Genomic DNA, 113,947 nt, shown 5'->3' on the forward strand with positions numbered 1-113,947 from the left:
GGTGGCAAGGCCGCGTCCGCCACGACGGAAGCGCTGCGAACGTCATAGGCGGGAGGCGGAGGTGCCACGGACCAGCTCGAGCATGCGGCCAATACCAAACATCCCACGAGCGCCGACACGGCACCCGACCTCGACAACAACATGATAACAGTCCCGGCTTCCGAACTTGCAAGATGCGAAGATCGCTATAAAGGACTGGAAATCAACAATATTCAACTGTGAAGCGCAGAAAAAACGTCGACGGCGGCCTGAAATTCCTCAAAACGCTGCGCACGGCGCTGTTCCGCTTCCTCGTCGCTGCCCCAATGCTCGATCGTCCAGTCCTCATCGAGATGGGCAAGCGACCAGACATCGGCAAAAGACAGAAAACCTTCGGCAAAGGCAAGCGCAAGGATCGCCGAGCCGGTCAGGGTCGTGATCGTGTGCAGGCTCGCAAGCTCCATTGGCGTGTCGTATTTGCGCATGGCGGCAGAGAAGGCGGCGATGGCTTCGCCCGGCTGCTCCTGGTGCATGACGCCTTCAGCCAGAATGAAGCGGGCGCCGATGTCGCGCGCCGCCCAGTCGATCACCGGGTTCCATCGCTCCGCTTGCCGCTCGACAAGACGCTCCGGCCCGTCGGCGCGGTAGCAAAGCAGGTCGCTGCCGGAAAAACGGACGATTTCATCGAACACGGCCTGGCTCTCGGCCGCAACGCCATCGATGGCCGTGTTGACAAGGCGCGTGACCGGCATGGTCGAGGGATCGATGACCTCGACCTGACGCGTCCATTCGGCGGCCACCAACCGGGCAAGGGCCTCCGTCGGCAAGGCCAGAGAGCGCCTCGCCGGTGTCTTGACGACCTTGCCGTCGAGCGCGATGGCATGGCCGGCCTCGTCCACGCCGATCGTCACATCCTTGTAAAAGCGCTTGGGCAGCGGCTTCTTCATCTGGATCTGCGCGCGGCGGATCGGATCGGGATGGCTGAGACCCTCGGAAAGATCGTTCAACAGGTCGCGCATGGGCTCACCTCAGAGAATATGGCTCAACAGGTCGTTCGGATGGTGGGCGATCGCGTCGGCGCCGGCCGCCAGCAGTTCCTCGACGGAAGCATAGCCCCAGGCGACGCCGATGGCAGTCGCGCCGGCCGCCTTCGCCATCTGCATGTCGTAGACGGCGTCGCCGATGACGATGGTATCGTGCGGATCCATGCCGGTTTCGTCGCAGCATTCCGTCACCATTGCCGGATGCGGCTTCGACGGGCAATCGTCGGCCGTGCGTGAGACGATGAAATAGGGCGCGAAATCGTTGACGGCAAGAATATGGGTCAAGCCGCGGCGGGATTTACCCGTCACAGCGCCGAGCAGCAGCTCTTCATGGCCGGCAAGCGTCTCGATCAGCGGCTTGATGCCATCGAAGAGCGGCGTCTGCATGTCCGCCTCGTCCCGCACCTCGGGAAAGATCGATTTGTAATGCGCGGTCATGGCGACAGCCTCCTCGTCGACATGCGGCTTGCCCTGCAGGCGGGCGATAGCGATATCCAGCGTGAGGCCGATGATCGACTTGGTGGCGGAAACGTCCGGACGCTTGTAGCCGAAGGCCACGAACGTCCGCGCCATGACTTCGTGGATCAGCCGCACGCTGTCGACCAGCGTACCGTCGCAATCGAAAAGAACCAGCTTCATTCGTCGTCCGGCTCCCCTGCCGATGCCATGTCAAGTCCGAGAAGGTTCCAGGTCTGCACCATATGCGGCGGCAGAGGGGCCGTGATGCGCAGGCGTCCGCCGTTCGGATGCGGAATATCGATATGGCGGGCATGCAGATGCAGCCGCTTCTGCACGCCGCCCGGGAAATTCCAGTTCGGATCGTCGTCGAAATATTTGGGGTCGCCGATGATCGGGTGGCCCATGTGCAGCGCGTGGACGCGCAGCTGATGCGTGCGGCCGGTATAGGGCTCCATCTCGAGCCAGGCGAGGCTCTGGGCGGCAGTTTCGATCACGCGATAATAGGAAATGGCGTGATCGGCGCCCTCCTCCCCGTGCTTGGCGATGCGCATGCGGTCGCCATCCGGCGTCGCCTCCTTCACCAGCCAGGTCGAAATCTTGTCCTCATGCTTGCGCGGCACGCCCTTTACCAGTGACCAATAGGTCTTCTTGGTGTCGCGCTCGCGGAAGGCTGCCGTCAATTTCTGCGCCGCGCCACGGGTACGGGCAATAACGAGAACGCCCGACGTGTCGCGGTCGAGACGATGCACCAGGCGCGGCTTCTCGCCCTTCTTGTTCGTCCATGCCTCGAGCATCTTGTCGATATGACGGGTAAGGCCGGAGCCGCCCTGAACCGCGAGTCCGGCCGGCTTGTTCAGCACATAGACCTTCTCGTCTTCATGCAGCAGCATGCGCGCAAGCAGCTCGCCATCGCCGGAATGCTTGAGCTCGCTGCCGGCTATGGGGCCGCCTTTCGGCCCCTTGGCGTCGACGTCGAGCGGCGGAACGCGCACCATCTGCCCCGGCTGAACGCGCGCATCCGTCTTCACACGGCCGCCGTCGACGCGCACCTGGCCGGATCGCAGCAGCTTCTGCAGCTGTCCGAAGCCAAGGCCCGGAAAATGCACCTTGAACCATCGGTCGAGGCGCATGCCGGCCTCGTCAGGCTCGACCTTTATATGCTCAATCCCGGCCATTCTTCTTCTTTCAAATACCGCGGCATGTCCCGGGAAACGCCAGACTGCCGCTGGACGGGATCACGCCTATTCAAACGACGGGACCCTTCGCCCCGCAGCCGGAGATTTTCCGGCCTTTTGACGTGGCTTTAGAGCATTTCGAGGAAAAGTGGAAACCGGAATTATACCGCGGTATAATTTTCTGGCTCAGTTTCCCTTGGCCGAGACGACGGGCAGATTGACGTCGACCATGCCCGACTTGTCGAACATCAGCATCACAGGCACGGTGCCGCCCTGCTTGAAAGGTGTCTTCACCTGCTTGAACATCATATGCATCGTGTTCGGCGCGAGCGTCACCGTAGCGCCGGCTGGGATGGCGATGCCGCCCCTGATCTCGCGCATCTTCATGATCTCGCCTTCCATCTTCATCTCGTGCAGCTCGACCTTGCCGGCCGCCGCCGAGGTCACTGAAGTCAGCCTGTCGTCGGTCTTGCCGCCGTTATGGATGGTGATGTAGCCGCCGCCGACCGGCTGGCCAGGAAGCATGGCGCGAACATAGCCGCCGCTGATATCGAGATCGCCGAGCTTGACCGCAGCAGAGCCCGCAGGTGCCGTGGCAGTGTCCATATGCATCCCCGGCATCGACTTCATCGCGCCGCTATCCTGCGCCAATGCCCCACCAAGGGACAACGACGATGCGCCAAGCGAAATCAGCAGTATAGCGGCATGGTTGCGGTTCATCTTCATCTCCTGCCCGGCTCCTCGAACGACGAGAAGGGATAACCCTTCCAACCTGCGTTGCAAAGGCCCGCAATCATTGCCAAACACAGGATTGATCGGCACGACAAAAATTTGTTCGGCGGCGACATTTGCCCCTTGCCATCTTTGCCCGGGACCGGATAATGGCACTCGACCTTGTTGGGAGAATCCGGCGCGAGCCGGTGCCGAAGGAGCAACCGCCCCGGAAACTCTCAGGCCAAAGGACCAACAAGGGGCAGACGGAACTCTGGAGAGAGGCGCGCAAGCGCTCGCCGAAGGGATAACAATCTCAGGCAAACAGACAGAGGGGGCTCATCGTCAGGCGCAGTCGCGCCGAAATTATGAGCTCTGCGCTTCGAGACGAGCGCAAAACCCGGAGGCGTCATTTGGACGAGACCGCTGCCCTCAAGACCACCCCTCTTCATGCGCTGCATGTATCGCTCGGCGCCCGTATGGTGCCCTTCGCCGGCTACGACATGCCGGTGCAATATGCGCCCGGCGTCCTGAAGGAACATCTCTGGACCCGGTCGAATGCCGGCCTGTTCGATGTGTCGCATATGGGTCAGGTGACGATCCGCGCCCGCTCCGGCAAATATGAGGATGCTGCACTGGCGCTGGAAAGCCTCGTGCCGGTCGATATCCTCGGCCTTGCCGAGGGCCGCCAGCGTTACGGCTTCTTCACCGACGACAAGGGCGGCATCCTCGACGACCTGATGATCACCCATATGGACGACTATCTCTTCGTCGTCGTGAACGCTGCCTGCAAAGATCAGGATTTCAAGCATCTTCAAGACCATATCGGCGATAGCTGCGAAGTTACATTACTCGATCGCGCCTTGATCGCGCTCCAGGGACCGCGCGCCGTAGACGTTCTCGCCGAGCTCTGGGCCGATATCGCCTACATGAAGTTCATGGATGTGCGTCATTGTCGCCTCCACGATGTCTCCTGCCTCGTATCGCGCTCCGGCTACAGCGGCGAAGACGGCTTCGAAATCTCCGTTCCGACCGACAAGGCCGAGGATATCGCCAAACGGCTGCTGGAGCATCCGGATGTGCAGCCCATCGGCCTCGGCGCCCGAGACTCGCTCCGCCTCGAAGCCGGTCTCTGCCTGTATGGCAATGACATCGATGAAACGACGACGCCGATCGAAGGCGCGCTCGAATGGGCCATCCAGAAGGCCCGCAAGACAGGCGGCGTCCGCGCCGGCGGCTTTCCCGGCGCGACCCGCATTCTCGGCGAACTGGATGGCGGCACGTCGCGCCGCCGCGTCGGCCTGAAACCCGAAGGCAAGGCTCCGGTGCGTGGTCACGCCAAGCTTTATGCCGATGCCGAGGGCAAGACCGAGATCGGTGAAGTCACGTCTGGCGGCTTCGGCCCGAGCGTCGAATCCCCGGTTACCATGGGCTACGTGCCGACCGATTTCACGGCGCCCGGCACCACCGTTTACGCTGAAGTGCGCGGCAAATACCTGCCTGTCGTCGTCAGCACCCTGCCTTTCATCAAGCCTACCTACAAACGTTGAACGTGTTTTCCAGAGAGGATTATCCATGCTGAAGTTTACCGAAGAGCACGAGTGGCTGAAGGTTGAAGGCGACGTCGCAACGGTCGGCATCACGGCTCACGCCGCCGAGCAGCTCGGCGACCTCGTTTTCGTGGAACTGCCCGAAGTCGGCGCCAGCTTCTCCAAGGGCGACGACGCGGCAACCGTCGAATCCGTCAAGGCGGCGTCCGAGGTCTATTGTCCGCTCGACGGAGAGATTACTGAAGTCAACGAAGCCATCACCGCCGACCCGGCGCTCGTCAATTCAGACCCGATGGGCGCCGGCTGGTTCTTCAAGCTCAAGCTGAAGAATGTCAGCGATCTCGATGGTCTTCTTGATGAATCCGGTTACAAGGAGCTGATCGGATAATGGCGACGCCTACGGAATTCACGTTCACCGACTACCAGCCATATGATTTTGCCAATCGCCGCCATATCGGTCCGTCTCCATCCGAGATGACCGATATGTTGAAAGCGATCGGCTATAGCAGCCTCGACGGCCTGATCGACGCGACGCTGCCGCCGGCCATCCGTCAGAAGACGCCGCTCTCCTGGGGTGCGCCGATGACCGAGCGCGAGGCGCTCGACAGGCTGCGCGAGACCGCCAACAAGAACAAGGTTCTCGTGTCGCTGATCGGCCAGGGCTATTACGGCACAATCACGCCACCGGTCATCCAGCGCAATATTCTGGAAAACCCGGCCTGGTACACAGCCTATACGCCCTACCAGCCCGAAATCAGCCAGGGCCGCCTCGAGGCCCTGCTGAACTACCAGACGATGATCAGCGACTTGACCGGCCTCGACGTCGCCAATGCCTCGCTGCTCGATGAAGCGACTGCGGCAGCCGAAGGCATGGCAATGGCGGAACGCGTCGCCAAATCGAAGGCGAAGGCCTTCTTCGTCGATGCCGCCTGCCATCCGCAGACTATCGCTCTCATCAAGACCCGCGCCGAGCCGCTCGGCTGGAGCGTCATCGTCGGCAATCCGTTTACGGATCTGGATCCTGTCGATGTCTTCGGCGCGATCTTCCAGTATCCGGGCACGCACGGCCACATCAACGACTTCGGCGGCCTGATCGCGCGCCTGCACCAGACCGGCGCTATCGCCATCATGGCGGCCGATCTTCTGGCGTTGACCCTGCTGAAATCTCCCGGCGAGATGGGCGCGGATATCGCCATCGGCTCCTCGCAGCGCTTCGGCGTTCCTGTGGGATATGGTGGCCCGCACGCGGCCTATATGGCCGTCAAGGACGAGTACAAGCGCTCCATGCCGGGCCGCCTTGTCGGTGTTTCGGTCGATGCACGCGGCAATCGCGCCTATCGCCTGTCGCTGCAGACGCGCGAGCAGCATATCCGCCGCGAAAAGGCGACGTCGAACATCTGCACCGCTCAGGTGCTGCTCGCCGTCATGGCCTCGATGTATGCGGTCTTCCACGGTCCGCAGGGCCTGAAAGCCATTGCCCAGCAGGTCCACCAGAAGGCCGTGCTGACGGCCAAGGGGCTGGAAAAGCTGGGCTACGCCGTCGAGCCGGAAACCTTCTTCGACACGATCACCGTCGAGGTCGGCCATATGCAGGGCCTCATCCTGCGCGCGGCCGTCGCCGAAGGCGTGAACCTGCGCAAGGTCGGCGAAACCAAAATCGGCATCAGCCTCGACGAGCGCACCCGCCCGGCGACGGTGGAAGCCGTATGGCGCGCATTCGGCGGCGATTTCCGCATTGCCGATTTCGAACCGTCCTACCGCCTGCCGAAGGCGCTTCTGCGGACCAGCGAATACCTGTCGCATCCGATCTTCCACATGAACCGCGCCGAGAGCGAGATGACGCGTTACATCCGTCGCCTCTCCGACCGCGACCTGGCGCTCGACCGCTCGATGATCCCGCTCGGCTCCTGCACCATGAAACTGAACGCGACAGCGGAAATGCTGCCGATCACATGGCCGGAATTCTCGGACATCCATCCGTTCGTGCCCGCCGACCAGGCACTCGGCTACCGCGAAATGATCGACGACCTGACGGAAAAGCTCTGCGCCGTCACCGGCTACGACGCCTTCTCCATGCAGCCGAACTCCGGCGCGCAGGGCGAATATGCCGGCCTCCTGACCATTCGCAATTATCACATTGCCAATGGACAGGGGCACCGCGACATCTGCCTCATCCCGACCTCCGCGCACGGCACCAACCCGGCCTCGGCGCAGATGGCAGGCATGAAGGTCGTGGTCGTCAAGGTCAGCGACGACGGCGATATCGACATGGCCGATTTCCGCGCCAAGACCGAGCAGTATGCCGACAGCCTCTCCTGCTGCATGATCACCTATCCTTCGACGCATGGCGTCTTCGAGGAGACGGTGAAGGAGATCTGCGATCTCGTGCACAAGCATGGCGGTCAGGTCTACCTCGACGGCGCGAACATGAACGCCATGGTCGGCCTCTCGCGTCCCGGCGATATCGGCTCGGATGTCAGCCACCTGAACCTGCACAAGACCTTCTGCATCCCGCATGGCGGCGGCGGTCCAGGCATGGGCCCGATCGGCGTCAAGGCGCATCTGGCGCCTCACCTACCCGGCCATCCGGAAACGGACGGACGCAGTGGTGCGGTCTCGGCGGCAGCCTTCGGTTCGGCCTCCATCCTGCCGATCTCCTGGAGCTACTGCCTGATGATGGGCGGCGAAGGCCTGACGCAGGCGACGAAGGTGGCGATCCTCAACGCCAACTACATCGCCGCACGGCTGAAGGGCGCCTATGACGTGCTCTACAAGTCCAAGGCCGGGCGCGTCGCGCATGAATGCATCATCGACACCCGCCCGCTGGTCGGAAGTGCCGGCGTCACGGTCGACGATGTCGCCAAGCGCCTGATCGATTGCGGCTTCCACGCACCGACCATGAGCTGGCCGGTCGCCGGCACGCTGATGATCGAGCCGACCGAATCGGAAACCAAGGCCGAGCTCGACCGCTTCTGCGAGGCAATGCTGGCGATCCGCGAGGAAGCCCGCGCCATCGAAGATGGCCGGATGGACAAGACCAACAACCCGCTGAAGAACGCTCCGCACACGGTGGAAGACCTTGTCGGCGAATGGGATCGCCCCTATTCGCGCGAGCAGGCCTGCTTCCCGCCCGGCGCTTTCCGCGTGGACAAATACTGGTCTCCGGTCAACCGCATCGACAACGTCTATGGCGACCGCAACCTGATCTGCACCTGCCCGCCGCTGGAATCCTACGCCGAGGCCGCGGAGTAGGTTTTTGCGAAAAAAGCGAAGCGGCTCAGTCGCTTCGCTGCCGATAGACATAAATCTATTGCGAAACTTGTCTATGAAAACGCCGCGTGTCCAACGGATGCGCGGCGTTTTATTGCCGCAGCGCGGCTCTGGAATTCAGAATCATGCCGGAACGACCGGAATTTCATTTCGTCACGGGGCGAGCGGAATATTCCTCATCCCCACTGCTTCTTCTGCATGGCAGCAGCGGGAACGAAACGTCGCTTGTTCCCCTTGCCGACGCGGTCGCACCGGATCGCCCCTATATGGCCTTGCGTGGCCCCCTGGCCTGGGAGACGGGCTTTGCTTTCTTCCGTCGCAATCCGGATCGCAGTCTGGATCATGCCGATCTATCGAGACGAACCGACCAACTCTGCCATTTCATCGCGTCGATATTGGAAGACGATATAATCTCTCGGCCGCCGATCCTGCTCGGCTTCTCAAACGGCGCGATCATGGCGGCATCCATTCTTCTTCGGCAGCCGCGACTGGCCTCGGCCGCCATTCTGCTGCGGCCCCTCTCGCCCGCGCCTGCCGCTGATTTTCCGCCGCTGACCGCGTTTCCGATCCTGATGACATCCGGCAAGTATGATCGGCGGCGCGAGCCGCGAGATGCGGATGTCATGAAACATCAACTTGAAAATGCCGGCGCGGATGTCAGTGCCCACATGCTGGCGGCCGGTCACGACCTTCATCAGGACGAGATCGGCATGATCCGCGATTGGCTGATACGGAAAGGCCCATGACATGATTCAGGAGATTTCGCTGAGCACCGACGATCCCGACAGCTACATCGCAGCCGCCTTTGCAACGGACGATCCGGCTTCGATCGCCAAGGCGCTGGGCGAAGTTGCCCGCACGCGCAACATGAGTAAGCTCGCCAAGGATGTCGGCATGAACCGTTCCGCGCTCTACCGCGCGCTGAGCGGCGATGGAAACCCGGAGTTCGCGACGATCCTCAAAGTCGTCAAGGCGCTGGGACTCAAGCTGACGCCGGTGCCGACCGCGCATTGCGAGCCCGGCGCGCTCTGATGAAGCAGAGAAACAGAGTTTAACTTAGATGGCCTGAGCGTCCTGGCGCTGCGCAGCAAGGGCAGCGAGATCGGCAGGCTTCAGCTCGACGGATTCGCCGCAGCCGCAGGCCGACGTCTGGTTCGGATTGGTAAAAGTGAAGCCCGAACGCAAAGTCGTTGCTTCGAAGCCCATTTCCGTGCCGAGCAGATAAAGCACGGCCGACGGCTCGACCCAGACTCTGGCGCCATCGCGCTCGATCAGGTCATCCTTCGGGTTCGGCTCGGTCACGAGATCGATGGTATATTCCATCCCGGCGCAGCCGCCCTTCTTGATGCCGACGCGAACGCCCTTGGCATCGGGACCGGAATTCTCGACGATTGCCTTGACGCGGGCTGCTGCCGCATCCGTCATGGTCATGACTGCAAAGCCCATGGGCTCATTCTCCTTCCGCAACCGGGGTCAAGATCCGGCGCTTCGAGTCTTAATGTAAAGCCGGCGGCTTAAAGCTTCAATACCAGCCGACGGCAACCTGCGCTTCCTCCGACATGCGGTCCGGCGTCCACGGCGGATCGAAGGTCATCGAGACATCGACGCCGGATACGCCCTCGACGGCGCCGACGGCATTTTCGACCCAGCCCGGCATTTCGCCGGCAACCGGGCAGCCCGGTGCGGTCAGCGTCATGACGATCTTTACCATGCGGTCGTCTTCGATATCGATCTTGTAGACGAGGCCGAGCTCGAAGATATCGGCGGGAATTTCCGGATCGTAGACCGTTTTCAGCGCAGAAATGATATCGTCGCTGAGGCGGGCCAGCTCATCCTCGGGAATGCTGGAATGCACGATCCCTTCGCGCGCATCGATTTTCTGTTCGCTTTCGTCGAGTGACATCACTTGCCTCCTTAGGCAAAGAACTTGCGCGCATATTCCAGCGCATCCGCCAAAGCATCCACCTCGGCGCGCGTGTTGTACAGGCCGAACGATGCACGGCATGTGGAGGTAACGCCGAAGCGTTTCAAGAGCGGCTGGGCGCAATGCGTCCCTGCTCTGACGGCAACGCCCTGTCGGTCGATCACCATCGAGACGTCGTGGGAGTGAATTCCCGCAAGCTCGAAGGAGAAGATGCCGCCCTTGCCAGGCGCCGTGCCGATGACGCGCAGCGAATTGATATCGCGCAGCCGTTCCGCCGCATAGGTGGCAAGATCCGCTTCATGACGGGCGATCGCCTCGCGGCCGATGCTGTCCATATAGTCGAGCGCGTAACCGAGGCCGATTGCCTGAACGATCGGCGGCGTGCCGGCTTCGAAGCGGTGCGGCGGCTCGTTATAGGTGACGTTTTCCTCGGTGACGTCGAAGATCATCTCGCCGCCGCCCTGGAACGGCCGCATCTCGGCAAGCCGCTCCTTCTTGCCGTAGAGAACGCCGATACCCGAGGGGCCATAGAGCTTGTGACCGGTCATAACGTACCAGTCGCAATCGATATCCTGCACGTCGACAGGCATATGCACCGCACCCTGCGAACCGTCGATCAGCACGGGAATGCCGCGCTCATGAGCGATACGGCAGACTTCCTTGACCGGAACGACCGTCCCGAGCGCGTTCGACATATGGGTGATGGCGACGAGCTTGGTGCGCTCCGTGAGACTCTTTTCGAAATCCTCGATATGGAACGCGCCCTCGTCATCGACCGGCACCCAGACGAGCTTGGCTCCCTGCCGCTCCCGGATGAAATGCCAGGGTACGATGTTGGAGTGATGCTCCATGATGGAAACGACGATCTCGTCGCCCTCGCCGATCTTCGGCATGCCCCAGCCGTAGGCGACCGTATTGATCGCCTCCGTCGAATTCTTGGTGAAGACGATATCGTCCACCGAGGGGGCATTCAGGAAGCGGCGCACTTTTTCGCGAGCCGCCTCATACGCTTCCGTCGCCGCGTTGGACAGGAAGTGCAGGCCGCGATGCACATTGGCATATTCCTCGGAATAAGCATGGGAAATCGCGTCGATGACGACCCGCGGCTTCTGTGCCGACGCGCCATTGTCGAGATAGACCAGCGGCTTGCCATTCACCGTTTTCGCCAGGATCGGGAAATCCCGGCGAATGGCTTCGACGTCATAGGCCGTTGCCGGCACGATCTTGTCCACGAGCTTTGCCTCCAATCAGGCGTGCTTTTCCAGCCATTCGGAGATAACGCCTTCCAGCGCCTCGACCAGGGCTTCGTCTTCCAGTTCCTCGACGATCTCCGCCACGAAGGCGTTGACCAGCATGGCGCGCGCCTTGTTCTTCGGAATGCCGCGCGCCATCAGGTAGTACAGATGATTGCCATCGATATCGGCAACGGTGGCGCCGTGGCCGCACTGCACGTCGTCGGCGAAGATCTCGAGTTCCGGCTTCACCGAGAATTCGGCATCGTCGGACATCAGCAGCGTATTGCAAGCCATGCGCGCGTCCGTCTTCTGTGCATCGGGCGCCACGCGAATCATGCCCTGGAAGACGCCGCGGGCACGGTCGAAGACCACGTTGCGGACGATTTCCGTCGAGCCGGTATGCGGAACGTCGTGGCCGAGCACCAGTGTCACGTCCGTATGGGTGTCGCCACCCAGCAGGTTGACGCCGCGAATCTTGAGATCGGCGCCCTCGCCCGTCACCTTGACGTGCAGCTCCTGACGCACCAGCTTGCCGCCGGCATTGATGACGAACAGTCTCAGCCTGGCGTCCGTGCCGAGATCGACGCGGATCTGGCCGAGATGCGTGTCCTCGCTTCCCTGCTCCTGCAGGATGATCCAGGTCACGTCGGCCCGCTCGCCGATCCTGACTTCGCTGACCGATGAGACGAGCGCAGCTGCACCCTCGACGGCCTGATGGCGCTCGATGAGCGTCGCCTTGACGTCGGCGCCGAAGTTGACAGGCAGGCGGCTATGAATCTGGCCGCCGGCATGGACGAATTGCACCTCCACGGGCGCCTCCAGCTCCGTGCCGTCGGGCAGATCGATGACATAGCCATCACGCACGAAGCTCGCATTGATGCGCCCGACGGCGTCATCCTTGCCGAGCGCTTCGAGTCCCGCGGCAGCCGTGCCGTTGACTAGGCTGTCGGCATAGCGTCCGACCGTCAGATTCTTGACGGTCGCCTTCTCGTTCGCCCTGCCCTGAAGAACGGTGAGAACGGAAGATCCCTCCACCGTCGGTGGCAGCGCCTCGACAAGGCCCTTGCCGATGTCGCTGGGAACCAGACGCAACAGGTTCTTGAAATCGGTGTAGTGCCAGGCCTCGACGCGGCGCGTCGGCAGGCCCGCGGTTTTCAACTCGTCCAGCAGGCGGTCGCGGACGGCGAAGACTTCGCCATCGCCGGGCAGATCGCCCAACTGGTCGTTATACGCCTCGATCAACGCCGTTTCCGCAGCGGTCAGGCGGTTCGTCGTCTGAATGTTCATCGACGTGTCCTTTCCGCCCCGATCAGGCTGCAGCTCCGATGATGTCGGCATAGCCGTTGGCTTCGAGCTCATGTGCCAGCGTCTTGTCGCCGGACTTGATCACCTGGCCCTTGTAGAGGACGTGAACGGTGTCCGGAACGATATAGTCGAGCAGGCGCTGATAGTGGGTGATGACGATCACGGCGCGGTCGGGCGAACGCAGCGCGTTGACGCCATCGGCGACGATCTTCAAGGCGTCGATGTCGAGACCGGAGTCGGTTTCGTCGAGCACGCAAAGCTTCGGCTCGAGCAGCGCCATCTGCAGGATTTCGGCGCGCTTCTTTTCACCGCCGGAGAAGCCGACGTTCAGCGGGCGCTTCAGCATGTCCATGTTGATCTGCAGCTTGGCCGCGGCGTCCTTGACGCGGCGGATGAAATCCGGCGTCGTCAGTTCGTCTTCGCCGCGTGCCTTGCGCTGTTCGTTCAGGGCCACCTTCAGGAACTGCATGGTGGCGACACCCGGAATTTCGACCGGATACTGGAAGGCCAGGAAGATGCCCTTGGCGGCGCGCTCGGCAGCGTCGAGCTCCAGAATGCTCTCACCGTTATAAAGGATGTCGCCTTCGGTGACTTCGTAATCGTCACGGCCGGCGAGAATGTAGGACAGCGTCGACTTGCCGGAGCCGTTCGGGCCCATGATGGCGGCAACTTCGCCCGCCTTCACGGTCAGGTTGAGGCCACGGATGATCTCGGTGCCGTCTTCGGCGATACGGGCGTGCAGGTTCTTGATCTCAAGCATTGTAGAATCCTAACGAAGGAATGGACGTGCGGCGCGCTCGGCGCGCCAGAACTGGTTTGTATGCGAATGTCAGCCGACGCTGCCTTCGAGCGAGATACCGATCAGCTTCTGCGCTTCGACGGCGAATTCCATCGGCAGTTCCTGCAACACTTCCTTGACGAAGCCGTTGACGATCAGCGCGATCGCCGCTTCCTCGGGAATGCCGCGTTGCAGGCAGTAGAACAGCTGGTCTTCGGAAATCTTCGAGGTCGTCGCCTCATGCTCGAACTGCGCGGACGAATTCTTCGCCTCGATGTAGGGCACCGTATGCGCACCGCACTTGTCGCCGATCAGCAACGAATCGCATTGCGTGAAATTGCGGGCGTTGGTCGCGCGGCGATGGGCCGAGACCTGACCGCGATAGGTGTTCTGCGAGACGCCGGCGGCGATACCCTTGGAGATGATGCGGCTCGACGTGTTCTTGCCGAGATGGATCATCTTCGTGCCGCTATCGACCTGCTGATGACCGTTCGAAACCGCGATCGAGTAGAACTCGCCGCGGCTGTCGTCGCCACGCAGGATGCAGGACGGATATTTCCAGGTGATGGCGGAGCCGGTCTCGACCTGCGTCCAGGAGATCTTGGAACGGTGGCCACGGCAATCGCCACGCTTGGTGACGAAGTTGTAGATGCCGCCCTTGCCGTGCTTGTCGCCCGGATACCAGTTCTGCACCGTCGAATACTTGATCTCGGCATCATCGAGCGCAACCAGTTCCACGACAGCGGCGTGCAGCTGGTTTTCGTCGCGCTGCGGCGCCGTGCAGCCTTCGAGATAGGAGACGTAAGCTCCCTCTTCGGCGATGATCAGCGTGCGTTCGAACTGGCCGGTGTTCTTTTCGTTGATGCGGAAGTAGGTCGACAGTTCCATCGGGCAACGAACGCCCTTCGGCACGAAGACGAACGAACCGTCGGTGAAGACGGCCGAATTCAGCGTCGCATAGAAATTGTCCGTCGTCGGCACGACGGAGCCGAGATATTTGCGCACCAGATCGGGATGCTCGCGAATGGCTTCCGAGATCGACATGAAGATCACGCCGGCCTTCTTCAGCTCTTCCTTGAAGGTGGTGACGACCGAAACGGAATCGAACACGGCATCGACCGCGATCTTCGACTGTTTGACGCCGGCAAGGATTTCCTGCTCACGCAAGGGAATGCCGAGCTTCTCATAGACCTTCAGAAGCTCCGGATCGACCTCCTCAAGCGAGGTCGGTCCCGACGTGCTCTTCGGCGCGGCATAATAATAAATGTCGTTGAAGTCGATCTTCGGATAGTCGACGCGCGCCCAGGTGGGCTCTTCCAGCGTCAGCCAGCGGCGATAGGCGTCGAGGCGCCATTCCAGCATCCATTCCGGCTCCTGCTTCTTGGCGGAGATGAAGCGGATGATGTCTTCGGAGAGACCCTTGGGAGCCTTTTCCACCTCGATGGTGGTCTCGAAACCATACTTATACTGGTCCACGTCGATCTGGCGAACCTGATCGACCGTTTCCTGGACTGCAGGCATTTCGTTCTCCAATCTCGCCGGATCCAAGGTCCGGCAGCTTGTCAACGTTGCGGCAGACTTATGTCTGCCCCCTATGTAGTCGGCCAAAAGGGATTTTTCATCCCGCTTGGCAAGCGGAAAATTGTGTTTCCGCAAAATTGTGGCCGTCAGGCCGCCGCGCCCGCCAGCTTGCGCCTGCCGGCGATCCGGGCCAAAACCGCGATTGCCCGATCGATATCGGCTTCCGTCGTGGCGGATCCCAGCGAAATGCGGAGAGCTCCGAGCTTGGGGTCGCACCCCATCGCCGCGAGCACATGGCTCTCGCCGACCTTGCCGGACGAGCAGGCGGAGCCGGCCGATATGGCGACACCTTCGAGATCGAAGGCGATCTGGCCGGTCTCGGATTTCAACCCCGGCAGGGTAAAGAAGCAGGTGTTCGGAACGCGGCCGGTCTTTTCCCCATGGATGATTACGTCCGGCGCGACCTGCCGCATGCCGTCTTCCAGCCGGTCCCGCAATCGGGCGATTGCGACATTCCGGGCTTCGAACTCTTCAAGCGCTGCACCAGCTGCCGCGCCGAAGCCGATGATAGCAAGCGTATTTCCCGTTCCCGAGCGATGGCCCTTCTCCTGCCCGCCGCCGTGGATCAGCGGCTTCGGCATCAGCACCTCACCGCGCGTGATGAGCGCGCCTGCACCCTTTGGGCCGCCGATCTTGTGCGAGGACACGATCAGGAAATCCGCGCCGATGGCATTGATATCGAGCGGAACGCGACCAGCTGCCTGAACGGCATCCACCACAAAGAGACCGCCCGCGGCCTGGACCAGCTTGGCCGCTTCGGCGACGGGCTGGAGAATTCCGGTCTCGTTGTTGGCGAGCATGATCGCGACCATCGGTAGACCGCTTGCCTTGTCATGGGAGACCAGCAGGCCTTCGAGCACAGCAAGATCGACCGTCCCATCCCTCGTTACCGGGATTTCGGTGACATCATCCCCGGCAAAGCGACCGCCTTCGCGCACGGCCGGATGCTCGACGGCGGATACATAAAGATGGCTGACCGTCAGCGGCGTCCGCCCCATGCGAAATTCCGGCGTCAGCACCATGTTGGCCGTTTCGGTGGCGCCGCTGGTGAAAATCACATGGGCCGGTTCCGCGCCCGTCAAGCTTGCAACCTGCCGGCGTGCGGCCTCGACAGCAGCGCGCGCCGCCCTACCTTCGCCATGAACGGAATTGGGGTTGCCTTGAATATCCATCGCACGCAGCATTGCATCGCGCGCCGCCGGATGAAGCGGCGCAGTAGCATTCCAATCGAGATAAAGGCGTGTTGCCGCCATAATCTTCTTCCTGCGCGACGTTGCTTTGCTGCGGCCGGCTCATTTTCCTTGAAATTTCAGCCGAGCATGCCTTATGACACGTTCCACAAACCGTTGCACACACAACGCGCGGAACACCGCATCAAGTTTCGAATTGTTCTAAACTGCGTTCTAGAAAAGATGAGCGCATTCGTCAAGTCAACTTGCTGCGTGCCGTTGGGTTTGAACGCAGAAAAAGAAGAGCCGGAGTATCGATGCCCGAAGTAATTTTCAACGGCCCCGCTGGTCGCCTTGAAGGCCGCTATCAACCCTCCAAGGAGAAGAGCGCCCCAATCGCGATTATTCTTCATCCCCACCCGCAATTCGGCGGCACGATGAACAATCAGGTCGTCTACCAGCTCTTCTATATGTTCCAGAAGCGCGGTTTCACGACGCTTCGTTTCAATTTCCGCGGCATCGGCCGCAGCCAGGGCGAGTTCGATCACGGCGCCGGCGAGCTTTCCGATGCGGCATCGGCCCTCGATTGGGTCCAGAGCCTTCATCCTGACTCCAAGAGCTGCTGGGTTGCCGGCTATTCCTTCGGCGCCTGGATCGGCATGCAGCTGCTCATGCGCCGCCCGGAGATCGAAGGTTTCATGTCGATCGCGCCGCAGCCGAACATCTACGATTTCTCCTTCCTCGCCCCCTGTCCGTCGTCCGGCCTGATCATCAACGGCGACGCCGACAAAGTCGCGCCGGAAAAGGACGTCAACGGCCTCGTCGAGAAGCTGAAGACGCAGAAGGGCATCCTCATCACGCACAAGATCGTCTCGGGCGCCAACCATTTCTTCAACGGCCAGGTCGAAACGCTGCTGGGCGAATGCGAGGATTATCTCGACCGCCGCCTGAACGGCGAGCTGGTGCCGGAACCGGCGGCCAAGCGCATCCGCTGACGCACGTCGCGCAGGATCGAAGACCTGAAGCGCAGGAAGCGGATCCGAAGGATCGCGGCGCGCTTCAGGAACACTCGCCCTTTACCGGGCCATTCTGAAAGTCGGGCACAGAATCCCGTCGATGGTTAGCGGCGGGTGGTCCTGCATGCCGATCTTTCGCAAGACGCGTTGCGATGCGGAATTTTCCGGATGGGTGAAGGCGATGAACTGCCTGGCAAAACCGCGCCTGAAGAACCATTGCGCCAGCGCATCGGCAATTTCGGTCGCATAGCCGTTGCCCCAGGCATTCTGCCATATCGAATAGCCGAGTTCGAACTCGCCCCTGCCATCTTCCTCGTGAAAGCGTGAAAAGCCGGCCCGGCCGATAAAGCGGCCGTCCTCGCGCCTCAGCAGCTTGTATTTGGTCACGCCATCACGCGCCTGTTCGCCAAACCAGCTTTTCAGCCGCTCCTCCGCCTTTTCCAGTGTCCACGGGGCCGCACCGGAAAGATAACGTGTCGTCTCGATCGTCGAATGCAGCTGCCGAATCAGCTCGGCATCGCCCTTGTCCCACATCGTCAGCACAAGACGCGGAGTTTCGAGTATGGTGGCATCACTCATCTGCTTACCCATTTTCGCAACAGCAATAAAAACCTGCGGCACGTTTCCGCCATGCCGCCACGAATTGGCGAAGACGTGTTACATGGAGCGCATAATTTCAAAACGTGCAAGCAGGGACCGTCCATCCGCGGTTCAGTCTCGGCGGCCCGTGAGCGCACTCGCGGGAATGAAAATTGCCTGAGAAACACGGCTGCAATCTGCCGCGGCACCCGAAACTTTGACGTAACGCCCACCAAAATGATGACGTGTGGGTAAATCGGTGCTAAACGCGCCCCGCGACATTTCAACAACAGCGACTTCGCCGCATCCTCCACGGATGCAGCTTCGAGAGACCAAAATCATGGCTGAGTTCAAATCCGATTTCCTGCGCACCCTGCAAGAGCGCGGCTTCATTCATCAGATTTCCGATGAAGCCGGCCTCGATGCCCTCTTCGCCAAGGAAACCGTGACGGCCTATATCGGCTTCGATCCGACGGCGCCGAGCCTGCACGCCGGCTCGCTGATCCAGATCATGATGCTGCACTGGATGCAGGCCACAGGCCACCGGCCCCTCTCGCTGATGGGCGGCGGCACCGGCATGGTCGGCGACCCCTCCTTCAAGGAAGAGTCCCGCCAGCTCATGACGATCGATACGATCGAAAGCAACATCGCTTCGATCAAGCGCTGCTTCTCGAATTACCTCAACTATGGCGAAGGCCCGAAAGACGCGTTGATGATCAACAACGCCGAATGGCTGCGTTCGCTGAACTACCTCGAATTCCTGCGCGACGTCGGCCGCCACTTCTCGGTCAACCGTATGCTGTCCTTCGACAGCGTCAAGACGCGCCTCGACCGCGAGCAATCGCTGTCCTTCCTCGAATTCAACTACATGATCCTGCAGGCATACGATTTCGTCGAGCTGGCCAAGCGCTACGATTGCCGTCTGCAGATGGGCGGCTCGGATCAATGGGGCAACATCGTCAACGGCATCGACCTCGGCCACCGCATGGGGACGCCGCAGCTCTTCGCGCTGACCTCGCCCCTGCTGACGACGGCCTCGGGCGCCAAGATGGGCAAGTCCGCCACCGGCGCGGTCTGGCTGAATGCCGACCTGCTCTCGGCCTACGACTTCTGGCAATACTGGCGCAACACCGAAGACGCCGACGTTTCGCGCTTCCTGAAGCTCTACACGACGCTGCCGATGGACGAGATCGCCCGCCTCTCGGCGCTCGCCGGTTCCGAGATCAACGAGGTCAAGAAGATCCTCGCGACCGAGGTGACGGCAATCCTGCATGGCCGCGCCGCAGCCGAACAAGCGGCCGAAACGGCGCGCAAGACCTTCGAGGAAGGCGGCCTGTCCGAAAACCTGCCGTCGATCGACGTTCCCGCTTCCGAACTCGACGCCGGCATGGGGCTTCTCTCCCTCATCGTGCGCGCCGGCCTTGCCGCCTCCAACGGCGAAGCTCGCCGCCACGTTCAGGGTGGCGCGGTGCGCATCAACGATGAAGCCGTCAGCGACGAGCGCAAGGTCATCGGCAGCGGCGAAATCACGGCCGACGGCGTCATCAAGCTGTCGCTCGGCAAGAAGAAGCATATTCTGATCCGCCCGGCCGCCTGAGCTGCCGGACAGCCCTGGGACGAACAAAGCCGGCGTATCCCCGCCGGCTTTGTTGCTTTCTGCCGCTTTGTACGATCGCGCGATCCATGGGTCGCCTTGCCTGAAGCAATTCGGCAGCGGCGTGTGTCGGATCGCGGCCTGCCCGCTCGTTGATCCCCAGCGAAGACATGGTCGCGCGGGCGCTCTGGGCCGCGCCTCCGGGCCAATTGTCCGATATTGCCGGCGTAAGACAAGCGCTGGCAAGGCAATATGGAGCGGATGCCTGCTGTCCCGTCACCGTTCAAAGACATCTGGTGCGGATCAGCCAGAACGGCACCGCTCCTTTCTGGCGCCTCGTGGACCCGGATCGGCCATTCGCCCGACGCATGGCCGGCGGAGCGGACCGCATACGCCAGCGATTGGCGGAGGAAAATGATCTGCCGTGCAGCGCCCGCGTCATCGGACGCGAGCCGGCGGCCGGCACGCAATCAGCCCGATCAATATTCGAATATCTGCCTGAACACGCCCGGCGCGATGATCGATAGCGGGTTGATCTGCATGTTCGGCTTGTCGAAGCTGCCGGTCAGCCGGAAGGTGATGCCGATCAGGCCGCGGTCGCTACCGTTGCCCAGGATGAATCCGACGATCGGGACTTCCGCGAACAGCCGGTTCAGGCCATAGGCAGGCATGAAGGTGCCGGTCAGGTCCATCTTGCCATTGGCATCCTTCAGTGTGCCCTGGAATGTCGCGCCAACCTGCACGCCGCGCACGACGCCGTTTTCGACCGAAAGCGCGCCGTCACGCATGACGAGCCGCGCGAAGCCGCGCCCGAAGCTTTGCGAACGCGTATCGATATTCTGCTTCACAGCCGAGTTCAGGCTCTTTCCATTCTTGCCGCTCGGCGTCGAGACGATAGTCGAGAGCTTCTTTTCATCGATGATCGCGAAGTTGCGGAGATCCAGCGAGCCATCCCAATCGTCCTGTCCGATGGAGCGCAGCGACAAATTCAACAGGCCGCCCTTCAGGTGCTTGTAAAGATCGGTAAAGCGCGCCACCGCACCGGCGTCGCCGCTTGTGATGCGGATGACACCGTTGCTGCCCTTGCTCATCTGCGTGACGAGCGCCTCGCCGCTGCGCGTCACGCCGGAAAAATCCGCAGCCGTGGTTTTGCCGCCGGCGATGGAATAGACGCCCTTCAGATTACCGATCGTCTCGTCGTTGAAGCCGATAACCTTGTCGAGGTTGGCCCGGACGGTCGCGCTCGCCGCCTCATCGCTTCCCAAACCCTGCTGTCCGCCGGATGTCGATGTCTTCAGGCGGGCCAGGATCGGACGGATATCCGCAGAATTGCCCGACACGGAAACGTCATAACCACCGCCCCTGCTCCGCTTCACCGACAGCGCGAAATCGTCGAGCGCCGAGAGCTTCACGCTGTCGAAGCTGGCCGACGACAGGCTTCCCTTGCTGATCAGAAGATCGCCGCCGACACCGAAGCCATCCCCCTTGAGCGTGAAGTTCTTCAAGGCGGTCTGGCTATCCGGTCCGGACGCCTCGAACTGAGCCGTCGCCGGAATACCGACCCCCTTCGACCAGCCGACCCATGGAACCGTGAGCGTTGCCTTGCCGAGATCGACCTTGACCCCCTGGCGATCGTCGTCGATGCGGGTCAGCTCCACCTTGACGGGCCCGTCGATCATATCGCGCAGGCCCGGCAAAACCGCATTGCGTTGCGTATCGCTGAGCGTCGCCGTTATCACGCGACTGCGCTTGGCGGTCGATTTGCTGTCGGTCGGCTCCACCATGTCGATCTGCGCGGGAATGCCATCGATCTGCGCCTGCGCCTGTAGATGCACGGATTGCGGATCGGCCGAAATCTCGCCACTGAGATTGCTGATCTTGCGGTTGTTCATCGGCTTCAGCAAATCGACGTTGTTGAGTTCGAGCTTCGCCTGCCAATCCGGCGGCGGCGGATTCTGGTCGTTGATCAGCCCGATCCTGGCATCGACCTTGGCAACGATCTTTCCGTTGAAATCATCGGGCTTGAACTCGGTCCTCTGCAGCACCTCGAGAGGCTTGTACGTCAGAAGTTCGCCTATGGCGTCGCCGGAACCGGATATCGTCAGCGCGAGATCGGCCATCAGCGGCTTGTCGTAGGTGGCCGGTATCGAGAAGCTGCTGTCATTCAGCGTGATCGTTCGCCCGGTCGGAAAATAGGAGGTGGCCGTGTCGATATCGACATTCATAACCGGACCGGTCAGATCGAAATGGGCCTTGGCATCGCGCAGCGGCGGAATCTCGCCGGGCACGTTCAGGCGGGCTCCGTCGACGTCGAAGGCGATATGCAGCTCGTTCTTGCCTAGCTGCAGCTTGCCGCTTTGCGCCGCCTCCCTCAGCCTTCCTGCGGGAATGAAAACGGATATGACGGCATTGCTTACCGAACCGCCGAAGAGGTTGCCCTCGACCCAGGTCCTGGGCTTCGATCCCATCCAGTACGGCCACAGCTGTTTGACGACCGTCGTGTCCAGCTTGTCGGCGCGGCCGCCGAAACTGATCTCCGGCGAGCTGTCGCCGAGCTTCATATGCAGGGAGCCGAACAGCGCGCCTTGCGGCGTGGATATGCCGAGATTGTCGACCTGGAGTTCCTTGGTCGCGGCCAGGAAGCGTCCTACGGCGCGACCATCGAAGCTGACCGGCTTTTCCCCCGATATGGATGAGGCGGCAATCCCGTTCTTGATCACGAAATCAACGCCGAATCCCTTGCCCGCGCTGGCATCGATACGATCGAGATCGATGAGCGCGCCGGAAAAAGGAACCATAGTGCGGACGAATTGTACCTTCGACGGAGCGATCTCCAGCGTCTGGTGATCGAAATTGTAGGCGAGGTTGATGTTGCCTTGCGTCAGTTCCTCCTCGTCGCGATCCATATAGATCACGCCGGGCTGAACGTCGACGGAAGCCTCGAGCTTCGGATCGACGCCCGAGCCGCCTTTGACGGCCGAAAGCGTGACGTCGGCAAAGCTCATGATGCCCTGCCGCGGCGTGCCGTTTGGATCGTAGGCCATCGTAAGCGGCTTGAGGTCGAGATTGGAGATTTTCGCGATCAGCGAGGAACTATGGCCCGCCTCCTGCTGATTCGCCTTCACATCCAAAGTCGCAACGGACCCATTGACGGCAACCTTGCCATAGAGATGCAGCAAATTCGGCTCGGCGCGTTCGAAGGTCAGATTGTCGACCACAAGGGAGATGGGATCGCCTTCCTGACGCGCCAGCTTCATGGAGAAGCCGGAAATACGCACGGAGTTCGTTCCCCCGCGCTGCACGAAATGCTCCAGAAAATCCAGATTGTCGAAGGCTGCGTTCAACGCCAGCGGCAGCGCGTCGACGCGCAAGGCCGTCAGATCGACCGGGTCTCCCTGCGGCAGCAGCGACGTATCGAGCGCAATGCCCTCCGCCGCCACGCTGGCCACTTCGACCCGTCCTTCGATGAGCGCCAGCGGATCCAGCTCCATGTTGACGGTCGACATCGTAGAAAGATGCTTGCCGCTGTCCTGATCGAGGACATTCACGTCGCGCGCTTCCAGCGCCAGCCGCAAGCCGGACGTGAACCGGACCGCGGCCGCACCGACTTCGGCCTTGTAACGCGGCCCGATGGCCTGATCGAGCGCCGTCTGCGCCTTCTGCGACAACGGCTCGTCGAAAAGGCCGCTTTCGATGGTTGCGATGACCGCGCCCAGGATGATGGCGAGAAATGCGAAGAAAACCAGCGTCATCCGGCAGACATGCCAGACATGCGAGCGACTGCGGCGAGAGCGCTCCGGCACATGAACGATCAATGGATCTTCGACCTGAGCGGACGGCAGATGGTCGAGCGACACGAGATCCTTTTTGCGGAATGTTACCTTTTCGCCTCGGATCACTCCTGTGCGTGCCTTTCGCTCTTCTCGATTTTTTTGGTGACGCTGCGTCCCATTGGACGGCATACGTGGGCAGTATATATGGCTTCCATTAAGTGTCATCCAAAAAACCGGCAAAAGAAAGGTTTTCCCGTGACGGAAATTTTTCCAGTTCAACTAGACATTGGCGACAAAGCACCGGATTTCGATCTTCCGCGCGATGGCGGCGGGCGCATACGTCTTGCCGATTTTGCCGGAAAACCGCTGGTCGTCTATTTCTACCCCAAGGACGACACCTCGGCCTGCACGACCGAATCGATTTCCTTCACGGCGCTCGCAGCCGATTTCGACAAGGCGGGCACCGCCCTTCTCGGCGTCTCGCCGGACTCGGTGAAAAGCCACGACAAGTTCGTCAGGAAACACGCGCTTTCCGTTCCGCTTGCGTCGGACGAGGAAAAGACGATGGCGATCGCCTATGGCGTCTGGCGGGAAAAGAGCATGTATGGCCGCACCTATATGGGGGTTGTGCGCTCGACCTTCCTGATCGCTGCCGACGGCCGAATCGCCAGGATTTGGGACAAGGTCAAGGTTGCGGGACATGCCGAGGCCGTTCTGGCGGCTGCGAAGGAACTCTGACGGCATGGCCAGTCCCGAAACGATCACCTCGCTGCGCGGCGGCGCCATCGCCGCCATCCGGTCGGCCGACCTCGACCTGAAAACCACGCTTGCCCAGGAATCGGCAACACGCTGGTTTGCCCGCACCCTGTCTCTGCGCTCGCCGCTCGATCCGCCGCTGGCCGACCGCCCGGGCCGGCCCGACAGACCGGAGCTCGTTCCGCCCAAACATATGGAAAAACGGTCCCTGCATACGCTCAAGGGCCGCATCGCACTGCTCCACGCCATCGCCCATATCGAGCTCAATGCCGTCGATCTTGCGCTGGATATCGTCGCCCGTTTCGCGACCGGGCCCGTTCCGAATTCGTTTTTCGACGGCTGGATGCAGGTTGCCTTCGAGGAAGCGAAGCATTTTCGCATGGTGCGCGCCCGCCTGCGCGAATTGGGCGCCGACTATGGCGATCTGCCGGCCCATGACGGCCTGTGGCAGGCGGCCCATGCGACCCGCACCGATCTGACGGCCCGCCTCGCCGTCGTGCCGCTGATCCTCGAAGCCAGAGGGCTGGATGTGACGCCGGCGCTGCAGGCGAAGATGCGCGAAACCGGCGATCTGGAAAGCGCCGCCATCCTCGACGTCATCTACAATGACGAGAAAGGCCATGTGGCCGTCGGCGCCAAATGGTTCCGCTTTCTGTGCGCGCGAGAGAAACGCGATCCGGCCCGGACCTTCCAGGAACTGGTGCGTGCCAACTTCCGCGGCTCGCTGAAAGCGCCGTTCAACGATATCGCCCGCGCGGAAGCAGGGTTGACACCCTCCTTCTATCGTTCGCTCACATCCACAAGCAATGCATAATCTACTAAAATCAAAGGACTTTTCCAGTATCTAGCATGGACCAGGAAAGCATTCGTTAACCATAATGGCGTGTACTTCCAACGAATGCCACAAGGCATCGATTGGGAGAGTCTCGGTGACAGCAAAGCCTCAAAACCGGGTTTTCGGCAAACAGCAGCGACATCACACCATCATCCTCGCGAGCGGCGATACGGTCCGCCACATGACCGTGCGTCCGTGGATGGCAGCGGTTGCCGTCTGCCTGGTCGGGATCTTTTCGATCGGCTATCTTTTGGCGACGTCCTACCTCGTATTGCGGGACGACCTGATCGGTGCGACCATGGCCCGGCAGGCGCGCATGCAATATGACTATGAAGATCGTATCGCCGCCCTGCGCGCCCAGGTCGACCGCGTCACGTCCCGCCAGCTTCTCGATCAGCAGGTGGTGGAGGAAAAGGTCGACAAGCTGATCGAGCAGCAGCAACAGCTGACCTCCCGCAACAGCAAACTCGGCACCTTGCTCGACAGAGCGGAAAGCTCCGGCCTGACGGACAAGAGCCAGCATCCGGATGCGAATGCGGACGCCCCGAAGAACGAACATGCCCAGCTGACATCGTCCAAGGCGATCGAGAAGCTTCTTCTCAGCGGCAAGCCGGCCGACGTCACGCCCGACAATTCCACCCTCGCCTATGTTCCGGCCCCGGAAACGGTCGCCGATCGCGCCGACCGCGTTTTTTCAAAGGTGACGCTGTCGCTGAAGCATATAGAGCAGGATCAGCTGACCCGAATCCGCAACCTCACGGCCGACGCTTCCGAAACAGCCGGTGAAATCCAGGCGATCATGCAGAATGTCGGGGTCAAGGTTCCGGGCGCGGTCGCAGCGACGAATGGCGGCGATGCGGACGAGGGCGTGGGCGGCCCCTATGTGCCGCCGGAAAACGTCGATCAGTTCGAGCAGTCCATGGCTGACCTCGATACCGCATTGACGCATCTGGAAACGGTGCGGGGCGCGGCGGAAAGCCTGCCTTTCCGCAATCCGGCGGCGGGCAAGCTCATCACCAGTCCCTTCGGCAACCGCAAGGACCCGTTCTTCGGCACGCTGGCGCTCCACACGGGGACGGATTTCCACTTCAGCCCGGGCGAAAAGGTCAAAGCCACCGCGCCCGGCAGGATCACCGTGGCCGGGTGGACCGGCGGCTACGGCAATATGGTGGAGATCGACCACGGCGACGGCATCTCCACGCGCTACGGCCATATGGAACAGGTGCTCGTCAAGATCGGCGACAAGGTCGGCGCGGGCGACGTGGTCGGCCTTGCAGGCAGCACCGGGCGCTCCACCGGAACGCATCTGCACTATGAAGTACGCGAGAACGGGCACCCGGTAGACCCGATGTATTTCATCAACGCCGGCACGAAACTCGCAAGTTACGTCAGCGGACTGGGCGCAATTTAGCTGCCGGAATTGTGACAAACGCGCAACAAAGATGGCACTAATCCAAAAATTGCGTCATGAATGAACTTCAGGTCCGTTGCGGCTCCTGCTTTCCTTGACTTCCCGGGTATTTGGTTCTATGTCGCGCAGCATTGCGGCATGCTCCTGCGTGTCGACTCATGGTGTTCGACCGAACCAAGACGGAATTAGTTTTCCCTTTGACAACATTTGCTGACCTTGGCCTGAGCCAAAAAGTCCTTTCCGCGGTAACTGACGCGGGTTACACCACACCGACTCCGATCCAGGCCGGTGCCATCCCGTTTGCGCTTCAGCGCCGCGACATCTGCGGCATCGCCCAGACCGGAACCGGCAAGACGGCCTCTTTCGTGCTGCCGATGCTGACGCTGCTCGAGAAGGGCCGCGCTCGCGCACGCATGCCGCGCACGCTGATTTTGGAGCCAACGCGCGAACTGGCGGCGCAGGTCGCCGAAAACTTCGAGAAATACGGCAAGAACCATCGCCTGAACATTGCCCTGCTGATCGGCGGCGTTTCCTTCGAAGAGCAGGATCGCAAGCTTGAGCGTGGCGCCGATGTGCTGATCTGCACGCCCGGCCGCCTGCTGGACCATTTCGAACGCGGCAAGCTTCTGATGAGCGGCGTCGAGATCTTCGTCATCGACGAGGCCGACCGCATGCTCGATATGGGCTTCATCCCGGATATCGAGCGTATCGCCAAGCTCATTCCCTTTACGCGCCAGACGCTGTTCTTCTCGGCAACGATGCCGGCTGAAATCCAGAAACTGGCAGATCGCTTCCTGCAGAACCCCGAGCGGGTCGAAGTGGCCAAGCCTGCATCCACGGCCAAGACCGTGACGCAGCGTTTCGTGGCCTCGCACGGCAAGGATTACGAGAAGCGCGCCACATTGCGCGATCTCATCCGCGCCCAGACGGATCTCAAGAACGCGATCATCTTCTGCAACCGCAAGAAGGATGTGGCTGATCTCTTCCGTTCGCTCGAGCGCCACGGCTTCTCGGTCGGCGCATTGCACGGTGACATGGACCAGCGCTCGCGCACGACCATGTTGCAGAATTTCCGTGACGGCCAGATTCAGCTTCTCGTCGCTTCCGATGTCGCGGCACGCGGTCTCGATCTTCCCGATGTCGGCCACGTCTTCAATTTCGATGTTCCGATCCATTCGGAAGATTACGTTCACCGCATCGGCCGCACCGGTCGCGCCGGTCGTTCCGGCGCTGCGTTCACCATCGTCACGAAGCGCGACACCAAACATGTCGACGCGATCGAGAAGCTGATCGGCGAAGACGTCCAGTGGCTGAACGGCGACCTTTCGGCGCTTCCGCCGGCGGAAGAGAGCGCGGACGACAATCGTTCCTCGCGCCGCCGCGATCCCAAGGGCAAAGGCCGCGACCGCGATCGCAGCCGTGGAGGCCGCAGCGCCTCGAGTCATAAATCTGATATCGACGTCGAGGATAATGGCGTCGCAGTGATCGAAGCAGCACCAGCAAAGGCCGAAAGCGTGAAGAACGAGCGCAAGTCTGAGAACAACAAATCCCATAACGGTTCTCGCAACAGCCACCGGCCCTTTCCCGCTGCCAACGACGATCATCGCGAGCGCCGCAACCGCTACCGCGACCAGGACGACGGCCCGACGCCGGTTGGTTTCGGCGACGACATCCCGGCTTTCATGCTCATCGTGGCAAACGCCAAGGCCTGATAAAGCTCGTCTGCCGCCATCCGAATTCCTACGCCGGAAGGCGCGGCAAATTGCGGAATCCCGGCATGGGCAAACCCGGCATCGATTTCCCAGGATTGGGGACCGGCCTCGCAATATTGCGGGACGGGAAGATTTTGCTTTATCGACGCCTGAAAGCGCCCGAAGCTGGCTGTTGGAGCATCGTCGGCGGCAAGGTCGACCATATGGAGCCTACCGCCAAAGCTGCCATCCGTGAGGCGGAAGAGGAAAGCGGCCTTTCGATCGGCCGCATCGACTATCTCTGCACCGAGGAGGTCATTGTCGCAGCCGACCGCCAGCACTGGATTTCGCTGATCTATGTCTGCCGCGATTTTTCCGGCGAGCCGCGCCTGATGGAGCCGGACAAACTCTCCGATTTCGGCTGGTTCGGCCGCGACGATCTGCCGTCTCAGCTTTCCGATTTCGCCAAGGCAACCATCGCTCATCTGGGCGCGGAAGACTTCCACTAAGCTCCAAGAGGCAGTCCGATCTTCCGGACGCGCCGATTGCGCGCCCGATCCATGCTCCGTGACAACCGAATCTCCCGCGTCTTCGTTCCGAAGCCGTGCGTCACATGTTCTTCATCGTCTCCGGTTAGGCAGGCCGAAATCCGGAGACCATAAAATGAATTCGACCGCACAGCCCAGGCATCCCAAAATCGCGGAGACCGTGATCCATCAAACGGCGAGCATAAGAGATTCGCATATAGGAAAATGCTGCGAAGTCCTGGCGGACACATCTCTGCACACGGTCGAACTCGGGGATTACTCCTACATGGGCCCTCGCTGCATCGCCGGAGACGCGATAATTGGAAAATTCTGCGCCATTGCAGCACAAGTGCGGATCGGCGCCCCCAATCACCCCATGGACCGCCCGTCCATGCACCGCTTCACCTATTGCCCGGAATATTACTCTGCGGAAGCTGTGCGCGACGTTTCCTTTTTTGATCGGCGCAGGCAGGATCGCGCCATCATTGGCAACGACGTCTGGATCGGTCACGGCGTCATTGTCCTGCCGGGTGTAAACGTTGGAGACGGCGCCGTTCTCGCGGCAGGGGCGGTCGTCACCAGGAACGTCGAGCCATACACCGTCGTCGGCGGCGTTCCCGCCAAATTCATTCGCGAGCGGTTTACGCGAGCCATCGCCCAGAAACTTGGCTCTATCGCCTGGTGGGATTGGCCGTTCCAGACCATCATGGAACGGCTCGAGGATTTTCAATCAAGCGACATCGAGGCTTTTTGCGAACGCTGGTCCTAAGACATGTTTGGCACTTCGCTCGCCATGCTTCATTTATCCGAACGTAACGCCGCCTCGTAGGCAAGCCTTACCCAGCGCGCCATAACGTCAGGATCATCGAACGCATCGTCGGGGACAGACCAGTAGGGCATGTTGATGGCCTTGCCCTTCTTGCCTTCATAGGCCCAGCGCCGCGCGCCGGCTGCTTCGAACTCGGAAGCGCTGACATCGTCCGCCTTCAGAAGAATCTCGTCAGCCACTTCGAGCGCCAGGATCCGACCCATATGATAGATCCCCTTGCCGCCGAACATCCGCTTGATGGCGATCGGTCCAAGCGACTGAAACATTTCCTCGATATCGACATTGTCCATCCCCTTACCCCTTCAAGACGCCGCCGGCGGCGACAACCGCCTCGGGCGTATCGACATCGAGATGAGCCGCCTCGCCGATCTCGATGTCCACAACCGGAAGCCCCGATGTTTCGATGATATGCCGTGCGCCGACATCGCCCTCGAGCCGCATCACGGCATTCAGGACCGATTTTGGCAGGATGACCGGGTTGCCGCGTTTGCCGCCGGAAACCGCCCGCACGATCGCCTGCCCATTCGCCTGCCGGAAAGCGCCAATCAGGGCTTCGAGGTCGCCGCTGGTGACGCCGGGCATATCGGCAAGCATGACGAGAACGCCATCAGCCCTTTGCGCCGCCTGGGTGCCGACGCCCGTAACCAGCGAACTCGCCATCCCTGAAGCATAATCCGGATTGAATACCCGCTCGATGGCCAGATCGCGCAACGCATCCCCGATCTCGTCGTGCCGATGTCCGGTGACTGCGACGATATCGGATGCGCCGCTGGCAACGGCGGTCAGTGCCGAACGGCGAACCAGCGGCACGCCGCCGAATTCGGCCAGCAGCTTGTGCGCACCGCCCTCGCCCATGCGGCTAGCCTTTCCTGCCGCCAGCAAGACGACGGCGACCGATATCCGCGACGGCGGTTTGGTGGCGATGTCGCGCGGTCGCGGCCGCGATTGAATTTCCATGAGCAACCCTCCGACGCCCATGCCGGTAATGTCTTGCGGCGTAGGTCGTTCGCCGGCTAATATACGATCCAGAACCCAGTCGAAACCGTTTTCCTTCGGGCTGCGCGCGCATCCGGGCGCCCCCACGACATAAACATCGCCGACCCTGCCAATCACAAGGAGATTGCCGGGATCGACGGGCATGCCGACATGAATGACCTCGCCGCCGGCGAGCCGGATCGCTGCCGGAATGACGTCGCCGGCATCGATGACAGCGGAAGCTCCGAAAACGATCACCAGCTTCGGCAGCCGATCCGGCGCTGCCATGGCGCGACAGATCGCGTCGGCAACAGCGGTTGTCCTGTGTGCAACGCGCTCTTCCCGCTGAAGAACGCTGCCCGAGGGCTGCAGCCGCTGCGCCAGTATTCGCGCCGTCTTGTCCATGACGGTTGCTTTCAGCGATGGCAGCTCCGTGGCGACCAGCGAAATACTGTGAGGTTTGAAAGGCTTGACCTCGAAAGCCGGCGCGCGCTGTAGAATTTCCACGCCTTCGGCGATTTTCGCTCCGGAGACCGCAAGCGGAATGATCTTGAAGGTCGCAACCATGTCGCCCGCGCGGACCGGCACATGATCGGCAAGACAGGCCAGAGTGATCGCCGGATCGACATTGTTGACACGATCGACGGCGGCGCGATTGGCGACAAACAGGCCATCGACGGCGCTGTGCACATTGACCCGGCCCGTTGCCGCGTCGGAGAAAGTGAGATGATCGGATGCGACGGCATGCGCCAGCTGCTCGGCCGCCTCATCCTCCAAAAGATCGCCCGGCTCCACGCGTGCGGCAATGATACGCTCGATCCCGGCCGCGGCCAGCCGGTCCAGATCGTCATGGCCAAGCTTATGGCCCTTGGAAAAGCCGCCGTCGGACAGCCGCACGGAATGCGCGAGAACGGCGCCCTCCGCTTCCGCTGTCGAGAATTCGCCGAAGATCATAATGTCCCGCCTTTGAACGAAGACACGTCCCGCCCGCGAAGAGAACCGACGATCTCCGCCAGGATGGCGACCGCGATCTCGGCCGGACTTGCGGCACCGATGGGAAGCCCGATCGGCGCGTGGATGCGGGCAAGCTCCGCCTCCGTCAAACCCGCCCGTTTCAGGCGCTCCATACGGCCGGCATGCGTCTTGCGGCTTCCGAGCGCGCCGACATAGAAACAGCCCGTTCTCAGCGCCTGCACGATCGGCTCGTCGTCGATCTTCGGATCGTGGGTGACGGCAACCAGCGCCATATAGCTGTCCAGCGGCCGCTCCTTCAGTGCATCGACGGGCCAATCGGCGACAAGGTCGATACCGTCGAAGCGCTCCGGCGTCGCAAAAGCGGTGCGAGGATCGATGATCGTGACGTCGAAGCCTGCAAGGGCCGCCATGCGCGCCAGCACCTGGCTGATATGCACGGCACCGATCACGACGATGCGCGGCGGCGGCAAATGCACGTTCAGAAACAGGCGCTGCCCACCGATCTCAACCGCGGCGGATCGACCGGAACGAAATGCGGACGAAACGGCCTCGGCCAAATCGCCTTCGATCTGGTCGCCTTCGATGATGAGCCGGTCCGACCCTCCGGAAAGATCGGAAACAAGGATCGCCGCTTGCCGCCTGCGCCGCATCTCATTCAGCTGCGCCAGGATTGCACGGTCCATCAGACGAGCCTTTCGACGTAGACGCGGATCCGGCCGCCGCAGGACAGGCCGACCCGCCAGGCGGTTTCGTCGGCGACGCCGAACTCCAGCATGCGCGGCTTGCCCGTTTCAATGACGTCGAGCGCCTCGGTGATCACAGCTCCCTCCACGCAGCCACCGGAAACGGAACCGTGGAAATTGCCGTCGCCGTCGATGACGAGATGGCTGCCGGCGGGGCGCGGAGCCGAACCCCAGGTATCGACAACGGTCGCCATGGCCACATCGCGCCCTGCCGACACCCATTCCTCCGCGATCATGAGCGGATCCAGGCTTTCGGAAATATCTGACATCGGAGCCTCATTGCTTGCCGAGAAACCGTCGCGGATCATAGGCATCCGCGCGGCCGGCGGTGAGGGCCGATACGAGATCGGCCAGAGATAATAGATTGTGAACGGGACGGAATTCGTCAACATGTGGCAGCATCGCTTTTACGCCGCGTGCCCGCGCCTCGAAGCCGTCGAAGCGCAGGAGCGGATTGAGCCAGATGAGCCGGCGGCAGGAGCGATGCAGGCGATCCATCTCTTGCGCGAGCAATTCCACGCCTTCACGCTCCAGCCCGTCGGTGATCAACAGCACGATGGCGCCCTGCCCCAGCACCCGGCGCGCCCATATCAGATTGAACTCCTTCAGCGTCTCGCCGATCCGTGTTCCGCCGGACCAGTCGCGCACCGCGGCCGCGCATTCGTCCAGTGCCTGATCGGGGTCCTTGTGACGCATCGCCCGCGTCACGTTGGTCAGGCGCGTTCCGAACAGAAACGTTTGAACCCGCCGGCGCCGCTCTGTCAGCACATGCAGAAAATGCAGGAAGATGCGCGTATATTGGCTCATGGAGCCTGAAATATCGGCGAGTACCACCAGCGGCGGCTGCATTTCCTTCGGCTGCCGAAAACGCGGCAGGATCAGCGCTCCTCCCGTTCGCAGCGCCGAGCGCATCGTCGCGCGCGGATCGACCTTGGCCGGCGTCAGCGATGGGGCAAAACGGCGCGTGCGCACGCGATCCAGCGGCAGTTTCAGCTTTTCGAGTTCTTTCCTGGCACAGGCAATTTCCGCGGCCGACATCTGCGCGAAATCCAGATGGCGCAATACCTCGCTGCCGGAACTGGTAAATCGCGCGTCGATCTCGATATCGGGTGTTTCCCGCTGGGGGCGCCGGTCGCCGCGGTCGTTGAGCAAGGCATCGCTTGCCCGGCTCTCTCCCGGTTTCGGCTTTTCTTTCTCCCTGTGATCGGGTGCGACCGGCGACATTATCGCGATCATCTTGGCCACGAGATCGCGCGAGCGCCAGAACAGCCGGAACGCCTCGTCGAACACCGCAAGATCTTCATGCCGCTTGACGAAGACGGAACAGAGGGCGGCATGAAATTCCTCGCGGGAACCGATCCCTATGGCCTCGACCGCCTCTATGGCGTCGGCGATCGCCCCGGGTCCGATCTTCAGGCCCGCTTTGCGCAGCGCACGGCCAAACAGCACGATGTTATCGGCAAGGCGCCCATCACCGGGCGGTGACGACGCCATGACGATGTCATCTTGCGCGCCGGTTTCCATGGCTTATCCTGCCGCAAGCAGTTCGGATTTCACCTCGTCCAGCACACGCCTGCCCTCGGCCCCCTGAATGCGGGCAATATCGTCCTGATATTTCAAGAGCGTGCCCAGCGTATCCGCCACGGTCTCCGGATCTAGCGCCAGCCGATCCAGCTCGGTCAAGGCGGTCGCCCAGTCGATGGTCTCGGCAACGCCCGGATTCTTGAAGAGATCGAGCTGCCGCAGCTTCTGCACATAGGCGACGATCTGGCGCGAGAGAACTTCGTTGCAGCCGGGCACCTTGCGGCGAATGATGTCGAGCTCCTGTTCGGCCCCGGGATAATCGACCCAATGATAGAGACAACGCCGTTTCAAGGCGTCATGCACCTCGCGCGTGCGGTTCGTCGTGATGATGACGATCGGCGGTTCGGCGGCGCGGATCGTGCCGAGCTCCGGCACCGTCACCTGAAAGTCGGAAAGCACCTCGAGAAGGAATGCTTCGAAAGCCTCGTCTGTGCGATCGAGTTCGTCGATCAGGAACACCGGCGCCCGCCCGCCGACCCCCGAAAGCGCCTGCAGCACCGGACGACGAATAAGATAGCGCTCGGAAAAGATATCCGCCTCGATACGGTCGCGGTCGGTGAGACCCGATGCTTCCGCCAGCCGGATTTCCAGCATCTGCGCGGGATAGTTCCATTCGTAGACGGCCGAGGAAACATCCAGTCCCTCGTAGCACTGCAGCCGGATCAGCGGCCGGTCGAGCGCCCTGGCGAGTACCTTGGCAATCTCGGTCTTGCCGACACCGGCCTCCCCCTCCAGAAAGAGCGGCCGCTTCATCTTCAGGGCGAGAAACAGCACCGTGCCGAGCGCCCGGCCGGCCAGATAGTCGTGGGCGCCGAGCAAGGCCATCGTCTCATCGATCGAACTCGGCAATGAAGGTAGTGTCTGATCCGCCATGATAACTCCCCTGCAGGGGTTATAGCGCGTGATAGCCCCGGTTCATATAGATCAATGCCGGCTTTGCCTCGCTGTAGCGTATGGCCATGACCTCGCCGAAGATGATGTTGTGGGTGGTCGCCTGCTTGATCTCGATCACGCGGCAATCGAAAGCGGCAAGCGCATCGGCGAGAACGGGCGCCCCGGTTGCCAGCGTCTCGAACTTGCCGGCGGCAAAGCGTTCTTCGACGGTCAGTTGCGTCCTCCCGGAAAAGGCATCGGCCAGGGATTGGTGATCCGCACCGAGCGTATTCAGGGCGAATATCCCGCTCTTGAAGAAAATCTCGTTCTTGACGTTGCTGTTGTTGAGGCAGATCAGGACCGTCGCAGGACTGTCTGACACCGAGCAGGCGGCCGTGATTGTGACGCCGCGCCGCTCCGTTCCGAGCGCCGTCGTCACCAGCTGCACATGCCCCGCATAGCGGCTCATGGCATCGCGATAAAGCGCCGGATCCATACGCTGCCTGTCTAGCACCACCGTCTCCTTTGTCATGTCATGCCTTTTCTCATTCAATATGACGGTCAGATGTTAGCTTTTCTACAATAGCATTATTGAAAACAGAGCGATTTTGCTGCTTTTTCTTTGACGAGCCTCTTCAGACGGATAAATAGAGCAGAAAAATTGTCCGGGATAATCGATCGATGAACGTTCTGCGTCGCCTTCCGCTCCTGTTTGCGCTGCTTTCGGCGGCCGGCAGCAGCTACGCCGCAGGAATCCGCATCGGCGTCGTGGCACCGCAGGAAGGTAACTTCGCAATGCTGGGCGCCGAAATCACCGCCGGGGCCAATTTCGAGATCCAGGCGCAGAAGGATACGGCGACCGTCGTCGACGAACCCTGCACCGAGGACGGCGGCCGGGCCGCTGCCGAGGCACTGGTTGCAGCCAAGGTACAGGTCGCAATCGGCTTTCTCTGCACGGAAACCCTGGAGGGCGCCCTGCCGCGCCTCAAGGATGCCGGCATCCCCGTCATCACCGTTTCCGTCCGTTCTCGTATCCTCATGGAAGATGCCTTGAAGAGCGGCTGGCCGCTGTTTCGGCTGGCGCCGGTCGATAGTGCCGAGGCCACCATGGCAATCGACACGATCCTGAAAAACTGGGCGGCGGAGCCGATGGCGCTGATCGACGACGGCACGATACACGGCCGCGAGCTGGTCGGCGCGATTCGCAATGCGCTTGAGGAAAAGGGGTTGAAGCCGGTCTTCACCGATACTTACCGCCCCGGCCAGGATCAACAGATCGCCCTCGTTCGCCGGCTGAAGAAAGCCGGGGTGACACGCGTCTTCGTTGGCGGCGACCGCAGCGATGTCGCCGTGATCGCGCGCGATGCCACGAGCGAAAAAATCCCGCTGGTGCTGATGGGAGGCGACGCCATGCGCGCTGCCGATACGCCTGTGCCTTTGCAGGACGGCGTCCAGGCGATCGCCCTGCCCGACTATGCGAGCCTGCCGGCGGCGCAACAGACCGTGCAGGCCATGCACGCCAGCGGCACCGAGCCGGACGGCTATATCCTGCCGGCCGCGGCGGCCGCACAGATCGCCGGCCAGGCCACGGAAGCCGCAAAGGCCGGCAACAACCCTATTGCCGACAAGCTCACCGGCACGCCGTTCCAGACGGCGATCGGCCCGATTTCCTTCGGGCAGAACCATGAATTGACCGAAAACCCTTATCGCCTGCTCGAATGGCGCGGCAACGCTTTCGTCCCGCCGGCAACGCCGTCGAACTGAGGCGTCCCGTTCAGGCGGTTGTTTGCCCGCAACAGCGGTGCTAATCCAGACCGAAAATCAGATGGAGCTCAGCTACACATGACCTTGCCGATCCGTATCGCCCCTTCCATTCTCGCAGCCGATTTCGCCAAGCTCGGGCAGGAGGTGAAGGATGTGACCGAAGCCGGAGCCGACTGGATCCATCTGGACGTCATGGACGGGCATTTCGTGCCGAATATTTCCTTCGGCCCCGACGTCATCAAGGCGCTGCGCCCCTATACGACAGCAACCTTCGACTGCCATCTGATGATCTCGCCCGCCGATCCCTATCTGGAAGCCTTCGCCAAGGCCGGCTGCGACCGCATCACGGTCCATGCCGAGGCAGGTGTGCATCTGCATCGCTCGCTGCAGACGATCCGTCATCTCGGCAAGAAGGTCGGCGTCACCCTTAATCCGGCAACGCCGCTGTCCATCCTGGAAAACGTGCTCGACGATATCGACCTGATCCTGATCATGTCCGTCAATCCGGGCTTCGGCGGCCAGAAGTTCATTCCCGCCATGGCCGACAAGATCCGCAGCGCCAGATCCCTGATCGGTGATCGCCCGATCGAGCTGGAAGTCGACGGCGGCGTCTCGGTCGATACGGCTCCCGTCATCATCGCGGCCGGCGCCAACGTCCTCGTGGCAGGTTCGGCAATCTTCAAGGGTGAATCGGTGGATGCCTATCGGCAGACGATCAGCGATCTCAGGGCCGCCGCCGAACGAGGCCGCGTTGGATCAAACTAATCCGACCGATGCCATCGCCGCGGCGGGCCGGACACGGACCGTCGCGTCGCATTGCCTCGAGACGTTCGGCGGTGCGGTGTGCTGGGGCGCGGCCATGGCCGCCTCGGCAATCGCAGCGCTCTATCTCCGTAACGGCCTGCTGACCAGCCATCTCACCGCCCTTGCCCTCGTCTATTTTTTCGGCGGCGCGCTCTCCTGGCCCATCCTCATCCCGCTTACGCGCCGCCTCATCCGCAAAAGGCCGGCCAGCGCGCGTTTCGCCGCATTCTTTCTGGTACTCTCCATCGGCACGACCGCCATGACGGCATTCCTCTTCGCCATGGACTATCGCTGGTTCTATTCGCGATGGCATGCGCCATTCGGCTCGCTCGTGTGGACATTCCAGTTCCTGTTCACCGGCGCCAGCGCCGTCTACCAGTTCGCCGTCCTCGGCGTCACCCTGTTTCTCCCCTTCGGCCTGTTGTGCCTGATCGCCGTTTCCGCCTATCTTGCACGCCATCGGCATTGAGGCGCAGTAAAGATTGGTCCGACAAACATTGTGATTGCCGCCCGTCTTTGTTATGGGGGCGCCAAGTTTTCCCTTCCCGTTAGCCAAGAAAGCTTTGAGCCCATGATCCCGCGCTACTCCCGACCGGAAATGGTCGCCATCTGGTCGCCCGAAACCAAGTTTCGTATCTGGTTCGAGATCGAGGCCCATGCCTGCGATGCGCTGGCAGCCCTCGGCGTCATCCCGAAATCGGCGGCCGACACCATCTGGGAAAAGGGCGGCAAAGCCACGTTCGACGTCGCCCGCATCGACGAAATCGAAGCCGTCACCAAGCATGACGTCATCGCATTCCTCACGCATCTCGCCGAAATCGTCGGTCCGGATGCGCGGTTCGTTCATCAGGGCATGACCTCCTCCGACGTGCTCGACACCTGCTTCAACATGCAGCTCGTGCGCGCAAGCGACCTGCTGCTGGCCGATATCGACAAGCTTCTGGAAGCGCTGAAGCGCCGCGCTTTCGAGCACAAGGACACCGTCACCATCGGCCGTTCGCATGGCATCCACGCCGAACCCACCACCTTCGGCGTCAAGCTGGCGCTCGCCTATGCCGAATTCGAGCGTTGCAAGCAGCGCCTGATCGCAGCCCGCGAGGAAGTCGCCACCTGTGCCATTTCCGGCGCTGTCGGCACCTTCGCCAATATCGATCCGCGCGTCGAGGAGCATGTCGCCGCCGCCCTCGGCCTGAAGCCGGAGCCGGTCTCCACGCAGGTCATCCCGCGCGACCGCCATGCGATGTTCTTCGCCACCCTCGGCGTCGTCGCCTCCTCGATCGAGCGCCTCGCCACCGAAATCCGCCACCTGCAACGCACCGAAGTTCTGGAAGCGGAAGAATATTTCTCACCGGGCCAGAAGGGCTCCTCCGCCATGCCGCACAAGCGCAATCCGGTGTTGACGGAAAACCTGACGGGCCTTGCCCGCATGGTCCGCTCCTATTCGATCCCGGCCATGGAAAATGTCGCTCTCTGGCATGAGCGCGATATCTCGCACTCGTCGGTCGAGCGCATGATTGGCCCTGACGCGACCGTGACGCTCGATTTCGCGCTGGCACGCCTGACCAGCGTGGTCGACAAGCTTCTCGTCTACCCGGAAAACATGATGAAGAATCTGAACAAGTTTCGCGGACTTGTTCATTCGCAACGCGTACTGCTGGCACTGACCCAGGCCGGCGTTTCCCGCGAAGACGCCTATCGTCTCGTGCAGCGCAATGCCATGAAGGTCTGGGAGCAGGGCAAGGATTTCCTTGACGAACTGCTTGCCGACCAGGAAGTGCGCGCCGCCCTTTCCGAGGAAGATATCCGCGAGAAATTCGATCTCGGCTATCACACCAAGCATGTCGATACGATCTTCAAGCGGGTTTTCGGCTAGAAGCTCCCGCTTTCGATTGCCCTTTGGCTGAGGCGGCGCCATTGACGCGCCGCCTTTTTCCTTTGCTGGCGGATTTCGCGACGATCACGCGATCTTGCCCGATACTGCCGTCATCTTCGTCTTCGTGCTGCTCCAGCTGGCGCTTTGCCGCCTTTCCCACGAGCCTGTCCAGATGCTTCAGATCCTCCTCGTCGAGGTTCTCGATCCCGACGAAGCGATTTTCGGCAGCACTCGTCAGGATCAGTTCGTTGAGCTTCGCCTGGATGGCACGCGTGTCGCGCGTCTGCGCGTTCTGGAGAAGAAAAACCATCAGGAAGGTGACGATCGTCGTGCTGGTATTGATGACCAGCTGCCATGTATCGGAATAGTTGAAGACCGGGCCGGTGACGCCCCACAGGATGACGGAACATAGCGCCAGGACGAAAATGGCCGGCTTGCCCGTCCATTCCGACACCACAACTGCAAAGCGGGTAAAAATATGCGTAAGCCGGGTCATGATCCGCATCTCCTGATGATGCGGATCAACGTGACAAACCGGGCTGCGGTTCCAACGACAGCGTCTCGCCGCCCAAAGCGATCGCTTTTACCCTTCGGCGACAACCAGCTTGCGGTAGAGATGCCAGGACGCGTGGCCGAGGACCGGCATGACGACCGCCAGGCCCGCAAAGATCGGGATGGTGCCGACGACGAGAAGTGCCGCCACGATCAGGCCCCAGACTGCAACCGGAACCGGATTGGTCAGCGTCGCCCGTATGCTGGCGTCGATCGCCGCGACGACCCCGACGTCCCGATCCAGCAGCAGCGGAAAAGTGACGACTGTCGTCGCCAGAACCACCAGCGCGAAGACGAATCCGATCAGATCGCCCCAGAGCATCATGGCCATGCCTTCCGGCGTCGTCAGGATACTTGAGACGAAGGATGAGAGCGTCGGCGGCACGCCATCGCCGAAATAGATGAAGTAGATATTCTGCGCCACGAACAGCCAGACGATGAACAGGCCGAACAGCATGAGACCGGCCACGATGATCGACGGCAATGCCGGCGAATGCCGCACGTCGAAGGCGTGGCTCCACGACGTATCCAACCCCTTCTCCCGCCGCCGGCTGATCTCGTAGAGACCGATCGCGGCCATGGGTCCCAGCAAGGCGAAGCCGGACATCAATGGAAACAGCAGCGGCAACAGATTCTGGTCCGTGCTCCAGATCGCGAGCGCAATGCCCGCTATCGGATACATCAGACACAGGAACACGTAATGCGATGGCTTTTCGCTGAAATCAGCAAGCCCCAGCTTCAGGGCATCGACGAGATCGGCAATACCGATCTTGCGGATGGCCGGGCGGCTAAAAGTATGGTCCGCTCCCGCCATGACGTGAAAGGCCGTCATAATGCTCTCCTCCTCAACCGTGTTGCTCGGCAGGGGTCGCGATGATGGCGGCAAATTGGGCGCCGACATCGTCATTCGCTACCGGCAATGGCCATATTAGCAAATTTTGCCGCATTTGTCGCCTTTTTCCCTTGACAGTTGGGCTCACCTTTTCCACATCGACGCGATCATGAAAGCCTCCGACGCAAATATTCTCATCATTCCCGGCTACACGAATTCCGGCCCCGACCACTGGCAGACGCGCTGGGAGCAGAAGCTCTCGACCGCGCGGCGCGTGGAGCAGGCGGAATGGTCGAAGCCCGTGCGCGATGATTGGGTCGCCCGCATCGCGGAAGAGGTAAACGCCTCGGACAAGCCTGTGGTGCTCGTCGCGCATTCGCTCGGCGTGCCTTCGGTGATCCATGCCATCCCGCATTTCCGCAACAAGGTGGCGGGCGCCTTCTTCGTGGCGCCGCCGGATGTCGCCAATCCCGAGATCCGGCCGAAGCATCTGATGACCTTCGGCCCCTACCCGCGCGATCCCCTGCCGTTTCCGTCCGTCACCATCGCCAGCCGCAACGACCCCTTCGGCAGCTATGAGCACGCGGACGATATTGCCAACAGCTGGGGCTCGTTGCTGATCGATGCCGGCGAAGCCGGGCACATCAATGCCGAATCCGGTCACGGCCCCTGGCCCGAGGGCACCATGGTCTTCGCGAAGTTCCTGAGCCAGTTGAAGCCGTAACTGCGTCGGCAGCGGCGATGGATAACGACTGCCTTGCCTCACTAGCCTGTGAAGTATCCGGCACCTTCATTCCATCGTCAGACAAAAGCCTGTAGAACAGGTCATGACAATATCCCGATTCTTGCCCTGGCGCCCCGCCAGGGCCGGAATTCCGAGGAAGGAGGCGCAGGCGGATTGTGAATTCGCTTCTTATCCGTTATGGGACGCCCACATCATGTAATCCACTTGCGCTATCCCGAGAGCGCCAAAGACAGAGAACAATACCAATGAACCGTCGCCGCCGTATTTACGAGGGCAAGGCCAAGATCCTTTACGAAGGGCCTGAGCCGGGCACGCTGATCCAGTTCTTCAAGGACGACGCTACCGCCTTCAACAAGAAGAAGCACGAAGTCATCGATGGCAAGGGTGTTCTGAACAATCGCATCTGCGAATATATCTTCAGCCATCTGAACAAGATCGGCATCCCCACGCATTTCATCCGCCGCCTCAACATGCGCGAGCAGCTGATCAAGGAAGTGGAAATGATTCCGCTCGAGATCGTCGTGCGCAATGTCGCCGCCGGCTCGCTCGCCAAGCGCCTCGGCATCGAGGAAGGCGTGGTGCTGCCGCGCTCGATCATCGAGTTCTACTACAAGTCCGACGCGCTCGAAGACCCGATGGTCTCCGAAGAGCACATCACTGCCTTCGGCTGGGCGAACCCGGCCGAACTTGACGACATCATGGCGCTTGCCATCCGCGTCAACGATTTCATGACCGGTCTTTTCCTCGGCGTCGGCATCCAGCTCGTCGATTTCAAGATCGAATGCGGCCGACTGTTCGAAGGCGACATGATGCGCATCATCCTCGCAGACGAGATCTCGCCGGACTCCTGCCGCCTCTGGGATATCGAAACCCACGAGAAGATGGACAAGGACCGCTTCCGCCGGGACATGGGCGGACTGCTGGAAGCCTATTCCGAAGTGGCGCGCCGCCTCGGCATCATCAACGAAAACGAACCCGTGCGCGGCACCGGCCCGGTTCTCGTCAAGTAAGGTCAGAAAGGACAATCGTGATCAAGGCTCGTGTAACCGTCACGCTGAAGAACGGCGTTCTCGATCCGCAGGGCAAGGCAATCGAAGGCGCGCTCGGCGCGCTCGGCTTTGATGGCGTCCATCAGGTCCGCCAGGGCAAGGTCTTCGATCTCGAGCTGGAAGGCACCGACAAGAGCAAGGCCGAAGCGGACCTCAAAGCCATGTGCGAAAAGCTTCTCGCCAATACGGTGATCGAGAACTTCAGCATTTCGATCGACTGATTGTCCTCCTTCGCGCGCCATTCTTCCGTTACCTGAGGCAATGGGGTATGGCTCACGAAATACATTCCGGCGATTACCCCTAGCCTCTTGCGGGACCAGAATCATGAAATCAGCAGTCGTCCAACTCCCCGGCCTCAATCGCGATCGCGACATGATCGCGGCGCTGACCAAGATTTCCGGCCATGCGCCTGTAACCGTCTGGCAGACCGAGACCGAGATTCCGGATGTCGACCTGATCGTCATTCCCGGCGGCTTCTCCTACGGCGATTACCTGCGCTGCGGCGCGATTGCCGCCCGCATGCCGATCATGCAGGCAATCAGGGACAAGGCAGACAAGGGCGTCAAGGTGCTGGGCGTCTGCAACGGCTTCCAGATCCTGCTGGAAGCGGGCATGCTGCCCGGCGCGCTGATGCGCAATGCCTCGCTGAAGTTCGTTTGCCGCGAAGTGAAGCTGGAAGTCGTCAATGCCGACACCGATTTCACGGCTGCCTACGCCAATGGCCAGGTTATCCGCAGCCCGGTCGCGCACCACGACGGCAATTATTTCGTCGACGCCGAGACGCTGACGGCAATCGAAGGCAATGGCCAGGTCGTCTTCCGCTACGCCGAAGGCACGAACCCGAACGGCTCGGTGAACGACATCGCCGGCGTGATGAACGCCAAGGGCAACGTGCTCGGCATGATGCCGCATCCGGAAAATCTCATCGAGGCGGCCCATGGCGGCAGCGATGGCCGGGGCCTGTTCGCCTCTGCACTCGGCGTGGTCGCAGCCTGATAATCGCCGCTCCAGTAGCAGAACCATAAAATCGTCGTCTTTGCGTAAAACAGCAGCGTACCGGGGGAAATCCGCCAACCTTCGGCCGAACAGTTCTAACCGCCTCACTGGAAAGAGATCGATGCGCCCTCGCCTTCTGACAGGATTTTACTCCGCCGCTGCCGTCGCGATGCTTGGGCTGCTGGTGACATCGTGCGGCCCGCGCCCTCCGAGCATCACGGCGACCGATCACAGCGCCCTGTCGACGATGGAGCGCATCATGCTCAGCGCCAGCGCCTGCTGGTTCAAATCGTCGGACCCGGCCTTCGCCAGTTACCAGCTCTCTCCGGAGCTCAACTCCTTCACCGGTCGTCCGCGCATCCTCTTGGTCGACAAGAAGCACCCGACCGGCCGCCCGTCGCTCGTTGTGCAAGCGGAAGGCAATCCCGCACAATTGCAAGCCTTCGGCCCGATGATGAACGGCGCCACCGGCGGGCGCATCACGGGTGATGTCAATCGCTGGGCGGCGGGTTCGAAGAGCTGCAGCTAAAGCAAACCCGGGAAGAGCGCACAGCGATTTTCCATCCGGAATTGCGTCAAACCAAAGAGATAGAGCGGCTCCGCCATTTCATGAAGAGCTGAACCGCTCCAGGCCGGCGGCCCGAGGTCTTCCGCCTTGGCGGCAGGCCACTACCCGGCCTATGACACGCCCTCGATTGCAGAGATCATCGTCATGGACAGGTTCGTCATTCTTTCGGGCTGCTCCGGCGGCGGCAAATCCACCTTGCTGGAGGCGCTCAAGCGCCGCGGCCATCACGTCGTCGCGGAGCCGGGCCGGCGCATCGTCACCGAAGAATTGGCAGGCGACGGTGCGGCCCTGCCATGGGTCGACGCAGCGGCCTTTGCGCGCCGCGCCATCGCCATGTCGCTTGCCGATCGCGAAGAAGCGGCGTCCGTTCCGGATACCGTTTTCTTCGACAGGGGATTGATCGATGCCGCTTCGGCACTCGAACATCTGACGGGTGAACCCGCCTTGGCTTCATTCGGCCGATTGCATCGCTACAACAGGCATGTCTTCCTGACGCCGCCATGGCCTGAAATCTATGCCGCCGATCATGAGCGGAGACATGATTTTTCGGCGGCGGTCGCTGAATATGAGCGGTTATGCGCCGTCTATCCGAGGCTCGGCTATGAGATTCACATCCTGCCGAAGGTCGGCGTCGAGCAGCGTGCGGACGCCGTCTGTTCAATCCTCGGCATCGAATAACTCGGCCGCGTCGAAGCCGGCTGCTGCCGTATCGCGCTTTCGCATCAATTCCAGAAGAACGACTTTCGGGATTCCGTCATGGCTTCGCGACGGGTCAGGCCGATGTCGAGCAGTTGATCGTCCGTCAGGTCCCGCAGAACCCGGCGGCTCTCGCGTTTTTCCCGCCAGCGCAGATAGAATGCCAACACCCTGCGTATCGCATGCGGCCCTGGCCGTGCCGCCGTGCGTCCCATGCCGGTCGAAACAGCTTTTTCGTCTACGGTCGGACACATTGTATCAATTGTACTCATTTTCAAGCTCGCATAGTCAAGTGATCGGGATGCATCGAGCCAAACGACACAATTGCCTCATAGTATTGACAGCATGATGGGGACAATCTAGTAAATTGTCATTATGACAAATTGGCTCCCAGACATTTCAAGCGGAACCGGCCCGGTCTACATCCGTGTTGCCGACAGCATCGAGAACGCGATCACGCACGGCGTTCTGCCGCCGGGAGCGAAGCTGCCGCCGCAGCGCAATCTTGCCTATGACATCGGCGTCACCATCGGCACTGTGAGCAGGGCCTATGCACTCGTGCACGAGCGCGGCCTCGTGGCCGGGGAAGTCGGCCGCGGCACCTACGTCCTGGAACGTTCGAACGGCAAGCAGATCGAACTCGTCGATCCGATCACCCAGGCGCTTGCCGGCACGCGCGGCCTGAATACGCCGGACGCCAAGATCCGTTTCGACACGACGGCCGCCCCCGACATCGGCCAGGGCGAAATCATCGGCAGGCTCTTCGCTGACATTGCCAGCGAGCACCAGACGGAAATCTCCTCCTATTCCCGCAATTTTCCGGCAAGCTGGTTCCAGGCCGGGCAGATCTGGCTAGCCCGCAACGGCTGGCAGCCGGCGATCGATACGATCGTGCCGACGCTCGGCGCCCATGCCGCCGCGATCGCGGTCATCTCGGCCGTTACCTCGCCCGGCGACAAGATCGTCTTCGAGAACCTCACTTATACGCAGATCAGCCGTGCGGCGCGCCTGCTCGGCCGCCGCTCGATCCTGGTGGATTCCGACGAATACGGCATGATTCCGGAGGATTTCGAGCGCCTGTGCCAGCAGCAGCATCCGCGCCTCGCCTTCCTGATGCCGACGGCGCATAATCCGACGTTGGTGACGATGCCGGAGGCGAGACGCCGGGCCATCGCCGCCATCGCGCGCCGGCATAGCGTCTGGCTGATCGAGGACGACCTCTATGGCGGCATGACCGGCGACCCGAACCCGCTGATGGCCGCCATCGCGCCGGAGCGGACGTTCGTCGTCAGCAGCCTCTCGAAGTCGGTGACGGCGGGCGTACGTGGCGGCTGGGTCGCCTGCCCGCCGCATTTCGCGCAGCGCATCAAGGTCACGCACAAGATGACGACGGGCGGCCTCCCTTTCATTCTGGCGGAAACCTGCGCCCGGCTCGTGCTTGGCGGCCATGCGCTGGAACTGCGCCGCAAATCGGTCGAGGAGATCAAGGCCCGCGAACAACTGGCGCGGGAGGCGCTGTCGGGATTCGAATTCAACTCGCACCCGCATTTGCCGTTCCTGTGGCTGAAGCTGCCGGAACCCTGGCTATCGGGCACGTTCAAGAATGCCGCCCTCACGGAAGGCGTGCTGATCGATGATGAGGACGAGTTCAAGGCGGCGAGGATCGAGAAAGTCTACCATCGCGTGCGCGTGGCCTTTTCATCGCCACCATGTCGGGAGGATGTCGCAAACGGCTTCATGACCCTGCGCCGTCTGCTCGAAAATGGCTCGTCGGGATACGATAGTCACATTTAAGCAATCCCCGCGATTTATCGACAATTACCCCCCGAAATTCCTGGCGGGCCTTCTCGACTTCTGGCAGCCTGCCATTCTATCAATAGGATAAGATTCGCCCGCCATACCAGGGGGAGTGCATGGCTACCGGTAGCATTTTTGCAGGTCGTTTAAGCAAGCATTTCGTTACGAGTTTTCTGGCAGTCGGTTTCATATTCGTCGCAGGGCAATCCGTTGCAACGGCCGCGGACAAGGTTGCCGTGGCCTCCGACGTCAAGATCTTCGATGAATTGCGTTTTGGAGCGAGCGGCTCCATTCAGAGCGGATACGATCATGAGAATGGCGTATTTCCGGACGTGCAGGTGCTTTTCAATCCGTTCGGCTATAATCCGACCGCAGACTGGAAAGATCAGCTGACGCATCCGCGCATTCATCTGGGAACATCCATCGGCACGGCGGGCTCCGCGACGCAGGTCTATGGCGGCCTTTCATGGACACTGACGCACAGCAACGGCATCTTCACCGAAGTCGGCTTCGGCGGAACGGTTCACAGCGGCAATCTCGACGACTGGACGGAACACGGCCCGATGCTCGGCTGTCGCCTCCTGTTCCATGAATATGCCGGCCTCGGCTACAATTTCGACAATCATTGGAACGTGATGGCGCAGATCGCGCATTCGTCGCACGCCAATCTTTGCGACGGCCCGAATGGCGGCATGACGCGCGCCGGCCTCATGGTCGGTTACAAATTCTGACGATCGCGGCGCGGCCGAAGATGGCTGCACCCCGCAATTCGCCCATGCTGACGACCGGCGTCTTGTGAACGCCGGTGATTTTCCTGTCGCACGACAGGGAGACTTGCGCTAAAGAGACCCCGATCCCTGACCGGCCTTCAAACCCTTTACAGGCAAGGACACTCGAGCGCCCATGACCATTTCCAATTCGATCCAGATCACCCCTGACCTGATTGCCGCCCATGGCCTGAAGCCGGATGAATATCAGCGCATTCTGGATCTGATCGGCCGCGAGCCCACCTTTACCGAGCTCGGCATCTTCTCGGCCATGTGGAACGAACATTGCTCGTACAAATCCTCCAAGAAGTGGCTTCGCACCCTGCCGACCAAGGGATCGCGCGTTATCCAGGGTCCCGGTGAGAACGCCGGCGTCGTCGACATCGATGACGGCGACTGTGTCGTCTTCAAGATGGAGAGCCACAACCATCCCTCCTATATCGAGCCCTATCAGGGCGCCGCAACCGGCGTCGGCGGCATCCTGCGCGACGTCTTCACCATGGGTGCTCGACCGGTCGCCGCCATGAACGCGCTGCGTTTCGGCGAGCCGGACCATCCGAAGACCCGTCACCTCGTCTCCGGCGTCGTCGCCGGCGTTGGCGGCTACGGCAATTCCTTCGGCGTTCCGACGGTCGGCGGCGAAGTGGAGTTCGACGCGCGCTATAATGGCAATATTCTGGTCAACGCCTTTGCGGCCGGCCTTGCCAAGTCCAACGCCATCTTCCTGTCGGAAGCCAAGGGCGTGGGCCTGCCGGTCGTCTACCTCGGCGCAAAGACCGGTCGCGACGGTGTCGGCGGCGCAACCATGGCCTCCGCCGAGTTCGATGAATCGATCGAGGAGAAGCGCCCGACGGTTCAGGTCGGCGACCCCTTCACCGAAAAATGCCTGCTGGAAGCCTGCCTGGAGTTGATGCAGACGGGTGCCGTCATCGCCATCCAGGATATGGGTGCCGCCGGCCTCACCTGCTCCGCCGTCGAAATGGGCGCCAAGGGCGATCTCGGTATCGAGCTGGATCTCGACAAGGTGCCGGTGCGCGAAGAGCGGATGACCGCTTACGAAATGATGCTGTCGGAAAGCCAGGAGCGCATGCTCATGGTGCTGCAGCCGGAAAAGGAAGCCGTCGCCAAGGCGATCTTCGTCAAATGGGGCCTGGATTTCGCCATCGTCGGCAAGACGACGGACGATCTGCGCTTCCGCGTCCTCCATCAGGGTGAGGAAGTCGCCAACCTGCCGATCAAGGATCTCGGCGATCAGGCTCCGGAATATGACCGTCCGTGGCGGGAATCGGACAAGCGCGCCGCGCTGCCCGCCGATCTGGTGGCAGCCCCGGAGGATTACGGTCAGGCGCTGCTGACGCTCGTCGGCTCCGCCAACCAGTCCAGCCGCCGCTGGGTTTACGAACAGTACGACACCCTGATCCAGGGCAATTCGTTGCAGCTTCCCGGCGGCGATGCCGGCGTGGTTCGCGTCGAGGGTCATCCGACCAAGGCGCTGGCCTTCTCGTCCGACGTTACCCCGCGCTATGTCGAGGCCGATCCGTTCGAAGGCGGCAAGCAGGCCGTGGCGGAATGCTGGCGCAACATCACCGCAACGGGCGCCGAACCTCTGGCTGCGACCGACAACCTGAACTTCGGCAATCCTGAAAAGCCTGAAATCATGGGCCAGTTCGTCGGCGCCATCAAAGGCATCGGCGAAGCCTGCCGCGCACTGGATTTCCCGATCGTGTCGGGCAACGTCTCGCTCTATAACGAAACCAATGGCGTCGCGATCCTGCCGACCCCCACCATCGCCGGCGTAGGTCTTCTGCCGGACTGGAAGACGATGGCGCGTATCGGCTCCGCCTCCGAAGGCGACCATGTGCTGATGATCGGCCTCGACGGCAGTCATCTCGGCTCCTCGATCTATCTCCGCGACATCCTCGGCTCGATCGATGGCCCGGCTCCGGAGGTCGATCTCTTCGCCGAACGCCGCAACGGCGATTTCGTCCGCTCGGCCATTCGCAACGGCCAGGTCACGGCCTGCCATGACATTTCGTCCGGCGGCCTGGCGCTGGCGCTGGCGGAAATGGCGATCGCTTCGAACAAGGGGCTGCGCATCACACTCGAAGAGTGCAGGACCTTGCCCCATGCGGCGCTCTTCGGCGAAGATCAGGCCCGTTACGTCATCGCCGTTCCGGCCGATGTCGCGGATTTCGTTTGCATCAACGCGGAAAGCGCCGGCGTGCCGTTCCGCCGGCTCGGAACGGTCGGCGGCGATGTCTTGGCCATCGATGGCCTGTTAACGCTTCCGGTTGAACAGTTGCGCGAGGCGCATGAATCGTGGTTTCCTGCCTTCATGGACGGCAGCGCGCTCGCTGCCGCTGAATAGATCGAGGTACACCACTCATGCCCATGAACCCCGGCGACATTGAAGACATGATCAAGGCTGGCATTCCAGGCGCCAAGGTGACGATTCGCGACCTGGCCGGGGATGGCGATCACTATGCTGCCGAAGTCGTCGCCGAAGCCTTCCGCGGCAAGAGCCGCGTACAGCAGCACCAGATGGTCTATGATGCCCTGAAGGGCAATATGGGCGGCGTGCTGCACGCCCTGGCGCTGCAGACCTCAGCGCCCGATTGAGAAAGCCTGCATTTCCTCGCCGGAGTTGAACGTCAGCTCCGGCAGTTTCTTCGATGAGAACTCCGCGAAATGCGAGGCCGGCAGCGGACCGGCCGTCATCAGCGTGAAATCGAAAAAAGCCTTCACATCGGGGCCGAGCACATATTGCCGGTGAACCCGCAGGAAGTCGCGCTTGATCTTGGCATAGTGTTGCGCAGACAGCATCTGCTTGAAGCGTACGAACAGGATCGAAGCCTGCTCGGCATCCGCATGGCCGCAAACGGCGGCGACCTTGGCCTTATAGAAATGGATTGCGTCGGTCAGACAGTGAACGTCGAGCCAGAAGATTTCCTTGCATCGCGCGATCGATCCGACGCGCGAGCGCAGTACGGACGCCGGCCTCATGAGGGCACATTGCAGGATGGCGCTGCCAAGCGTCATGAACACCACGCGCTTGCCCTGCAGCAGGTCCGGCTCCCGCTCGAGCAGCAGGCCGATTACATGGGTCGCGACGGATGAGCCCATGCTGTGAGAGGAAATGACGATTTCGTCGACACCCGGCTCGTCCAGCGCCCGGCGCACGCTGATGGCGCTCGCCTCCAGCCATTGTTCCGCGCCAAGCCCGTTCAAGTCAGCCATCGCCACGGCCATCTCCCAGTCGGAGAAAAGGTGCAAGGTATGCAGCTTCTCGGCCTGCGGTAGAAAGACATACACAAAGAAGGCGATGGCCAGGGCGATGCTGCCGATATGGCTCCAGGCCGGCAGCCCGAGAATATGGGGCGCGAATGCGATCACGAGGCTGAGGAGCAAGCCCACGAACATCAGAAGGAAAGGAAAGACGAAGAACAGGCCAAAGCGCCAAGCATAACGGAAATAACCGAACATCCCGCCCGTAACGGCAACCTTTGCAGCCGCGCGATAACCCTGCACCAGCCGCGCGAAGAACGGCCTGCCGTTGAGGCCGGCCACCAGATCGTTGTGATCGACGATATGAATGCGGCTTTGCGTGTGCCAATCCGCGCTGCTTGCAGTGACGTCGAAATAGGGCGCCCGACCGAAATTCTTCAAGCCTTCGACAGAGGCGGAAAAATCCCAAACGGCGGCGCTCTGGCGGGCCGAGCGCTCGTAGCGGGCGCGATGCGCGGCAGCATCCAGCGGCTCGAAGCCAGGGAAGTGGAGAACCACCCTCTTCTTGATATTATCCATATTGCGGTCTGTCCCCGGCGCGCGCCAGCACATCGATGAATTTTGAGCACCGGCAAGACCATGGGCTGCCGGCTTTTTCATGGCAGCACATTACCAAATCATCCTGAAAACAAAAAGATAAGATCACGCACCTGCACATCTGGAATCGGCGCGGAAAGGCGGATCGTCGGGATAAGTCAGCATTCCCGGCCCGGATATGGCGAGATTTCGGCGCAAGAATCCGCAGGCGGCGCGGTCATGACCTTTTCGACGATGGGGGGCGTCGTCGGTTGCTGCGTGGGAGCGGTCGAAGCTCGGTAGCCAAAGGCGATGCTCAGGATCAGCACGATGGCGCTCACGGTTACGGCGCTGTTGAGAACCGAAGGCTTTGGCGTGCGGACATGCTCGTAATATTCCCGCTCGCCTTCGCTCGTATCCTCCGAACTGTAAAACTCCCGCTCTTCACCAACTTGCCCGTCGGAATAATGATGGTGGCTCATGGTGTCCGCTCCCTCAAAATCGAATGCAATGTTCACAAGGGACCGATACGCGCCAAATCGCATCAATCGATAGATTCTAACAAACATACCGGTCGCCTGTAAAATGAATAGCAACCTAATATTAATCGTCCCTTGCTTTTATTTTATGTGTGTTGTTCAGCCTTCGAATTGAAGGCGCGTTTTCAAAACGCACTGTTCAAAAAATACGACTAATTGACCGATTCCGCGCTCTTGCCTGACCACTGATGCCGGAAATCCATTCATGCGATGAAAAAGACGACGCCTACGTTTTGCGGCTGGAAATCCCGCCGGTCGCTTGCTATTTAAGAAGCAGATTTAACGCTGCGGACCTTGACCCCGCATGTGAAAGGAACCGGACAATGAGCGGCATTCACGAATTCATCGAAAACGAAGTTAAGAACAACGACGTCGTTCTCTTCATGAAAGGCACGCCCCAGTTCCCGCAGTGTGGTTTCTCCGGCCAGGTGGTCCAGATTCTCGACTACATCGGTGTCGACTACAAGGGCATCAACGTCCTTGCCGATGCTGAAATCCGTCAGGGTATCAAGGACTATTCCAACTGGCCGACCATTCCGCAGCTTTATGTAAAGGGCGAGTTTATCGGCGGCTGCGATATCGTGCGCGAGATGTTCCAGGCGGGCGAGTTGCAGCAGCACCTCCAGGAGCACGGCATCAGCGTTCGCGGCGCCGCCTGACCGGTCACCGGGCTTTTCGTCCGGTTTCCATAGTTAAATTCGATCGATAAGGCGCTGCCGCCGGGCGGCGCCTTGACATGTTTATGGGAATAAAACCGTGACGACTACATCCCAGGCTATGTCTCATGGGCAGCTGCCCATGGGCAAACGTGAGTTCATCGCACTCGCGGCCTTTCTGATGGCGATCAATTCGCTCGCAATCGACATCATGCTCCCTGCCCTGCAGCAGATCGGCTCCAGTCTCGGCGTTATGAACGAGAACCATCGCCAATACGTGGTGACGGCCTATCTGATCGGCTTCGGCGCGGCGCAGCTCTTCTACGGTCCCCTGTCGGATCGCTTCGGCCGTCGCATACCCTTGCTGATCGGCCTCACGATCTACGTCATCTCCGCTTTCGGCATCGCGACGATACCGTCCTTCGCCGGCCTGCTTGCCCTGCGCTTCATCCAGGGCCTCGGCTCGGCGGCGACCCGCGTCATCACCATTTCCATCGTCCGCGACGTCTTCGGCGGCCGCCTGATGGCCGAGGTGATGTCGCTGATCATGATGGTCTTCATGATCGTCCCCGTCATCGCGCCGGGCAGCGGCCAGATCATCATGCTGGTCAGCACCTGGCATATGATCTTCGTCTTCATCGGCGCCATGGCGACGCTCGTGGGGATATGGATGTACTTCCGGCTTCCGGAAACGCTGAAGCCGGAAAACATACGTCCGTTGACCGTCAGGTCCGTCGCGTCCGGATTCAAGATGGTTCTGACCAATCGCGTCGCGCTCTGCTATACCATCGCCAGCACCTTCCTTTTCGGTGCGCTGTTCGGCTTCATCAATTCGGCGCAGCAGATCTACAACAATATCTATGGCCTCGGCGTCTACACGCCGCTGGCATTCGGCGGTGTCGCGCTGTTCATGGCCCTGTCGTCGTTCGTCAATTCACAGTTCGTCGGCAGGTTCGGCATGCGGCGCCTGTCGCACACGGCCCTGCTCGGCTTTGTCGCCATAACCTTCTGTTGGCTGCTGGTGCAGCTTTACGGACCGGCGCCGATGCCCTTCCCGCTGTTCATGGTCTTCTTCGCGCTGGCGATGTTCCAGTTCGGCTGGATCGGTTCGAATTTCAATTCGCTCGCGATGGAGCCTCTCGGCCACGTTGCCGGCACCGCCTCGTCCGTGCTTGGCTTCATGAGCACGGTCGGCGGAGCATCGATCGGCGCCTGCATCGGCCAGTTTTACAACGGCACTGCGACGCCGATGGTCATAGGCTACTTCACCGTTTCCATCATCGGCGTCTTTTTCGTCCTGATCGCCGAAAAGGGGCGGCTCTTCCGGCCCCACAATGCGCCACCGCCCGCCGATCAGTCCCTCGCTTTGCATTGACAGGCAAATTCATATGACCCCGCCTCAAGGACAAACACCGGCAAAATCCGGAGCCAGCCGCATCGGCCTCGGCATCGTCGAATTCATCATCATGATCGCACTGATGACGGCGAGCATTTCACTGGGCATCGACAGCATGCTGCCGGCGCTGCCGAATATCGGCCAGTCGCTTCATGTCGCCAACCCGAACGACACCCAGCTCGTCATCGGCGTCTATTTCCTCGGCTTCGGCATCTGCCAGCTCTTCTTCGGCAGCCTGTCGGACACCTATGGCCGCCGGCACATCCTGCTCGGCGGTCTGGCCTTCTACACGGTGACGCTGTTTGCGGCCGCATGGAGCGGCAGCCTGTTCGCGCTGCTTGCACTGCGCTTCGCGCAAGGGGTTGGCGCCGCGGCCGTCCGCATCACCACGCTTGCCATCGTACGCGATTGCTTCGGCGGGCGTGAAATGGCGCGTGTCATGTCCTACGTCATGATCGTATTCATGATCATGCCGATGGTCGCGCCCTTCGTCGGCCAGATGATCGTTGCCTATTCGAGCTGGCAGTGGATTTTCATTCTGCTCGGCATCGCCAGCGCCGGCCTCTTCCTGGTCGCCTTCTTCCGCATGAAGGAGACGCTTCCCGCCGAGGAGCGCCTGCCGCTTTCGGTCTCCTCCGTCGTGTCCGGCTTCAAGACCGTGCTCACCAACCGCATCACCTGCGGCTACATGATCGGCCTGACGCTCTATACCGGCGTCATCAGCGCCTACATCGTCTCGGTGCAGCAGGTTTTCGGCGAGGTCTACGGTCTGGGCGACTGGTTCCCGATCGCCTTTGCGGCAACGGCGGCCGGTACGGCCGTAGCGCAGTTCGCCAACGGCTATTTCGTCCGCAGCTTCGGCATGCGGCGCATTTCCCACGCCGCCATGATCGTCTTTACCGTGCTGGGCGCTGTCGGGTACGTCGTCGGCATGTCCGGCCAGCCGAGCTTCACGTTCATCTATGTGCTGATTTCCTTGATGCTGATGATGTTCGCCGTCATCACCACCAACTGCATGGCCATCAGCCTCGAGCCGATGGGACATCTGGCCGGTACGGCAGCCGCCATCACCAGCTCGATCTCCACCACCGGCGGCGTCGTGCTCGGCGGAATTGTCGGCCAGATGTTCGATGGCACCGCTCAGCCGCTGATTGCCGGCTTTACCATATTCGGTGCGCTGTCGATCCTGGCGACCCTCTGGGCGGAACGCGGCAAGCTCTTCACCCATCCCGGCGACACGCCGACGCTGGAGCCGGGCATGGGTCACGTCTGAACGGCGGGACGAACCTTTTACGCGCCGCTGCGCGGGCGATTGACCCAGCGCAGCGCCGCGGCGATCGTCAACCCCAGCAGGGGCCAGATCGCCCAGGGCGTGCCATGCCAGGTGAAAAGATTGATCGCCACAAGTCCGACACCGGTGATCGCCATCCTGGCAATACCGATATCGACCTGCTTGCTGCTGCGCGCGAAGCGGAACGCAGCGACCCAAAGAATGGCGAGTATCGGCCATTTTGCCCAGAATTCGCCGTGCCAGGTCAGCATGTTGAGCGCAGCAAGGCCGATGACGACGACAAGCGATATCCCGATGCTCCGCCGCCAGTCCTGCAGGGCAGGCTCTTCCTGCGCCGCGACGCCGGGCACGCGCGCCGGGGCAGGCTCCGGCGCTGAGCGATAATCGGCGGCGGTATCGACGACCTGCACCCCGCCGATCCGCACTGCATAGCTCGGCACGCCGCCCTCGATATTCTTCACTTCCAGCTGACCGAGAAAATCGAATCCGACCGCCACCTTGTTTCGGACCTGATCGTAGACCGTATTCGAAATGACGATGCCGCCGGCAGCGGCGCGAGACTGAAGACGCGCGGCGATATTGACGCCGTCACCATACAGATCGTTGCCGTCGGCAATTACATCCCCGAGATTGAGGCCGATGCGGAAGAGCATCTGCTTGCCGGGATCGCTTGCCGCATTATAGCCGGCAAGCTCGTTCTGGGTGTCGATTGCCGCGCGCACCGCCTCGACGACGCTTGGAAATTCGGCGAAGACCCCATCGCCCCAGGTGTTGACGACCCGGCCGCCATGCGCCTCGATCAACCGTTTCATCGCGTCGCGATAGCGGCGAAGGGTCGATAGCGTCCCCTCCTCGTCCTTCCCCATCAGGCGCGAGTAATCCTGCACGTCGGCGCAAAAGATCGTGGTCAGCTTGCGGCTTGTTTCGGACATCGACTCTCATCCCGGCAGCGGGCGCCCACCAGGGTTCCCGCCTGTTGCTAGGAAGATAGCCTTCCCGTTGCCACTTTCCAAGTGGCCGCGCCGACTATGGCATCGCGCGGGCCGCCTTAAAGCGTGAAGACCTCGCGCCGGAGCAGCTCCCAGGTATCCTTGTCGACGGCAACCAGCAGGCCGCCATCCAGATGATGCGGCAGATAGGGCGAGCTGTCGAAACGGCGGACATAGGCGCCGGCTTCCTGGGAAATCAGCGCTCCCGCCAGGTGATCCCACGGCATCAGCTTATTGTACATCAGATAGTGCACATAGCCGCCCGCGAGCGTGCGGTACTCGTGAGCCGCGCAGCGATAGCTCGTCGTGTAGCGCACCTTGGCGAGATTGCCCATGATCTCGGCGCGCTTCTCCTTGGGCAAATAGCCGGTGGCTGCCATGCCAACCAGTTCTTCCAGCGCGACCGACTGGCTTACGTTGAGACGCAGCGTCTCGCCATCCGGCCGGCGCAGCCACGCGCCGCTGCCACGCTCCGCCAGCACCCAGTCGTCGCCCATCGGATCGAAGATGATGCCGGCGACCGTCTCGCCCTTGGACACGACGGAGGCCATGACACCGAAGGCCGGAATTCCGGCGGCGAAATTGAACGTGCCGTCAACCGGATCGACGATAATGGCAAGATCGGCATCCGCCAGCTTCTTCAGCAAGGCCGGGTCGGCGGCAACCGATTCCTCGCCGATGAACAGCGCCTCGGGCCACAACCGCGAAACCTCCGCCTTGACCATGCGCTCCGCACGCTCGTCGGCCTCCGTCACCAGATCGGTCGCCTCGCTCTTGGCGCGGACATCGTCGCTGCCGAGCCTGCGGAAACGCGGCAGGATCTCCGTCTGTGCCGCGCGGCGCAGCACATGAGCGAGGGTCGTAACGTCAACGAGCGATGTCATGCTTCTTCCTTTTCTGTCAGGCGCCGATGATCTCGCGACGGATCATCCGCCAGCTATCCTCATCCGGCGCAGAGATAATGCCGCCTCCGGTTTCGCCCGGCCTGTAGGGCGCACCATCGAATTTGGCGGTATAGCCGCCGGCCTCCTGATGTGCCAGGACGCCGGCAAGATGATCCCACGGCATCAGCTTGGAATGGCCGATGAAATGCCATTTGCCCGAGGCTGCCATCCAATATTCGTAAGCCGAGCAATTGAGCGAGAAAGCGATCCGCGTCTTCGACAGATTGCTGCAGATGCGCGACCTGTCCGGCTCATCCATATGAGCCCAGGATATAGAACCCGTCATCTCCTTCAAAGGAGCGGCGGCGGCGACGGAAAGCCGCCGCACCTGGCCGGTCTTCCGGCGCAGGAACGTTCCCGAGCCCTTCATGGCGGTCACTGTGTCGCCCAGCACGGGATCGTGAATGATGCTGGCGATCGTCTCGCCGTTGGCGACGACGCCAACCATCGTCCCGAATACCGGCAGGCCAGCTGCAAAATTGAACGTGCCATCGACCGGATCGATGATGAAGCCCAGCTCCGCATCGGCCAGGGCCGGCACGACGGACCTGTCGGCTTCATAGGCCTCTTCACCCACGATAAGAGCAGTCGGGAAACGCGCCTTCAGCGCCGACGTGATATGCTGCTCCGCCAAAAGGTCGGCCTGTGTGACGAGGTCGACGGCCGAGGTTTTTTCCGATATGTCGTCAGCGTCCAGATTGCGAAATCGCGGCAGGATTTCCCGCGCCGCCGCTTCGAACACGATCGTCATCAAGTGATCGAAATCTGTATCGGAGAAAGTCATTGGAAGCCTCTGCTTTGGGAAGGCCCCTCTTATGCCCGATTCGATGACGCAGGTGTGGCAAAAGCGCTGAATTTACGCCGTGTCGCCCGAAGATTTCCCGGTCATCAGCGCCGCGAAATCAAACAGCTTCGGATCGAGCAGATGCGACGGATTTACATGCGCCAGCGCGCGCAGCATCGTATCCTTGCGACCCGGCATGCGCCGCTCGATATCGCCAAGCATGTCCTTCATGGCGTTGCGCTGCAGCCCATCCTGCGAGCCGCAAAGATCGCACGGAATGATTGGAAACTGCATGGCGGCGGCAAATTTCGCGAGATCGTCCTCCGCCGCATAGGCAAGCGGGCGCAGCACCATCAGATCGCCCTCGTCGTTGAGAAGCTTCGCCGGCATGGAGGCCAGCCGGCCGCCATGGAAGAAGTTCATGAAAAAGGTTTCGAGAATATCCTCGCGATGGTGCCCGAGCACGAGCGCCTCGCAACCCTCCTCGCGGGCGATGCGATAGAGATTGCCGCGGCGCAGGCGCGAACAGAGCGAGCAATAGGTCGCGCCCTCGGGCACCTTCTCCTTCACGATGGAATAGGTGTCGCGATATTCGATGCGATGCGTAACGCCGATCTTCGTCAGATATTCGGGCAGGATATGCTTCGGAAAGTTCGGCTGGCCCTGATCGAGATTGCAGGCGATCAGTTCCACGGGCAGCAGACCGCGCCATTTCAGGTCGAGCAGCAGCGACAGCAGACCGTAGGAATCCTTGCCTCCGGAAAGGCCGACGAGCCAGCGCTTCTGTCCCTTCAGCATCTGGAAGTCTTCCATTGCCTGGCGCACCTGCCGCAGCAGGCGCTTGCGCAGCTTGTTGAAGGAAACGGAACGCGGCGCGTCGGAAAACATCGGATGCACGGCAGAGCCGCCATCTTCGGCCTCGATGTCGATTTCGTCCTTCACCGTCGTTGCGATATTCATCCCGTCATCCCCGGCGCATAACGACATGCGCAAAATCCAAAGTGCGACTGCATTCGCTGCCTGCCCCGCAGCGCGGGCGGCACTGTCTTATCTCGCCACGCTGATAGCAGAAAGCAAGGCGAGAAGACACCGTGTCAATCGCCGAACACCGACCAGCCCGTGCGCGCCGCAAGCATTTCCAGCGCCACCGCGCCGAGCTGCGAATTGCCGACCTTATTGAGGCCCGGCGACCAGACGGCGATCGAGCCGATGCCCGGCGCCACGGCCAGAATGCCGCCGCCGACGCCGCTCTTGCCCGGCAGGCCGACATGATAGGCGAAATCGCCAGAGCCGTCGTAGTGGCCGCAGGTGAGCATCAGCGCATTGATGCGCCGCGCCCGCTTCGGCGAGACGACGGAGTGTCCCGTTATCGGGTTGCTGCCGCGCGCGGCGAGATAAAGCCCCGCCTTGGCAAGCTGCCGGCAGCTCATCGACAGCGCGCATTGATGGAAATAGACGCCGAGCACATGCTCGACCGGATGGTGGATATTGCCATAGGCGCGCATGAAATTAGCGAGCGCGAAATTGCGGTAGCCCGTCTGGGTCTCCGAGCGCGCGACCTTGTCGTCGATGCTGATCGTCTCGTCATCGGCAACATAGCGCACGAAGCGCAGCAATTCGCCGATAGCCTCGCGCGGCTCGTGTCCCGCCAGCACGACATCGCTGACGGCGATCGCACCCGCATTGATGAAGGGATTGCGCGGTATGCCCTCCTCCCGCTCCAGCTGGACGATGGAGTTGAAGGCCGTACCGGACGGCTCGCGGCCCACGCGCTTCCAGAGGCTTTCCCCGACCTTGCCGAGCGCCAGCGTCAGCATGAAGACCTTGGAAATACTCTGGATGGAAAAGGGAACGGCGGCATCGCCGATGCTATGGAGATCGCCGTCCGCCGTGGCGATGGCCATGCCGAACTGCTTCGGATCGACCTTTGCCAGTTCCGGAATGTAGTCCGCAACCTTGCCCTCGCCGATGCGCGGCAAAAGCTCGGCATAAATGCCGTCGAGAATGGCCTGCAAATCCGTCATGAGGCGCTCCAAAGACAAAAAAGCCGCTCGAACCGAGCGGCTTTTCATTCATCAAGAAAGTTATCCGCTTATTAACGCGAATAGAATTCGACGACCAGATGCGGTTCCATGACGACGGCGTAAGGCACGTCGGCAAGCGACGGAACGCGAGCGAAGGTCGCAACCATCTTGTTGTGGTCGACTTCGATGTAGTCCGGAACGTCGCGCTCGGCGAGCGAAACCGATTCCAAAACCGTTACGAGCTGCTTGGACTTTTCGCGAACTTCGATAACGTCGCCAGCCTTGCAGCGGTACGAACCGATGTTGACGCGAACGCCGTTGACCGTGACGTGGCCGTGGTTGACGAACTGACGGGCAGCGAAGACGGTCGGAACGAACTTGGCGCGGTACACGATCGCGTCGAGGCGCGATTCGAGCAGGCCGATCAGGTTTTCCGAGGTGTCGCCCTTGCGGCGGTTGGCTTCGTCGAAGGTGGCGCGGAACTGCTTTTCACGCAGGTCGCCGTAGTAGCCCTTCAGCTTCTGCTTGGCGCGCAGCTGCACGCCGAAGTCGGAAAGCTTGCCCTTGCGGCGCTGGCCGTGCTGGCCCGGGCCATATTCGCGGCGGTTGACCGGGGACTTCGGACGGCCCCAGATGTTTTCGCCCATGCGGCGGTCAATTTTGTACTTGGACGATTCGCGCTTGCTCATCGCATTTCCTTTCAAAGTGTTGGGCGACCCGTTGCCGGACCGCGAAGGAAACACGCCCTCCTCTGAACTCCGTTTTCGAGCTCTGACAGGCTTCTCACGTTAGCGAACGGACGAAGCCACGGGACATGTCAAATGAAACACCGGACATTTCTGCCCGGCGTTGGGGCGGTCTCTAAGGGGTCGTCATGAAAATGTCAACAGCGGTATCGAAGAGAATCTCGGCTTCAAGAAGTATGTTCGCCGCGCCATTCCTCCGGCACCTCTGGCAATAACGGCATAAGCTCATGCTTTCTCTTTGCAGTTTCGTCAGCGCCATTGCCCATCACCCGATTTCATCAAGCATGCGGCACCCCATGGCAAAGGCACGCGCATCGCCACGTTCGATCAAAGCGTTGGCGATCACCTTCGCCTTCTGCGCTAAATCGGGCAGCCGGTCCAAATCTATATTGTCAAGAAGACGAACCCCGTAGCGACCAACCGCCTCTTCTATGTCTTCCTGAAGACGTTCTTTTCGCTGACGATATTCGGCTCGCATTTCCGCCGCTTGCGAGAGGATGTCATCGCGGCGGGCCGCCGGAACCAGAACTTCCACCCTCACGAGGTCGGAAGCTCCGCCGGTCTTTCTGTATCGCTGGATTCTATCACGCGCCGCCATGAAGCCATCTCCTATGGAGGCAATATAGGCGTATCCGGGATACGGATCAACTGCGCAGCTATTCCGCCGCCGCCTGCTCGCCGCCGTCCAGATCGGGGGCATTGGCGTCGCCTGGTGCTGTCTGAGAACCCATATCCGGGAAGGCAACGATCCGCTTGCCGGAAAAATCCGTATGAACGACGACGCTGCCCTGTTCCTCGAAATAGCTGAGAAGCCGCCGGGCGCGTCTGGCCGAATGGGTGCCGTAGGCGCGGGCAATGCGGGCGTCGGACGGGCACGGCTCGCCGCTGATGGCCGCCTTCGCCAGCATCAGGAAGACGCCTTGGAGGTCGTCGGTAACGCTGGAGGAAAGCGAGAGCGCCGTTGCCCACTGGTCCGTCGCCATGACCTCCTCGTCGGCACCGGAACGGGCAATCGCGACGCGACGGCGAAATTCGGACAGGCTCATAGGAGCGCCCGGAACGCGGCGCATGCGCAGCCGCACGAGAAACTCCTGATAGAGCACCGAATCCGTCCGGAAACCGGAAGCCGGATCGTCGAGAATTTCGGAGAGCACGGCATTCACCCTTGCCTCGCGATCCTCGCTCGACAGTTCCGGCTGACTGGCCTTAGGCTCCGCGGGCGCTGGGCTTGCTGCCGGCACGGAACGGGAAAGCTCGGCCAGAATATCGGTCGTCGGGCGCGGCGCCGGCGTCGTGCGACGAACAACAGCCCGCGTGAATTCCTCGGGGTCCGGCGTGAAGATCAGATCTTCGACGTCCTGCGGCGCATCCGGCAGCGGCATCAGCTTCGGGCTGGAGGAACGCGCCGAGGTCTCCACCGCGCCGATGGTGATCGGCAGCGGCCGACGCGAGAGTGCTGGCCCGAGCGCGACGAAATTACCGCGCTTCAGGTCGCGGAACATTTCCGCCTGCCTGCGGTCCATGCCGAGAAGATCGGCGGCGCGGGCCATGTCGATATCGAGGAAAGTGCGGCCCATCAGGAAGTTGGAGGCCTCCGCCGCAACGTTCTTGGCGAGCTTCGCCAGGCGCTGCGTGGCGATGACGCCGGCAAGGCCGCGCTTTCGGCCGCGGCACATCAGATTGGTCATGGCGCCGAGCGACATCTTGCGCGCGTCTTCCGAGACGTCGCCGCCAACCGAAGGCGCGAACATCTGCGCCTCGTCGACCACGACCAGCACCGGATACCAGAATTCGCGATCGGCATCGAACATGCCGTTCAAAAAGGCGGCAGCAGCGCGCATCTGCTGCTCGATATCGAGCCCTTCCAGCGTCAGCACGCAGGAGACGCGATGCTGGCGGATACGGTTGGCGATGCCGGCAAGCTCGGCTTCCGTCCGCTCGCCATCAACGACGACGTGTCCGAACTTGTCGGCCAGCGTGACGAAATCGCCTTCTGGATCGATGATGACCTGCTGCACCCACTGCGCAGACTGCTCCAGCAGCCGCCGCAGGAGATGCGATTTGCCGGAGCCGGAATTGCCCTGCACCAGGAGACGCGTCGCCAGCAGCTCCTCGATATCGAGCTGGGCGCTGGTCCCGCCGGACGCCGTTCCCATGTCGATTCCGACCTGCAATGCACTTCCCCTATGAGCAAGAATCAAACGTGGATACGCCCCATCTTTCTGAAAGGACGCGCCTCCGTCTAGCAAAGATTTCCAAGCTTCGCGCCCGTGGATTGAAAAAACCCACAGGCGATTGCAGATGTCAGCGGAACCGCAGATTGGCCCGCGAAAGCTGGCTGACCGAGGTGCAGCCCATCAGCTTCATGTCGCGCTCGACTTCGGTGCGCAGATGCTTCAGCGCCCGCTCCACGCCCGCCTGACCGGCAGCGGCCAGCGGATAGAGATAGAAGCGGCCGAGACCGACGGCCTTGGCGCCGAGCGACAGCGCCTTCAGCACATGCGTGCCGCGCTGGACGCCGCCATCCATCATCACGTCGATGCGGTGGCCGACGGCATCGACGATCTCCGCCAGCTGGTCGAACGCGGAACGCGAGCCGTCCAATTGTCGGCCGCCATGGTTCGAAAGCACGATGCCGGTGCATCCGATATCGACGGCGCGCTTGGCATCCTCGACGGACATGATGCCCTTGAGGCAAAACTGCCCGTCCCAATGCTTCACCATCTCGGCGACGTCGTTCCAGTTCATCGACGGATCGAGCATCTCTGTGAAATACTTGCCGATCGACATGGCGCCGCCGCTCATGTCCACATGCTCGTCGAGTTGCGGCAGGCGGAATTTCTCGTGCGTCACATAGTTCAGCGCCCAGGCCGGCTTGATGGCGAACTGGGTGACGCCCGCGAGATTGAGCTTGAACGGAATGGAAAATCCGGTGCGAAGATCGCGCTCGCGATTGCCGCCGGTGATGCTGTCGACCGTCAGCATCATCACGTTGACGCCGGCTTCCTTCGCCCGCTCCATCATCGCCCGGTTCAGCCCGCGATCCTTATGGAAATAGAACTGATAGACCTGCGGCCCCTCGTGCTTCTTGCGAATTTCCTCAAGGCTGACGGTGCCGAGCGAGGAGACGCCGAACATCGTGCCGAGTGAGGCCGCTGCGGCGGCAACCGCGTTCTCGCCCTGATGATGGAATAGCCGCTGCAGAGCCGTCGGCGAGCAATAGAAGGGCGTTGCGAGCTTTTGTCCCATGACGGTGACAGACATGTCGATCTCGCTGACCCCGCGCAGGACGTTGGGAACGAGATCGCAGCTTTCGAAGCTCGACGTGTTTCGCCGTAGCGTCACCTCATCGTCGGCTGCGCCGTCGATATAGTTGAAGATCGGACCGGGAAGACGCTTTTTCGCAAGCAGGCGAAAATCATGAAAGTTATGGCACTCACGCAGACGCATGGCTTCCCTCGACAACAACACAGCAATCGTTCTCAAAAGACATCAACTATCGAGCTCCCAATATCCCGCCGCTCGGTCAGACCGCGCATCACATCCGATGCAGGCGTGCTTCCCATTTGTAAAGCACATCCGGCTCCTTCTCCTCATTGCCTGCCCCGTCCGACTCGTCAACCACGAAGAAGCCATGCTTCTCGTAAAAGCGGCGCGCCGGCACGTTTCTCTTGAATGTCCAGAGCGAAAGGACCGGATAGACCGATTTGGCGACATCGAGCAGGCGGGTGCCGATACCACGCCGCTGCGCCTCGGGCAGAACGTAGAGCTGATCGATCCAATCTTCGAGAAAGGCTATGACGCCGACAAGGCGGCCGCCCTCTTCCGCGCCCCAGACCTGGCAATCCTTATAGACGGCAGCGCTCCAGAAGCCGACATCCTCTTCCGGCGTGTGAAGCCCGGCAAGCGTCGGCAGCCGCTCGTTGAAGGAAGCGCGATGGACGACCGCAGCCGCCGGCATGTCCGCGAGATCGAGTTTACGCAATGAAATCTTATCAGTCATTCATCAAGCCTTGAGTCCAAAACCCTGCATCAGCCGCCGGGTGGGAAAATCCGGCGCACCGGAGGTAAAGACAGCGAAGTCGAAATTGTCGGGATGAACGGCATCGGCCACCTGCGGCACCAGGCTGCGCGCCCGTCTTGCGATCGCCTCGGCCGGATCGAGCCAATCGACCGGCCATGGCGCGAGCCTGCGGAAAATATTGGCCATGAAGGGATAATGCGTGCAGGCGAGCACGACGATATCGGTCTTGCGGCCATCCAACTCGACGAAGCACTGATCGATCTCCGTCATGACAGCCTCGTCCGCGATCGCATCGCCGCGGATATAGGCCTCCGCCAGCCGCGCCAGATTTTCCGATCCCACCAGCCGAACATGACATTGCGTGGCGAAGGACTGAATTAAATCACGCGTATAGGCGCGCTTGACGGTGCCCGGAGTCGCCAGCACGGAGACCAGGCCGGAGCGCGTTCGCTCCGCCGCCGGCTTGATCGCCGGCACAGTCCCCACAAACGTCATCTGCGGAAAAGCGGCACGCAGGTCGGCGCCGACAAGCGTGAAGGCCGTGTTGCAGGCGATGATGCAGACTTCCGGATCGTATTGTGCCAGCAGCTTGACGAAGATGTCGACGATGCGTTCCTTCAGCGCTTGTTCTTCCCAGCCGCCATAGGGAAAGCCGGCATCGTCGGCAATATAGATGAAACCGCGCTCCGGCATCAGCACCCGCGCTTCGCGCAGCACGGTCAGGCCACCGATCCCGGAATCGAACACGAGGACCGGTTTCAGCTCATTCGCCGTTGCTGTCATCGCTCGTGGTTTCCTTGGGAGCTTTGGAGGGCCTGGGATGCGAGCCGCTGCCGCGGGGCGATTTTCGTGTGAAGCGGTCGAGAGACGAAATCACCCCGCGCAAGACGCTGATTTCCTGTTCGGTGAACGCGCGGCGCGAGAGGACAGCCCGGAGATTGTCGACCATTTTCGGCTTTTTCCCGGCTGGATGGAAATAATTGCGGGCATCCAGCGCCTCCTCCAACTGGTCGAACAGGCCGAAAAGCTGTTCCTTCGTAGAGGGCCGCTGCTCGATCGCCTGGAACGGCACGGCACCCAGATCCTCCATACCCGATTTCATCCATTCATAGGACATCAGCAGAACGGCCTGGGCGATGTTCAAGGAGGCGAAAGCCGGATTGACGGGAAAGGTGACGATCTCGTCGGCCAGCGCCACCTCCTCGTTGGTCAAGCCCCAGCGCTCGCGCCCGAAAAGAATGCCGCTACCCTCGCCCGCCTTGAACCGGGCGCGAAGCGTCTCGGCCGCGACGACCGGAGAACGCACCGGCTTGTAGCCGTCACGCTCGCGCGCCGTCGTCGCATAGACGAAATTGAGATCGGCTATCGCCTGTTCCAGCGTCTCGTAGACCTTCGTCGCCTCGATGATGTGATCCGCCTTCGAAGCGGTCGCCTGCGCCCTTTCGTTCGGCCAGCCGTCACGCGGATTGACCAGGCGAAGCTCGACAAGCCCGAAATTCGCCATGGCGCGCGCCACCATGCCGATATTCTCGCCCATCTGCGGCTCGACCAGAATGATGGCCGGCCCCTCGGCCAGAAGTGGACGTTCGCTGTTGGTGCCTGCCATGATGCCCTGATCTCCGCGCGCGAACCCACTCGCGCCAATTACGGGTCGCAATAGCGAGACACCGGCCGATCGGCAAGGTTTTTACGCAGGAACCGCAGAACGAGCCGCATCCGATTTACTGCGGATTGGCCGGCTTCTGCTGATCCGACGGCTGCTGGGTCTGGTCAGCCGGTTGCTGCTGCTGCTGTTTGACGAGATCCTGCATCACGCTCTTCAGCGAGCTTGGATTGCCGTTGTCGTCATTCGTGACGATATCGTCGACGACGGGCCTTCCATCCTCCTCGATGACCTCGAAGCGCACGGTCGTCACCTTCTGGTAATCGGCATCGGAGCCCATGCAGGTGGACTTCTTGAAGGTTGCCAGCACCTCGGTCACATTATCCTTGGGCGGCTGGGCGGCAATCTTCACATCCTCCAGCGGACAGGCGTCCTGCGCGTTGACGATGACATCATAGTCGAATGGCGAGATGCCATCCTCGTCGGCCGCGGGAAATTGCGCTGCAGCCTCGTATTTCGCCGCGAAATCCTTGCTGTAGATATCCTTGAGCTTGCTCTCGTCGAAAATATCCTGCCAGTCGCTGTCGCCGCCCGCCCAGTTGGAAACGGTCGCGTCCATGATGGCCTTGACCGGCGTGGTCGCATCGGCCGCCAACGCCACCTGCGCGCCGAACGGGATCTGAAAGAGCGTGAAGGCAAGTGCGGCTGCGGCGTATTTCTGCATGACGTGATTCCGTGGCTACAGGCAAAACTTGCGCGACATTAGTCCCATCGGTCGCTTTGGCAATGGCCCGATCGCAAAAAGCGGCCGATGTCACGAATGATCAAAAACGCGATGCCGGAGGCTCTATCGGCTTTGCGTTCGGGGCTTGCGGTGTTATAGCGCTCGGGACTTCACATTCACCACAGGACCATCCGGTCCCATCAGCTTAAACGAGGCAGAAGTATGAAGAAGATCAAGGTCGCTAACCCCGTTGCCGATCTCGATGGCGACGAAATGACTCGCATCATCTGGCAGTTTATCAAAGACAAACTGATCTACCCCTACCTCGATATCGATATCGACTATTACGACCTTTCTGTCGAAAACCGCGACGCGACCAACGACCAGGTCACCATCGATGCCGCCAACGCCATCAAGAAGCACGGCGTCGGCATCAAGTGCGCGACGATCACGCCGGACGAAGACCGCGTCAAGGAATTCAACCTCAAGCAGATGTGGAAGAGCCCGAACGGCACGATCCGCAACATCCTCGGCGGCGTCATCTTCCGCGAGCCGATCATCTGCAAGAACGTGCCGCGCCTGGTTCCGGGCTGGACCAAGCCGATCGTCGTCGGCCGCCACGCTTTCGGCGACCAGTATCGCGCCACCGACTTCAAATTCCCCGGCAAGGGCAAGCTGACCATCAAGTTCGTCGGCGAAGACGGCCAGGTCATCGAAAAGGAAGTCTTCAACGCTCCGGGCGCCGGCGTTGCCATGGCCATGTACAACCTCGACGAGTCGATCCGCGAATTCGCTCGCGCTTCGATGATGTACGGCCTGATGCGCAAGTGGCCGGTCTACCTGTCGACGAAGAACACCATCCTCAAGGCCTATGACGGCCGCTTCAAGGACATCTTCGAAGAAGTCTACCAGAACGAGTTCAAGGCTCAGTTCGACGAAGCCGGCATCACCTACGAACACCGCCTGATCGACGACATGGTCGCCTCCGCCCTGAAGTGGTCCGGCGGCTACGTCTGGGCCTGCAAGAACTACGACGGCGACGTCCAGTCCGACACGGTTGCCCAGGGCTTCGGCTCGCTCGGCCTGATGACCTCGGTTCTCCTGACGCCGGACGGCAAGACGGTCGAAGCCGAAGCCGCGCACGGCACGGTTACCCGCCACTACCGCCAGCACCAGAAGGGTCAGGAAACCTCGACGAACTCGATCGCCTCGATCTTCGCCTGGACCCGCGGCCTCGCTCACCGCGCCAAGCTCGACGACAATGCCGAACTCGCGAAGTTCGCCTCGACGCTCGAAAAGGTCTGCGTCGATACCGTCGAAGCCGGCTTCATGACCAAGGATCTGGCGCTGCTCATCGGCCCCGATCAGCCGTGGCTCTCGACCACCGCCTTCCTCGACAAGATCGACGAGAACCTCAAGAAGGCCATGGCCGCCTGAGCCTTGTCGACATGGAGAGATACGAAAATCCGGCCTTAGCGCCGGGTTTTCTTTTGCCCGGAATCTTGCCGAGGCGACAAACGAATGGCGACAATGCGCGCAACAAAAGGGAGAGAGAAATGACCGAGGAACTCGTTTTCTATACCAATCCGATGTCGCGCGGACGCATCGCCCGCTGGATGCTGGAGGAGATCGGCCAGCCCTACCGCACCGAATATCTCGATTACGGCACGACGATGAAGGCCCCGGAATATCTTGCCGTCAATCCGATGGGCAAGGTGCCGGCCATCAGGCACGGCGATACCGTCGTCACCGAAGGTGCTGCCATCTGCGCCTATCTGGCCGAGACCTTTCCGCAGGCAGGACTTGCCCCGACGGCGGCCGAGCGCGGCCGCTACTTCCGCTGGATGTTCTTTGCAGCCGGACCTTTCGAGATGGCGATCACCAATCGCGCCCTCGGCTTCGAAGTTCCGCCGGAACGCCTGCGCATGGCCGGCTGCGGCAGCTTCGCAAACGTGCTCGATGCCATGGAGCACGCCGTCACCACCGCGCCGTTCATCGCCGGTGATCGCTTTACCGCCGCCGACGTCTATGTCGGTTCGCATGTCGGCTACGGCCTCAATTTCGGGACGATCGAAAAACGGCCGGCCTTCATCGATTATTGGAGCCGGGTCAGCGACCGCGACGCCTACCGCCGCGGCAACGAGATCGACAATGCGGCCATGCCGAAGCCGGCTAATTCCTGAAATTACAGGATATTAGAGTAAAATCCTCAACCGAGATGACATGCCGCTATTTCAGCGGCATATAGATATCGGTCAATAGCTCCGTAGGTGATACGTGGCGCGGATTGTTGATGTAATCCTCGAACATGACGGTATCGCGCAGCTGGCGCCCGGAAGCCGGCAGCCATTGCGCATAGAGCCATTGATAGGCTTTGTGCATGTTTGCGTAAGGGCCCTTGTGGCGCAGCACGGCATACTCGCCGCCTTCGAGCGAGCGCCGCTCCAGAGGAGCATCCACAGCGACGGCCTCATCGTCAGTGACGCAGGCGTAGGAGCGCAGCTTATCCACGTCCACGACATCGGGATCGTCGAGATAGATGCCGATCATGCGCATATCGGGCCCGGCAAGGCCGCGAGCAAAGATGGTGCCGAAGAGCGTTTCGAAAGCCTGGCCGATCTGCATGTAGGAGCCGCGATGGGCGACACCGATCAGTGACATCGGGGAAATGGTGCGAAGCGTAACGTCGAACATGACCGTAATCCTTCCCTGGGTGCTGGGTTCGAAGATCGTGTGGCTTCCCTCTTTCCGATATCGTGCCGGCGGCATGCCGTAGACGGATCTGAAAATGCGATTGAACGACTGGAGGTTGGGATAGCCCGACCGCTTTGCAATGTCGCTGACGGATAGGCGGGTGTTGACGAGATCGCCGGCGGCACGATGCAGCCGGAGCCGCTTGACGGTCGCCGCCGCCGTCTCGCCATAGATCGCCCGATAGATCCTGTGCCAGTGATAGCTGGACATGCAGGCGATTTCGGCGAGCTTTTCCATATCGAGCTCTTCATCCAGATGCTCGTGGATATAGGCCGAAACCCGCCGCAGCCGGGTCTCGTAAAGCGTCCACGCCGTTCCGCCATTCATGTCAAACCCCTTGCAAATCGATCGGCCCGACAAGACCATAACCCGATTTGACAAATCCTGCGGAGTTGAGATGAATGGGAAACTATTCAGTAGGCTCGGAAACGCCCCGATGGTTGATGAGCTCAGCCAGCTGGTAAGCGTAGAGCGTGGTGCCTCCCTGGCTGACGTAGAACTCGGAAGCGCCATAGAACGGTCTGTTGATCTTTGCCAACCAACTCGTCTTCAGTTGCCTTGCTTTATCTTCCCGGATCTCCAGCCTCACGCCCTCTCCCTTTTTGAAGTATTGAACCTTTGCACCGACGATGTCGCTCCAGGGAATACGTTCCCTCGCAACGTCTGAGGCGATAAGGCCTTCGGGGGAAAAATCAAACGCCAGGCGCCTGCCAAGAGCCTTGGATACATAAACGGGCACCAACATCAGAAATAGCAGAGCACCCGAAATCCCGATAAAAAGAAGATAGCTGCCCAAACCTTCGGTGTAATAGCCTAGGTACGCAAAGAACGCCATAAAGGCGCCCCCCCAAAAACAAAGAGTAGTCCTTGAATAACAGATGAGCGCGAGCGGTAAAATATCACTTTCACAAAGCTCCTGCGCCGCTGCTGAAAGTTGGGCCAATGGCCCAACTTAGCAGAACCACAATCCTTAAGCGAGTGCCGCAGCAATCGCCTCGATCGCCTCATCGGCCTTGGCGCCATCCGGGCCGCCGGCCTGGGCCATGTCGGGACGGCCGCCGCCGCCCTTGCCACCGAGCGCAGCCGAAGCGACACGCACGAGATCGACGGCGCTGAAGCGGCCGACCAGATCTTCCGTCACGGCGACGACGGCGCTTGCCTTGCCGTCTTCCGAAACGCCGATCAGCGCAACGACACCGGAGCCAAGGCCTGCCTTGGCTTCATCGGCCAAGCCTTTGAGGTCCTTGGGATCGACGCCGGAAATGGCCTTGCCGAGGAACTTGACGCCATTGACGTCACGGATCGCATCGGCCGAGCCGCCCTGACCACCACCCATCGCAAGCTTGCGCTTGGCATCGGCCAATTCGCGTTCCAGCTTGCGGCGCTCGTCCATCAAGGCTTCGACGCGCGAGACGACATCAGCCGGCTGAACCTTCAGCGTCGAGGCGAGGTTTTTCACACGCTCGTCCTGTTCCGCAAGATAGCCAAGCGCGGATTCGCCGGTCACGGCTTCGATACGGCGCACGCCGGCGCCGACGGCACTTTCGCCGAGAATGCGCACGAGGCCGATCTGTCCCGTAGCGGTGACATGCGTACCGCCGCAGAGCTCGACCGAATAAGGCTTGCCAGACTTGATGCCGCGAACACCCTGTCCCATCGACACCACGCGGACTTCATCGCCATACTTCTCGCCGAACAGCGCCATTGCGCCTTCCGCGATGGCATCGTCGACACTCATCAGCCGTGTCGTCACGGGCGAATTCTGCAGGATAATCTCGTTTGCCATCTCCTCGACGACTTTGAGCTCCTCGGCCGTCATCGGCTTCGGATGCGAGACGTCGAAACGCAGACGCTCGGGCGCGACCAGCGACCCCTTCTGCGCGACATGGGTGCCCAGCACTTCGCGCAGGGCCTCATGCAGCAGGTGAGTGGCGGAGTGATTGGCGCGCAGGCGCGAGCGCCTGTTATGATCGACCGTCAGCACGACGGCATCGCCGACCTTGATCTTGCCTTCGGACACTTCCGAGCTGTGAACGAAAAGGCCTTCGCCCTTCTTCTGGGTATCGCCGACCGTCAGCTTGCCGTTGTCGCTGGAAATGACGCCGGTATCGCCCATCTGACCACCGGATTCGCCATAGAATGGCGTCTGGTTGACGACGATCTGCACCTTGTCGCCGGCAGCGGCGCTATCGACGGCAACGCCATCCCTGACAATCGCCTGAATGACGCCTTCGGCCGTTTCCGTGTCGTAGCCGAGGAATTCGGTCGCGCCCAGCTTTTCCTTGAGCTCGAACCAGATGGTCTCGGTCGCCTTGTCGCCGGAGCCGGTCCAGTGTGAGCGCGCCTCGGCCTTCTGGCGCTCCATGGCATCCGTAAAGCTTGAAATGTCGACGCCGATGCCGCGGGCGCGCAGCGCGTCCTGAGTCAGGTCGAGCGGGAAGCCATAGGTGTCATAGAGCTTGAACGCGGTTTCGCCGTCCAGGCTGTCGCCCTTGTGCAGGTCCGAAGTGGCATCGTTGAGCAGGGACAGGCCGCGTTCCAGCGTCTTGCGGAAACGGGTTTCCTCGAGCTTCAGCGTCTCGGAGGTCAGCGCTTCGGCGCGCACCAGCTCCGGATAGGCACGGCCCATCTGCTGGATCAGCGCCGGCAGCAGCTTCCACATCAGCGGTTCCTTGGCGCCGAGCAGCTGCGCGTGGCGCATGGCGCGGCGCATGATGCGGCGAAGCACGTAACCGCGGCCTTCGTTCGACGGCAGCACGCCATCGGCGATCAGGAAGGCGGAGGAACGCAGATGGTCGGCGATGACGCGATGGCTGGCGCGATGCTCGCCCTCGGCCTTGACGCCCGTCGCTTCTTCCGAAGCTTCGATCAGCGCGCGGAACAGGTCGATATCGTAGTTGTCGTGCTTGCCTTGCAGCACGGCGGCAACGCGCTCGAGGCCCATGCCGGTGTCGATCGACGGGCGCGGCAGGTCGACGCGCTGTTCCTTGGTGATCTGCTCGAACTGCATGAAGACGAGATTCCAGATCTCGATGAAACGGTCGCCGTCTTCTTCCGGAGACCCGGGAGGGCCGCCCCAGATATGATCGCCGTGATCGTAGAAGATTTCCGAACAGGGACCGCAGGGGCCGGTATCGCCCATCGCCCAGAAATTGTCGCTGGTCGCGATGCGGATGATCCGGTCGTCGGAGAGGCCGGCGATCTTCTTCCACAGGTTAAAGGCGTCGTCGTCGGTGTGATAGACCGTGACCAGCAGGCGTTTGGCATCGAGGCCGAATTCCTTGGTGATCAGGTTCCAGGCAAGCTCGATGGCGCGCTCTTTGAAATAGTCGCCAAAGGAGAAGTTGCCGAGCATCTCGAAGAAGGTGTGGTGACGCGCGGTATAGCCGACATTGTCGAGGTCGTTGTGCTTGCCGCCGGCGCGCACGCATTTCTGCGCCGTCGAGGCCGTCGTATAGGGACGCTGCTCCAGGCCGGTGAAGACGTTCTTGAACTGCACCATCCCGGCATTGGTGAACATCAATGTCGGATCGTTGCGCGGTACGAGCGGGCTCGACGGCACGATCTCGTGGCCGTTTTTCTTAAAATAGTCGAGAAAGGTCGACCGGATTTCATTCACACCGCTCATATGGGGCCCTTCAGTCCTGCGCTCGGCAACTTGCGTCAAAGTCAGTGGCTTTTATCGTTCGCTCCGGGCGCTGTCCAGCCGCACGAACAAAACCGGCCGCACATCCCTTGGACAATGCAGCCGGTTTCGGTTTTTTAGTCTCATCTCAAGCCGGTCATTGCTTTCCGGAAATCATTATTCTCCGGAAGCGTCGCCATCATCGGCATCCGGGCCGCCATTCTGCAGAAAGCGATCGGCAATGAGACCGGCATTCTGACGCAGCGACAATTCGATCTCGCGGGAAAGATCCGGATTATCGCGCAGGAAGATCTTCGCATTCTCGCGGCCCTGGCCGAGGCGCTGGCTGTTATAGGAGAACCAGGCACCGGACTTTTCGACGATGCCGGCCTTGACGCCGAGATCGACCAGCTCACCGGTCTTGGAAACGCCTTCGCCATACATGATATCGAACTCGACCTGCTTGAAGGGCGGCGCCATCTTGTTCTTGACGACCTTGACGCGGGTCTGGTTGCCGATCACCTCTTCCCGCTCCTTGACGGCGCCGATGCGGCGGATGTCAAGGCGAACCGAAGCATAGAATTTCAGCGCATTGCCGCCCGTCGTCGTTTCCGGCGAGCCGAACATGACGCCGATCTTCATACGGATCTGGTTGATGAAGATCACCATGGTCTTGGACTTCGAAATCGAAGCCGTGAGCTTGCGCAGCGCCTGGCTCATCAGGCGGGCCTGCAGGCCCGGCAGGCTGTCACCCATCTCACCTTCGATTTCGGCGCGTGGCGTCAATGCCGCGACGGAATCGACCACGAGAACGTCGACGGCGCCGGAGCGAACCAGCGTGTCGGTGATTTCAAGCGCCTGCTCGCCGGTATCCGGCTGCGAGATCAAGAGGTTCTGCAAATCGACGCCGAGCTTGCGGGCATAGACCGGATCGAGCGCATGTTCCGCGTCCACGAAAGCGCAGATACCGCCCTTCTTCTGGGCTTCCGCAATGGTCTGCAGCGCCAGTGTCGTCTTACCCGAGCTTTCAGGCCCGTAGATTTCGATGATGCGCCCCTTCGGCAAGCCGCCAATGCCGAGAGCGATATCGAGGCTCAGGGAGCCGGTGGAAACCGTTTCGATTTCGACCACATTCTCGTTAGAGCCGAGCTTCATGATCGAGCCCTTGCCGAACGACCGCTCAATTTGAGAGAGTGCCGCTTCAAGTGCCTTGCTTTTATCCACCGATTTGTCCTCTACAAGCCGCAAAGAATTCTGAGACATTCGATCCACCTTTAGGTTATTGGAGCCGCTCTAGCAATGTCGCCGCCGATGAGAATTCTGTACTCTATTTGTTCTATTATCGCAAGAGCACAACAAGCGATTGAAAGAAAAAGGTAAAATGATTTCCGTTCTACTTTTGTTTTCTCCTTTCTTCCCAGATAGTTACACGTCCGGGACGATCAATTCGGGCATGGCGCCGCGCCGCCCGATTCGTCTTTTCGATTGCCGAGGATAAGCAGATGGCGAAGAAGATTCTCGTTCTCGGCGGCGCTCACATCGACCGGCGCGGCCGCATATTCGGCGAGACGGCGCCAGGGGCCAGCAACCCCGGGGCCTGGTTCGAGGAGCCCGGCGGCGGCGGCTTCAACGCGGCACGAAATCTCTCCCGCCTGGGTTTCGACGTCAGGCTGATTTCGCCACGCGGGGGCGATCCTTCAGGCGAAATGGTGGCCGAAGCCGCCAGCCAGGCCGGCATCGACGACACGCCGTTCGTCTTCCTCGACCGCAAGACGCCAAGCTATACCGCCATCCTCGAGCACGACGGCAACCTCGTGATCGCGCTTGCGGATATGGAGCTCTACAAGCTGTTCGTTCCCAGGCGCCTGGCGATTCGTGCCGTTCGCGACGCTTTCGAGGATGCGGACCTCATTCTTTGCGACGCCAATCTGCCGGCCGAGACTTTGGCTGCAATCGCGGCAAAGGCCGCGATATGCGGCAAACCCGTCGCCGCCATTGCGATCTCGCCGGCAAAGGTCGTGCGGCTGAAGCCAAGCCTTGCCGCCATCGACCATCTGTTCCTCAACGAAGCCGAAGCCGCCGCATTGACCGAAAGCCGCCCGGAAGACCCGCGCGAATGGGTAACCGCCTTGCGCGCGCTCGGCCTGCGCAACGGTGTGATCACCCGCGGCAAGCGCGAGCTGATCGCCTTTTCGCGCGATGCCGTCGTCACCCTGCAACCGCCTGTCGTCGATAATGTCGCCGATGTCACCGGGGCGGGCGATTCGCTTGCCTCGGGCGTCCTTTCCGCCTTGCTCGCCGGCCACGATCTGGCCGAAGCCGTGCGGCACGGGGCAGCGGCTGCCGCGATCACCGTTCAATCTCCCTATGCGACCGCAGAAAATCTCTCCGCCGAACTGCTAAAGATGACGTTGGCCCTTGTTCCCAAGGCCGAAATTCTGTCATGAAGCCTGTTCAAAACGCGTATACTGTTTCAGTGAATTGGAAACGACAATGACCCAGCCTATCTCGCCACTGCTTCCGATCTCCTATTCGAAGGAAGTCGCCGCCGCCAAGCTGCGCGGCGCGCCGGTCGTGGCATTGGAATCGACCATCATCACCCACGGCATGCCCTATCCCGGCAATATCGAGATGGCCCGCAGCGTCGAGGAAATCATCCGGCAGGAAGGCGCCGTCCCGGCGACCATCGCCGTCATTCACGGTACGCTGCACATCGGGCTCGAGCCGGAAGAGCTGGAAGCGCTGGCGAAGACGGAAGGCGCGATGAAGGTTTCGCGCGCCGACATCGCCTTTGCGATCGCCGAGCGCCGCACCGGCGCAACGACGGTTGCCGCCACCATGATCGCCGCGGCACGCGCCGGCATCAAGGTTTTCGCCACCGGCGGCATCGGCGGCGTGCATCGCGGCGCTGAAGAGAGCTTCGATATTTCGGCCGACCTCGAAGAGCTTTCCCGCACCGGCGTCATCGTCGTCTGCGCCGGCGCCAAGGCGATCCTCGATATTCCGAAGACGCTCGAAGTGCTGGAAACGCGCGGCGTTCCGGTCGTAACCTATGACAGCACCGAATTCCCGGCCTTCTGGTCGCGCTCTTCCGGCCTTGCGAGCCCGCTGACGCTGAACAGCCCCGCTGCTATCGCCAACTTCCAGACCACGCGCGAACAGCTCGGCATCGACGGTGGCATGCTCATTGCAAATCCGGTTCCGGAAGCCGCCGAAATCCCGCGCGAGGAAATGGAAATCTATATCCAGCGCGCCATCGACAGCGCCGAGCGCGACGAAGTGTCCGGCAAGGCAGTGACGCCGTACCTGCTCAGCACCATCTTCGATATCACCGAAGGCCGCAGCCTCAAGACCAATATCGCGCTTGTCGAAAACAATGCGCGCCTGGCTGCGGAAATCGCCGTCGCCCTGGCGGAATAATCAGGGCCGCATTTGCGAAAAAAGGCCGGGCGCTTCAAAAGATCGCCCGGCCTTTTTTGTTTCAGGTCAGGGAAAACAGACCCAGAGCGTTCCTCAGTTCGGCAAATGTCGCCTCCGTCCGTTCCTTCGCCTTGCGCGTCCCGTCACGGACGATTTCCATGACGTAATCCGGCTCGGCGGCGTAGCGCGCACGGCGCTCGCGGATCGGTGCGAGCAGCGCCTGCAAGGTGTCTTCCAGATGTCTCTTCAAGGTGACGTCGCCGAGGCCGCCGCGGCGATAGTGCGCTTTCATCTCCTCAAGCAGCCCTCGATCCTCGCAAAAGGCATCGAGATAGGTGAAAACGACATTTCCTTCGACCTTGCCCGGGTCGCCGACCCGCAGGTGATCCGGATCGGTATACATGCGCCGCACGGCATCACGTATTTCCTCCGGCGATGCCGAGAGCGGGATGGCATTGCCCTGGGATTTGCTCATCTTGGCCTTGCCGTCGACGCCCGGCAGGCGCCCGACGCTCGGCACCATGGCCGCAGCCTCGACGAGGACGTCACGCCCGATCTGCCGGTTGAGGCGGCGGACGATCTCATTGGTCTGCTCGATCAACGGCGCCTGATCCTCCCCGACGGGCACGACCGTCGCCTTGAACGCGGTGATATCGGCGGCTTGCGCAACCGGATAGCAAAGAAAGCCGGCAGGCACGTCACGTTCGAAGCCACGCATCTGGATCTCCGTCTTGATCGTCGGATTGCGCTCCAACCGGCTGACCGTAACGAAATTCAGATAGAGCAACGTCAGCTCCGCCAGTGCCGGCAGGGCGGATTGAACGCAGATCGTCGTCAATGCCGGGTCGATACCGACGGCGAGGTAATCGATGGCGACTTCGAGAACGTTGCGACGAACCTTTTCGGGATCGTGGGCATTGTCGGTCAGCGCCTGCGTATCCGCCAGCAGCAGGAATTGCCGATGGCTATGCTGAAGCGCGACGCGGCTTTTCAGCGAGCCGACATAGTGGCCGAGATGGAGAGGACCGGTGGTCCGGTCGCCCGTCAGAATGACGGGACGGGTATCGATAGGGAAAGACATTTCGCTGCTCCGTAAAAGGAGCCGCCGCAATCGGGAAGGAAAATGAAATGGACCATGCCTGCCGGATCACGGCGGCAGGGTCGATTTCAAAACATGACGACTGCCGCTCCTAGAAGGAGCGCCACCACATACGGAAAGCGGGCGTGGCAAGGTCGATCATGCCCGGTTGATATCACCCGAATACGGCACCGCGCAATAGCGACCGGAAACTCGCGTTGGATGAAGATCCCTGCCCGCTTATCCTTACTTGTCCAGTGTCTCGCGCACGACGACGGCGAGCTGTTTCAGCGAGAACGGTTTCGGCAGGAAGCCGAACTGAGCATCGGCCGGCAGGTTGCGGGCAAAGGCATCCTCGGCGTAGCCCGAAACGAAGATGAACTTCAGATCCGGGTATTTCTTGCGCAGTTCCCGCAGCAGGGTCGGCCCATCCATTTCCGGCATGACGACGTCGGAGACGACAACATCGACCTGACCGTCGAGTTCGTCCATGATGTCGAGCGCCTCCACACCGGAACCGGCCTCGTGAACGGTATAGCCGCGCGTCTCCAGCATGCGCTTGCCGCCGCGACGTACCGCCTCCTCGTCCTCGACCAGCAGCACGACCGCGGACTTGCCGGTAAGATCGGCCGGCTCGTCCGGCGCGACCACTGCGCCAACGCTCTGGTCCATGGCAGCGACGTCCCGGCTTTCCGGTTTCGCTTCCGCCACGGCGGGCATCTCGACAATGTGCCGCGGCAGGAAGATGCGGAAGGTCGTTCCCTTGCCCACTTCCGATTCCGGCTGGATGTAGCCGCCGGACTGCTTGATGATGCCATAGACCATTGCAAGGCCGAGGCCGGTGCCCTTGCCCACTTCCTTGGTCGTGAAGAAGGGCTCGAAAATCTTGTCCATGATCTCCGGCGCGATGCCCGTCCCTGTATCGCTGACCTCGACGAGAACCATGTCCTCCTGCGGCAGATAGGGATAGTTGAAGGCGCTGACGTCCATCGCGAGCAGATTTCGCGTCCGCAGCGTCAGTATGCCGCCGCCAGGCATGGCGTCGCGCGCGTTGACGCAAAGATTGATCAGCACCTGCTCGAACTGAGACAGATCGGTCTTGACCGGCCAGAGATCGCGGCCGTAATCGACATCGAGCTTGACGTGTGTGCCCGAGAGCAGACGGTCCACCAACATGCGCAGGTCGCCGATCACGTCGGTCAGATTGAGGATCGTCGGGCGCATGGTCTGCTTGCGCGAGAAGGCGAGCAGCTGCCGCACCAGCACCGCCGCGCGATTGGCGTTGCGCTTTATTTCCATCAGGTCCGCGAAGCTGGCATCGGAAGGACGCGCCTGCAGCAGCAGATGGTCGGACGACAAAAGGATCGCGGTCAGCACGTTGTTGAAGTCGTGGGCGATGCCGCCGGCGAGCGTGCCGACCGCATTGAGCTTCTGCGTCTGCGCCATCTGCGTCTCGAGCGCCTTCTGCTCCGTCACCTCGACGGCATAGACGATGGCGGCCTCCTCGGGCGCCTCGTCGGTCTGGTCGATGACCGCATTGATGTAGAAGCGGAAATGCCGGGTGTCGTCCTTGGGATTGCGGGAGTCGATCGGCGGAATGTCGCCTTGCCGGTCCTTGGCGGCGGCCAGCGCTTGCTGCAATCGCGACCGGTCGCTTTCGTTGACGATGGTTTCGAGGGCGGCGCCCCGTTCGATATCGTCGCGCGACACCAGATCCGAAAAGAGCTTCAGGAACGGGGCGTTGGTCCGCAGAATGCGTCCATTGCCATCGACGGAAGCAATCGCCATCGGCGTATTATTGAAGAAGCGGCTGAACCGCATTGCGGCTGCGGAAGCCGACTGCTCCGTGTCGGCACCGTTCTGACGGGTCAGGACGATGGTACGACTCTCGCCGGGAGCGCCGTCGCGCATCGACGTGACGCTGTGGACGATCTGGACCGGCAGGCTTTGCCCGTTGGCGCGGCGCAGATCGAGATCGAGCGTCACCGTCTTCTTGAGTCCGGGCTCGGCCTGGACGGACTGGATGAGCGCCAGCCCTTCGCCGGCGACGAGATCGCCTATCGTCATCGAGCCCGGCACGAATTTCGTCAGGTCGAAACCAAGCCATTCGGCAAGCGTCGCATTGAGATAGAAAATCTCGCCCTTGCGGCCGGCGGAAAAGAAACCGGCCGGAGCATGGTCGAGATAGTCGATCGCGTTCTGCAACTCCTTGAAGAAGCGCTCCTGATCGTCTCGCTCGGAGGTGATGTCGGTGATCTGCCAGATGTGCAGCGCTTTGTTGCTATCCTGCTCTGGCGACAGCACTCGCGCCTTCAGGCGATACCAGTGGGCTCCCTGGCCGATCCCGTTGAAAGGACCCAAGGGCTTCAGCAGGCGGAATTCCTCCGATCCCTCCTTGCCGTCGCGCAGGCCGTTGGCAAGACGGTAAAGAGCCTCGTTGGATTCGCGGTTTCGCGACAGCAGCATCTCGAGCGACTGCACCTCCGTCGCCTTGGCGGCGCCGGTGAGCCGGCCATAGGCGGCGTTGGCATAGACGATGCGCCCCTTTTCGTCGGTGATCAGCGTTCCGTCCGGATGGCTGTTGAGAAACGAGCGCGCCAGACTGTCGGATTGCGGCTGCGGCATGACCTCGACAAAGCCGATGATCGATGAAACCAGGAAAAAGATGCCGACCATGGCGAGAATGCCGAGGCCGCCAAGCACCGCTTCATTGTCGAGCTGGCTCTTGAAGACGACGAAGGCAGCCGCCGCCGCCACGAGAACGAGCGCAAGCAGGATGATGCGCAGCACGGTTCCCGAGCGAACTCCGCGATCCACCAGCGGCACGCTATACTCGTCTGACGGACGCTGCTTCGTCATAAACCCCTCGTATCAGCCGTTCTCCCTCGCGACATGTCATACACGGTAAGGATCGCAGGAGTCGGACCTTTCGAATCTTCTTTATCAATTTGCGTCACCGGCAAAAAGCTTTGCCGGGCCAGAAAGGCTTGAATTCACAGGCAATGGAGCGCAACGGACAGCAATCGCATCTTGTCTCCGGCGCAAACCTGTTCATATGATCGCCGCAGATGAGGGGCAAAGTCAAAGCAACTACCCGCCATAATTGCGCGTAGGCCGCGACATCGGGACAAATACGGAGTAATTCGACATGTTGGACGACATCGCCGGAGCCTATGGCAGCCGTTTCTTTCTCGCAGCCGGTGGAGTTGGCATCGCCCTGCTCGTGCTGATCGGCATCCTGTGGATTTTGCGAAGCCGGGCACCCTCTCCTTTCGTGCGCGGCGGCAAGAACCGGCAGCCCCGTCTGCAGGTGCTGGATGCCGCGGCTGTGGATGCCCGCCGCCGTCTCGTGCTCGTGCGCCGCGACGGGATCGAGCACCTGATCATGATCGGCGGCCCGACCGACATCGTCATCGAAGCAGGCATTTCCGATGCCACCCGCACGGGCACGACCGCGACGCCGGCCGAAATTCCCGTGGCATACGAAAGCCGGCAGCCCCTGCCGCAGAAGGCAGCCGAGCTCGACGCTCCTCCCGTAGCCCTCGCACAGCCTCGCCCCGCCGCGGAAGACAAGATCGAAACCCCTCGGCGCATCGAAACGGCCGTTGCCGCACCTGCGCCGGAACCGTCTCCGGCATCTCCCGCGGTCGAGCCCCCGCGAGCGGCTGCCGTCAAGCCGCCGCAACCGGCTCCTCAATCTGCCGTGACCATCAGCGAGGCCGAAGCCGCCGACATACTGGACGCCGCCCGCCATGTCGTCCTGCCACAGCAGCAGCCTGCCCCTGCTCGCGCGCTGCCCGTCGAGCCTGCTGTTGCGCCTCAGCGCGCGGCCGAGTCCGGCAACGAATTCCAGCGCGTACTGGAAGCAGAAATGTCGAAGAACCTGACGGCCGAACGGATCATTCCGAATGCGCCGGCGCCGCGGCAGGTGCAGCAGCAACCGGGCGCGGCACCATCGCCATCGCAGACCCCGGGACCGGCGAAGCGCGTCGAGCCCGAACTTGCGCCGTTGACCGGCAGCGACAGCGCCCTCCAGCAGGAGGTCGCCCGTATTTTCGGGGAAATGAGCGTCAGCCGCGACAAATAACGCGTGGCCCGAAGCGCCGAAAATCAAAAAGGCACGACGAAGATATCCGTCGTGCCTTTTATTTTTAAGCCCGGCCGCAGCCAGCCGTTTGCCTATTCGTCGCGATAAACTTTTTCCCGGCGCTCGTGGCGTTCCTGCGCTTCGATCGACAGGGTTGCGATCGGACGGGCATCCAGGCGCTTCAGGCCGATCGGCTCACCGGTCTCTTCACAATAGCCGTAAGTACCATCTTCTATACGCTGCAATGCGGCATCGATTTTGGAAATGAGTTTACGCTGGCGGTCGCGAGCCCGAAGTTCGATGGCTCTGTCCGTTTCCGAGGAAGCACGGTCGGCGAGATCGGGATGATTTGCGCTTTCTTCTGCCAGATGGTCCAGGGTTTCGCGCGCTTCTCTCAAGATGTCGTTTTTCCATGCGATCAGCTTCGCTCGGAAATAGGCCCGCTGATTCAAATTCATGAACTCCTCGTCTTCCGAGGGCACATAATTGCTAAGATCGATCTTCTCACTCAACGCGATTCTCCTGAAGAACATCTCATATGGCTGGGCTGTATATCCCAACCGATAGGACCGATTCAAGCCAAATAGATGCTGTCAACTGATTTTTAAATTTGTCATAAAATTCGGCTAAGCGTCTATTTTTTCATCATTTCTTCGCCACGGCCGGTTTCATTGCTTCCGTAACCTTCGCGTGAGGGCGGATCATTCCGCCATCCGGGCGGGTCGCGCCGCAGTTGACGGCACATGCGAACAAACGCTACGTCATGAGGGAAATCGAGCTCCGGAATTTCGCCATGACCAGCATTTCGCCGCCGCCCTCCAGGATCTATCTGCTGCGTCACGCCGAGGCCCAGCAGGCCGCCCCCGGCCAGAGAGATTTCGACCGTCCCCTGAACGATAACGGCTATGCCGCTGCCGAGATCGTCGCCGACGAAGCCGTCGACAAAGGCTACAAGCCCGACCTCGTCATTTCGTCCACGGCCCTGCGCTGCCGCCAGACCGCGGAAGCCATGCGACGCGCGGTGACGCCGGAAACGGAATTCCGCTTCGTCGATGCCATGTACAACGGCACGCTCGAAATTTACCTGTCGCTCATTGCCGGCCAGACCGACCAGGACTCCGTGATGCTGGTCGGACACAATCCGATCATCGAGCAGACGCTCGCAGCCCTGATCGGACGCGAGGCCCTGGCCGGCGCTCTCCCGCGCGGATTTCCGACGGCCGGGCTTGCCGTCGTCGACTCGACGCCGTCGGGCTGGGTTCTGACCGACTTCGTCACCGAATAGGATATTTTGCGAAATCCGGGCGACCAGCGCCCCTCGCCCAGATTGCGGCTCCGTTTCCGTTCATCTTTTCGGAGCGAGTTTCGATCCCTATATTCACGGTCACGCTGCCATCCAGGGATCCCGCCTTGCCCCCAAGCCTGACCTCTTTTACCGACGACGCCCTGATCGCCTTTGACAATCTCGCCGATCGCGCAGCCGGCCTCGTCAATCCGACGATTCGTCTGGGCGTTACCGGCCTCTCCCGTTCCGGTAAGACCGTCTTCATCTCTTCCCTGGTGCATAATCTTCTGAATGGCGGTCGGCTGCCGCTGTTCGAGCCGGTGCAATCCGGCCGCGTTTCCGCCGTTCGCCTCGAGCCGCAGCCGGATGACGCCGTGCCGCGCTTTCAGTATGAGGATCACATTCGCGCGCTCGTCAAGGACCGCATCTGGCCGGATTCGACGCGCGCCATCTCCGAACTGCGCATCACCCTGGACTATCAGAGCGCGAGCGGCTGGAACCGCCTGTTTTCGCCGGGTCGCCTCTCCATCGATATCGTCGACTATCCCGGCGAATGGCTGCTCGACCTGCCGCTGCTCGCCAAGGATTTCCGCACGTTCAGCGAGGAAACCCTGGCACTCGCGAATACCGGCATTCGCGCTGAACTTTCGCGTCGCTGGCTGGGGATGGCCGAGGAAGCCGATGTTGCCGCGCCCGCCGACGAAATGAAGGCGCGCGACCTTGCCGCCGCCTTCGCCGACTATTTGAAAGCCTGCAAATCCGACGAACGTTCGCTCTCGACGCTGCCGCCCGGTCGCTTTCTCCTGCCGGGCGATCTCGATGGCTCGCCTGCTCTCACCTTCGCGCCGTTGAAGCTGCCGCCGGAAGGCAATGCGGTCAAAGGTTCGTTGTGGGCGATGATGGAGCGCCGCTACGAGGCCTATAAAGCCGTCGTCGTCAAACCTTTCTTCCGCGAGCATTTCGCCCGCCTCGACCGGCAGATCGTCCTCGTCGACGCCCTTCAGGCCATCAATCGCGGCCCGGAGGCGGTGCAGGATCTCGAACGGGCGCTGACGGACGTGCTGGCCTGCTTCCGCCCCGGCACGAATTCGCTGCTGTCCTCGCTGCTCGGCCGCCGCATCGACCGCGTGCTCGTTGCCGCCACCAAGGCCGACCACCTTCATCACGAAAGCCATGACCGGCTGGAGGCATTGACCCGCCGCCTCGTCGAGCGCGCCATAGAGCACATCGGCATGGCGGGCGCCGGCATCGAGGTCATGGCCATTGCCTCGGTGCGCGCCACCCGCGAGGCAACCGTGACCCGCGACGGGCAGACGCTGCCCGTCATCGTCGGCACGCCGATGGACAAGGAGACCATCGCCGGCGAGACCTTCGACGGCAATCGCAAGACGGCGGTCTTCCCGGGCGATCTCCCGGAAAACCCGCGCTGGCTGTTCGAAGCCCTTGAATCGGATGGAGCAAAGGTCCACCTGCCCGAGGTGAACGTCGTGCGGTTCCGCCCGCCGGAGCTGGACGAAACCGGTGGAGGCATCAAGCTCTCGGTGCCGCACATCCGCCTCGACCGCGCCATGCAGTTCCTGTTCGGAGACCGTCTCGCATGACGAAAGCGACCGACAACCAGCCACACGAAAGCCCCCGCCGTCCGGCTGCCTTTACGGTGGAGCCGGACGCCTCCAGAAAAGCGGCAGATATCAAGCCCGTCCCGCCGGCGGCACGCAAACCGCAAAGTTTCGATACCGATATCGTGCTCGCGTCCGATGAGGAGGATCCATTCATCAATCCGGCCCTCGGCGCCGATTTCGATGGCGATGCCGTCGTCAGGCCGCGTCGCAAAGGATTTTCCTTTGGCAAGGTAGCGCTCGGCGCGCTTGGAATTCTGGTGTCGCTCGCCTTCGGCCTCTGGACGGATCAGCTCATCCGCAATCTGTTCAGCCGGGCCGACTGGCTTGGTTATACCGCTCTTGCGGTCGTGGCCGTCGGCATTCTGGCCGTCTTTGCGATCGTCATTCGCGAAACGGCCGGAATGATGCGGCTGGCGGCGGTGCAGACTATCAAGGCCGAGGCGGAGTCCGCGGCGGTCGAAACCCGGCCGGCGCGCGCCAAAGCGCTGGTCAAGCGCCTCTGCTCGCTGCTGGAAGCCAATCCGGACACGGCCAGGGGCCGCGCAACGCTGAAGGCGGCGGAAGACGATATCATCGACGCGCCGCAGCTGATCGACCTTGCGGAACGCGAGCTTCTCGGTCCGCTCGACCGCCGCGCGCGGGCGCTCATTCTCGGCGCTTCGAAGCGTGTTTCGGTTGTCACTGCCATCAGCCCTCGCGCGCTCGTCGATATTCTCTACGTCCTGTACGAGGCGGCCAAACTCGTCCGGGCCATGGCGGAGCTCTATGGCGGCCGGCCCGGCGCGCTCGGTATGGTCAGGCTGATGCGCGATGTGCTTGCCCATCTCGCCGTTACGGGCTCCATCGCCGTCGGCGACAGTATCGTCCAGCAATTGATCGGGCACGGGCTGGCATCGAAGCTTTCCGCTCGCCTTGGCGAAGGCGTCGTCAACGGCATGATGACGGCCAGAATCGGAATTGCAGCGATGGATCTTTGCCGGCCGCTTCCCTTCAAGGCGCTCAAGCGACCGGGCATTGCCGATTTCGCCGGCGACCTCACACCGAACGTTACCGGCCGCAATCCGGCGTGATCACCTGAAAATCCAGCGTTTTAGCATCTCGGAAACCAAGCATTAACCATTCTGCGGCAAAAGTGGAAACCAGTTTTACGGTTCCGCCTCGCTAGGGAATGTCCATGTTTTCGCGTCGATTTCTTCTTGTAAGCAGCCTTGCCGCCGCCACGATCCCCACCGGCGTTTTGGTGCAATCAGCCGACGCGGCGCCCCGCGACAAGGCCTTCTTCCAGTCGATCTCCGGCGCCTGGAGCGGCCCCGGCGAAATCGTGGCCGGCAAGTACAAGGGCACGAAATTCACCTGCAACCTCACGGGCAAGCCGTCCGATGGCGGCAATGCGGGTGTCAAGCTCGACGGCACTTGCCGCGTCGGCGTCTTCCAGCAGCCGATGTCGGCCGAAATCACCCAGAGCGGCGGCTCCTATAGCGGGAAATTTTTGGACGGTGCGGCCGGCAAGGGTCTCGACGTCACCTCCGGCACGGTCAATGACGGCACCGTCGTTCTCGGACTGAACCGCCAGAAGCTGAACGGCGCCATGATCGCGCGTCTTTCGGACAACAAGTCGATGAATGTCACCATTTCGGTGAAGGTCGGCGAGCAGATGGTGCCGGTCATCGGCGTCACGCTGAAGCGCGCCGACGTCGACCAGATGGCCGTCGGATCGATCCAGTAGATTTCAGGCATCCACCCGTAATATAATATTGAAAGGCCGGCGATCTTGCCGGCCTTTTTATTTTGCGGTCCATTTCAGGCTGTTCGCCACCAGTCGCGGCTGTCATCCGCAACGTCGATGCTCTCGACATCGACATCCTGCAACCAGTCCCCGATCGTCCGGCCTTTCACCATGAGATCGCCCGCGAAATCGGCAAGCGGCATCAGCACGAAGCCGCGTTCCGTCATGCGAGGATGCGGGATCGTCAGCAGCGGCTCGGCCCGCTCCAGATTACCATAGGTCAGAACATCGATATCGATCGTCCGCGGCCCCCAGCGCTCGACCCGGACCCGCTTCATCTGCCGCTCGATATCGAGGCAGACGTCCAGCAAGGCTTCCGGCGTCAACGTGGTATCGATGGCGGCGCAGGAATTGTAGAAGAAGGATTGATCCGTCTTGCCCCATGGCGGCGTGCGGTAAAGCCGTGACACCGAAACCACCCGGCAATCGGCACGCGCCTCCAGCATGCGCAAGGCGAGCGCCATCGCGTGCACGGGGTTATCCAGATTGCCGCCCAGGCCGAGCGTCGTACGCACCGCTACGTTTTCAGGCAAAGTGCTCAATGCTCACCTGCACATAATCGAGAACACCCGGAACCGGGGCATTGGGTTTTCGCACCGTGATCTTGGCGCGGCGGATACTGGGAAAGCGACGGCACAATTCCTTGGCGACGTCCAGCGCCAGCGCTTCGATCAGATAACGCCGCCGCCCCGTGACGATCTCCTCGATGACGGTGAAGGCAACGCCGTAATTGACGGTATCGTCGATCGAATCGCGCTCCAACGCATCGCCGGCATCCACATCGAGCTCGGCATCGACGAAGAACCGCTGGCCGAGGAATTCCTCTTCGTCATGCACGCCATGGCGCGCAAAGAAGGCGCAATTCTGCAAGGTAATGGTGTAAGTCACAGCGCTCATGGCGTTTCTCCGTTTCGAACAGGCACGACGCGGCCAGAAAGCCGCTCCCTTGGTTCGAGCATCATGCTTTAAGTCTCGCGCGCGTCTTGAGAATAGCATCCGCGACCGCCAGCGCGTCCCTGTTGATTGCGACATTGTGTACGCGGAATAGAGCTGCCCCCTGCAGGCGCAGGATGGCATTGGTCGCAGCCGTCCCGACATCCCGATCGGGTGCGTCGCGGCCCGTTATGGTGCCGACGAACCGCTTGCGCGATGTCCCCACCAGCAAGGGAAGCTCGAAGCGAAGCAGCGCGCTGAACCTTGCCATCAGCTCCAGATTTTCATCGGCACTCTCCTTGGCGAAGCCGAATCCGGGGTCGAGAACGATATTCTGCCTATGGACGCCCGCCGCGGCGGCGATATCGAGCGATCGGCTGAGAAACAGCATCTGATCGTCGATCACATCGGGCAACTTCTGCCGGTCGCGTCCGGTGTGCATGATACAAAGCCCGGCGCCCGTCCGTGCCGCCACGCCGGCGATATCCGGCTCGCGCTGCAGGCCGAAGACATCGTTGACGATATGCGCGCCGGCGCCGATTGCCAGCCGCGCCGTGTCTGCGCGATAGGTGTCGACCGAGATCAGCGCGTCGGTTCTGCCGCGCAAGGCTTCGATGACAGGCAGCACCCGCCCCTGCTCCTCGCTGGCGTTGACGGCAGCCGCGCCGGGCTTCGTCGATTCGCCGCCGATGTCGACGATGGCAGCCCCCTCATCTATACAAGCCAATGCGTGCGCGACCGCCACATCGACGGCCTCGTAATGCCCGCCATCGGAAAAGGAATCCGGCGTCACGTTGACGATGGCCATGATGACGCTTTGCTGGCCGACATCGAGGCTACGTCCATGCGCGACATGCCAGGTTTGGCTGCGGAGCTCAGTCACGAACCGTCCCATCCCATTGAAAATGAAAAAACCGAGCACTTGATATTGCGCTCACAGTGGCTATGCCGCAAGGTTTCAGGAAGTTCAACATGGTAGCGACACGAATGCCGCTTGCGTCCTATAAGTTCAGTATTTCGTGCGCCTTGCTGCTCGCGCTCTGCATGCCCGGCATGGTCCATGCCGAAGTCATAGCCCGCAAATCCATTTCCTATTTCGATATAATGGGCAGCACAGCCGACGAGCTCGATGCCGCGCTGAACCAGCGCGGACCGCTTGCCATGGGGTCCAGCAGCCACCATCCTGGCGCAACGCGAATCCGCTTCGGCGGCAGCGCAACCTACAGCGAGGCGGACGGGCGCTGCTATATTTCCGGCGTCAAAGTCACGGTCGATACAGAGATCATCCTGCCGCGCTGGCGCGACCGGCGGCACGCCAACAAGCAGCTTTCCGTCATCTGGGACACCCTGGCGGCCGATATCCGCCGCCACGAAAACCGCCACGTCGAAATCGCTCGCCAGCATGCGCGGGAGATGGAGCGCCAGATCCTTTCGCTGCCGTCGGCAAAAGATTGCGATGCCCTTCAGGAAAAGGCAAACGAGGTGACGGCGCGGGAAACCGAACGGCACGATGCCGATCAGGCGCGTTTCGACCGCATCGAAGCGATCAACTTTCAAAACCGGCTGCAAAGGCTGCTTTACTACCGCAGCCGTCAAAACAGCCGGCAATAGGTCAGATTCGAGTGAATTTCGGCGATTCGGCCCTCGGATGAGCACCGACTGTGGGAAAAGAGCCACTATATCTGTGAATCGTCCAGCCGCATCGCTCTTTGAACTTTACGAGAATCTGAAATAGGTTTTTCCTATCGATTACAGGGATAAGCACACCGGATGATTCGCTGAATACCGGGTGAGGATCTCGAAAAGATCGGTTCAAATGCCTGCGCTGGCGGGTTTATTCGCTCTGCGGCGCAGCCGGGATTTGTTTTAAAGCATGCGCTAAGTGTTCTCCTGGCGCGTCCTGAAGCCGCAGGCGTTTCCTCCCTTGCCTGTTGGTGATGCGCCCGCCTTGCCTCGCTCGCTGCATCAGCTGAGCGGGGCATCTTTTTGAGGGCCGTCATCGGGCGGCCCTGTCCGGCGGACATCGCGAGGCTTTCGTCGGCAGGAAATCAGGCGTCAGGCCTGACGTTCCGGAACATGCACGACGAGCCCGTCGAGAGCGCCCGTCATCTTGATCTGACAGGAGAGACGCGAGTTCGGGCGGACATCGAAGGCGAAGTCGAGCATGTCTTCTTCCATTGCCTCGGGACTGCCGACCCGTTCGGTCCATTCCTCGTCGACATAGACATGACAGGTGGCACAGGCGCACGCGCCGCCGCACTCCGCCTCGATGCCCGGAACGGAGTTGCGGACGGCATTTTCCATCACGGTGGATCCCTCGTCGACATTGAGGTCAAAGCGTGTGCCGTCGAAAGCGACGATGGTCAGTTTGGTCATGTGGTGAATTCCGAATTTCGTGAATGAAGGACGATCGGAATTTTACTTCCAACAAATCGCTGGGGCAGTCAACATTTGCGCCGCCAAAACGGTTTGAACCGTCCGGCGGCGCAAGGGATGCATTCTGCCTGTCTTCTGAGCCCGCCGCTCAGCGCGAGAGCTTCAGGATGAAGTTCTCGGCCTCGACGACACATGTGGTCACGGCTGCCAGGCGCGCGGCGTCGCCGGTATCGCTCTCGAGCGCTCCGGCCGCATCGGCCACGCGAAAGGCGCCGACGGCGCCGGCTGCCCCTTTCAGCTTGTGCGTTGCCGCCTCGATGCGCCTGGGGTCGCCGCTGCAGATTTCCAGCAGGCAGGACCGCGCCTGCCTGGCGAACATCTGCAGCACCTCGACTTCCAGCGCCTTGTCGCCCATCGTCTGCTTTCCGAGATGAACGAGGTCGATCGCCCGCTCCCGCGACGGGGCGGCGCCCCGCGAATTGTCCGGAGATTCAAACGCGATGTTCAAAGCTGCCATGTGCCAATGCTCCCGTCTTTTATCTACGACTGTTTTAGGGACCTGCCGCATAGTTGCGGCCCGGACATGGCCATCCAGTTAAATTTTGGCACATCGAGGGCCTAAAACTCCGGACATGGTTAACGTGCGTTAAACATGCTCAGAATCTTGGATTTTCATGGCGTTATACAAGCAAAGAAGGTTAACGAGACCCTAACGATCCACTGCCTTTAAGGTGGAATTAATTGTCATGACTAGGGGAATGTGTCACTACGATACTGCTGAATTGGGTTCTTGGCACATGCCTTTGCCCAGGAAGTGGATGGTGGTAATGTTTTCATAACATCCGTTTGAAAAACCAGTTATCCACTCTGAAATGTAATGGGAAATCCAACCTCGGTATCGACCGAAGGCGGAGGACCCCACGGGAGGCAGGGTTCGTCTTTTCCGGACGCGGCGGAATGACCGGAAAAGACCACGGCAAGCCCGAGTGAGTTGTAACGAGGCGTAACCGCATGGCGAACAAAAAGTACATCGAGTCGGTCGAGGACAAGGCCTTTCAGGCGTTGGACGAAGCTTTGCAGATCGATTTCAGTGACGAGAGCTTGGAGTCCCGCAGCGGCACTACGCCCGATGTCCCGGAGCGAAATGTGTCTGAGCCGCCGAAACAGCCGATAAAGCAGACCAGGGATGACGCAGCCCGCCAGACCGGCGGCGCGCGCAGCACGGCCGCCCCTGCGGCAACGCCCCGCCCCGCCGAGGCGCCGAAGAACCCGAACCTCGCCGCCGCCAACGATGGCAGCCGGGCAAGTTCGGCAAGCCTGCTGAGGGCGCTCGACGGAGGTTCCCAGAGCCGCGCGGTGCGCAACGCCACGATTTTCTCGCTATTCTGGATCATCGGCGGCGCCGGCCTTGCCTTCATGCTTTACGGCCCGGAGATCCGGAACATCCATTCGATAGCGGATCTGGCCGCGCTCCCGGGCGTCATAGCCTGCATCGTCGGCATCATCGTTCCGGTACTTCTTTTCTATGCCTTCGGCATGATGATTTCGCGGGCGCACGATATGCGCAACGCGGCACGCTCCATGGCGGAGGTCGCCTTGCGCCTCGTCGAGCCCGAAACCGTCGCCTCCGAGCGCATCATGACGGTCGGTCAGGCCGTACGCCGCGAAGTGTCGGCAATGAATGAGGGCATCGAGCGCACCATAGCGCGCGCTACCGAGCTGGAAACCCTCGTCCACACAGAAGTCAATGCTCTCGAACGCAGCTACGCCGACAACGAACTGCGCGTTCGCGGCCTCGTCCACGAGCTGGGCGCAGAGCGGGATGCGATCGTCAATCACGCCGAGCGTATCCGCTCGTCGATCGTCGGCGTCCACGATCAGATCAGGGAAGACCTGTCGCTGGCGACCGAAGAGATTGCCGTGCGCCTCTCCACATCGGGCGAGGCCTTCGCATCGATGATCGATACGCGTGCCGCAGCGCTGATGGAAAAGTCTGATTCCGCCGTCCAGGCGCTCGGCACCCTGCTTGCCGCCAAGACGGACAGCCTGCTGCAGAACCTGAACGCCTCGGGCCTGGCCCTCAGCCACGAATTCGATACCCGCCTGGAATCCCTTTCGTCGACCTTGTCCGAACGCGGCAAGGACCTGCTCGGCCAGTTCGAAACCCGCGCCTCGACGCTCGACGCAAACACGGAAAAGCTGAATTCCGCACTCAACGAGCGCGCCCGTCAGCTTAACGAAACGCTGGTCGCCCGCACCAAGGAAATCAGCGAAAGCCTCAGCGGCGGCGAGCAGTCCATCACGGGTACGCTGGACAATGTGCTGTCGCGCCTCAACACGGCGCTCGATGAAAAGGGTGCGAGCTTCCGCCAAAGCCTGCAATCCACTGCCGACGATGCCATCATGGACATCGACCTGCGCTCCGGTTTCTTCGAGGAGCGCTTCCAGTCGACGATCGCGCAGCTTTCGACCACCTTCGACAAGCGCGTATCGGAATTCACCTCGGCCTTCGACAAGCGCGCCGGTACGCTGGATACCAAGCTTTCGGAAAGCCTGTCCCGCATCAATCAGTCTCTCGGCAGCAATTCGGACGCAATCGAGGGTATTCTGACCTCCAGCATCGAGCGCCTCGGCTCGCACCTCACCGACCAGTCTTTCGCACTCGCAACGACCCTGGCCACCGGCCAGGAAGTGCTGGAAAGCGCAATCGGCTCCAAGGCGAACGAGATCACCTCGGCGCTTCAGAACGCCACGACAGGCATTTCATCTGCCCTCACCTCCGGCACGAGCGAACTGAACACCGCGCTTGCCTCGCATGCCGGCGCCTTCACCTCGGCCGTGCAGGGCGTAACGAAGGAAGTCTCGGCCGCCCTGCAGAGCGGCACCGAAGAGCTCACCACCGCCTTCACCGGTCGCGCCAGCGATATCAACAACACCCTCTCCGCTCGCACCAGCGAGATTACCCAGGCATTGGGCTCCGCCCACGAGCGCATCGACACGGTGATGGCCTCCCGCAGCAGCGCCCTTTTCGGCGCGCTGGCGGATAACCAGTCTCGTTTCGAGCAGACGCTCGCCGAGCGTTCGGACGCGATTACCAGCGCCGTCAGCGGATCCCATGAACATCTGACCGCCGCCCTCGACGAACGCACATCGATGCTGGCAATCTCGCTCGCCGAGAGCCAGCTTCGCCTCGAAAACACGCTGGCGAGCCGGGCGGACGCCATCAACGGCGCCCTTGCCGACACGCATGAAAAGCTGGCGGATACGCTCGACGACAAGACGATGGCGCTCGCCATCGCGCTTTCCGAGAGCCAGTCACGCTTGGAAGAGACCGTTTCCGGTCACGCCGAGCACGTTGCCGGCACTCTCGACGCCAAGACCAAGGAGCTCGCTCAGGCACTTGCCGCAGGTCAGGCCCGTCTCGAAAGCACCGTTTCCGGCCATGCCGAAAACGTTACCAACGCCCTCGACGACAGGACGATGGCGCTCGCCATCGCCCTTTCCGAAAACCAGGCACGGCTTGAAGAAACCGTTTCCGGTCACGCCGAACACGTTGCCGGCACTCTCGACGCCAAGACCAAGGAACTCGCCCGGGCGCTTGCCGAAGGCCAGACCCGGCTCGAAGGCACGGTTTCGGGTCATGCCGAGCGCGTTGCCGGCACCCTGGATGCCAAGACCACCGAACTCGCGCGCGCACTTGCCGAAGGTCAGGCCCGCCTCGAAAGCACCGTTTCCGGTCATGCCGAAAACGTTACCAACGCCCTCGACGACAGGACGATGGCGCTCGCCATCGCCCTTTCGGAAAATCAGGCCCGTCTCGAAGAAACCGTTGCCGGTCATGCCGAACGGGTAGCCGGCACGCTCGAAGGCAAGACCAATGCTTTGGCCTCCGCCTTGACCAGCGGTCAGGCGCGGCTCGAAGAGACCCTCGCCAATCGTGCCGAGGCGATCATCAGGGCATTTGCGGGTAATCACAACGCCTTGGCCGAGGCACTCGATGACAGAGCAATGGCGCTCGCCATCGCGCTCAATGAGAGCCAGTCACGCCTGGAAAACACCGTTGCCGGCCATGCCGACCGCGTTGCAAACAGCCTGGACGACAAGACGAGGGCATTGGCCGTCGCACTTTCCGAAAGTCAGGCGCGCCTTGAGAACGCCGTCTCCGGCCATGCAGAGGGCGTCGCAAGCACGCTGGACGACAAGACGATGGCGCTCGCCATCGCACTGTCGGAAGCGCAGGCCCGCCTCGAGGACACCGTCTCCGGTCACGCCGACCGCGTTGCCAACAGCCTGAACGACAAATCGAGGACATTGGCCGCGGCTCTCTCCGAAAGCCAGGCGCGCATCGAGAGCGCTGTTTCCGGCCACGCCGAAAGCGTCGCAAGCACCCTGGACGACAAGACGATGGCGCTCGCCATCGCACTGTCGGAAGCCCAGGCCCGGCTCGAAGACACCGTCTCCGGCCATGCCGACCGCGTTGCAAACAGCCTGGATGATAAGACAAAGGCATTGGCCGTCGCACTTTCCGAAAGTCAGGCGCGCCTTGAGAACGCCGTTTCCGGCCATGCCGAAGGCGTCGCAAGCACGCTGGACGACAAGACGATGGCACTCGCCATCGCACTGTCGGAAGCGCAGGCCCGCCTCGAGGACACCGTCTCCGGTCACGCCGACCGCGTTGCGAACAGCCTGAACGACAAGTCGAGGACATTGGCCGCGGCTCTTTCCGAAAGCCAGGCGCGCATCGAGAGCGCTGTTTCCGGCCACGCCGAAAGCGTCGCAAGCACCCTGGACGACAAGACGATGGCGCTCGCCATCGCACTGTCGGAAGCCCAGGCCCGCCTCGAAGATACCGTCTCCGGTCACGCCGAGCGCGTTGCCGATACGCTTGAAGGCAAGACAAAGGCGCTCTCCGATGCATTGACATCCGGCCAGTCGCGCCTCGAAGCGACGCTTGCCAACCGCGCCGAGGCGATCACCAACGCATTCACCAGCAACCACAACACCCTTGCCGATGCGCTGGACGACAAGGCGATGGCTCTGGCCATTTCGCTTTCCGACACCCAGTCCCGCCTCGAGGATGCGGTATCGAACCGCATCGACGCTCTCTCCGAAACCGTCGCCGGCACGCACGACAAGATCGTCAACAGCCTCGACGACCGGACGATGTCGCTGGCAGTCGCTCTTTCGGAAAACCAGGCCAAGCTCGAGGAAACCCTCGCGAACGGCGCAAAGGCTATCGCCCATACCGTCTCCAGCAGCCATGAGGCACTGACCAACACGCTCGACGACAAGAGCATGGCCTTCGCAATCTCGCTTGCCGAAAACCAGAACCGCTTCGAAAGCACGCTCGAATCTCGTGCCAACGCCCTGCTCGACAGCGTCTCCGGCGCTGAATCGCGGGTCGCCGGCGCCTTCGGCGACAAGGCTGATGCCATCCGTGCCGCTTATAGCGAGAACCAGGACCGCCTCGATCGCTCGCTGGCGGCCCACACGGACGCTCTGTCCGAAATGCTCGGCAGCAACAGCGATCGCGTCGAGACCGTTCTCGGCACGACGGCGCGTCATCTCGAAAACACGCTCGGCGCCGGCCTGTCTCAGATGGATCAGAACCTTGCCTCGGCCTACGAGCGCATGCGCTCCACGCTGGAAGACCGCAGCAACGCCATCAATCTGGCTCTGCGCGACGCTCACGAGCAGATCGACAACACGCTGTTCGAGCAGACGACGGCGATCGGCACCTCCATCGCAACCAGCGCCAGCATGCTGGAAATGTCGCTCGAAGACCGCGAGGCCTCGCTGCGCCAGACCATCGACACCAGCGCCAAGACCTTGGAAGAGCGCCTCAAGAGCGGCGCGGGCGACATTGCCGGCCGTATCCAGCAGGCAGCAGGCGACATCGCGCGCTCGGCCGAAACCTTCTCGTCCAACCTCAACCAGACGATTGAAGGCGTGACCAACCGCTTCTCCGAGACCGGTTCTCGCGTCGAGGCCAGCCTGTCGGCCCTTGAAAACCGCGTGCTGGAAGGCATCACCGGCGTCACCACCCAGGTCGATGCCGCCGGCAACCGTCTCTCCGATACGCTGGCGAGCGGCGCGGCACAAATCGACAATAGCAGCAACCAGGCTACAGCCCGTATCGACGAGCGCCTTTCGACCATGGATCGCGCCCTCAATCTCGGCCTGGAAGCCGTCAACCGCACGATCGAAGGCAAGGCCGCCAATCTCGCCACGACCCTGCGCACGGCCGTTGCCGATGCAGCGCAGGGCATGGATACCGAAGCGACCCGCACCGCCGATCTGCTCGCCAACACCGGCCAGCAGTTTGCCGAAAATCTCGGCAGCCACAGCGATGCCTTCACACGCGCCATGACAGAGCGCTCCGACGAGCTCGTCAACCGCGTCTCGGAAACGCAAAACCGCCTGGCAAGCCAGGCCGCCGCCGTGGCCCAGACCTTCTCGGAGGCAGGCAACGCAATCGTCAACAAGGTTGCCGAAGCCGAGGGCCTCGTCAGCAATCAGGTCAGCACGATCTCCCAGGCCTTGTCTTCGGCCGAGCAGTCGCTGGAAGCCCGCGGTGCGGCCATCCGCAATACGCTGACCAACGGCAGCGAGCAGATCGTCTCCACCATGACCCAGGTCGAACGTGCGCTCGACGAGCGCGGCACGGCCATCCGCACCTCCCTGGAAGAGCGTGCCCGCGAAATCAATGACACGCTTGCCGATGTCGACAAGGCACTGGAAGCGCGCGGCTCCTCCATCCGCACTTCGCTCGACGAGCGGACACGCGAGCTGAACTCGATGCTGGCCGGACGTTCCACCGAGCTCTCCCGCCTGATCGACGAAAAGGCCCGCCCGATCGTCGATCGCTATGCGGCGACCGGTCAGGAAGCGGCGGCCCTCATCTCGGCCGCTGCCCAGGAAAGCACCGAGCGCCTGCGGGCCGAAAACGCGGCCCTGATCAACGCGATCGCATCGCGTACCGAACATGCCGTCAGCACGGTCAGCGCTCTGGAAAACAACCTGCTTGCGAGCGTCAACGGCATCATCGCGCGGCTTGCGGAAAACAACTCCGCGATCGCCGGCCTGCTGACCAACGCGGCAGCCGAGTTCGCGAGCGTGGATGACCGCCTGAGTGCAACGTCGACACGCTTTGCCGAGTCCGCGACGAAGGCCGGCGAGATGGTTTCGGCTTCCAGCCGCCTCCTCGAAGGCAAGGTGGACAAGCTGTCGGAAATCACCGGTCAGACCCTGTCGCAGGTCGGCAGCATCGTCGGCCGCTTCGACGATCACTCCAAGGTGCTGACGCAAGCCTCGCAGCTTCTGGGCGCCGCCCAGTCGAACCTCGTATCGACGCTGGAAGAACGTGAATCGGCCCTGCAGAACCTGGCGGTCGGCCTCGTTCAGCGCTCGGAGGAGATCGAGAACACCATGCGCGCCCTCGGCTCGATGGTGGAAACCGCCTTCGACCGTGCGGAACAGCGCTCCAACCAGGTCACCGGCAATCTCCGCCAGAGCGTCCAATCCTCCTTTGCGGATATCGGCCGCGTTCTCTCGGATGCCGAGAAGCGTGCGGAGGAAGCGGCGGAAAACATGCGCGGCTCGCTGGCAAAGGCCGGCGAAGAAGCAAGCCAGGCCGTCGAAGGTACATTCGCCAGCGCCGAACGCCGCTCCGCCGACCTGACCAGTCGCCTGCGCGGCGGCCTGACGGCTTCGCTGTCGGAGGTCGAACAGATGCTGGCCGATGCGGGCAAGATATCCGATACGACGGCGCAACAATTGCGCGAGACGCTGCGTGTCGCTGTCGATGACGCCGTTGGCCGCTTCGCCGGCGCGACGGACGAGATCCGCCGCTCGGCCGGCGATATCCGCCGGGAACTCGATCTGACCCGCAGCGAACTGAAACGCGGCGCCTTCGACCTTCCCGAGGAGGCAAAGGAGAGCGCCGCGGCCATGCGTCGCGCCGTCGCCGAGCAAATCAAGGCTCTGCAGGACATCTCGCAGATCGTCGGCCGCTCGACGCAGCAGCTGGAAATTTCCGAGCCGGCAGCCCGTGCGCTCGCAGATGCGCAGCCGGCACAACGCCCGCGGCCCGCAGCGCCTGCCCCGGCGGCGGCCGCTCCAAGGCCGCAGCAGCCAGCGCCGCAACACCCTGCGCCGCAGCAGCCCGCCCCCCAGCAAAGCGTGCAACAACAGCCGGCACCGCAGCCGCAGCAGCCTTCCATCGAGTCCCTGGGTCTTCGCGGGTCCATTCCTGCTGACCGTCCGGCGGCTCAGCCACAGCGTCCGGCCGAAACGCCGGCTCCGGCTCGCCAGGAAACTGCGGGCGGCGGCTGGATCAGCGATCTGCTGCGCGGCGCGTCGCGTGACGAAAATGCCGATCTGCAGCCGGCCCGGCAGGCGGCGCCCCGCACTCAGACGGAAGCGCCCACCCCCGTCGCACGCAATCCGCGCCACGTCGTAGAGTCGCTGAATTCGCTTTCGGTCGACATCGCCCGCGCGATCGATCACGACGCCTCCGTCGATCTCTGGCGCCGTTACCAGCGCGGCGAACGCGACGTATTCACGCGCCGTCTCTACACGCTCAAGGGCCAGCAGACCTTTGACGAAATCAAGCGCAAGTATGACCGCGAGCCGGAGTTCCGCACCGCAGTCGATCGCTACATCGCCGATTTCGAAAAGCTGCTGGCCGATGTCGCCCGTACGGATCGCGATCAGACTGTCACGCAATCCTATCTCACCTCGGACACGGGCAAGGTCTACACGATGCTGGCCCACGCCGCCGGCCGCCTGAGCTGAGATAGATCCAGCGAGTGCTCAATCCCCGGCTAAACGCCGGGGATTTTGATTCATGGCATCGGCACAAAAAGGGCGGTCTCTACGGACCGCCCCCGCTTTGTTCGACGATGATCGTCCGATTACCGGGCTTCGTGTACCTTCGAGATCAAACCGCTGGTAATGCCGACAAGCAGGAAGTTGCTGTTGATGCGAACCCAGTGATAGCCGCGCGGCGGTGCCGACAGCCGATAGGCATGATAGTCGACGTCTGTCGCGCGGCGCCGGTCGGAAGCCGATAGGCGCCGCCCTTTGACCCAACCGCCCTTGCGGATGACGACCTTCCTCTTCACGACCTCCTTCTGGACTACGGCCTGCTTGCCGGCCGGCGCCGGCTTGATCTGCGCTGCGGCCGCCAGCGGCATCGCCAGGACGGACCCGGCAAGAAGGACGGCGAAGAGTTTTCTCATTGGTTGTTTCCTCGTTTCAGAATCTGTGCGCGAACTTATCGCGGCGGACATGAAACGAATCTGACGATTGGATTACAATTCGGTAATGGAGATGCCACCCTGCCGGAATATTTCCAGTTGGAGCAATTCCAGGAAAAGTGCGCAACGGTTTCCCATCCGGAATCGTTTAAAACAAAGAAATAGAGCTGTTCCGCCATTCCGTGAAACGCGAAACCGCTCTATCGCGAGAGTCGGCCTGTGATTTCACAGTTCGTCATAATTGAACCAGTCGAAATCCGCTGTCTTTGCCCGCCCGGACGTATCGAAGGCAAACATGCCCGCAAAAGCGCCGGTGAATGACCCGTGCTCGCCGCGTCCACCCTCATCCGAGATAACGCCCGCGTCAAGCACCGGCCCGATAGCTTGCCATGCGCCCATGCCCTCGGCCTGCCAGAAGAACTGCAGATCGTTGTCGCACACTTCCATGGCAAGCTGTATCCGTCCGTCCGGCACGGCGACACCGCCTTCGATCGGAAAGCTCAGCCGCCCGGCCGGATAATCGCCCGGGCAGGTCATGATGGTGACGCAGCGGCCGAGCTTCTCGTGCAGCGTCACGGCAATGGCATGCAGCTTGAAGCGATTGTAATAATGCGTCAGCCCGGCAACCTGCTGATAAGTATCCGGCTCGAATTCAACGACGGTTTCGGCGCGGAAACTGTGATGCTCCTGACGGCGGGCGACGAGCGATTGCTCGAACCAGGAACCGATGCTCTCACGGGCGAAAAGCCGCAAGTGGCCGGGGCGCTCCGTCAGGCTGAAAATACGCTCCGGCTGCGGCGTGCGCAGCCATTGGAAATCCATGGGCAGCTTGCCCTCATCGAAATGATAGCCGCTGCGGCGCGGCTTTTCGATACGTGCGGCACCATTCAGGCCCCGCATCTCCACGTCGGGAATGCCGGTGCCGTTTTCAAGATAGAGCCAGTCATCCTCCTTCCAGACGCATTTCTGCAGGGCGGCTTCGCGACCGAGCGTGCAGCGGCGATGCGGCGGCAGCGGCCGTCCGCAAAGATGCGTATGATAGAACTGGCCGTCATGCGTCTCGACATATTGGCCGTGACCGGCGCGCTGCAGCGCCGCTTCCGGATGATCTTTCGAGGTGATCAGATATTTATCCGGATGCAGTTCGTAAGGACCGGCAATGTCGCGGGATCGGGCCATGGTCACGGCATGATCGTAACCGGTGCCGCCTTCGGCCGTGGTCAGATAGTACCAGCCGTTACGCCTGAAGAGATGCGGCCCTTCCACCAGCCCCAGTTCCGTGCCTGAGAAAATGTTCCTGATCGGCCCCTTCAGAGATTTTTCCGCCGCATCCCATTCCTGCAGCAGGATGCCGTCGAAAGCCGGCGTTTTCGGCGAGCCGCCGTAGCTCTCGGTGCGGTGGTTCCATTGCATGTTGACGAACCACTTGCGTCCGTCATCGTCGTGGAACAGCGAAGGATCGAAACCCGAGGAATTGACGTAGGCCGGCTCGGACCACTCGCCACCTATAGTCGGCGAGGTCACGATGTAGTTATGGGCATCCTTGAAGTTGCCGTCGTAGCGCTTGACGTCCGTATAGACGAGCCAGAACAGGCCGTCCGCATAAGAGAGGCAGGGCGCCCAGATACCGCAGCTGTCCGGCTCGCCTCGCATGTCGAGCTGCGACGCTCGCTCCAAAGGCCGCCTGACGAGCGCCCAGTTCACCAAGTCGCGCGAATGATGGATCTGCACGCCCGGATACCATTCGAATGTCGAGGTGGCGATATAGTAGTCCTCGCCGACACGGCAGATAGACGGATCGGGATTGAAACCCGGCAGGATCGGATTGCGGATCATGGAACTCTCTCCTCCTGAGACCTCGACGAGCGGCGGTATGAAGCAAGACGCCCGGACCTCGGGTCCGGGCGTTTATGATGATCAGTCGCGTTCGGCCGATTTGGCCCAGAGGTTGATGTCCGCCTCCTTGGCATAGACATCGATCTGCTTCAGCTCTTCCGCCGTGAATTCGAGATTGTCGAGCGCCTTGACGCAATCGACGATCTGCGACGAACGGCTGGCGCCGATCAGGGCCGAGGTGATACGGCCACCGCGCAGAACCCAGGCAATCGCCATCTGCGCCAGCGTCTGGCCGCGCCTCTCGGCAATCTCGTTGAGCTTGCGGATATTGTCGATGATCGACGGACGGATGAAGTCGCGCTTCAGGAAATGGTTCTGTGCCGCGCGGCTGTCGTCCGGAATGCCGCCGAGATACTTGGTCGACAGCATGCCCTGCGCCAACGGCGAGAAGACGATGGAGCCGATGCCAAGTTCTTCGAGCGTATCCACCAGGCCGTCATCCTCGACCCAGCGATTGAGCATGGAATAGCTCGGCTGGTGAATGAGGCAAGGCGTGCCGAGGTCCTTGAGGATGGCGGCTGCCTCACGCGTACGCTGCGAATTGTAGGAGGAAATGCCGACATAGAGCGCCCTGCCCGAACGGACGATATGGTCGAGCGCACCGCAGGTTTCTTCGAGCGGCGTGTCCGGATCGAAGCGGTGGGAATAGAAGATATCGACATAGTCGAGACCCATGCGCTTCAGGCTCTGGTCGCAGGAGGCGATCAGATACTTGCGGCTGCCCCATTCGCCGTAAGGACCCGGCCACATGTCGTAACCCGCCTTGGAGGAGATGATCAGCTCGTCGCGCAGGCCGGCGAAATCGGTGCGCAGGATTTCGCCGAAAGCGGTCTCGGCGCTGCCGGGAGGCGGACCGTAATTGTTGGCGAGATCGAAATGGGTAATGCCGAGATCGAAAGCCGTGCGGCACATGTCGATCTTGCGGTCATGCGGCGTGTCGCCGCCGAAATTGTGCCAAAGCCCCAGCGAGACCGCCGGCAGCTTCAGGCCGGAGCGACCGACCCTGTTGTATTTCATTTTCGCATAGCGGTCGGATGCCGGTTGCCAAGCCATGATAATTATTCCTTCGAGATGAAAAAGCGCGCGGGTTGCCTACCCGCGCGCAAACTAGCTTTTCCTGCGCTTACTTCAAGAGCGCTTGTGCCTCTTCGATGCCAAGTGCTGCCGGCTGCGTGCAGGTCGTGGTCAGATCGATGAAACGGCCCTCCTCCCCGGACTTCAGGATCGACGTCATGACGTCGACGCCATGCAGCGTACGATCGAGCGAGCAACGCGCGTCGCGACCGTCGATCAGCGATGCCGCCATATCGGCAAGGCCGGCCGTGCGATAGTTGGCGCGCGGGCCGCTCGGGCTTTCCTGGTTGGCGATGCCGAAAGGATGCGCCCAGTTTTCCAGCGGCTTGATGTCCTTGTCGCGGCCGCTCGCCTCCACCGTGCCGCCGAAGAAGTTCGGATCGGGCACATAGAGCGAACCCTCGGTGCCGTAGAGCTCCATATTGGCATGGCGATGCGACCAGACATCCCAGCTTGCCGTCAGCGTGATCCGCGCGCCGCTGACGAATTCCAGCAGCGCCTGGATCGTCGTCGGCGTCTTCACCGGAATGGTTTCGCCGTTGCGCGGCTGGCTGGTGATGGTGCGGGTCGGCGATGCCATGGAGGTCATCGCGCCGACGCGCTTCACCGGGCCGATCAGGTTGATGAGGTTGGCGATGTAATACGGGCCGAGATCGAGGATCGGGCCGCCGCCGGGCAGGAAGAAGAAGTCCGGATTCGGATGCCACATTTCCATGCCGGGGCTCATGACGTAGCAGGCGCCCGAAGTGATCCGGCCGATACTGCCATCATCGATGAACTTGCGCGCGAGCTGATGCGCGCCGCCGAGGAAGGTATCGGGAGCGCAGCCGACGGCCAGCCCTTTTTCCTTGGCGATGCGGCGCAGCTCTTCGCCCTGCTCCAGCGTCAGCACCAGCGGCTTTTCGGAGTAGACATGCTTGCCCGCTTCGAGGATGCGCTTGGAAACCGGAAAATGCGCATCCGGAATGGTCAGGTTGACGATGACGTCGAGCTCGTCATTGGCGAGCAGTTCGTCGATGGTCTGGGCCTTGACCTTATATTCCTCGGCGCGTGCCCGCGCCGCTTCCATGTTGATATCGGCGCAGGCCAGCACCTTCAAACCTTTGAAGAGCGGGGCGAGCGAAAAGTAAGTCGTTGAGATGTTGCCGCATCCGATGATGCCGACGCCAAGTTCCTTAGCCATGTGGAAATGCCTCAAAAGCTCTTGAAGGATGCGATGGAGCGCGTGATCAGGCGATCGACATCGCTCGGATTGTCATGCTCGACGACGAAGTGCTTGGCCTTGGTGCCGGCGAGCGCCTTGAGCAGCTTTGCCCACGGAACCGTGCCGTGGCCGACATCGGCCCAGCCGTCTTCGTTCTTGTTCTCGCCGGCCGGCGCGATGTCCTTGACATGAACGGCGGTAATGCGCGGACCGAGCTTTTCGATCCAGGCGAAGGGATCGCCGCCACCGCGGATGACCCAGGCAATATCGGCTTCCCAGGAAATATCCGGGGCAGCTTCGAAAATCTGCTCGATCGGCAACGAACCATCGGCCTGCTTCACGAATTCGAAGTCGTGATTGTGCCAGCCGAATTCGAAACCGGCATCCTTGTAAGGCTTGCTCATTTCATGGAGGCGCTTGCCGAAAGCGCGCCAGCCAGCGGCGTCCGTCGGGCGCTGATCGGCGGCGATGTGCGGCGCATAGATCGAATCCATGCCGAGTGTCTTGCCGATCGTCAGCGACTTCTGCACTTCACCGTCGAGGAAATCCGGGCTGAAATGGCCGCTTGCCATCGTCAGGCCGTTCTTGTCGAGTTCGGCGCGCAGGTTCTTCAAGCCGGTCTCGTCCAGATCGGCATAAATGCCGCCGAAGCCCTCGACTTCGGCATAGCCGGCCTTGCCGAGCTTGACGAAGATCTCCGAATAGGGCTGGAAATTGCGGGCGCTGTAGAGCTGAAATCCAAGTTTCGTCATCGATAGTCCTCCAATGGCCTCCCGGCCTTCTGTCTTGGGCTTTTCGCCCCGAAAACGCCGCCGTGGCGGCGCGATAGCTCAATCCCACCTACTGGCTGTCGACCGACTGGCTGGATTGCAGATCGTAGATACGGAAATCCGGCACGCTGCCTGCCAGCGGCCTGGCCGGCGTGAAGACGATGCGTCGGCTTTCACCGGCGGCGAGATCGAAGGCGTTGTCGGAATAGCGCCCGTCCACTTCGCTCTCGATCATCACGAACAACGCAAGTCCCTTGGCGGTGACGGTGAGCTCCACCGTCCCGTTCTCCTCCTTCTCCTCCCTGAGCACCGTCAGCCCGGCGGGCTGAAGCTCGAGCGCCTTGTAGGTGCCGTGGACATAATGCCCTTCTCCGCCCATGCCGTTCGATGCGGTGAAACGCCACGCCAGCAGGCAATCGGCCGGCACTTGATCCGCGTCGATCGACAATGCCGTGACGGCCGCATCCGGCGTGCAGACGGCATGCGCCGTCGTCAGCGGCACGCGCTCGCCATCGAGCTTCAGCAGCGATACCGAAATATCCACCGTCACATCGACATTGGTGTCGTTGACCAAGGAAAAGCGGATCGTCTTGTTGTCTTCGGATGGAATTGCCGCGACCGATACCGGCTGGAAGAAGCGCCGCACCAGATAGTGCATGACCTTCCATCGGCCGCCGTAGTCCAGGCTGGACCACGAGGCCACCGGCCAGGTGTCGTTGAGCTGCCAGTAGATGGTGCCCATGCAATGCGGCTTCAGCGACCGCCAATATTCCACCGCCGTCTTGATGGCGAGGCCCTGCTGCACCTGGCTCAGATAGACGAAATTCGGGAAATCCTTCGGGAAGCGGAAATAGCGGAACATCGTGCCGGCGATGCGCTCGTTGCCGCCGGCATTCTTCTGGTGCAGCTCCATGACCGGAGAGGCGATGTTCATGTCCTTCGCTTCCGCATAGGTCTTGATGACGGGCAGCGAAGTGTAGGACTGGAAGCCGAATTCGGAGCAGAAGCGCGGCCGCACCGAACGATAGTTGTCGAAGGACTTGTTCTCGTGCCAGACCGACCAGTAATGCATGTCACCGGAGCCATCGGCATGCCAGGCGTCGCCGAAATTGAGGTAGCCCGACGCCGGGCTCGACGGCCACCAGATCGCATCCGGCAGCGCCTTCTTCATCGCCTTCTCGATCGTCCTGTTCAGACGGTCGTAGGAGACGAGGTAGCGGTCGCGATCTTTACGGGACTCTTCGAACCAGGTGAGCGCGCCCACCAGCTCGTTATCGCCGCACCAGAGAACGATGGAGGGATGTGTCGCCAGCCGGCGAACCTGGTAGCCCACCTCCGCCTCGACATTCTCCAGGAAATCGCCAGTTGACGGATAAAGATTGCAGGCGAACATGAAGTCCTGCCACACCATGAGGCCCAGGCGGTCGCAGGTCTCGTAGAACCAGTCATGCTCGTAGAAACCGCCGCCCCAGACGCGGATAGCGTTCATATTGGCCGCCGCCGCCGATTGCAGCAGATCCTCGGTCGCCGCGGGATTGGAGCGCGAAAACAGCGCATCCGCCGGAATCCAGTTGGCCCCGCGCGCAAAAATCTCGCGGCCGTTGACCTTCAAAGCAAAGCGGCTACCCGCATCATCCTCGGTGGTGATCAGTTCGACCGTGCGCAGGCCGATCTGGCGGGTGACGGTTTCGAAATTGGTTTCGACGGAGAGCGCATAGAGCGCCTGCTCGCCATTGCCGGCTGGCCACCAGAGCCTGGGCTTTTCGACGTGGAAGACATGGGTGATCGAGGTTTCCCCGGCATTGACGCCGACGTCGAGGCGCACCCGCTCGTCTTCGAGCGAAAAATAGAGTTGCGCGATGCCGGTTCCCTTGGCGAACAGCGCCACCGTCACCTTGAGGTCGACAGAGCCGTCGTCGTTGTGAGACTGCTGGGTGACGACACTTTCGATGCGCGCGATCTCAAGCTTTTTCAACGCAATGGTGCCGTAGAGGCCAAGCGGCGCAATCGCGATATTCCAGTCCCAGCCGAAATGGCACTGCGGCTTGCGCAGCATGTTGCCGTTCGGGATGGGAGAATTGCCTGTGCTGTAGGGAATATAGAAGGGCTGCTTCGCCTGCAACGCGGCCCCGGTGGCGATGCTCGAATGCAGCACGATGCGAATGGTATTCTCACCCGTCTTCAATGCCTTCGAGACATCGGGACGATAACGCTGGAAGCAATTGTTGCCCTCCAGCACCAGCGCATCGTTGACGTAGACGCTCGCGACCGTGTCGAGATAGTCGATGTCGAGATACCAGTCTCCGCCGGCATCATCGAGCGTGAAGCTGCGCGTCAGCTCCCAATCCTGTTTGGCGACCCACTGCACGACCTCTTCGTTACGCGCGAAATAGGGATCGGGAATAAGCCCTTCCGCATGCAGCGCCGAGTGAACATCACCGGGCAGAGACATGGGTAGCGAATGGTCGCTGTCGGGAGACGTCAGCCTCCACGCCCCGGCCAGATCGACGGTGAAGCTATCATTGATCGAAGACGACATCGGACCTCCCCGGACCGCTATGAGGCGGAGGCGGTCAACCCGCCTCCATTGCATGGGATCATATTCTGAGTTCTGTCTGCGCATCAAAGAGCGATGCGAGAGACATGTCAAAGCCGAGTTTCACGGCCGAACCGGGGCCGAACCGCCTGGAGCCATTGACGCGGACCGACATGGTATGGCCGGCATGCTTCAACCACAGCAGGTTATCGGCGCCCATCGGTTCCTCGATGTCGACGGTAGCATTGTGAACCTCGGCGCCAGAAGCCAATTCTTCATTGACCTTGATATGTTCGGGACGGACGCCCAACACGACCTTGCGCCCGGCCTGCAGCGTCTCCCCGGTCTTGTACCCGTCGAGGGAGAACAGCACGTCATTGGTCGCGAACACCACCTTGCCCTCGCGATTGACCAGCTCGCCGCGCAGGAAGTTCATGGACGGCGATCCGATGAAGCCGGCAACGAAAAGATTGCGCGGCTCGTTATAGATCGTCGTCGGGTCGTCGAGCTGCATGATGACGCCGTTCTTCATGATGGCGATACGGTCGGCGAGCGTCAGCGCCTCGATCTGGTCGTGGGTGACGTAGATCATCGTGTTCTTCAGCGACTGGTGCAGCCGCTTGATTTCCACGCGCAGTTCCGAGCGCAGCTTGGCGTCGAGGTTCGACAGCGGCTCGTCGAAGAGGAAGACATCGACATCGCGCACCAGGGCGCGGCCGATGGCGACGCGCTGGCGCTGCCCGCCCGAAAGCTCGGCCGGCTTGCGCTTCAGGAGCGGCTCGATCTGCAGGATCTCGGCGGCACGCGCGATGCGCTTCTTGATCTCATCTCCCGGCACCTTGGCGACGCGCAGCCCGAAGGAGAGGTTCTTTTCCACCGACATCTGCGGATAGAGCGCATAGGACTGGAACACCATGCCGATGCCGCGATCCTTGGGCTCTTCCCAGGTGACGTTCTTGCCTTTGATGAAGATCTGCCCTTCGCTGATGTCGAGCAGGCCGGCGATGCAGTTGAGCAAGGTCGACTTGCCGCAGCCCGACGAGCCGAGAAGCACCAGGAACTCGCCGTCATTGATTTCGAGATTGAGATTTTTCAGAACGTTGACCGACCCGAAGTTGAGCGAAAGGTCTTTGATGGAAACGCTGCTGGTCATGGATCACCCCTTCACTGCGCCGGCGGCGATGCCCCGGACGAAGAGCCGTCCGGACACGAAATAGACGATAAGCGGCACCGCGCCGGTCAGTAGCGTTGCGGCCATGTTGACGTTGTATTCCTTGACGCCCTGCACGGCGTTGACGACGTTGTTGAGCTGCACGGTCATTGGGTAATTCTGCGTGCCGGCGAAAATCACGCCGAACAGGAAGTCGTTCCAGATGCCGGTGATCTGGATGATCATGCCGACGACGAAGATCGGCAGCGACATGGGCAGCATGATGCGCAGGAAGATCTGCCAGAAGCCCGCGCCGTCGACGCGCGCCGCCTTGAAAAGCTCGGGCGGAAGCGAGGCGAAATAGTTGCGGAAGAGCAGCGTGTTGATCGGCATGCCGAAGATCGTATGCACCAGCACGATGCCGCCAAGCGTCGAGAACAGGCCGAGCTGTCGCAGCACCATGACGAGCGGATAGAGCATGACCTGATAGGGGATGAAGGCGCCGAACAGCAGGATCGTGAAGAAGATTTCCGATCCCTTGAAGCGCCAGTTGGCAAGCGCATAGCCGTTGACCGAGGCAATCGCGATGGAAACGATGACGCTCGGAACGAGGATCTTCACCGAGTTCCAGAAGCCGACCTGAATGCCGTGGCAATAAAGCCCGGTGCAGGCCTGCGACCACGCTTTCACCCACGGCTCGAAGGTGATTTCCATGGGCGGCGCGAAGATATTGCCCATGCGGATCTCCGGCATACCCTTGAGCGAGGTGACGACCATCACATAGAGCGGCAGGAGATAATAGAGAGCGGCCAGCCCGAGAATGCCATAGAGCATGACCGTGCGCGGTTCGAAACGGCGCTTGGGCTTGGTGCCCGAAGGTTCGATGGTAGCGGCAAGTGCCATGGGTTCCTCCCTTACCGGCGCTTCTGGCGGAACTCGATGAGAGCCCACGGCACGACGAAGATGAACACTGTGACCAGCATGACGGTGGAGGCGGAAAGCGCCTGGCCGAGATTGGAGCGCTGGAACATGAAGTCGTAGACGTACTTGGCCGGCATTTCGGATGCGAAGCCCGGCCCGCCTGCCGTCATGGCGACGACCAGATCGTAGACGCGCACGATGCCCGAGGCGACGATGACGAGCGTAGTGACGAAGACGCCGCGCATCATCGGAATGACGACGAAAATATAGGTCCGCCAGGCCGGAATGCCGTCGACGCGCGACGCCTTCCAGATTTCGCCGTCGATCCCTCGCAGGCCCGCCAGCATCAGCACCATCACGAGCCCCGTGCCCTGCCACAGTCCGGCGATGACCAGCGCGTAGAGCACGGTCTTCTGATTGCCGAGAAGCGCGAAATTGAAGCCCGTAAAGCCCATGTCCTGCATCAGCTTCGGCAAGCCTAGCTGCGGATCGAGAATCCACTGCCAGACAAGACCGGTCACGATGAAGGACAGAGCGAAGGGATAAAGGAAAATGGTTCGGAAGGTATTCTCGAAACGAATCTTCTGATCCATCAGCACGGCCAGAAAGAAGCCGACGACGAAAGCGAAAACCAGGCTGAGAATGCCGTATGTCGCAAGATTGCCGATCGAGATGTTCCAGCGATCGGTGCCCCACAGGCGCTGATACTGCGCCAGGCCGATGAAGTTGGAGCTCGGCAGCAATTTGGAGTCGGTGAACGAATAGATGACGGTCCAGAGCGTACAACCGACGAAGACGACGATCACGGTCAGCACCATCGGAATGGCGGCGATCTTCGCATTGAGATTACGGAACAGACCAAGTGGCCGGACAGCGTTAGCCATCGATACCTCCGTTGGTGGCGCACATCGGGACAGGCGAGAAACTCTCCCGCCCCGATGCCTGCCATCGCGATTGATAGATGGTCGTTTGGTTACTGCGCCTGCTTGATGATGGCGGCCTGCTTCTCGATCGCCTCATCCACGGTCATCTTGGACGAGAAGAACTGCAGCCCGAGGTCGGTCATCTGGCCGCGGGTATCGGGATCGAGCAGCTGCGTCACGCCCGGCAGGACGTTGTCCGGGTTCTGGAGAATCTCCAGACCCTTCTTCATGCAGCTGTTGGCGGAGGCCAGATCGACGTCGCCGCGAACCGGCAGCGATCCCTTGGCGAGGTTGAACTTCACCTGGGTTTCCTTGGAGACCAGCATGCTCGCAAGCTCGAGCTGAGCCTTGGTGATGTCGGCGTTGCTGTTCTTCGGGAAATAGAAGCTGTCGCCGCCGGTATCGAGCAAGCCGTGGAAGCCGAGACCCGGCAGGCAATCGTAATCCTTGCCGGCAACCTGCTTGGCGACGCCGAATTCGCCCTGCGCCCAGTCGCCCATGATCTGGCCGGCGGCCTTGCCTGTTATGACCATGTTGGTGGCGACGTTCCAGTCGCGGCCAGAATAGCTCTCGTCGACCATGTCGCGCGCCTGTGCGAAAGCATCCCAGACCTTGCGGTTCTCGGGGCTGCTGACCGCATCGGCGTTCTTCTTGTCGTAGATCGCCAGATAGGTCTCCTTGCCGCCGATGCCGATCTGCATGACGTTGCGGATGCCGTCGACCTGCCAGGGGGCGCCGGTGGCGAGCGGAACGATGCCCTTCTCGCGCAGCTTCGGCGCATCGGCCGCGAATTCATCCCAGTTGGCCGGAACCTTCATGCCGTTGTCTTCGAAGACGTGCCGGTTGAGCCACAACCACTGCCAGGAGTGGATATTGAGCGGCACGCAATAGATGCGTCCCTCGTAGGTGCAGGAGGCCAGCAGGCTTGCCGGACGAATGATGTCCTTCCAGTGTTCCTTCTCGGCAAGATCGGTGAGATCCGTCATCAGGCCGGCCTTGACGAGCTCTTCGGCATCGCGGCCCGTGTTGAGCTGCGTGGCGCCCATCGGATTGCCGCCGAGAATGCGGCTGACGATCAGCGGCGTTGCCGTCGAACCCGAACCGGCGATCGCGCCGTCGACCCAGTGATTGTCGCCAAGAGCATTATATTGATCAGCCAGAACCTTCACGGCAGCTGCTTCACCGCCCGATGTCCACCAATGCGTTACCTCAAGATCGGTCGCATTTGCTGAGTAAGCGGGAATCGCGACAGATGCGAGCAAAGCGGCAGCCATCAAACGAATATTCATGAGTTCTCCTCCCTCACTGAAACGTTGCCGGAAAAACCTAGTCGAATCATTTTCGGCGCGCAACCGGCAATCCAAAAATTTTTCCGAAGGCCGAAATATACAATCTATAGATGCGTATCCCTGTGGAAGATAGGCTTCATACGGAGTGCGAATGATGAGGATATTGATCCAAAAAATTTCAATAATATATTGAAATATCTATATATTACTCGGGTATCAATCGCTGAAAACCGGTGCATCGCTTTGCTTCCGAAAAGTTTTCCGGTTGCACCGCGAAACGCAACCAGAAGAGCATCATCTGTATCACACATCAAAATAAAGCTCGACATTCCAACTGTATCGTTACAGTTTTTAGCTTTGGATCAAGCAACCGTCGCATTGCGACTATGCTTGCGGCGAGCATCTGGGCAATATAGGGGGATTGGCTGCGGGAGGCGGCCGGGAGGCAAGCTTGAACGGAATGGACAATAAGAAAATTTCAGGCGGCGGAACATCGTCCGCACCGGAACGGCCAACGCTGAAGACCATTGCCTTCATGACGGGGCTCGGGATCACCACTGTTTCGCGCGCATTGAAGGATGCCCCCGATATCGGTGCGGAAACCAAGGAACGCGTGCGCATGGTTGCCCGGCAGCTGGGTTATCAGCCGAATCGCGCCGGCGTGCGTCTTAGAACCGGCAAGACCAATGTCATCGCCCTGGTCCTCAGCATCGACGAGGAAATCATGGGCTTCACCAGCCAGATGGTTTTCGGAATCTCCGAGGTTCTTGCCGGCACGCAGTACCATCTGGTGGTCACGCCGCACTCGCACAGCAAGGACCCCCTGGTGCCGGTGCGCTATATTCTCGACACGGGCTCGGCCGACGGCGTCATCATATCGCGTACGGAGCCGGACGATCCGCGCGTTCGATTGCTGTACGAACGCGGCCTGCCCTTCGCCACGCACGGGCGGACGGATATGGGCATCGTTCACCCCTTCCATGATTTCGACAACGAGGCATTCACCCATGAGGCCGTTCGTGCGCTGGTCGCCAAGGGGCGGCGTCGCCTAGCCCTGCTGCAGCCCGTCAGCAAGCTGACCTACTACTCGCATATCCGCATCGGCTTCCAGATCGGCCTGCACGAATTTGGCGCGGAGGAGATCCCCCTGAGAGTGACGACCGATGCGCCGCTGGCCGATATCAGGGATTGCGTCGAGGCGCTGATGCGCTCTCCGCATCCGCCGGATGGTATCGTCTGTTCCAGCGGCGGCGGCGCCATTGCGGTGAATGCCGGCATCGAGGCGGCGGGTTTCCGCCTCGGCAGGGATATCGATATGGTGGCCAAACAATCGACGGACGTACTGAACTGGATCCGCCCGGAAATCATCACGATCTATGAGGATGTCCGTCACGGCGGCCGCGAACTGGCCAAGGCGGTCATCGCCCGCATCGACGGCATAGAACCGGAGCTGCTGCAAAGCATCAGCGAGCCCGTCTGGCCGAAGAGCTGACGACAAAAAGGCCCGCTGGATTTCTTCAGCGGGCCTTTCTCATCTCGAATCCTGCAATTTCTCTCAGCCGTTGGCGCCGCTGCCCCATGGGCCGTGGTGAATATCCTTGCCGTCGACGCGGTCGAAACCATGGGCGCCGAAGAAATCGCGCTGGGCCTGGATCAGGTTGGCGGTGCCGCGCGCCTGACGATAGGCGTCGAAGTAGGTCAGTGCCGAAGCAAGCGCCGGAACCGGAAGGCCGGCGGCGGTCGCAGCCGAAACGATGCGCCGCAGCGACGGGATCGATTCCTTCACCATCTCGGCAAAGGCCGGCGTCACGATCAGGTTCGCCGCATCCGGCGTCTTGGTAAAGGCGCTGGTGATCTCGTCGAGGAACTGCGAGCGGATGATGCAGCCGGCACGCCAGATCTTGGCGATGACGGGCATCGGCAGCGACCAGTTGAATTCCTTCGAGGCCTCGGCCATCACGGCAAAGCCCTGCGCATAGGCGCCGATCTTGGCCGCAAACAGCGCAAGCTCAAGATCCTTCAGCAGATCGGGACCGAAAGCGATCGGGAACTTGTAGTCGGGCGTGCCGAAGATCTTCTCGGCGGCTTCGCGCTGGCTCTTGATGGCGGAAAGGCTGCGAGCCGCGACGGCGGCTTCGATGGCGGTTGCCGGGATGCCCATATTCTGGGCTTCGATGACGGACCACTTGCCGGTACCCTTCTGGCCGGCCTTGTCGAGGATCACGTCGGGCATGGCGCTGCCGGTCGCAGGATCCTTGGCGGCCAGAACCTTCTCGGTGATCTCGATGAGGTAGGAGTTGAGGCGGCCCTTGTTCCACTCGCCGAAGATCGAGCTGATCTCGGCCGCGCTCTTGCCGAGGCCATCGCGCAAAATGCCGTAGATTTCGGCGATCATCTGCATGTCGGCATATTCGATGCCGTTGTGGATCGTCTTGACGAAATGCCCTGCCCCGTCATTGCCGAGCCAGGCGCAGCAGGCTTCGTCGTTGTACTTGGCAGCGATCGAGGTCAGCACCTTCTCGACGCGCTTGTAAGAGTCTTCCGTGCCGCCGACCATGATGGAGGGGCCGTGGCGCGCACCTTCCTCGCCGCCGGATACGCCCATGCCGATAAAGGTCAGGCCGGTGTCTTTCAGACGATCGAAGCGGGCGATCGTATCGCGGAAATTGGCATTGCCGGCGTCGATCATGATGTCGCCCTTGTCCAGATACGGCTGCAGCGCCGCCATCTGCTGGTCGACCGGGTCGCCGGCCTTGATCATGATGATGATCGGCCGCGGCGGGCGGATCGACTCGACGAACTCCTCGATCGTCTTGCAGGGAATGATCTTGTCCTTGAGCGCACCCGCATTCGCATAGAATTCGTCCGTCACATGCGTCGTGCGGTTGAAAACTGCGATCTTGTTGCCTTTCTCGGCGATGTTGAGCGCCAGATTCGATCCCATAACAGCAAGACCGATCAGCCCGATTTCTGCCTTTTCCACGACAATCCTCCAGTGACTCGTTGACTGCGCCCGGCCCTACCCTGAAAACGCAGCAACATCCGATATGACGCAATCCCACCAGCGCCCGGCATGACCGGCGACAGCCCTGCGTTGGGGGTTGTTGTTGCACTCCGGGCGGAAAACGGCAAGCCTTCGCAAGCCGTGAATCGTCCCCTTTGCAGGACTGTGCAAAAATGCTGCGGAATTCGCGATTCATCCGTTTCCGAACCAGCGCTTGCCGGGCCGGGCCCAGCCTGTAGAGATGATATAGAGGAGGAAAACACCATGTCGACCATGAGCGCGAAGATCGTTCACATCTCCATCGATCGCGACTGGAGAGAGGTCTACGATTACGCCAGCCGCCCGCAAAACATGCCTTTCTGGGCCTCGGGCCTGGCGTCGGGACTGACACGGGATGGCGACGACTGGATCGCCGAGGGCACGCTCGGCGCCGCCCGCGTCCGCTTCGCGCCCCGCAACGACTTCGGCGTCATCGACCATCAGGTGACACTCGAATCCGGGCTGTCGGTTCACAATGCTCTGCGCATCGTACCGAACGCCGATGGCTGCGAAATCATGTTTACCCTGCTCCGGCTCCCGGGCATGAGCGAGGAACAATTCGCAGCCGACGCCGCGCATGTCATGCGCGATCTGAAAACGCTGAAGGAGCT

General features: G+C 61.3%; 105 protein-coding genes, 1 pseudogene and 1 riboswitch (2 of these 107 cut by a window edge). Of the genes and pseudogenes, 44 read left to right on the forward strand and 62 right to left on the reverse strand.

The genetic code is table 11. From position 1 onward, the window contains the following. From ACJJVH_RS06875 to ACJJVH_RS06895, 5 genes are all read right to left on the reverse strand, one after another. Window positions 1-143, reverse strand: partial view of a hypothetical protein gene (locus tag ACJJVH_RS06875; protein ID WP_412064973.1) — the 5' end (the start) only. The gene continues 328 nt to the left of window position 1, outside the view; 143 of the gene's 471 nt are visible here — the first part of the coding sequence; it begins with the start codon at window positions 141-143; its stop codon lies off the left edge, out of view. Window positions 144-212: 69 nt separating this feature from the next. Continuing rightward, a complete protein-coding gene (locus ACJJVH_RS06880; protein ID WP_412064974.1) occupies window positions 213-998 on the reverse strand; it encodes an ATP12 family chaperone protein in 786 nt (261 codons plus the stop codon). Between the two features lie 9 nt (window positions 999-1,007). Continuing rightward, entirely contained in the window at window positions 1,008-1,661 is a 654-nt protein-coding gene (locus tag ACJJVH_RS06885; protein WP_112797468.1) for an HAD-IA family hydrolase, read from the reverse strand. Beyond that, window positions 1,658-2,656 carry an RluA family pseudouridine synthase gene (locus ACJJVH_RS06890; RefSeq protein WP_412064975.1) on the reverse strand — a complete coding sequence of 333 codons (999 nt, stop codon included), beginning with the start codon at window positions 2,654-2,656 and terminating at the stop codon, window positions 1,658-1,660. Before ACJJVH_RS06890 ends, ACJJVH_RS06885 begins: the two co-directional genes overlap by 4 nt. A 186-nt stretch (window positions 2,657-2,842) precedes the next feature. After that, the gene (locus ACJJVH_RS06895; RefSeq protein WP_113371371.1) at window positions 2,843-3,376 is read right to left on the reverse strand and encodes a copper chaperone PCu(A)C; all 534 of its coding nucleotides are present in this window, start codon (window positions 3,374-3,376) and stop codon (window positions 2,843-2,845) included. Window positions 3,377-3,544: 168 nt separating this feature from the next. Then, window positions 3,545-3,632: riboswitch (glycine riboswitch) on the forward strand. Window positions 3,633-3,780: 148 nt separating this feature from the next. On the opposite strand from ACJJVH_RS06895, the gene gcvT reads away from it, so the two are divergent. From gcvT to ACJJVH_RS06920, 5 genes are all read left to right on the forward strand, one after another. Beyond that, entirely contained in the window at window positions 3,781-4,917 is a 1,137-nt protein-coding gene (gene gcvT, locus ACJJVH_RS06900) for a glycine cleavage system aminomethyltransferase GcvT (RefSeq protein ID WP_412064976.1), read from the forward strand. Window positions 4,918-4,942: 25 nt separating this feature from the next. Beyond that, window positions 4,943-5,305 (forward strand): glycine cleavage system protein GcvH, encoded by a 363-nt coding sequence (gene gcvH, locus ACJJVH_RS06905; protein WP_113356835.1) that lies wholly within the window; start codon window positions 4,943-4,945, stop codon window positions 5,303-5,305. Further along, a complete protein-coding gene (gene gcvP / locus ACJJVH_RS06910) occupies window positions 5,305-8,169 on the forward strand; it encodes an aminomethyl-transferring glycine dehydrogenase (protein WP_412064977.1) in 2,865 nt (954 codons plus the stop codon). Before gcvH ends, gcvP begins: the two co-directional genes overlap by 1 nt. A 143-nt stretch (window positions 8,170-8,312) precedes the next feature. After that, entirely contained in the window at window positions 8,313-8,933 is a 621-nt protein-coding gene (locus ACJJVH_RS06915; RefSeq protein WP_412064978.1) for an alpha/beta hydrolase, read from the forward strand. A 1-nt stretch (window position 8,934) separates the two neighbouring features. Next, window positions 8,935-9,219, forward strand: coding sequence for an addiction module antidote protein (locus ACJJVH_RS06920; RefSeq protein ID WP_113371202.1), 285 nt, complete (start codon window positions 8,935-8,937; stop codon window positions 9,217-9,219). Between the two features lie 24 nt (window positions 9,220-9,243). On the opposite strand, the gene sufA is transcribed toward ACJJVH_RS06920, so the two are convergent. The 7 genes from sufA to ACJJVH_RS06955 form a co-directional block, all read right to left on the reverse strand. Further along, entirely contained in the window at window positions 9,244-9,633 is a 390-nt protein-coding gene (sufA, locus tag ACJJVH_RS06925; RefSeq protein WP_113371203.1) for a Fe-S cluster assembly scaffold SufA, read from the reverse strand. A 76-nt stretch (window positions 9,634-9,709) separates the two neighbouring features. Beyond that, entirely contained in the window at window positions 9,710-10,090 is a 381-nt protein-coding gene (locus ACJJVH_RS06930) for an SUF system Fe-S cluster assembly protein (protein ID WP_075850603.1), read from the reverse strand. 11 nt (window positions 10,091-10,101) lie between these two features. Then, window positions 10,102-11,343, reverse strand: a complete 1,242-nt coding sequence (locus ACJJVH_RS06935; protein ID WP_412064979.1) for a cysteine desulfurase — start codon at window positions 11,341-11,343, stop codon at window positions 10,102-10,104. Window positions 11,344-11,358: 15 nt separating this feature from the next. Next, a complete protein-coding gene (gene sufD, locus ACJJVH_RS06940; protein WP_112797482.1) occupies window positions 11,359-12,633 on the reverse strand; it encodes a Fe-S cluster assembly protein SufD in 1,275 nt (424 codons plus the stop codon). A gap of 22 nt (window positions 12,634-12,655) precedes the next feature. Then, window positions 12,656-13,411, reverse strand: a complete 756-nt coding sequence (gene sufC / locus ACJJVH_RS06945; protein ID WP_112797484.1) for a Fe-S cluster assembly ATPase SufC — start codon at window positions 13,409-13,411, stop codon at window positions 12,656-12,658. Between the two features lie 69 nt (window positions 13,412-13,480). Continuing rightward, on the reverse strand, window positions 13,481-14,950 hold the full coding sequence (gene sufB / locus ACJJVH_RS06950; RefSeq protein ID WP_113371205.1) for a Fe-S cluster assembly protein SufB: 1,470 nt from the start codon (window positions 14,948-14,950) through the stop codon (window positions 13,481-13,483). 146 nt (window positions 14,951-15,096) lie between these two features. Then, the gene (locus ACJJVH_RS06955; RefSeq protein WP_412064980.1) at window positions 15,097-16,263 is read right to left on the reverse strand and encodes a cysteine desulfurase family protein; all 1,167 of its coding nucleotides are present in this window, start codon (window positions 16,261-16,263) and stop codon (window positions 15,097-15,099) included. A gap of 233 nt (window positions 16,264-16,496) precedes the next feature. On the opposite strand from ACJJVH_RS06955, the gene ACJJVH_RS06960 reads away from it, so the two are divergent. Next, entirely contained in the window at window positions 16,497-17,174 is a 678-nt protein-coding gene (locus ACJJVH_RS06960; protein WP_112797490.1) for an alpha/beta hydrolase, read from the forward strand. 81 nt (window positions 17,175-17,255) lie between these two features. Here the strand turns inward: ACJJVH_RS06960 and ACJJVH_RS06965 are convergent, their stop codons facing one another. Then, the gene (locus tag ACJJVH_RS06965; RefSeq protein ID WP_112797492.1) at window positions 17,256-17,774 is read right to left on the reverse strand and encodes a GNAT family N-acetyltransferase; all 519 of its coding nucleotides are present in this window, start codon (window positions 17,772-17,774) and stop codon (window positions 17,256-17,258) included. A 340-nt stretch (window positions 17,775-18,114) separates the two neighbouring features. Here ACJJVH_RS06965 and tyrS point away from each other — a divergent pair, with 340 nt between their 5' ends. Next, window positions 18,115-19,371 carry a tyrosine--tRNA ligase gene (tyrS, locus tag ACJJVH_RS06970; protein WP_113371373.1) on the forward strand — a complete coding sequence of 419 codons (1,257 nt, stop codon included), beginning with the start codon at window positions 18,115-18,117 and terminating at the stop codon, window positions 19,369-19,371. Between the two features lie 476 nt (window positions 19,372-19,847). Here tyrS and ACJJVH_RS06975 read toward each other — a convergent pair whose 3' ends face one another. Further along, complete coding sequence (locus ACJJVH_RS06975) at window positions 19,848-23,267, reverse strand: DUF3971 domain-containing protein (RefSeq protein ID WP_412064981.1); 3,420 nt, start codon at window positions 23,265-23,267, stop codon at window positions 19,848-19,850. Between the two features lie 129 nt (window positions 23,268-23,396). On the opposite strand from ACJJVH_RS06975, the gene ACJJVH_RS06980 reads away from it, so the two are divergent. The 7 genes and pseudogenes from ACJJVH_RS06980 to ACJJVH_RS07010 all read left to right on the forward strand — a co-directional run bounded on the left by ACJJVH_RS06980 (window position 23,397) and on the right by ACJJVH_RS07010 (window position 29,130). Beyond that, the gene (locus tag ACJJVH_RS06980; protein WP_113356827.1) at window positions 23,397-23,879 is read left to right on the forward strand and encodes a peroxiredoxin family protein; all 483 of its coding nucleotides are present in this window, start codon (window positions 23,397-23,399) and stop codon (window positions 23,877-23,879) included. 4 nt (window positions 23,880-23,883) lie between these two features. Further along, entirely contained in the window at window positions 23,884-24,711 is an 828-nt protein-coding gene (locus ACJJVH_RS06985) for a ferritin-like domain-containing protein (RefSeq protein WP_112797496.1), read from the forward strand. A gap of 202 nt (window positions 24,712-24,913) precedes the next feature. Beyond that, a pseudogene (locus ACJJVH_RS06990) lies at window positions 24,914-25,508 on the forward strand (M23 family peptidase); the annotation flags it as partial. Between the two features lie 143 nt (window positions 25,509-25,651). Next, on the forward strand, window positions 25,652-26,143 hold the full coding sequence (locus ACJJVH_RS06995) for a M23 family metallopeptidase (RefSeq protein WP_412065141.1): 492 nt from the start codon (window positions 25,652-25,654) through the stop codon (window positions 26,141-26,143). A gap of 197 nt (window positions 26,144-26,340) precedes the next feature. Further along, a complete protein-coding gene (locus ACJJVH_RS07000; protein ID WP_113356826.1) occupies window positions 26,341-27,855 on the forward strand; it encodes a DEAD/DEAH box helicase in 1,515 nt (504 codons plus the stop codon). Between the two features lie 65 nt (window positions 27,856-27,920). Then, on the forward strand, window positions 27,921-28,343 hold the full coding sequence (locus tag ACJJVH_RS07005) for an NUDIX domain-containing protein (protein WP_412064982.1): 423 nt from the start codon (window positions 27,921-27,923) through the stop codon (window positions 28,341-28,343). A gap of 154 nt (window positions 28,344-28,497) precedes the next feature. Further along, on the forward strand, window positions 28,498-29,130 hold the full coding sequence (locus ACJJVH_RS07010; RefSeq protein WP_412064983.1) for a DapH/DapD/GlmU-related protein: 633 nt from the start codon (window positions 28,498-28,500) through the stop codon (window positions 29,128-29,130). A 29-nt stretch (window positions 29,131-29,159) separates the two neighbouring features. On the opposite strand, the gene ACJJVH_RS07015 is transcribed toward ACJJVH_RS07010, so the two are convergent. From ACJJVH_RS07015 to ACJJVH_RS07045, 7 genes are read right to left on the reverse strand one after another with little or no spacing between them, the layout of a single operon-like run. Continuing rightward, window positions 29,160-29,480 (reverse strand): TfoX/Sxy family protein, encoded by a 321-nt coding sequence (locus ACJJVH_RS07015; RefSeq protein WP_113356824.1) that lies wholly within the window; start codon window positions 29,478-29,480, stop codon window positions 29,160-29,162. 4 nt (window positions 29,481-29,484) lie between these two features. Beyond that, window positions 29,485-31,119 carry an NTP transferase domain-containing protein gene (locus ACJJVH_RS07020; protein ID WP_412064984.1) on the reverse strand — a complete coding sequence of 545 codons (1,635 nt, stop codon included), beginning with the start codon at window positions 31,117-31,119 and terminating at the stop codon, window positions 29,485-29,487. Next, window positions 31,116-31,823 carry an XdhC family protein gene (locus ACJJVH_RS07025; RefSeq protein WP_412064985.1) on the reverse strand — a complete coding sequence of 236 codons (708 nt, stop codon included), beginning with the start codon at window positions 31,821-31,823 and terminating at the stop codon, window positions 31,116-31,118. The genes ACJJVH_RS07020 and ACJJVH_RS07025 overlap by 4 nt, the downstream gene beginning before the upstream one ends. Continuing rightward, complete coding sequence (locus ACJJVH_RS07030) at window positions 31,823-32,152, reverse strand: XdhC family protein (protein WP_113356905.1); 330 nt, start codon at window positions 32,150-32,152, stop codon at window positions 31,823-31,825. The genes ACJJVH_RS07025 and ACJJVH_RS07030 overlap by 1 nt, the downstream gene beginning before the upstream one ends. Window positions 32,153-32,159: 7 nt before the next feature. After that, on the reverse strand, window positions 32,160-33,407 hold the full coding sequence (locus ACJJVH_RS07035; RefSeq protein ID WP_412064986.1) for a vWA domain-containing protein: 1,248 nt from the start codon (window positions 33,405-33,407) through the stop codon (window positions 32,160-32,162). 3 nt (window positions 33,408-33,410) lie between these two features. Further along, window positions 33,411-34,340, reverse strand: a complete 930-nt coding sequence (locus ACJJVH_RS07040) for an AAA family ATPase (RefSeq protein ID WP_113385637.1) — start codon at window positions 34,338-34,340, stop codon at window positions 33,411-33,413. 19 nt (window positions 34,341-34,359) lie between these two features. Then, window positions 34,360-34,854, reverse strand: a complete 495-nt coding sequence (locus ACJJVH_RS07045; RefSeq protein ID WP_412065142.1) for a flavin reductase — start codon at window positions 34,852-34,854, stop codon at window positions 34,360-34,362. A 167-nt stretch (window positions 34,855-35,021) separates the two neighbouring features. Between ACJJVH_RS07045 and ACJJVH_RS07050 the strand changes: the two genes are divergently transcribed. The 4 genes from ACJJVH_RS07050 (at window position 35,022) to purB (ending at window position 38,781) form a co-directional block, all read left to right on the forward strand. After that, window positions 35,022-36,104 (forward strand): ABC transporter substrate-binding protein, encoded by a 1,083-nt coding sequence (locus ACJJVH_RS07050; protein ID WP_412064987.1) that lies wholly within the window; start codon window positions 35,022-35,024, stop codon window positions 36,102-36,104. Between the two features lie 78 nt (window positions 36,105-36,182). Further along, on the forward strand, window positions 36,183-36,869 hold the full coding sequence (rpe, locus tag ACJJVH_RS07055; protein WP_113394082.1) for a ribulose-phosphate 3-epimerase: 687 nt from the start codon (window positions 36,183-36,185) through the stop codon (window positions 36,867-36,869). 94 nt (window positions 36,870-36,963) lie between these two features. Further along, window positions 36,964-37,377 carry a hypothetical protein gene (locus ACJJVH_RS07060; protein ID WP_412065143.1) on the forward strand — a complete coding sequence of 138 codons (414 nt, stop codon included), beginning with the start codon at window positions 36,964-36,966 and terminating at the stop codon, window positions 37,375-37,377. Between the two features lie 102 nt (window positions 37,378-37,479). Further along, on the forward strand, window positions 37,480-38,781 hold the full coding sequence (gene purB / locus ACJJVH_RS07065) for an adenylosuccinate lyase (RefSeq protein WP_412064988.1): 1,302 nt from the start codon (window positions 37,480-37,482) through the stop codon (window positions 38,779-38,781). Here purB and ACJJVH_RS07070 read toward each other — a convergent pair. Then, window positions 38,762-39,277 (reverse strand): low affinity iron permease family protein, encoded by a 516-nt coding sequence (locus tag ACJJVH_RS07070; RefSeq protein WP_112798104.1) that lies wholly within the window; start codon window positions 39,275-39,277, stop codon window positions 38,762-38,764. The genes purB and ACJJVH_RS07070 overlap by 20 nt on opposite strands. 87 nt (window positions 39,278-39,364) lie before the next feature. Next, complete coding sequence (locus ACJJVH_RS07075) at window positions 39,365-40,165, reverse strand: DUF2189 domain-containing protein (RefSeq protein WP_113385632.1); 801 nt, start codon at window positions 40,163-40,165, stop codon at window positions 39,365-39,367. A 169-nt stretch (window positions 40,166-40,334) separates the two neighbouring features. Here ACJJVH_RS07075 and ACJJVH_RS07080 point away from each other — a divergent pair, with 169 nt between their 5' ends. From ACJJVH_RS07080 to ACJJVH_RS07105, 6 genes are all read left to right on the forward strand, one after another. Beyond that, a complete protein-coding gene (locus tag ACJJVH_RS07080) occupies window positions 40,335-40,889 on the forward strand; it encodes an RBBP9/YdeN family alpha/beta hydrolase (RefSeq protein ID WP_112798123.1) in 555 nt (184 codons plus the stop codon). Window positions 40,890-41,155: 266 nt separating this feature from the next. Further along, window positions 41,156-41,920 carry a phosphoribosylaminoimidazolesuccinocarboxamide synthase gene (gene purC, locus ACJJVH_RS07085; RefSeq protein ID WP_015340039.1) on the forward strand — a complete coding sequence of 255 codons (765 nt, stop codon included), beginning with the start codon at window positions 41,156-41,158 and terminating at the stop codon, window positions 41,918-41,920. A gap of 17 nt (window positions 41,921-41,937) precedes the next feature. After that, window positions 41,938-42,180, forward strand: a complete 243-nt coding sequence (purS, locus tag ACJJVH_RS07090) for a phosphoribosylformylglycinamidine synthase subunit PurS (RefSeq protein ID WP_037202350.1) — start codon at window positions 41,938-41,940, stop codon at window positions 42,178-42,180. Between the two features lie 103 nt (window positions 42,181-42,283). Then, window positions 42,284-42,955 (forward strand): phosphoribosylformylglycinamidine synthase subunit PurQ, encoded by a 672-nt coding sequence (gene purQ / locus ACJJVH_RS07095; protein WP_412064989.1) that lies wholly within the window; start codon window positions 42,284-42,286, stop codon window positions 42,953-42,955. Between the two features lie 121 nt (window positions 42,956-43,076). Then, on the forward strand, window positions 43,077-43,484 hold the full coding sequence (locus ACJJVH_RS07100) for a hypothetical protein (RefSeq protein ID WP_112797519.1): 408 nt from the start codon (window positions 43,077-43,079) through the stop codon (window positions 43,482-43,484). A gap of 183 nt (window positions 43,485-43,667) precedes the next feature. Beyond that, the gene (locus ACJJVH_RS07105; RefSeq protein WP_412065144.1) at window positions 43,668-44,201 is read left to right on the forward strand and encodes an AAA family ATPase; all 534 of its coding nucleotides are present in this window, start codon (window positions 43,668-43,670) and stop codon (window positions 44,199-44,201) included. Window positions 44,202-44,245: 44 nt separating this feature from the next. On the opposite strand, the gene ACJJVH_RS07110 is transcribed toward ACJJVH_RS07105, so the two are convergent. After that, window positions 44,246-44,491, reverse strand: coding sequence for a DUF1127 domain-containing protein (locus ACJJVH_RS07110; RefSeq protein ID WP_113371220.1), 246 nt, complete (start codon window positions 44,489-44,491; stop codon window positions 44,246-44,248). A gap of 103 nt (window positions 44,492-44,594) precedes the next feature. Here ACJJVH_RS07110 and ACJJVH_RS07115 point away from each other — a divergent pair, with 103 nt between their 5' ends. The 4 genes from ACJJVH_RS07115 to ACJJVH_RS07130 all read left to right on the forward strand — a co-directional run bounded on the left by ACJJVH_RS07115 (window position 44,595) and on the right by ACJJVH_RS07130 (window position 49,402). After that, complete coding sequence (locus ACJJVH_RS07115; RefSeq protein WP_112797525.1) at window positions 44,595-46,013, forward strand: PLP-dependent aminotransferase family protein; 1,419 nt, start codon at window positions 44,595-44,597, stop codon at window positions 46,011-46,013. Window positions 46,014-46,132: 119 nt separating this feature from the next. Continuing rightward, window positions 46,133-46,747, forward strand: a complete 615-nt coding sequence (locus tag ACJJVH_RS07120; protein ID WP_113356813.1) for an acyloxyacyl hydrolase — start codon at window positions 46,133-46,135, stop codon at window positions 46,745-46,747. A gap of 172 nt (window positions 46,748-46,919) precedes the next feature. Continuing rightward, window positions 46,920-49,151 carry a phosphoribosylformylglycinamidine synthase subunit PurL gene (gene purL, locus ACJJVH_RS07125; RefSeq protein WP_112797529.1) on the forward strand — a complete coding sequence of 744 codons (2,232 nt, stop codon included), beginning with the start codon at window positions 46,920-46,922 and terminating at the stop codon, window positions 49,149-49,151. Between the two features lie 17 nt (window positions 49,152-49,168). Further along, entirely contained in the window at window positions 49,169-49,402 is a 234-nt protein-coding gene (locus ACJJVH_RS07130) for a BolA family protein (RefSeq protein WP_004108912.1), read from the forward strand. Here the strand turns inward: ACJJVH_RS07130 and ACJJVH_RS07135 are convergent. Both ACJJVH_RS07135 and ACJJVH_RS07140 read right to left on the reverse strand, forming a co-directional pair. Then, complete coding sequence (locus tag ACJJVH_RS07135) at window positions 49,388-50,587, reverse strand: hypothetical protein (RefSeq protein WP_113435065.1); 1,200 nt, start codon at window positions 50,585-50,587, stop codon at window positions 49,388-49,390. The genes ACJJVH_RS07130 and ACJJVH_RS07135 overlap by 15 nt on opposite strands. Window positions 50,588-50,763: 176 nt before the next feature. Continuing rightward, window positions 50,764-51,066: a hypothetical protein gene (locus ACJJVH_RS07140; protein WP_412064990.1), complete on the reverse strand. Its 303-nt coding sequence runs from the start codon at window positions 51,064-51,066 to the stop codon at window positions 50,764-50,766. 380 nt (window positions 51,067-51,446) lie between these two features. Here ACJJVH_RS07140 and grxD point away from each other — a divergent pair, with 380 nt between their 5' ends. The 3 genes from grxD to ACJJVH_RS07155 all read left to right on the forward strand — a co-directional run bounded on the left by grxD (window position 51,447) and on the right by ACJJVH_RS07155 (window position 54,448). Next, on the forward strand, window positions 51,447-51,782 hold the full coding sequence (gene grxD, locus ACJJVH_RS07145; protein WP_113371222.1) for a Grx4 family monothiol glutaredoxin: 336 nt from the start codon (window positions 51,447-51,449) through the stop codon (window positions 51,780-51,782). A 139-nt stretch (window positions 51,783-51,921) separates the two neighbouring features. Then, a complete protein-coding gene (locus ACJJVH_RS07150; protein WP_112797533.1) occupies window positions 51,922-53,154 on the forward strand; it encodes a multidrug effflux MFS transporter in 1,233 nt (410 codons plus the stop codon). A 13-nt stretch (window positions 53,155-53,167) separates the two neighbouring features. Continuing rightward, entirely contained in the window at window positions 53,168-54,448 is a 1,281-nt protein-coding gene (locus ACJJVH_RS07155) for a multidrug effflux MFS transporter (protein ID WP_113394078.1), read from the forward strand. 17 nt (window positions 54,449-54,465) lie between these two features. Here ACJJVH_RS07155 and ACJJVH_RS07160 read toward each other — a convergent pair whose 3' ends face one another. The 13 genes from ACJJVH_RS07160 to ACJJVH_RS07220 all read right to left on the reverse strand — a co-directional run bounded on the left by ACJJVH_RS07160 (window position 54,466) and on the right by ACJJVH_RS07220 (window position 66,304). Continuing rightward, window positions 54,466-55,398, reverse strand: coding sequence for an adenylate/guanylate cyclase domain-containing protein (locus tag ACJJVH_RS07160; RefSeq protein WP_113385628.1), 933 nt, complete (start codon window positions 55,396-55,398; stop codon window positions 54,466-54,468). A gap of 116 nt (window positions 55,399-55,514) precedes the next feature. Further along, window positions 55,515-56,339, reverse strand: a complete 825-nt coding sequence (locus ACJJVH_RS07165) for an inositol monophosphatase family protein (protein WP_113356808.1) — start codon at window positions 56,337-56,339, stop codon at window positions 55,515-55,517. Window positions 56,340-56,355: 16 nt separating this feature from the next. Then, window positions 56,356-57,183 (reverse strand): inositol monophosphatase family protein, encoded by an 828-nt coding sequence (locus tag ACJJVH_RS07170; protein WP_112797539.1) that lies wholly within the window; start codon window positions 57,181-57,183, stop codon window positions 56,356-56,358. Window positions 57,184-57,255: 72 nt separating this feature from the next. Then, entirely contained in the window at window positions 57,256-58,143 is an 888-nt protein-coding gene (gene ttcA, locus ACJJVH_RS07175) for a tRNA 2-thiocytidine(32) synthetase TtcA (RefSeq protein WP_412064991.1), read from the reverse strand. A 134-nt stretch (window positions 58,144-58,277) separates the two neighbouring features. Then, the gene (locus ACJJVH_RS07180; protein ID WP_112797542.1) at window positions 58,278-59,207 is read right to left on the reverse strand and encodes a glutaminase; all 930 of its coding nucleotides are present in this window, start codon (window positions 59,205-59,207) and stop codon (window positions 58,278-58,280) included. Window positions 59,208-59,278: 71 nt separating this feature from the next. Beyond that, complete coding sequence (gene rpsD / locus ACJJVH_RS07185; protein WP_112797543.1) at window positions 59,279-59,896, reverse strand: 30S ribosomal protein S4; 618 nt, start codon at window positions 59,894-59,896, stop codon at window positions 59,279-59,281. Between the two features lie 322 nt (window positions 59,897-60,218). After that, the gene (locus ACJJVH_RS07190; protein ID WP_412064992.1) at window positions 60,219-60,551 is read right to left on the reverse strand and encodes a hypothetical protein; all 333 of its coding nucleotides are present in this window, start codon (window positions 60,549-60,551) and stop codon (window positions 60,219-60,221) included. A 58-nt stretch (window positions 60,552-60,609) separates the two neighbouring features. Next, window positions 60,610-62,127, reverse strand: coding sequence for an ATP-binding protein (locus ACJJVH_RS07195; protein WP_113356806.1), 1,518 nt, complete (start codon window positions 62,125-62,127; stop codon window positions 60,610-60,612). A 130-nt stretch (window positions 62,128-62,257) separates the two neighbouring features. Continuing rightward, window positions 62,258-63,403: an alpha-hydroxy acid oxidase gene (locus tag ACJJVH_RS07200; RefSeq protein ID WP_113394074.1), complete on the reverse strand. Its 1,146-nt coding sequence runs from the start codon at window positions 63,401-63,403 to the stop codon at window positions 62,258-62,260. A gap of 88 nt (window positions 63,404-63,491) precedes the next feature. Next, window positions 63,492-63,956, reverse strand: coding sequence for a GNAT family N-acetyltransferase (locus tag ACJJVH_RS07205; RefSeq protein WP_412064993.1), 465 nt, complete (start codon window positions 63,954-63,956; stop codon window positions 63,492-63,494). 3 nt (window positions 63,957-63,959) lie between these two features. Next, complete coding sequence (gene murI, locus ACJJVH_RS07210) at window positions 63,960-64,760, reverse strand: glutamate racemase (RefSeq protein ID WP_112797552.1); 801 nt, start codon at window positions 64,758-64,760, stop codon at window positions 63,960-63,962. After that, the gene (locus ACJJVH_RS07215; protein ID WP_112797554.1) at window positions 64,741-65,583 is read right to left on the reverse strand and encodes an RNA methyltransferase; all 843 of its coding nucleotides are present in this window, start codon (window positions 65,581-65,583) and stop codon (window positions 64,741-64,743) included. The genes murI and ACJJVH_RS07215 overlap by 20 nt, the downstream gene beginning before the upstream one ends. 115 nt (window positions 65,584-65,698) lie before the next feature. After that, window positions 65,699-66,304: a hypothetical protein gene (locus ACJJVH_RS07220; RefSeq protein ID WP_113503420.1), complete on the reverse strand. Its 606-nt coding sequence runs from the start codon at window positions 66,302-66,304 to the stop codon at window positions 65,699-65,701. 222 nt (window positions 66,305-66,526) lie between these two features. Between ACJJVH_RS07220 and ACJJVH_RS07225 the strand changes: the two genes are divergently transcribed. Beyond that, entirely contained in the window at window positions 66,527-67,741 is a 1,215-nt protein-coding gene (locus ACJJVH_RS07225) for an NADP-dependent isocitrate dehydrogenase (protein WP_112797558.1), read from the forward strand. 119 nt (window positions 67,742-67,860) lie between these two features. Next, a complete protein-coding gene (locus ACJJVH_RS07230; protein WP_113422910.1) occupies window positions 67,861-68,487 on the forward strand; it encodes a glutathione S-transferase family protein in 627 nt (208 codons plus the stop codon). A gap of 46 nt (window positions 68,488-68,533) precedes the next feature. On the opposite strand, the gene ACJJVH_RS07235 is transcribed toward ACJJVH_RS07230, so the two are convergent. The 4 genes from ACJJVH_RS07235 to recA all read right to left on the reverse strand — a co-directional run bounded on the left by ACJJVH_RS07235 (window position 68,534) and on the right by recA (window position 73,946). Then, on the reverse strand, window positions 68,534-69,385 hold the full coding sequence (locus ACJJVH_RS07235) for an AraC family transcriptional regulator (RefSeq protein ID WP_412064994.1): 852 nt from the start codon (window positions 69,383-69,385) through the stop codon (window positions 68,534-68,536). 82 nt (window positions 69,386-69,467) lie between these two features. Further along, window positions 69,468-70,001, reverse strand: a complete 534-nt coding sequence (locus ACJJVH_RS07240; protein ID WP_162751903.1) for a hypothetical protein — start codon at window positions 69,999-70,001, stop codon at window positions 69,468-69,470. 27 nt (window positions 70,002-70,028) lie between these two features. Further along, window positions 70,029-72,686, reverse strand: a complete 2,658-nt coding sequence (alaS, locus tag ACJJVH_RS07245) for an alanine--tRNA ligase (protein WP_412064995.1) — start codon at window positions 72,684-72,686, stop codon at window positions 70,029-70,031. 174 nt (window positions 72,687-72,860) lie between these two features. Continuing rightward, a complete protein-coding gene (gene recA, locus ACJJVH_RS07250; protein ID WP_112797567.1) occupies window positions 72,861-73,946 on the reverse strand; it encodes a recombinase RecA in 1,086 nt (361 codons plus the stop codon). 239 nt (window positions 73,947-74,185) lie between these two features. On the opposite strand from recA, the gene ACJJVH_RS07255 reads away from it, so the two are divergent. Both ACJJVH_RS07255 and ACJJVH_RS07260 read left to right on the forward strand, forming a co-directional pair. Then, window positions 74,186-75,130: a carbohydrate kinase family protein gene (locus ACJJVH_RS07255; protein WP_412064996.1), complete on the forward strand. Its 945-nt coding sequence runs from the start codon at window positions 74,186-74,188 to the stop codon at window positions 75,128-75,130. Window positions 75,131-75,176: 46 nt separating this feature from the next. Continuing rightward, on the forward strand, window positions 75,177-76,103 hold the full coding sequence (locus ACJJVH_RS07260) for a pseudouridine-5'-phosphate glycosidase (RefSeq protein WP_112797570.1): 927 nt from the start codon (window positions 75,177-75,179) through the stop codon (window positions 76,101-76,103). Window positions 76,104-76,164: 61 nt separating this feature from the next. Here ACJJVH_RS07260 and trpS read toward each other — a convergent pair whose 3' ends face one another. Together trpS and cckA are read right to left on the reverse strand one after the other, a co-directional pair. After that, a complete protein-coding gene (gene trpS, locus ACJJVH_RS07265) occupies window positions 76,165-77,184 on the reverse strand; it encodes a tryptophan--tRNA ligase (protein WP_113385616.1) in 1,020 nt (339 codons plus the stop codon). 243 nt (window positions 77,185-77,427) lie between these two features. Next, window positions 77,428-80,040, reverse strand: coding sequence for a cell cycle histidine kinase CckA (gene cckA, locus ACJJVH_RS07270; RefSeq protein ID WP_112797574.1), 2,613 nt, complete (start codon window positions 80,038-80,040; stop codon window positions 77,428-77,430). Between the two features lie 289 nt (window positions 80,041-80,329). Here cckA and ACJJVH_RS07275 point away from each other — a divergent pair, with 289 nt between their 5' ends. Further along, window positions 80,330-81,268 (forward strand): flagellar biosynthetic protein FliO, encoded by a 939-nt coding sequence (locus ACJJVH_RS07275; RefSeq protein ID WP_412064997.1) that lies wholly within the window; start codon window positions 80,330-80,332, stop codon window positions 81,266-81,268. 92 nt (window positions 81,269-81,360) lie between these two features. On the opposite strand, the gene dksA is transcribed toward ACJJVH_RS07275, so the two are convergent. After that, entirely contained in the window at window positions 81,361-81,780 is a 420-nt protein-coding gene (gene dksA, locus ACJJVH_RS07280) for an RNA polymerase-binding protein DksA (RefSeq protein WP_004109001.1), read from the reverse strand. 281 nt (window positions 81,781-82,061) lie between these two features. Between dksA and ACJJVH_RS07285 the strand changes: the two genes are divergently transcribed. The 4 genes from ACJJVH_RS07285 (at window position 82,062) to ACJJVH_RS07300 (ending at window position 85,901) form a co-directional block, all read left to right on the forward strand. Then, window positions 82,062-82,553: a SixA phosphatase family protein gene (locus ACJJVH_RS07285; protein WP_112798128.1), complete on the forward strand. Its 492-nt coding sequence runs from the start codon at window positions 82,062-82,064 to the stop codon at window positions 82,551-82,553. 125 nt (window positions 82,554-82,678) lie between these two features. Beyond that, complete coding sequence (locus ACJJVH_RS07290) at window positions 82,679-84,154, forward strand: YcjX family protein (protein WP_412064998.1); 1,476 nt, start codon at window positions 82,679-82,681, stop codon at window positions 84,152-84,154. Continuing rightward, on the forward strand, window positions 84,151-85,245 hold the full coding sequence (locus tag ACJJVH_RS07295; RefSeq protein ID WP_113404705.1) for a TIGR01620 family protein: 1,095 nt from the start codon (window positions 84,151-84,153) through the stop codon (window positions 85,243-85,245). Before ACJJVH_RS07290 ends, ACJJVH_RS07295 begins: the two co-directional genes overlap by 4 nt. A 104-nt stretch (window positions 85,246-85,349) precedes the next feature. Continuing rightward, the gene (locus tag ACJJVH_RS07300; RefSeq protein ID WP_412064999.1) at window positions 85,350-85,901 is read left to right on the forward strand and encodes a hypothetical protein; all 552 of its coding nucleotides are present in this window, start codon (window positions 85,350-85,352) and stop codon (window positions 85,899-85,901) included. A gap of 74 nt (window positions 85,902-85,975) precedes the next feature. Here ACJJVH_RS07300 and folK read toward each other — a convergent pair whose 3' ends face one another. The 3 genes from folK to folP form a co-directional block, all read right to left on the reverse strand. Continuing rightward, window positions 85,976-86,425 carry a 2-amino-4-hydroxy-6-hydroxymethyldihydropteridine diphosphokinase gene (folK, locus tag ACJJVH_RS07305; protein ID WP_412065145.1) on the reverse strand — a complete coding sequence of 150 codons (450 nt, stop codon included), beginning with the start codon at window positions 86,423-86,425 and terminating at the stop codon, window positions 85,976-85,978. Between the two features lie 61 nt (window positions 86,426-86,486). After that, complete coding sequence (gene folB, locus ACJJVH_RS07310) at window positions 86,487-86,858, reverse strand: dihydroneopterin aldolase (RefSeq protein ID WP_112797584.1); 372 nt, start codon at window positions 86,856-86,858, stop codon at window positions 86,487-86,489. A gap of 61 nt (window positions 86,859-86,919) precedes the next feature. Next, window positions 86,920-87,789 (reverse strand): dihydropteroate synthase, encoded by an 870-nt coding sequence (gene folP, locus ACJJVH_RS07315; RefSeq protein ID WP_112798132.1) that lies wholly within the window; start codon window positions 87,787-87,789, stop codon window positions 86,920-86,922. A gap of 92 nt (window positions 87,790-87,881) precedes the next feature. On the opposite strand from folP, the gene ACJJVH_RS07320 reads away from it, so the two are divergent. Continuing rightward, a complete protein-coding gene (locus ACJJVH_RS07320) occupies window positions 87,882-88,505 on the forward strand; it encodes a DUF922 domain-containing protein (protein WP_112797586.1) in 624 nt (207 codons plus the stop codon). A gap of 444 nt (window positions 88,506-88,949) precedes the next feature. Here ACJJVH_RS07320 and ACJJVH_RS07325 read toward each other — a convergent pair whose 3' ends face one another. Both ACJJVH_RS07325 and ACJJVH_RS07330 read right to left on the reverse strand, forming a co-directional pair. Further along, the gene (locus tag ACJJVH_RS07325) at window positions 88,950-89,270 is read right to left on the reverse strand and encodes a 2Fe-2S iron-sulfur cluster-binding protein (protein ID WP_112797588.1); all 321 of its coding nucleotides are present in this window, start codon (window positions 89,268-89,270) and stop codon (window positions 88,950-88,952) included. Window positions 89,271-89,418: 148 nt separating this feature from the next. Next, entirely contained in the window at window positions 89,419-89,787 is a 369-nt protein-coding gene (locus tag ACJJVH_RS07330) for an Hpt domain-containing protein (RefSeq protein ID WP_412065000.1), read from the reverse strand. Between the two features lie 494 nt (window positions 89,788-90,281). On the opposite strand from ACJJVH_RS07330, the gene ACJJVH_RS07335 reads away from it, so the two are divergent. Beyond that, window positions 90,282-98,066 (forward strand): hypothetical protein, encoded by a 7,785-nt coding sequence (locus ACJJVH_RS07335; protein WP_412065001.1) that lies wholly within the window; start codon window positions 90,282-90,284, stop codon window positions 98,064-98,066. Between the two features lie 119 nt (window positions 98,067-98,185). On the opposite strand, the gene ACJJVH_RS07340 is transcribed toward ACJJVH_RS07335, so the two are convergent. The 10 genes from ACJJVH_RS07340 to ACJJVH_RS07385 form a co-directional block, all read right to left on the reverse strand. Then, a complete protein-coding gene (locus tag ACJJVH_RS07340; RefSeq protein ID WP_412065002.1) occupies window positions 98,186-98,512 on the reverse strand; it encodes an RcnB family protein in 327 nt (108 codons plus the stop codon). Window positions 98,513-98,755: 243 nt separating this feature from the next. Next, entirely contained in the window at window positions 98,756-100,366 is a 1,611-nt protein-coding gene (locus ACJJVH_RS07345) for a glycoside hydrolase family 43 protein (protein ID WP_412065003.1), read from the reverse strand. 81 nt (window positions 100,367-100,447) lie between these two features. Continuing rightward, window positions 100,448-101,479, reverse strand: coding sequence for an L-glyceraldehyde 3-phosphate reductase (gene mgrA, locus ACJJVH_RS07350; protein ID WP_412065004.1), 1,032 nt, complete (start codon window positions 101,477-101,479; stop codon window positions 100,448-100,450). Between the two features lie 70 nt (window positions 101,480-101,549). Further along, window positions 101,550-102,683 carry a Gfo/Idh/MocA family protein gene (locus ACJJVH_RS07355; protein WP_112797599.1) on the reverse strand — a complete coding sequence of 378 codons (1,134 nt, stop codon included), beginning with the start codon at window positions 102,681-102,683 and terminating at the stop codon, window positions 101,550-101,552. Window positions 102,684-102,694: 11 nt separating this feature from the next. After that, window positions 102,695-103,456: a sugar phosphate isomerase/epimerase family protein gene (locus ACJJVH_RS07360; RefSeq protein WP_112797601.1), complete on the reverse strand. Its 762-nt coding sequence runs from the start codon at window positions 103,454-103,456 to the stop codon at window positions 102,695-102,697. An 88-nt stretch (window positions 103,457-103,544) separates the two neighbouring features. Continuing rightward, on the reverse strand, window positions 103,545-106,013 hold the full coding sequence (locus ACJJVH_RS07365; RefSeq protein ID WP_412065005.1) for a beta-mannosidase: 2,469 nt from the start codon (window positions 106,011-106,013) through the stop codon (window positions 103,545-103,547). A 58-nt stretch (window positions 106,014-106,071) separates the two neighbouring features. Continuing rightward, window positions 106,072-107,163: an ABC transporter ATP-binding protein gene (locus tag ACJJVH_RS07370; RefSeq protein WP_412065006.1), complete on the reverse strand. Its 1,092-nt coding sequence runs from the start codon at window positions 107,161-107,163 to the stop codon at window positions 106,072-106,074. 3 nt (window positions 107,164-107,166) lie between these two features. Beyond that, complete coding sequence (locus ACJJVH_RS07375; RefSeq protein ID WP_112797607.1) at window positions 107,167-108,063, reverse strand: carbohydrate ABC transporter permease; 897 nt, start codon at window positions 108,061-108,063, stop codon at window positions 107,167-107,169. Between the two features lie 11 nt (window positions 108,064-108,074). Next, window positions 108,075-108,965, reverse strand: coding sequence for a carbohydrate ABC transporter permease (locus tag ACJJVH_RS07380; protein WP_112797609.1), 891 nt, complete (start codon window positions 108,963-108,965; stop codon window positions 108,075-108,077). An 89-nt stretch (window positions 108,966-109,054) separates the two neighbouring features. Next, the gene (locus tag ACJJVH_RS07385; RefSeq protein WP_113356786.1) at window positions 109,055-110,293 is read right to left on the reverse strand and encodes an ABC transporter substrate-binding protein; all 1,239 of its coding nucleotides are present in this window, start codon (window positions 110,291-110,293) and stop codon (window positions 109,055-109,057) included. A 460-nt stretch (window positions 110,294-110,753) separates the two neighbouring features. Here ACJJVH_RS07385 and ACJJVH_RS07390 point away from each other — a divergent pair, with 460 nt between their 5' ends. Continuing rightward, window positions 110,754-111,785, forward strand: a complete 1,032-nt coding sequence (locus ACJJVH_RS07390) for a LacI family transcriptional regulator (protein WP_412065007.1) — start codon at window positions 110,754-110,756, stop codon at window positions 111,783-111,785. A gap of 63 nt (window positions 111,786-111,848) precedes the next feature. Here ACJJVH_RS07390 and gndA read toward each other — a convergent pair whose 3' ends face one another. After that, entirely contained in the window at window positions 111,849-113,276 is a 1,428-nt protein-coding gene (gene gndA / locus ACJJVH_RS07395; protein ID WP_112797616.1) for an NADP-dependent phosphogluconate dehydrogenase, read from the reverse strand. A gap of 285 nt (window positions 113,277-113,561) precedes the next feature. Between gndA and ACJJVH_RS07400 the strand changes: the two genes are divergently transcribed. Continuing rightward, window positions 113,562-113,947 carry the 5' portion of an SRPBCC family protein gene (locus tag ACJJVH_RS07400; RefSeq protein WP_113503434.1) on the forward strand. It continues 13 nt past the right edge of the window, so the window shows 386 of its 399 coding nt (coding positions 1-386); the start codon lies at window positions 113,562-113,564; the stop codon falls past the right edge of the window.

The organism is Rhizobium sp. SYY.PMSO, from assembly GCF_046840415.1.
In the GTDB taxonomy this organism is placed as follows: Bacteria; Pseudomonadota; Alphaproteobacteria; order Rhizobiales; family Rhizobiaceae; genus Rhizobium.

Bases quoted from the DNA above. Each gene is read 5' to 3' on its own strand.
- mgrA (WP_412065004.1), bottom strand. From the start codon at position 101,479: ATGGCTTGGCAACCGGCATCCGACCGCTATGCGAAAATGAAATACAAC.
- ACJJVH_RS06960 (WP_112797490.1), top strand. From the start codon at position 16,497: ATGCCCGAAGTAATTTTCAACGGCCCCGCTGGTCGCCTTGAAGGCCGC.
- ACJJVH_RS07165 (WP_113356808.1), bottom strand. From the start codon at position 56,339: ATGACATCGCTCGTTGACGTTACGACCCTCGCTCATGTGCTGCGCCGC.
- ACJJVH_RS07230 (WP_113422910.1), top strand. From the start codon at position 67,861: ATGACCGAGGAACTCGTTTTCTATACCAATCCGATGTCGCGCGGACGC.
- grxD (WP_113371222.1), top strand. From the start codon at position 51,447: ATGAGCGGCATTCACGAATTCATCGAAAACGAAGTTAAGAACAACGAC.
- ACJJVH_RS07050 (WP_412064987.1), top strand. From the start codon at position 35,022: ATGAACGTTCTGCGTCGCCTTCCGCTCCTGTTTGCGCTGCTTTCGGCG.
- folB (WP_112797584.1), bottom strand. From the start codon at position 86,858: ATGAGCGCTGTGACTTACACCATTACCTTGCAGAATTGCGCCTTCTTT.
- ACJJVH_RS06885 (WP_112797468.1), bottom strand. From the start codon at position 1,661: ATGAAGCTGGTTCTTTTCGATTGCGACGGTACGCTGGTCGACAGCGTG.
- ACJJVH_RS07205 (WP_412064993.1), bottom strand. From the start codon at position 63,956: ATGACTGATAAGATTTCATTGCGTAAACTCGATCTCGCGGACATGCCG.
- ACJJVH_RS07005 (WP_412064982.1), top strand. From the start codon at position 27,921: ATGGGCAAACCCGGCATCGATTTCCCAGGATTGGGGACCGGCCTCGCA.
- ACJJVH_RS07075 (WP_113385632.1), bottom strand. From the start codon at position 40,165: ATGACGGCCTTTCACGTCATGGCGGGAGCGGACCATACTTTTAGCCGC.
- ACJJVH_RS07215 (WP_112797554.1), bottom strand. From the start codon at position 65,583: ATGGCAGGCACCAACAGCGAACGTCCACTTCTGGCCGAGGGGCCGGCC.
- ACJJVH_RS07100 (WP_112797519.1), top strand. From the start codon at position 43,077: ATGCGCCCTCGCCTTCTGACAGGATTTTACTCCGCCGCTGCCGTCGCG.
- ACJJVH_RS07235 (WP_412064994.1), bottom strand. From the start codon at position 69,385: ATGAATGGCGGAACGGCGTGGACGCTTTACGAGACCCGGCTGCGGCGG.
- ACJJVH_RS06985 (WP_112797496.1), top strand. From the start codon at position 23,884: ATGGCCAGTCCCGAAACGATCACCTCGCTGCGCGGCGGCGCCATCGCC.
- ACJJVH_RS07170 (WP_112797539.1), bottom strand. From the start codon at position 57,183: ATGACTTTCTCCGATACAGATTTCGATCACTTGATGACGATCGTGTTC.
- ACJJVH_RS07140 (WP_412064990.1), bottom strand. From the start codon at position 51,066: ATGAGCCACCATCATTATTCCGACGGGCAAGTTGGTGAAGAGCGGGAG.
- ACJJVH_RS07150 (WP_112797533.1), top strand. From the start codon at position 51,922: ATGGGCAAACGTGAGTTCATCGCACTCGCGGCCTTTCTGATGGCGATC.
- ACJJVH_RS07320 (WP_112797586.1), top strand. From the start codon at position 87,882: ATGCCGCTTGCGTCCTATAAGTTCAGTATTTCGTGCGCCTTGCTGCTC.
- ACJJVH_RS07060 (WP_412065143.1), top strand. From the start codon at position 36,964: ATGGCCGCCTCGGCAATCGCAGCGCTCTATCTCCGTAACGGCCTGCTG.
- tyrS (WP_113371373.1), top strand. From the start codon at position 18,115: ATGGCTGAGTTCAAATCCGATTTCCTGCGCACCCTGCAAGAGCGCGGC.
- ACJJVH_RS07020 (WP_412064984.1), bottom strand. From the start codon at position 31,119: ATGATCTTCGGCGAATTCTCGACAGCGGAAGCGGAGGGCGCCGTTCTC.
- folP (WP_112798132.1), bottom strand. From the start codon at position 87,789: ATGGGACGGTTCGTGACTGAGCTCCGCAGCCAAACCTGGCATGTCGCG.
- ACJJVH_RS07080 (WP_112798123.1), top strand. From the start codon at position 40,335: ATGAAAGCCTCCGACGCAAATATTCTCATCATTCCCGGCTACACGAAT.
- ACJJVH_RS07260 (WP_112797570.1), top strand. From the start codon at position 75,177: ATGACCCAGCCTATCTCGCCACTGCTTCCGATCTCCTATTCGAAGGAA.
- rpsD (WP_112797543.1), bottom strand. From the start codon at position 59,896: ATGAGCAAGCGCGAATCGTCCAAGTACAAAATTGACCGCCGCATGGGC.
- ACJJVH_RS07365 (WP_412065005.1), bottom strand. From the start codon at position 106,013: ATGTCGTCTTCGATCAATGATAGCTTCACCGTCGATCTGGCCGGGGCG.
- ACJJVH_RS07390 (WP_412065007.1), top strand. From the start codon at position 110,754: ATGGACAATAAGAAAATTTCAGGCGGCGGAACATCGTCCGCACCGGAA.
- sufC (WP_112797484.1), bottom strand. From the start codon at position 13,411: ATGCTTGAGATCAAGAACCTGCACGCCCGTATCGCCGAAGACGGCACC.
- purQ (WP_412064989.1), top strand. From the start codon at position 42,284: ATGAAATCAGCAGTCGTCCAACTCCCCGGCCTCAATCGCGATCGCGAC.
- ACJJVH_RS07135 (WP_113435065.1), bottom strand. From the start codon at position 50,587: ATGGATAATATCAAGAAGAGGGTGGTTCTCCACTTCCCTGGCTTCGAG.
- ACJJVH_RS07180 (WP_112797542.1), bottom strand. From the start codon at position 59,207: ATGACGGATTTGCAGGCCATTCTCGACGGCATTTATGCCGAGCTTTTG.
- ACJJVH_RS07130 (WP_004108912.1), top strand. From the start codon at position 49,169: ATGCCCATGAACCCCGGCGACATTGAAGACATGATCAAGGCTGGCATT.
- rpe (WP_113394082.1), top strand. From the start codon at position 36,183: ATGACCTTGCCGATCCGTATCGCCCCTTCCATTCTCGCAGCCGATTTC.
- ACJJVH_RS07295 (WP_113404705.1), top strand. From the start codon at position 84,151: ATGACGAAAGCGACCGACAACCAGCCACACGAAAGCCCCCGCCGTCCG.
- purC (WP_015340039.1), top strand. From the start codon at position 41,156: ATGAACCGTCGCCGCCGTATTTACGAGGGCAAGGCCAAGATCCTTTAC.
- ACJJVH_RS07070 (WP_112798104.1), bottom strand. From the start codon at position 39,277: ATGACCCGGCTTACGCATATTTTTACCCGCTTTGCAGTTGTGGTGTCG.
- ACJJVH_RS06995 (WP_412065141.1), top strand. From the start codon at position 25,652: ATGGCTGACCTCGATACCGCATTGACGCATCTGGAAACGGTGCGGGGC.
- ACJJVH_RS07030 (WP_113356905.1), bottom strand. From the start codon at position 32,152: ATGTCAGATATTTCCGAAAGCCTGGATCCGCTCATGATCGCGGAGGAA.
- ACJJVH_RS07190 (WP_412064992.1), bottom strand. From the start codon at position 60,551: ATGGCGGCGCGTGATAGAATCCAGCGATACAGAAAGACCGGCGGAGCT.
- ACJJVH_RS07035 (WP_412064986.1), bottom strand. From the start codon at position 33,407: ATGGAAACCGGCGCGCAAGATGACATCGTCATGGCGTCGTCACCGCCC.
- ACJJVH_RS06930 (WP_075850603.1), bottom strand. From the start codon at position 10,090: ATGTCACTCGACGAAAGCGAACAGAAAATCGATGCGCGCGAAGGGATC.
- ACJJVH_RS07385 (WP_113356786.1), bottom strand. From the start codon at position 110,293: ATGAATATTCGTTTGATGGCTGCCGCTTTGCTCGCATCTGTCGCGATT.
- ACJJVH_RS07120 (WP_113356813.1), top strand. From the start codon at position 46,133: ATGGCTACCGGTAGCATTTTTGCAGGTCGTTTAAGCAAGCATTTCGTT.
- ACJJVH_RS07285 (WP_112798128.1), top strand. From the start codon at position 82,062: ATGACCAGCATTTCGCCGCCGCCCTCCAGGATCTATCTGCTGCGTCAC.
- purL (WP_112797529.1), top strand. From the start codon at position 46,920: ATGACCATTTCCAATTCGATCCAGATCACCCCTGACCTGATTGCCGCC.
- ACJJVH_RS07275 (WP_412064997.1), top strand. From the start codon at position 80,330: ATGTTGGACGACATCGCCGGAGCCTATGGCAGCCGTTTCTTTCTCGCA.
- ACJJVH_RS07325 (WP_112797588.1), bottom strand. From the start codon at position 89,270: ATGACCAAACTGACCATCGTCGCTTTCGACGGCACACGCTTTGACCTC.
- sufD (WP_112797482.1), bottom strand. From the start codon at position 12,633: ATGAACATTCAGACGACGAACCGCCTGACCGCTGCGGAAACGGCGTTG.
- ACJJVH_RS06880 (WP_412064974.1), bottom strand. From the start codon at position 998: ATGCGCGACCTGTTGAACGATCTTTCCGAGGGTCTCAGCCATCCCGAT.
- gcvH (WP_113356835.1), top strand. From the start codon at position 4,943: ATGCTGAAGTTTACCGAAGAGCACGAGTGGCTGAAGGTTGAAGGCGAC.
- murI (WP_112797552.1), bottom strand. From the start codon at position 64,760: ATGACAGCAACGGCGAATGAGCTGAAACCGGTCCTCGTGTTCGATTCC.
- ACJJVH_RS07155 (WP_113394078.1), top strand. From the start codon at position 53,168: ATGACCCCGCCTCAAGGACAAACACCGGCAAAATCCGGAGCCAGCCGC.
- ACJJVH_RS07225 (WP_112797558.1), top strand. From the start codon at position 66,527: ATGAAGAAGATCAAGGTCGCTAACCCCGTTGCCGATCTCGATGGCGAC.
- ACJJVH_RS06895 (WP_113371371.1), bottom strand. From the start codon at position 3,376: ATGAACCGCAACCATGCCGCTATACTGCTGATTTCGCTTGGCGCATCG.
- gcvP (WP_412064977.1), top strand. From the start codon at position 5,305: ATGGCGACGCCTACGGAATTCACGTTCACCGACTACCAGCCATATGAT.
- alaS (WP_412064995.1), bottom strand. From the start codon at position 72,686: ATGAGCGGTGTGAATGAAATCCGGTCGACCTTTCTCGACTATTTTAAG.
- ACJJVH_RS07345 (WP_412065003.1), bottom strand. From the start codon at position 100,366: ATGATCCGCAATCCGATCCTGCCGGGTTTCAATCCCGATCCGTCTATC.
- ACJJVH_RS07105 (WP_412065144.1), top strand. From the start codon at position 43,668: ATGGACAGGTTCGTCATTCTTTCGGGCTGCTCCGGCGGCGGCAAATCC.
- purB (WP_412064988.1), top strand. From the start codon at position 37,480: ATGATCCCGCGCTACTCCCGACCGGAAATGGTCGCCATCTGGTCGCCC.
- trpS (WP_113385616.1), bottom strand. From the start codon at position 77,184: ATGTCTTTCCCTATCGATACCCGTCCCGTCATTCTGACGGGCGACCGG.
- sufA (WP_113371203.1), bottom strand. From the start codon at position 9,633: ATGGGCTTTGCAGTCATGACCATGACGGATGCGGCAGCAGCCCGCGTC.
- ACJJVH_RS07255 (WP_412064996.1), top strand. From the start codon at position 74,186: ATGGCGAAGAAGATTCTCGTTCTCGGCGGCGCTCACATCGACCGGCGC.
- ACJJVH_RS07355 (WP_112797599.1), bottom strand. From the start codon at position 102,683: ATGGCTAAGGAACTTGGCGTCGGCATCATCGGATGCGGCAACATCTCA.
- ACJJVH_RS06920 (WP_113371202.1), top strand. From the start codon at position 8,935: ATGATTCAGGAGATTTCGCTGAGCACCGACGATCCCGACAGCTACATC.
- ACJJVH_RS07025 (WP_412064985.1), bottom strand. From the start codon at position 31,823: ATGGACCGTGCAATCCTGGCGCAGCTGAATGAGATGCGGCGCAGGCGG.
- folK (WP_412065145.1), bottom strand. From the start codon at position 86,425: ATGGCGCTCGCCTTGCGCATGCTGGAGGCGCGTGCCGATTGCCGGGTG.
- ACJJVH_RS07300 (WP_412064999.1), top strand. From the start codon at position 85,350: ATGTTTTCGCGTCGATTTCTTCTTGTAAGCAGCCTTGCCGCCGCCACG.
- ACJJVH_RS06915 (WP_412064978.1), top strand. From the start codon at position 8,313: ATGCCGGAACGACCGGAATTTCATTTCGTCACGGGGCGAGCGGAATAT.
- sufB (WP_113371205.1), bottom strand. From the start codon at position 14,950: ATGCCTGCAGTCCAGGAAACGGTCGATCAGGTTCGCCAGATCGACGTG.
- ttcA (WP_412064991.1), bottom strand. From the start codon at position 58,143: ATGAATATCGCAACGACGGTGAAGGACGAAATCGACATCGAGGCCGAA.
- ACJJVH_RS07375 (WP_112797607.1), bottom strand. From the start codon at position 108,063: ATGGCACTTGCCGCTACCATCGAACCTTCGGGCACCAAGCCCAAGCGC.
- ACJJVH_RS07335 (WP_412065001.1), top strand. From the start codon at position 90,282: ATGGCGAACAAAAAGTACATCGAGTCGGTCGAGGACAAGGCCTTTCAG.
- recA (WP_112797567.1), bottom strand. From the start codon at position 73,946: ATGTCTCAGAATTCTTTGCGGCTTGTAGAGGACAAATCGGTGGATAAA.
- ACJJVH_RS07340 (WP_412065002.1), bottom strand. From the start codon at position 98,512: ATGAGAAAACTCTTCGCCGTCCTTCTTGCCGGGTCCGTCCTGGCGATG.
- ACJJVH_RS07360 (WP_112797601.1), bottom strand. From the start codon at position 103,456: ATGACGAAACTTGGATTTCAGCTCTACAGCGCCCGCAATTTCCAGCCC.
- cckA (WP_112797574.1), bottom strand. From the start codon at position 80,040: ATGACGAAGCAGCGTCCGTCAGACGAGTATAGCGTGCCGCTGGTGGAT.
- ACJJVH_RS07110 (WP_113371220.1), bottom strand. From the start codon at position 44,491: ATGAGTACAATTGATACAATGTGTCCGACCGTAGACGAAAAAGCTGTT.
- ACJJVH_RS07330 (WP_412065000.1), bottom strand. From the start codon at position 89,787: ATGGCAGCTTTGAACATCGCGTTTGAATCTCCGGACAATTCGCGGGGC.
- ACJJVH_RS07370 (WP_412065006.1), bottom strand. From the start codon at position 107,163: ATGACCAGCAGCGTTTCCATCAAAGACCTTTCGCTCAACTTCGGGTCG.
- ACJJVH_RS07380 (WP_112797609.1), bottom strand. From the start codon at position 108,965: ATGGCTAACGCTGTCCGGCCACTTGGTCTGTTCCGTAATCTCAATGCG.
- ACJJVH_RS07115 (WP_112797525.1), top strand. From the start codon at position 44,595: ATGACAAATTGGCTCCCAGACATTTCAAGCGGAACCGGCCCGGTCTAC.
- ACJJVH_RS06890 (WP_412064975.1), bottom strand. From the start codon at position 2,656: ATGGCCGGGATTGAGCATATAAAGGTCGAGCCTGACGAGGCCGGCATG.
- ACJJVH_RS06955 (WP_412064980.1), bottom strand. From the start codon at position 16,263: ATGGCGGCAACACGCCTTTATCTCGATTGGAATGCTACTGCGCCGCTT.
- ACJJVH_RS07160 (WP_113385628.1), bottom strand. From the start codon at position 55,398: ATGTCCGAAACAAGCCGCAAGCTGACCACGATCTTTTGCGCCGACGTG.
- ACJJVH_RS07200 (WP_113394074.1), bottom strand. From the start codon at position 63,403: ATGCGTCTGCGTGAGTGCCATAACTTTCATGATTTTCGCCTGCTTGCG.
- ACJJVH_RS07040 (WP_113385637.1), bottom strand. From the start codon at position 34,340: ATGGCGGATCAGACACTACCTTCATTGCCGAGTTCGATCGATGAGACG.
- ACJJVH_RS07220 (WP_113503420.1), bottom strand. From the start codon at position 66,304: ATGCAGAAATACGCCGCAGCCGCACTTGCCTTCACGCTCTTTCAGATC.
- ACJJVH_RS07010 (WP_412064983.1), top strand. From the start codon at position 28,498: ATGAATTCGACCGCACAGCCCAGGCATCCCAAAATCGCGGAGACCGTG.
- ACJJVH_RS07015 (WP_113356824.1), bottom strand. From the start codon at position 29,480: ATGGACAATGTCGATATCGAGGAAATGTTTCAGTCGCTTGGACCGATC.
- ACJJVH_RS06965 (WP_112797492.1), bottom strand. From the start codon at position 17,774: ATGAGTGATGCCACCATACTCGAAACTCCGCGTCTTGTGCTGACGATG.